At 64.0% G+C, this 111837-nt stretch carries 119 protein-coding genes, 1 tRNA gene and 1 pseudogene (1 of these 121 only partly in view); 75 read left to right on the plus strand and 46 right to left on the minus strand.

The window, feature by feature from the left end; translation table 11 throughout:
* Window positions 1-19: 19 nt before the first annotated feature.
* From L1277_RS06455 to L1277_RS06490, 8 genes are all read right to left on the minus strand, one after another.
* Entirely contained in the window at window positions 20-1006 is a 987-nt protein-coding gene (locus L1277_RS06455) for a Gfo/Idh/MocA family protein (protein WP_253375545.1), read from the minus strand.
* Window positions 1007-1076: 70 nt separating this feature from the next.
* Complete coding sequence (locus L1277_RS06460; RefSeq protein WP_253375546.1) at window positions 1077-1958, minus strand: FHA domain-containing protein; 882 nt, start codon at window positions 1956-1958, stop codon at window positions 1077-1079.
* Window position 1959: 1 nt separating this feature from the next.
* Window positions 1960-2220 (minus strand): hypothetical protein, encoded by a 261-nt coding sequence (locus L1277_RS06465; protein ID WP_253375547.1) that lies wholly within the window; start codon window positions 2218-2220, stop codon window positions 1960-1962.
* Window positions 2221-2369: 149 nt separating this feature from the next.
* On the minus strand, window positions 2370-2831 hold the full coding sequence (locus L1277_RS06470) for a hypothetical protein (RefSeq protein ID WP_253375548.1): 462 nt from the start codon (window positions 2829-2831) through the stop codon (window positions 2370-2372).
* Between the two features lie 119 nt (window positions 2832-2950).
* Entirely contained in the window at window positions 2951-3709 is a 759-nt protein-coding gene (locus L1277_RS06475) for an ABC transporter ATP-binding protein (protein ID WP_253375549.1), read from the minus strand.
* The gene (locus L1277_RS06480) at window positions 3706-4707 is read right to left on the minus strand and encodes an iron chelate uptake ABC transporter family permease subunit (RefSeq protein WP_253375550.1); all 1002 of its coding nucleotides are present in this window, start codon (window positions 4705-4707) and stop codon (window positions 3706-3708) included. The genes L1277_RS06475 and L1277_RS06480 overlap by 4 nt, the downstream gene beginning before the upstream one ends.
* Window positions 4697-5704, minus strand: coding sequence for an ABC transporter permease (locus L1277_RS06485; RefSeq protein ID WP_253375551.1), 1008 nt, complete (start codon window positions 5702-5704; stop codon window positions 4697-4699). Before L1277_RS06485 ends, L1277_RS06480 begins: the two co-directional genes overlap by 11 nt.
* Window positions 5705-5736: 32 nt before the next feature.
* Window positions 5737-6690, minus strand: coding sequence for a siderophore ABC transporter substrate-binding protein (locus L1277_RS06490; protein WP_253375552.1), 954 nt, complete (start codon window positions 6688-6690; stop codon window positions 5737-5739).
* Between the two features lie 122 nt (window positions 6691-6812).
* Here L1277_RS06490 and L1277_RS15775 point away from each other — a divergent pair, with 122 nt between their 5' ends.
* Together L1277_RS15775 and L1277_RS06500 are read left to right on the plus strand one after the other, a co-directional pair.
* Window positions 6813-7589 carry a siderophore-interacting protein gene (locus tag L1277_RS15775; RefSeq protein WP_253375553.1) on the plus strand — a complete coding sequence of 259 codons (777 nt, stop codon included), beginning with the start codon at window positions 6813-6815 and terminating at the stop codon, window positions 7587-7589.
* Between the two features lie 65 nt (window positions 7590-7654).
* Complete coding sequence (locus L1277_RS06500; RefSeq protein WP_253375554.1) at window positions 7655-8083, plus strand: SRPBCC domain-containing protein; 429 nt, start codon at window positions 7655-7657, stop codon at window positions 8081-8083.
* Window positions 8084-8152: 69 nt separating this feature from the next.
* Here the strand turns inward: L1277_RS06500 and L1277_RS06505 are convergent, their stop codons facing one another.
* The 4 genes from L1277_RS06505 to L1277_RS06520 all read right to left on the minus strand — a co-directional run bounded on the left by L1277_RS06505 (window position 8153) and on the right by L1277_RS06520 (window position 13485).
* A complete protein-coding gene (locus L1277_RS06505) occupies window positions 8153-8863 on the minus strand; it encodes a TetR/AcrR family transcriptional regulator (protein ID WP_253375555.1) in 711 nt (236 codons plus the stop codon).
* A 93-nt stretch (window positions 8864-8956) separates the two neighbouring features.
* A complete protein-coding gene (locus tag L1277_RS06510; protein ID WP_253375556.1) occupies window positions 8957-12466 on the minus strand; it encodes a DEAD/DEAH box helicase in 3510 nt (1169 codons plus the stop codon).
* A 177-nt stretch (window positions 12467-12643) separates the two neighbouring features.
* Window positions 12644-12805, minus strand: a complete 162-nt coding sequence (locus L1277_RS06515) for a hypothetical protein (RefSeq protein WP_253375557.1) — start codon at window positions 12803-12805, stop codon at window positions 12644-12646.
* An 89-nt stretch (window positions 12806-12894) separates the two neighbouring features.
* Window positions 12895-13485 (minus strand): class I SAM-dependent methyltransferase, encoded by a 591-nt coding sequence (locus L1277_RS06520; RefSeq protein ID WP_253375558.1) that lies wholly within the window; start codon window positions 13483-13485, stop codon window positions 12895-12897.
* A 165-nt stretch (window positions 13486-13650) separates the two neighbouring features.
* Between L1277_RS06520 and L1277_RS06525 the strand changes: the two genes are divergently transcribed.
* Complete coding sequence (locus L1277_RS06525) at window positions 13651-14598, plus strand: Ppx/GppA phosphatase family protein (protein WP_305884283.1); 948 nt, start codon at window positions 13651-13653, stop codon at window positions 14596-14598.
* Between the two features lie 71 nt (window positions 14599-14669).
* On the plus strand, window positions 14670-18146 hold the full coding sequence (locus tag L1277_RS06530; protein WP_253375559.1) for a bifunctional RecB family nuclease/DEAD/DEAH box helicase: 3477 nt from the start codon (window positions 14670-14672) through the stop codon (window positions 18144-18146).
* Here L1277_RS06530 and L1277_RS06535 read toward each other — a convergent pair.
* A complete protein-coding gene (locus tag L1277_RS06535; protein ID WP_253375560.1) occupies window positions 18143-18427 on the minus strand; it encodes a GNAT family N-acetyltransferase in 285 nt (94 codons plus the stop codon). The two genes, L1277_RS06530 and L1277_RS06535, sit on opposite strands and share 4 nt — an antisense overlap.
* A 63-nt stretch (window positions 18428-18490) precedes the next feature.
* Here L1277_RS06535 and L1277_RS06540 point away from each other — a divergent pair, with 63 nt between their 5' ends.
* Complete coding sequence (locus L1277_RS06540; RefSeq protein WP_253375561.1) at window positions 18491-18856, plus strand: VOC family protein; 366 nt, start codon at window positions 18491-18493, stop codon at window positions 18854-18856.
* A gap of 44 nt (window positions 18857-18900) precedes the next feature.
* Window positions 18901-19458, plus strand: a complete 558-nt coding sequence (locus L1277_RS06545) for a dihydrofolate reductase family protein (RefSeq protein WP_253375562.1) — start codon at window positions 18901-18903, stop codon at window positions 19456-19458.
* Between the two features lie 37 nt (window positions 19459-19495).
* Here L1277_RS06545 and L1277_RS06550 read toward each other — a convergent pair whose 3' ends face one another.
* The 3 genes from L1277_RS06550 to L1277_RS06560 all read right to left on the minus strand — a co-directional run bounded on the left by L1277_RS06550 (window position 19496) and on the right by L1277_RS06560 (window position 22817).
* Window positions 19496-20974: an MDR family MFS transporter gene (locus L1277_RS06550; protein WP_253375563.1), complete on the minus strand. Its 1479-nt coding sequence runs from the start codon at window positions 20972-20974 to the stop codon at window positions 19496-19498.
* Between the two features lie 249 nt (window positions 20975-21223).
* Window positions 21224-22099, minus strand: coding sequence for an NAD(P)H-hydrate dehydratase (locus tag L1277_RS06555; protein WP_253375914.1), 876 nt, complete (start codon window positions 22097-22099; stop codon window positions 21224-21226).
* Window positions 22083-22817 (minus strand): histidine phosphatase family protein, encoded by a 735-nt coding sequence (locus L1277_RS06560; RefSeq protein WP_253375564.1) that lies wholly within the window; start codon window positions 22815-22817, stop codon window positions 22083-22085. Before L1277_RS06560 ends, L1277_RS06555 begins: the two co-directional genes overlap by 17 nt.
* 170 nt (window positions 22818-22987) lie before the next feature.
* On the opposite strand from L1277_RS06560, the gene L1277_RS06565 reads away from it, so the two are divergent.
* The 4 genes from L1277_RS06565 to L1277_RS06580 all read left to right on the plus strand — a co-directional run bounded on the left by L1277_RS06565 (window position 22988) and on the right by L1277_RS06580 (window position 28269).
* Window positions 22988-24208, plus strand: a complete 1221-nt coding sequence (locus L1277_RS06565; protein ID WP_253375565.1) for an exonuclease SbcCD subunit D — start codon at window positions 22988-22990, stop codon at window positions 24206-24208.
* Complete coding sequence (locus tag L1277_RS06570) at window positions 24205-27171, plus strand: AAA family ATPase (protein ID WP_253375566.1); 2967 nt, start codon at window positions 24205-24207, stop codon at window positions 27169-27171. Before L1277_RS06565 ends, L1277_RS06570 begins: the two co-directional genes overlap by 4 nt.
* A 70-nt stretch (window positions 27172-27241) precedes the next feature.
* On the plus strand, window positions 27242-27424 hold the full coding sequence (locus L1277_RS06575; RefSeq protein ID WP_253375567.1) for a PspC domain-containing protein: 183 nt from the start codon (window positions 27242-27244) through the stop codon (window positions 27422-27424).
* A gap of 2 nt (window positions 27425-27426) precedes the next feature.
* Window positions 27427-28269 carry an SMP-30/gluconolactonase/LRE family protein gene (locus L1277_RS06580; RefSeq protein ID WP_253375568.1) on the plus strand — a complete coding sequence of 281 codons (843 nt, stop codon included), beginning with the start codon at window positions 27427-27429 and terminating at the stop codon, window positions 28267-28269.
* Window positions 28270-28328: 59 nt separating this feature from the next.
* On the opposite strand, the gene L1277_RS06585 is transcribed toward L1277_RS06580, so the two are convergent.
* Together L1277_RS06585 and L1277_RS06590 are read right to left on the minus strand one after the other, a co-directional pair.
* A complete protein-coding gene (locus L1277_RS06585; protein ID WP_253375569.1) occupies window positions 28329-28976 on the minus strand; it encodes a hypothetical protein in 648 nt (215 codons plus the stop codon).
* A gap of 44 nt (window positions 28977-29020) precedes the next feature.
* Complete coding sequence (locus L1277_RS06590) at window positions 29021-29233, minus strand: hypothetical protein (RefSeq protein ID WP_253375570.1); 213 nt, start codon at window positions 29231-29233, stop codon at window positions 29021-29023.
* A gap of 122 nt (window positions 29234-29355) precedes the next feature.
* Here L1277_RS06590 and L1277_RS06595 point away from each other — a divergent pair, with 122 nt between their 5' ends.
* Window positions 29356-29853 carry a hypothetical protein gene (locus L1277_RS06595; RefSeq protein ID WP_253375571.1) on the plus strand — a complete coding sequence of 166 codons (498 nt, stop codon included), beginning with the start codon at window positions 29356-29358 and terminating at the stop codon, window positions 29851-29853.
* Here L1277_RS06595 and L1277_RS06600 read toward each other — a convergent pair.
* A complete protein-coding gene (locus L1277_RS06600) occupies window positions 29850-30335 on the minus strand; it encodes a 2'-5' RNA ligase family protein (protein ID WP_253375572.1) in 486 nt (161 codons plus the stop codon). The genes L1277_RS06595 and L1277_RS06600 overlap by 4 nt on opposite strands.
* Before the next feature lie 122 nt (window positions 30336-30457).
* On the opposite strand from L1277_RS06600, the gene L1277_RS06605 reads away from it, so the two are divergent.
* Complete coding sequence (locus tag L1277_RS06605) at window positions 30458-30808, plus strand: hypothetical protein (RefSeq protein WP_253375573.1); 351 nt, start codon at window positions 30458-30460, stop codon at window positions 30806-30808.
* A 10-nt stretch (window positions 30809-30818) separates the two neighbouring features.
* Here the strand turns inward: L1277_RS06605 and L1277_RS06610 are convergent, their stop codons facing one another.
* Window positions 30819-31238, minus strand: a complete 420-nt coding sequence (locus L1277_RS06610) for a hypothetical protein (RefSeq protein ID WP_253375574.1) — start codon at window positions 31236-31238, stop codon at window positions 30819-30821.
* 86 nt (window positions 31239-31324) lie between these two features.
* Window positions 31325-31591, minus strand: coding sequence for an acylphosphatase (locus L1277_RS06615; RefSeq protein ID WP_253375575.1), 267 nt, complete (start codon window positions 31589-31591; stop codon window positions 31325-31327).
* Between the two features lie 198 nt (window positions 31592-31789).
* Between L1277_RS06615 and L1277_RS06620 the strand changes: the two genes are divergently transcribed.
* Window positions 31790-32365: a hypothetical protein gene (locus tag L1277_RS06620; protein ID WP_253375576.1), complete on the plus strand. Its 576-nt coding sequence runs from the start codon at window positions 31790-31792 to the stop codon at window positions 32363-32365.
* Between the two features lie 11 nt (window positions 32366-32376).
* Here the strand turns inward: L1277_RS06620 and L1277_RS06625 are convergent, their stop codons facing one another.
* Both L1277_RS06625 and L1277_RS06630 read right to left on the minus strand, forming a co-directional pair.
* Window positions 32377-32667, minus strand: a complete 291-nt coding sequence (locus L1277_RS06625; protein WP_253375577.1) for a hypothetical protein — start codon at window positions 32665-32667, stop codon at window positions 32377-32379.
* 106 nt (window positions 32668-32773) lie between these two features.
* Window positions 32774-34282 (minus strand): SulP family inorganic anion transporter, encoded by a 1509-nt coding sequence (locus tag L1277_RS06630; RefSeq protein WP_253375578.1) that lies wholly within the window; start codon window positions 34280-34282, stop codon window positions 32774-32776.
* Window positions 34283-34325: 43 nt separating this feature from the next.
* Here L1277_RS06630 and L1277_RS06635 point away from each other — a divergent pair, with 43 nt between their 5' ends.
* The 20 genes and pseudogenes from L1277_RS06635 to L1277_RS06730 all read left to right on the plus strand — a co-directional run bounded on the left by L1277_RS06635 (window position 34326) and on the right by L1277_RS06730 (window position 51334).
* Complete coding sequence (locus L1277_RS06635; protein WP_253375579.1) at window positions 34326-34616, plus strand: hypothetical protein; 291 nt, start codon at window positions 34326-34328, stop codon at window positions 34614-34616.
* 72 nt (window positions 34617-34688) lie between these two features.
* A complete protein-coding gene (locus L1277_RS06640; protein ID WP_253375580.1) occupies window positions 34689-37262 on the plus strand; it encodes an AAA family ATPase in 2574 nt (857 codons plus the stop codon).
* A gap of 151 nt (window positions 37263-37413) precedes the next feature.
* Window positions 37414-38859, plus strand: coding sequence for a CCA tRNA nucleotidyltransferase (locus L1277_RS06645; protein WP_253375581.1), 1446 nt, complete (start codon window positions 37414-37416; stop codon window positions 38857-38859).
* A gap of 64 nt (window positions 38860-38923) precedes the next feature.
* Entirely contained in the window at window positions 38924-40156 is a 1233-nt protein-coding gene (locus L1277_RS06650) for a PLP-dependent aspartate aminotransferase family protein (RefSeq protein ID WP_253375582.1), read from the plus strand.
* A gap of 101 nt (window positions 40157-40257) precedes the next feature.
* Window positions 40258-40584 carry a hypothetical protein gene (locus L1277_RS06655; protein ID WP_253375583.1) on the plus strand — a complete coding sequence of 109 codons (327 nt, stop codon included), beginning with the start codon at window positions 40258-40260 and terminating at the stop codon, window positions 40582-40584.
* Window positions 40585-40706: 122 nt separating this feature from the next.
* The gene (locus L1277_RS06660) at window positions 40707-41042 is read left to right on the plus strand and encodes a hypothetical protein (protein ID WP_253375584.1); all 336 of its coding nucleotides are present in this window, start codon (window positions 40707-40709) and stop codon (window positions 41040-41042) included.
* 56 nt (window positions 41043-41098) lie between these two features.
* Entirely contained in the window at window positions 41099-41350 is a 252-nt protein-coding gene (locus tag L1277_RS06665) for a hypothetical protein (protein ID WP_253375585.1), read from the plus strand.
* 14 nt (window positions 41351-41364) lie between these two features.
* Complete coding sequence (locus L1277_RS06670; protein ID WP_253375586.1) at window positions 41365-42684, plus strand: sugar ABC transporter substrate-binding protein; 1320 nt, start codon at window positions 41365-41367, stop codon at window positions 42682-42684.
* 165 nt (window positions 42685-42849) lie between these two features.
* Window positions 42850-43251 (plus strand): 30S ribosomal protein S6, encoded by a 402-nt coding sequence (gene rpsF, locus L1277_RS06675; protein WP_253375587.1) that lies wholly within the window; start codon window positions 42850-42852, stop codon window positions 43249-43251.
* A 6-nt stretch (window positions 43252-43257) separates the two neighbouring features.
* Entirely contained in the window at window positions 43258-43806 is a 549-nt protein-coding gene (locus L1277_RS06680) for a single-stranded DNA-binding protein (RefSeq protein WP_253375588.1), read from the plus strand.
* Window positions 43807-43865: 59 nt separating this feature from the next.
* The gene (gene rpsR, locus L1277_RS06685) at window positions 43866-44129 is read left to right on the plus strand and encodes a 30S ribosomal protein S18 (protein ID WP_108392326.1); all 264 of its coding nucleotides are present in this window, start codon (window positions 43866-43868) and stop codon (window positions 44127-44129) included.
* Between the two features lie 11 nt (window positions 44130-44140).
* A complete protein-coding gene (rplI, locus tag L1277_RS06690) occupies window positions 44141-44593 on the plus strand; it encodes a 50S ribosomal protein L9 (protein ID WP_253375589.1) in 453 nt (150 codons plus the stop codon).
* 533 nt (window positions 44594-45126) lie between these two features.
* The gene (gene dnaB, locus L1277_RS06695; RefSeq protein ID WP_253375590.1) at window positions 45127-46506 is read left to right on the plus strand and encodes a replicative DNA helicase; all 1380 of its coding nucleotides are present in this window, start codon (window positions 45127-45129) and stop codon (window positions 46504-46506) included.
* Window positions 46507-46695: 189 nt separating this feature from the next.
* A complete protein-coding gene (locus L1277_RS06700; RefSeq protein WP_253375591.1) occupies window positions 46696-47790 on the plus strand; it encodes a nitronate monooxygenase in 1095 nt (364 codons plus the stop codon).
* Window positions 47791-48274: 484 nt separating this feature from the next.
* Window positions 48275-48376: pseudogene (locus L1277_RS06705) on the plus strand (nucleotidyltransferase domain-containing protein); the annotation flags it as partial.
* A gap of 353 nt (window positions 48377-48729) precedes the next feature.
* Entirely contained in the window at window positions 48730-49065 is a 336-nt protein-coding gene (locus L1277_RS06710) for a hypothetical protein (protein WP_253375936.1), read from the plus strand.
* 90 nt (window positions 49066-49155) lie between these two features.
* Window positions 49156-49839, plus strand: a complete 684-nt coding sequence (locus tag L1277_RS06715; protein ID WP_253375592.1) for a major royal jelly family protein — start codon at window positions 49156-49158, stop codon at window positions 49837-49839.
* A 2-nt stretch (window positions 49840-49841) separates the two neighbouring features.
* Window positions 49842-50291, plus strand: coding sequence for an SMP-30/gluconolactonase/LRE family protein (locus tag L1277_RS06720; protein ID WP_253375593.1), 450 nt, complete (start codon window positions 49842-49844; stop codon window positions 50289-50291).
* Between the two features lie 117 nt (window positions 50292-50408).
* The gene (locus L1277_RS06725; RefSeq protein WP_253375594.1) at window positions 50409-51083 is read left to right on the plus strand and encodes a DUF308 domain-containing protein; all 675 of its coding nucleotides are present in this window, start codon (window positions 50409-50411) and stop codon (window positions 51081-51083) included.
* A complete protein-coding gene (locus L1277_RS06730; protein ID WP_253375595.1) occupies window positions 51080-51334 on the plus strand; it encodes a hypothetical protein in 255 nt (84 codons plus the stop codon). Before L1277_RS06725 ends, L1277_RS06730 begins: the two co-directional genes overlap by 4 nt.
* Window positions 51335-51364: 30 nt before the next feature.
* On the opposite strand, the gene L1277_RS06735 is transcribed toward L1277_RS06730, so the two are convergent.
* The 3 genes from L1277_RS06735 to L1277_RS06745 all read right to left on the minus strand — a co-directional run bounded on the left by L1277_RS06735 (window position 51365) and on the right by L1277_RS06745 (window position 53564).
* Window positions 51365-51547: a DUF1918 domain-containing protein gene (locus tag L1277_RS06735; RefSeq protein WP_253375596.1), complete on the minus strand. Its 183-nt coding sequence runs from the start codon at window positions 51545-51547 to the stop codon at window positions 51365-51367.
* A 110-nt stretch (window positions 51548-51657) separates the two neighbouring features.
* Entirely contained in the window at window positions 51658-53040 is a 1383-nt protein-coding gene (gene purB, locus L1277_RS06740; RefSeq protein ID WP_253375597.1) for an adenylosuccinate lyase, read from the minus strand.
* Window positions 53037-53564, minus strand: a complete 528-nt coding sequence (locus tag L1277_RS06745) for a low molecular weight protein-tyrosine-phosphatase (protein WP_253375598.1) — start codon at window positions 53562-53564, stop codon at window positions 53037-53039. The genes purB and L1277_RS06745 overlap by 4 nt, the downstream gene beginning before the upstream one ends.
* A 189-nt stretch (window positions 53565-53753) precedes the next feature.
* Here L1277_RS06745 and L1277_RS06750 point away from each other — a divergent pair, with 189 nt between their 5' ends.
* Window positions 53754-54137: a hypothetical protein gene (locus tag L1277_RS06750; protein ID WP_253375599.1), complete on the plus strand. Its 384-nt coding sequence runs from the start codon at window positions 53754-53756 to the stop codon at window positions 54135-54137.
* A gap of 3 nt (window positions 54138-54140) precedes the next feature.
* Window positions 54141-55559 carry a hypothetical protein gene (locus L1277_RS06755; protein ID WP_253375600.1) on the plus strand — a complete coding sequence of 473 codons (1419 nt, stop codon included), beginning with the start codon at window positions 54141-54143 and terminating at the stop codon, window positions 55557-55559.
* Here L1277_RS06755 and L1277_RS06760 read toward each other — a convergent pair.
* Window positions 55556-55954, minus strand: a complete 399-nt coding sequence (locus tag L1277_RS06760) for a phage holin family protein (protein WP_253375601.1) — start codon at window positions 55952-55954, stop codon at window positions 55556-55558. The two genes, L1277_RS06755 and L1277_RS06760, sit on opposite strands and share 4 nt — an antisense overlap.
* Before the next feature lie 156 nt (window positions 55955-56110).
* On the opposite strand from L1277_RS06760, the gene L1277_RS06765 reads away from it, so the two are divergent.
* The 4 genes from L1277_RS06765 to L1277_RS06780 are packed head-to-tail and all read left to right on the plus strand — an operon-like array spanning window position 56111 to window position 60674.
* A complete protein-coding gene (locus L1277_RS06765) occupies window positions 56111-57193 on the plus strand; it encodes a histidinol-phosphate transaminase (protein ID WP_253375915.1) in 1083 nt (360 codons plus the stop codon).
* A gap of 4 nt (window positions 57194-57197) precedes the next feature.
* The gene (locus L1277_RS06770; RefSeq protein ID WP_253375602.1) at window positions 57198-58337 is read left to right on the plus strand and encodes a thiamine pyrophosphate-dependent dehydrogenase E1 component subunit alpha; all 1140 of its coding nucleotides are present in this window, start codon (window positions 57198-57200) and stop codon (window positions 58335-58337) included.
* Window positions 58334-59332: an alpha-ketoacid dehydrogenase subunit beta gene (locus L1277_RS06775; RefSeq protein ID WP_253375603.1), complete on the plus strand. Its 999-nt coding sequence runs from the start codon at window positions 58334-58336 to the stop codon at window positions 59330-59332. The genes L1277_RS06770 and L1277_RS06775 overlap by 4 nt, the downstream gene beginning before the upstream one ends.
* A gap of 25 nt (window positions 59333-59357) precedes the next feature.
* A complete protein-coding gene (locus L1277_RS06780; RefSeq protein ID WP_253375604.1) occupies window positions 59358-60674 on the plus strand; it encodes a dihydrolipoamide acetyltransferase family protein in 1317 nt (438 codons plus the stop codon).
* A gap of 18 nt (window positions 60675-60692) precedes the next feature.
* Here the strand turns inward: L1277_RS06780 and L1277_RS06785 are convergent, their stop codons facing one another.
* On the minus strand, window positions 60693-61331 hold the full coding sequence (locus tag L1277_RS06785) for a hypothetical protein (RefSeq protein ID WP_253375605.1): 639 nt from the start codon (window positions 61329-61331) through the stop codon (window positions 60693-60695).
* 449 nt (window positions 61332-61780) lie between these two features.
* Here L1277_RS06785 and L1277_RS06790 point away from each other — a divergent pair, with 449 nt between their 5' ends.
* From L1277_RS06790 to L1277_RS06855, 14 genes are all read left to right on the plus strand, one after another.
* Entirely contained in the window at window positions 61781-63127 is a 1347-nt protein-coding gene (locus L1277_RS06790) for a glycine betaine/L-proline ABC transporter ATP-binding protein (protein WP_253375606.1), read from the plus strand.
* Window positions 63124-64056, plus strand: a complete 933-nt coding sequence (locus tag L1277_RS06795) for a proline/glycine betaine ABC transporter permease (protein WP_253375916.1) — start codon at window positions 63124-63126, stop codon at window positions 64054-64056. Before L1277_RS06790 ends, L1277_RS06795 begins: the two co-directional genes overlap by 4 nt.
* A gap of 67 nt (window positions 64057-64123) precedes the next feature.
* Window positions 64124-65014 carry a glycine betaine ABC transporter substrate-binding protein gene (locus L1277_RS06800; protein WP_253375607.1) on the plus strand — a complete coding sequence of 297 codons (891 nt, stop codon included), beginning with the start codon at window positions 64124-64126 and terminating at the stop codon, window positions 65012-65014.
* Window positions 65015-65112: 98 nt separating this feature from the next.
* Window positions 65113-66087 carry a metal ABC transporter solute-binding protein, Zn/Mn family gene (locus L1277_RS06805; RefSeq protein ID WP_253375608.1) on the plus strand — a complete coding sequence of 325 codons (975 nt, stop codon included), beginning with the start codon at window positions 65113-65115 and terminating at the stop codon, window positions 66085-66087.
* On the plus strand, window positions 66084-66932 hold the full coding sequence (locus tag L1277_RS06810; protein WP_253375609.1) for a metal ABC transporter ATP-binding protein: 849 nt from the start codon (window positions 66084-66086) through the stop codon (window positions 66930-66932). The genes L1277_RS06805 and L1277_RS06810 overlap by 4 nt, the downstream gene beginning before the upstream one ends.
* A gap of 26 nt (window positions 66933-66958) precedes the next feature.
* Entirely contained in the window at window positions 66959-67789 is an 831-nt protein-coding gene (locus L1277_RS06815; RefSeq protein ID WP_253375917.1) for a metal ABC transporter permease, read from the plus strand.
* Window positions 67790-67832: 43 nt separating this feature from the next.
* Window positions 67833-68231, plus strand: a complete 399-nt coding sequence (locus L1277_RS06820) for a Fur family transcriptional regulator (RefSeq protein WP_253375610.1) — start codon at window positions 67833-67835, stop codon at window positions 68229-68231.
* A gap of 673 nt (window positions 68232-68904) precedes the next feature.
* Window positions 68905-69141, plus strand: coding sequence for a 50S ribosomal protein L28 (rpmB, locus tag L1277_RS06825; protein ID WP_090711639.1), 237 nt, complete (start codon window positions 68905-68907; stop codon window positions 69139-69141).
* Window positions 69141-69308 (plus strand): 50S ribosomal protein L33, encoded by a 168-nt coding sequence (gene rpmG, locus L1277_RS06830; RefSeq protein ID WP_108392274.1) that lies wholly within the window; start codon window positions 69141-69143, stop codon window positions 69306-69308. The genes rpmB and rpmG overlap by 1 nt, the downstream gene beginning before the upstream one ends.
* Before the next feature lie 3 nt (window positions 69309-69311).
* Window positions 69312-69617, plus strand: a complete 306-nt coding sequence (rpsN, locus tag L1277_RS06835) for a 30S ribosomal protein S14 (RefSeq protein ID WP_253375611.1) — start codon at window positions 69312-69314, stop codon at window positions 69615-69617.
* Between the two features lie 208 nt (window positions 69618-69825).
* On the plus strand, window positions 69826-70536 hold the full coding sequence (locus L1277_RS06840; protein WP_253375612.1) for an HAD family phosphatase: 711 nt from the start codon (window positions 69826-69828) through the stop codon (window positions 70534-70536).
* A gap of 50 nt (window positions 70537-70586) precedes the next feature.
* Window positions 70587-73034 (plus strand): glycoside hydrolase family 65 protein, encoded by a 2448-nt coding sequence (locus L1277_RS06845; RefSeq protein WP_253375613.1) that lies wholly within the window; start codon window positions 70587-70589, stop codon window positions 73032-73034.
* A 274-nt stretch (window positions 73035-73308) separates the two neighbouring features.
* A complete protein-coding gene (locus L1277_RS06850; protein ID WP_108392266.1) occupies window positions 73309-73596 on the plus strand; it encodes an HU family DNA-binding protein in 288 nt (95 codons plus the stop codon).
* A gap of 111 nt (window positions 73597-73707) precedes the next feature.
* Window positions 73708-75681 carry a cytochrome c oxidase assembly protein gene (locus L1277_RS06855; RefSeq protein WP_253375614.1) on the plus strand — a complete coding sequence of 658 codons (1974 nt, stop codon included), beginning with the start codon at window positions 73708-73710 and terminating at the stop codon, window positions 75679-75681.
* A 3-nt stretch (window positions 75682-75684) separates the two neighbouring features.
* Here L1277_RS06855 and L1277_RS06860 read toward each other — a convergent pair whose 3' ends face one another.
* A complete protein-coding gene (locus L1277_RS06860) occupies window positions 75685-76806 on the minus strand; it encodes a hypothetical protein (RefSeq protein WP_253375615.1) in 1122 nt (373 codons plus the stop codon).
* Between the two features lie 97 nt (window positions 76807-76903).
* On the opposite strand from L1277_RS06860, the gene L1277_RS06865 reads away from it, so the two are divergent.
* Window positions 76904-78226, plus strand: coding sequence for an ATP-dependent RecD-like DNA helicase (locus tag L1277_RS06865; protein WP_253375616.1), 1323 nt, complete (start codon window positions 76904-76906; stop codon window positions 78224-78226).
* 7 nt (window positions 78227-78233) lie between these two features.
* Here L1277_RS06865 and L1277_RS06870 read toward each other — a convergent pair whose 3' ends face one another.
* The 5 genes from L1277_RS06870 to L1277_RS06890 form a co-directional block, all read right to left on the minus strand.
* Window positions 78234-79931, minus strand: coding sequence for a long-chain-fatty-acid--CoA ligase (locus L1277_RS06870; protein WP_253375617.1), 1698 nt, complete (start codon window positions 79929-79931; stop codon window positions 78234-78236).
* 45 nt (window positions 79932-79976) lie between these two features.
* Window positions 79977-80627 (minus strand): heme oxygenase (biliverdin-producing), encoded by a 651-nt coding sequence (locus tag L1277_RS06875; protein ID WP_253375618.1) that lies wholly within the window; start codon window positions 80625-80627, stop codon window positions 79977-79979.
* A gap of 68 nt (window positions 80628-80695) precedes the next feature.
* Window positions 80696-81253: a hypothetical protein gene (locus L1277_RS06880; RefSeq protein ID WP_253375619.1), complete on the minus strand. Its 558-nt coding sequence runs from the start codon at window positions 81251-81253 to the stop codon at window positions 80696-80698.
* Window positions 81253-81669 (minus strand): DUF4383 domain-containing protein, encoded by a 417-nt coding sequence (locus L1277_RS06885; RefSeq protein ID WP_253375620.1) that lies wholly within the window; start codon window positions 81667-81669, stop codon window positions 81253-81255. The genes L1277_RS06880 and L1277_RS06885 overlap by 1 nt, the downstream gene beginning before the upstream one ends.
* A 101-nt stretch (window positions 81670-81770) precedes the next feature.
* On the minus strand, window positions 81771-82073 hold the full coding sequence (locus tag L1277_RS06890; RefSeq protein WP_253375621.1) for a DUF2470 domain-containing protein: 303 nt from the start codon (window positions 82071-82073) through the stop codon (window positions 81771-81773).
* 132 nt (window positions 82074-82205) lie between these two features.
* Between L1277_RS06890 and L1277_RS06895 the strand changes: the two genes are divergently transcribed.
* From L1277_RS06895 to L1277_RS06910, 4 genes are all read left to right on the plus strand, one after another.
* Window positions 82206-83159 (plus strand): TIGR03885 family FMN-dependent LLM class oxidoreductase, encoded by a 954-nt coding sequence (locus L1277_RS06895; RefSeq protein WP_374110174.1) that lies wholly within the window; start codon window positions 82206-82208, stop codon window positions 83157-83159.
* 5 nt (window positions 83160-83164) lie between these two features.
* Window positions 83165-84838: an alpha-amylase family protein gene (locus tag L1277_RS06900; RefSeq protein ID WP_253375623.1), complete on the plus strand. Its 1674-nt coding sequence runs from the start codon at window positions 83165-83167 to the stop codon at window positions 84836-84838.
* 94 nt (window positions 84839-84932) lie between these two features.
* Entirely contained in the window at window positions 84933-86204 is a 1272-nt protein-coding gene (locus L1277_RS06905; RefSeq protein WP_253375624.1) for a serine hydrolase, read from the plus strand.
* A 75-nt stretch (window positions 86205-86279) separates the two neighbouring features.
* A complete protein-coding gene (locus L1277_RS06910) occupies window positions 86280-86807 on the plus strand; it encodes a DinB family protein (protein WP_253375625.1) in 528 nt (175 codons plus the stop codon).
* Between the two features lie 48 nt (window positions 86808-86855).
* Here the strand turns inward: L1277_RS06910 and L1277_RS06915 are convergent, their stop codons facing one another.
* Together L1277_RS06915 and L1277_RS06920 are read right to left on the minus strand one after the other, a co-directional pair.
* Window positions 86856-87362: a universal stress protein gene (locus L1277_RS06915; RefSeq protein WP_253375626.1), complete on the minus strand. Its 507-nt coding sequence runs from the start codon at window positions 87360-87362 to the stop codon at window positions 86856-86858.
* 38 nt (window positions 87363-87400) lie between these two features.
* Window positions 87401-88246, minus strand: a complete 846-nt coding sequence (locus tag L1277_RS06920; RefSeq protein WP_253375627.1) for an SDR family NAD(P)-dependent oxidoreductase — start codon at window positions 88244-88246, stop codon at window positions 87401-87403.
* Between the two features lie 106 nt (window positions 88247-88352).
* Here L1277_RS06920 and L1277_RS06925 point away from each other — a divergent pair, with 106 nt between their 5' ends.
* The 5 genes from L1277_RS06925 (at window position 88353) to L1277_RS06945 (ending at window position 92513) form a co-directional block, all read left to right on the plus strand.
* Window positions 88353-89045 carry an NUDIX domain-containing protein gene (locus L1277_RS06925; RefSeq protein ID WP_253375628.1) on the plus strand — a complete coding sequence of 231 codons (693 nt, stop codon included), beginning with the start codon at window positions 88353-88355 and terminating at the stop codon, window positions 89043-89045.
* Window positions 89046-89115: 70 nt separating this feature from the next.
* Window positions 89116-89964, plus strand: a complete 849-nt coding sequence (locus L1277_RS06930; RefSeq protein ID WP_253375629.1) for an endonuclease/exonuclease/phosphatase family protein — start codon at window positions 89116-89118, stop codon at window positions 89962-89964.
* Window positions 89965-89970: 6 nt separating this feature from the next.
* On the plus strand, window positions 89971-90579 hold the full coding sequence (locus L1277_RS06935) for a hypothetical protein (RefSeq protein ID WP_253375630.1): 609 nt from the start codon (window positions 89971-89973) through the stop codon (window positions 90577-90579).
* A 208-nt stretch (window positions 90580-90787) separates the two neighbouring features.
* Window positions 90788-91804 carry a ScyD/ScyE family protein gene (locus L1277_RS06940; protein WP_253375631.1) on the plus strand — a complete coding sequence of 339 codons (1017 nt, stop codon included), beginning with the start codon at window positions 90788-90790 and terminating at the stop codon, window positions 91802-91804.
* A 103-nt stretch (window positions 91805-91907) separates the two neighbouring features.
* Entirely contained in the window at window positions 91908-92513 is a 606-nt protein-coding gene (locus tag L1277_RS06945; RefSeq protein ID WP_253375632.1) for a hypothetical protein, read from the plus strand.
* Here the strand turns inward: L1277_RS06945 and L1277_RS06950 are convergent.
* From L1277_RS06950 to L1277_RS06970, 5 genes are read right to left on the minus strand one after another with little or no spacing between them, the layout of a single operon-like run.
* Complete coding sequence (locus L1277_RS06950) at window positions 92500-92730, minus strand: PLDc N-terminal domain-containing protein (RefSeq protein ID WP_253375633.1); 231 nt, start codon at window positions 92728-92730, stop codon at window positions 92500-92502. The genes L1277_RS06945 and L1277_RS06950 overlap by 14 nt on opposite strands.
* Before the next feature lie 51 nt (window positions 92731-92781).
* Entirely contained in the window at window positions 92782-93213 is a 432-nt protein-coding gene (locus L1277_RS06955) for a VOC family protein (protein WP_253375634.1), read from the minus strand.
* A 7-nt stretch (window positions 93214-93220) separates the two neighbouring features.
* Window positions 93221-95005: an N-acetylglutaminylglutamine amidotransferase gene (locus L1277_RS06960; RefSeq protein ID WP_253375635.1), complete on the minus strand. Its 1785-nt coding sequence runs from the start codon at window positions 95003-95005 to the stop codon at window positions 93221-93223.
* Between the two features lie 4 nt (window positions 95006-95009).
* Window positions 95010-96197 carry a glutamate--cysteine ligase gene (locus L1277_RS06965; protein ID WP_253375636.1) on the minus strand — a complete coding sequence of 396 codons (1188 nt, stop codon included), beginning with the start codon at window positions 96195-96197 and terminating at the stop codon, window positions 95010-95012.
* Window positions 96198-96202: 5 nt separating this feature from the next.
* Entirely contained in the window at window positions 96203-97732 is a 1530-nt protein-coding gene (locus L1277_RS06970) for a M20/M25/M40 family metallo-hydrolase (protein WP_253375637.1), read from the minus strand.
* Between the two features lie 315 nt (window positions 97733-98047).
* Here L1277_RS06970 and L1277_RS06975 point away from each other — a divergent pair, with 315 nt between their 5' ends.
* The 4 genes from L1277_RS06975 (at window position 98048) to L1277_RS06990 (ending at window position 101054) form a co-directional block, all read left to right on the plus strand.
* Window positions 98048-98929: a manganese catalase family protein gene (locus tag L1277_RS06975; protein WP_253375638.1), complete on the plus strand. Its 882-nt coding sequence runs from the start codon at window positions 98048-98050 to the stop codon at window positions 98927-98929.
* A 187-nt stretch (window positions 98930-99116) separates the two neighbouring features.
* Window positions 99117-99374 carry a hypothetical protein gene (locus L1277_RS06980; RefSeq protein ID WP_253375639.1) on the plus strand — a complete coding sequence of 86 codons (258 nt, stop codon included), beginning with the start codon at window positions 99117-99119 and terminating at the stop codon, window positions 99372-99374.
* Window positions 99375-99813: 439 nt separating this feature from the next.
* Window positions 99814-100287, plus strand: a complete 474-nt coding sequence (locus tag L1277_RS06985) for a DUF4383 domain-containing protein (RefSeq protein WP_253375640.1) — start codon at window positions 99814-99816, stop codon at window positions 100285-100287.
* 89 nt (window positions 100288-100376) lie between these two features.
* Entirely contained in the window at window positions 100377-101054 is a 678-nt protein-coding gene (locus L1277_RS06990; protein ID WP_374110175.1) for a DUF6766 family protein, read from the plus strand.
* Between the two features lie 72 nt (window positions 101055-101126).
* Here the strand turns inward: L1277_RS06990 and L1277_RS06995 are convergent, their stop codons facing one another.
* Window positions 101127-101462: a hypothetical protein gene (locus L1277_RS06995; RefSeq protein ID WP_253375641.1), complete on the minus strand. Its 336-nt coding sequence runs from the start codon at window positions 101460-101462 to the stop codon at window positions 101127-101129.
* Between the two features lie 203 nt (window positions 101463-101665).
* Here L1277_RS06995 and nhaA point away from each other — a divergent pair, with 203 nt between their 5' ends.
* The 4 genes from nhaA (at window position 101666) to L1277_RS07020 (ending at window position 106378) form a co-directional block, all read left to right on the plus strand.
* Window positions 101666-102997: a Na+/H+ antiporter NhaA gene (nhaA, locus tag L1277_RS07000; RefSeq protein WP_253375642.1), complete on the plus strand. Its 1332-nt coding sequence runs from the start codon at window positions 101666-101668 to the stop codon at window positions 102995-102997.
* Between the two features lie 113 nt (window positions 102998-103110).
* Entirely contained in the window at window positions 103111-103449 is a 339-nt protein-coding gene (locus L1277_RS07005; protein ID WP_253375643.1) for an ATP-dependent DNA ligase, read from the plus strand.
* A 36-nt stretch (window positions 103450-103485) separates the two neighbouring features.
* Window positions 103486-104952 carry an aminotransferase class I/II-fold pyridoxal phosphate-dependent enzyme gene (locus L1277_RS15710; protein ID WP_305884284.1) on the plus strand — a complete coding sequence of 489 codons (1467 nt, stop codon included), beginning with the start codon at window positions 103486-103488 and terminating at the stop codon, window positions 104950-104952.
* A gap of 40 nt (window positions 104953-104992) precedes the next feature.
* A complete protein-coding gene (locus L1277_RS07020) occupies window positions 104993-106378 on the plus strand; it encodes a M20/M25/M40 family metallo-hydrolase (RefSeq protein WP_308215080.1) in 1386 nt (461 codons plus the stop codon).
* Here the strand turns inward: L1277_RS07020 and L1277_RS07025 are convergent.
* Window positions 106367-106440 (minus strand) — tRNA-Gly (locus L1277_RS07025). The genes L1277_RS07020 and L1277_RS07025 overlap by 12 nt on opposite strands.
* A gap of 57 nt (window positions 106441-106497) precedes the next feature.
* Here L1277_RS07025 and dcd point away from each other — a divergent pair.
* The gene (dcd, locus tag L1277_RS07030; protein WP_253375644.1) at window positions 106498-107103 is read left to right on the plus strand and encodes a dCTP deaminase; all 606 of its coding nucleotides are present in this window, start codon (window positions 106498-106500) and stop codon (window positions 107101-107103) included.
* Between the two features lie 18 nt (window positions 107104-107121).
* Entirely contained in the window at window positions 107122-107640 is a 519-nt protein-coding gene (locus tag L1277_RS07035; RefSeq protein ID WP_253375645.1) for a hypothetical protein, read from the plus strand.
* A 14-nt stretch (window positions 107641-107654) separates the two neighbouring features.
* Here the strand turns inward: L1277_RS07035 and L1277_RS07040 are convergent, their stop codons facing one another.
* Complete coding sequence (locus L1277_RS07040) at window positions 107655-108452, minus strand: isocitrate lyase/phosphoenolpyruvate mutase family protein (protein ID WP_253375646.1); 798 nt, start codon at window positions 108450-108452, stop codon at window positions 107655-107657.
* A gap of 109 nt (window positions 108453-108561) precedes the next feature.
* Between L1277_RS07040 and L1277_RS07045 the strand changes: the two genes are divergently transcribed.
* A complete protein-coding gene (locus L1277_RS07045; protein ID WP_253375647.1) occupies window positions 108562-110157 on the plus strand; it encodes a chromosome partitioning protein in 1596 nt (531 codons plus the stop codon).
* 12 nt (window positions 110158-110169) lie between these two features.
* On the opposite strand, the gene L1277_RS07050 is transcribed toward L1277_RS07045, so the two are convergent.
* Window positions 110170-110691: an N-acetyltransferase gene (locus tag L1277_RS07050; RefSeq protein WP_253375648.1), complete on the minus strand. Its 522-nt coding sequence runs from the start codon at window positions 110689-110691 to the stop codon at window positions 110170-110172.
* A gap of 125 nt (window positions 110692-110816) precedes the next feature.
* Here L1277_RS07050 and L1277_RS07055 point away from each other — a divergent pair, with 125 nt between their 5' ends.
* On the plus strand, window positions 110817-111662 hold the full coding sequence (locus L1277_RS07055) for an oxidoreductase (protein WP_253375649.1): 846 nt from the start codon (window positions 110817-110819) through the stop codon (window positions 111660-111662).
* A 10-nt stretch (window positions 111663-111672) separates the two neighbouring features.
* On the opposite strand, the gene L1277_RS07060 is transcribed toward L1277_RS07055, so the two are convergent.
* On the minus strand, window positions 111673-111837 hold the 3' portion of the coding sequence (locus L1277_RS07060; RefSeq protein ID WP_253375650.1) for a bifunctional 4-hydroxy-2-oxoglutarate aldolase/2-dehydro-3-deoxy-phosphogluconate aldolase. 462 nt of this gene lie beyond the right edge of the window; only the last 165 of its 627 coding nucleotides appear in the window; the start codon falls outside the window, past its right edge; its stop codon occupies window positions 111673-111675.

Here is a 111837-nt window from a genome sequence, read left to right on the forward strand (position 1 = left end):
GGGGCAGGTCGGGGCGTCCTCAAGCTCGTTCTTCGAGCAGCACGGTTTCTCCGCTGAGAAGCGACTGTCGAGCGGCCAGTGCCACATCAAGAGCGAGAACAGCGGATGCCGTCGGGCAATAATCGGGATCGGTCGCGTCGCGCAGGCACTCCAGGAAGTACGCAGCCTGCCGCACGTAGGCGTCGACGCTCGGCAGCGTCTCACTCGAGCTGCCGGTCGCGGTCGCACGTCGGTAGGAGTTCACTCCGGCACCCGGTTCGGTCGCCGTCGGGCCAGCGGCCGAGAAGTCGTAGTCGATGAGTCCGTCGGTACCGATGAGCTCGAGCGAGGTCGTGAACGGGGCCCCTTCAGGGAGATCGGCGAAGGTGAGCACCGTGCCGAGCGCGCCGGACTCATAGTCGACGGTTGTCTCGATCGGGCCGAGGGCGCTCGCTGCGCGGCTGGTCACGGCGACCGGTGTGCCGAGGAAGAGGTTGAGCTGGTCGAAGTCGTGGATGCCCACGTCGACCACGGCGCCGCCCGATGCCGCCGGGTCGTACCACCATTGTGTGTCCGGTTTGGTGATCAGCCGCCTGGCGCGGGCCGACAGGACGGTGCCGATCCGGCCGGCCTCGACGTCGGCACGGGCGCGCCGGTACCCCTCAAAAAATCGGACGACGTGCGCCACCATCAAGATCCGGCTGCTTGCCTGGGCGGCCGCGGAGATCGCGAGAGCGTCGGCCACGGACAGGGCGATGGGCTTCTCCAGCAGCACGTGTTTGCCGGCGGCCAGCGATCGAACCGCGAACTCGCGGTGGGTCGGTGTCGGGGTGCAGATGGAGACGATGTCAACGCTCGGGTCGGCGAGGACCTCGGCAAGCTCGGTCACCGTCTGTGCGCCTGGCGCTTCGGCGAGGGCCGTGCCCGACGGGCTGCAGACGTAGGCGATGTCGCAACCCAGCTCCGTCCAGGCCGCCGCGTGGGTGTGACCCATCGACCCGGCGCCGAGAATCGCGATGGTGGTCATGGGTCTCCTCGGCGAGTGGGCAGTTCACCCTATTGTGTCGGGCAGCGCCCACTCGCGGAAGAGTGCCCGGTTAGTTCGCCGGGTTCGGCGGCGCAGCGTGCCTGGGTGGCTGCGGCTTCTGCACCGACAACTCACCGCCGACCCGTCCACCAAACGGTCGACCGTGATCGGCGAACTCCTCGCGGAAGAACGCCATGCGCCACGGCCCGAGCTCGACACGTGCCCCGGTGCGGAGGATTTGCCCGTCAGTTCTCCGGCCACTCGACGTCGATGCGCCTGCTCGAACCGACGGGTAGAAGACGTACTCGTCGTTCTTGTCGTGAACGATCTCGGCGTGCGCGTCGAGGAGCCCATCCAGCCGCAGGTCGGCGGACTCGCCCGATCCGATTCGCGTCACCGTGGGAAGGAGATCGAACTCGCGCGGCCGCTGGCCGCGCCAGTTCTCGGAGCCCACCGTGAAGATCAACCGCGGCCGCCCAGCGCTGGGTGTGTAGTGGGTCGTGGTGACCCGCCGACGCACCCGGCGATCGAAGGTCGGCGCGAACGGGAACAACGTCGGCGGAGGCGGCTCGAGAGCCGCGACCGCACCGGCACTGCGGCGCTTCGCGGTGAGTAACGGCGCGAGTGCCGCTGGAGCCCCGAGCTCGATGTGCGGCGAGCGTGTAATCACCCGTTGTGCCACCGGACTCGTGACCGCCCCAATCCGCGCGATCATTCCGTTCGGGCCGCTGAGCGCGACCGTCAAGCCGCGCTGCGCCAACTCGTCCGCGACACCGCGCAGGGTCCTGAACGTCGGCCGACGGCCCGCAAACAGGACTTCGGGGTTGCTCGTGTACACGTCAACATCGGTGCCGTTCGCCCGCATTGTGCCCTGCATTCGCGGTGGCGAATCGTCCGATTCGGGCTCATCGAGCGAGAACACCATGTCGATGTTCAGGAACGTGGTAGCCATGTCACGCGCCAGGCGCGGTGCCGCTGCTTGAGTTGTCGCTCGTGGTGATTCGGACTGTCCCATTGAACTTCCACGTGGCCCGTGGCGCGTCAGGGCCGATGTCGCGCGGGACCTCCACGGTCATGTCGATGACGTTGTAGTCGATCACCGCGCTGCGGCCGGTCAGATACGACCACATCTCCTGCCCGAGGTCCGCCCAGTCCCGGATGCTGTGTTCGTTCGCCGCATCCTCGGTGTTCAGTGTGCCGATGTTGTCGCTCATGAGAGTCCCACCTTCTGGCCGCTCCGTCGCGGCTCGTGGCGTTCACCCTAAGTCGGCGATTTTGGCTCCGAGCGGATTCTCGAATAATGCTCAGGTAACGCGGTGTGGGGTCACAGGTTTCGCGAGCGACCCCACGCCGCGGGACGGTATTAGGTGCGTGCCAGGCTGACCGTCGTTGTCATCCCGAGTGCGCTGACGGGGTAGCTGATCTCCTCGCCCTCGAAAGTGAACTCCTTCGTGTCATCGGTGGATGCCATCAGCGCGGAGTCCGTTGCCGCTGCATCCCTCTGCGACGTCCACACGTACGGTTCGTTGGCGTCAGTCGGTGCCTGGAACGTGCCGACCCAGTAAATCGCGGTGGTCGCTCCGCCGTCTGCGACCCACTCGATGGTGATGGTGTCGGCCGTGATCGTTGCCTGCTGGAACGAGTCCTCGCTGGCCGCGTTGTTCTGTTTCCATGAGCCGACCAGATCGGCCGGTTTCGGCGCCTCAACCACGGGGGCTTTCTCGGCGGGTGCCGAATCGGCGGCGGGCGGTGGAGTCTGGGTCCCGCTACACGCGGTCAACGTGAGCGCCAGAGCAAGAACGAGGGGTGCAACTAATTTCTTCATACTTTCACCCTCACACACCCTTTCAGGCGGGCAGGACGCGGTGGTGTACCCCATTCGGTGGGCGAACGGATGCTTCGGGGCGCGTTCCTGCGTCGCGTCTCTCGGCCCTGGCCAGGGGTTTATCGGTAGTAGAAGCCGATCCGCTCGCCGTCGACCTCACGCACGTCGATCGGCAGATCGTAGATCGAGCCGAGCACCTCAGACTGCATCACGGCGTCCGACGGGCCATGCACCACAACGCGGCCGTCGCGCATCGCCACGATCTCATCGGAGTAGACCGAGGCGAAGTTGATGTCATGCATGACCAGTACGATCCGCTTGCCGGTGTCGTCGGCCGCGGCGCGCAGCAGCTTCATGATCTCGACCGCGTGCCGCAGATCGAGGTTGTTGAGCGGTTCGTCGAGCAGCACGTAGTCGGTGTCCTGGGCGAGCACCATGGCGATGAACGCGCGTTGCCTCTGCCCGCCCGACAGTTCATCGAGGAACCGGTCGGCGAACGGCGCAAGGTCGAGGTAGCCGATGGCCCGGTCAATGGCCTCCCGGTCGGTGGCGTTGAGCCGCCCCTTCGAGTACGGGTAGCGCCCGAACGACACGAGGTCCTGCACGGTGAGCCGGGCGGCCAGGTGGTTGTCCTGCCGCAGCACGGCGACCTTGGTGGCCAGCACCGAGCCCGGGGTTGACCTGACGTCGAGCCCGTCGATCGAGATCGAGCCGCCATCGAGCGGAAGTAGCCGGGCCACCATCGACAGGAGCGTCGACTTGCCGGCGCCGTTGGGCCCGATGATCGAAGTGACGCCGCATCCGCCCAGCTCAAGCGTCACGTCGTCGACGACCGCGTGCCGCCCGTATCGCTTGGTTACTTGCGTGATCGAGATCATCGCACCCCTCTTTTCAGCAGCAGAACAATGAACAGGATGCCGCCGACAAACTCGATCACGACGCTGAGTGCAGTGTCCAGTGCGAACACGTGCTCGAGAATGAACTGGCCGCCGACGAGGCAAATCACCCCGAGCAGCACGGTGGCGGGCAGCACGAGCAGGTGCCGCGACGAGCCGAGCAGCGCGTAGGCGAGGTTCGACACGATCAGCCCGAAGAACGTGATCGGCCCGACCAGCGCTGTCGACACCGACACCAGTACCGCGATCAGCACGAGCATGACGGTCACCACGCGCCGGTGGTTCACGCCGAGCCCGATTGCATGGCTCTCGCCGAGCCCAATCACGTCGAACACCCGCAGCATCCGCAGTCCCACGACGCTGACACCGAGCACCGCGATCGCGGCCAGCAGCATCAGTTCCTCGTCGACGGCATTGAAACTGGCGAATGAAGCGTCAGTGAGCACCGCGAACGACGCTGGGTCAAGCATCCGCTGCATCATCGACGACAGGCTGCGAAAGAGCGTTCCAAAGACGATGCCGACGAGCACAAGCAGGTAGATGCTGCGCTTCGCACCCGCGAAGATCCAGCGGAACAGCACGGTCGAGAACGCCACCATGACGGCAACCTCGACCAGCCATTTTACCCGGTCGTCGGCCGTAGCCAGCGCGCTCGCACCAAACACGAAGACCACGAGCGTCTGGATGAGCAGGTAGAGCGAATCGAACCCCATGATCGACGGAGTGAGAATGCGGTTGTCGGTGATGGTCTGGAACAGCACGGTCGACACACCGATCGCGAACGCGACGAGCACCATGGCGTACACCTTGCGGGCACGGAACGGCACCGCGAAATCCCAACTGCCGGTGATGTTTGCCGTGAGAAAGAGGAGTACGGATGCCGCAGCCAGCGCGGCAAGGATCGCCAGTCGCCCGCCCGGTCGACGGGTCGCGGCGAGAATCGAGTCGACGCGGGAGCGGGCCAGGGTGTCAGTGGGCACGTGCCGGCCTCCTCAGCAACAGGTACAGGAAGAGCACAGAGCCGATCACACCGACGACGATGCCGAGCGGGATCTCATAGGGGAAGCGAAGGACGCGGCCGATGATGTCGCAGATCAGCACGAATCCCGCCCCAAGGACGGCGACCCAGGGGATCGAGCGTCTGACGTTGTCGCCTCTCGCGATGCTGACGATGTTCGGCACGATGAGGCCGAGGAACGGAATGACTCCTGCGGTGACGACGACAATGGCGGTGACGACGGCGACGATGGTGAGGCCGAGCGCGAGTACCCGGCCGTAGTGCAGGCCGAGGTTGGTGGTGAACTCCTGGCCGAGGCCGACAACGGTGAACCGGTCGGCGGCGATCCAGGCCACCACGGTCATCGCGAGGGCGATCCAGAGCAGTTCGTACCGGCCGCGGAGGATGCCGGAGAAGTCGCCGGTCATCCAGGTGCCCAGGGTCTGCAGCAGGTCGAGCCGGTAGGCGAAGAAGGTCGTGACCGCGCCGATGACGCCGCCGAGCATGATGCCGACGAGGGGAACTAGCACGATCGAGCGCACCGGGATGCGGCGGAGGATGAGCAGGAAGAGCCCGGTGCCGGCCAGGGCGAAGAGCGCGGCAACGAGCATCTTGCCGAAGAGCGGCAGCGTCGGCGCGACGATGGTGACCACGAGCAGGCCCAGGGCGGCGGACTCAGCGGTGCCGGTCGTCGACGGCTCGACGAATTTGTTGCGCACGAGCATCTGCATGATGAGGCCGACGATCGACATGGCCACACCGGTGAGCACGAGGGCGAGGGTGCGGGGGAGTCGGCTGACCACGAGCAGCTGGGCCGCTTTACCGTCTGGTCCCTGCTCGAGAAGGCTCATCGGTGACACGTCACTCACGCCGATGAATGTACTGGCGACGGCGAGGAGGACGACGACGACCCCGGCGCTGGTCAGCCAGAAGGCCGAGCGGCGCCGGGGTTTCGGGTGCGCCGAAGCGTCCTCGGTCACGGAGGGCGCTTCGAGAGAGGGTGCAGCGGAAATTAGCCCAGGCCGTCCGTGATCTGGTCGACCATCTGGTTGACGGCACTGAGGCCGCTCATGACGACGTAGAACGGAACGCTGTCGAGGTACATGACCTGGTCGTTCTGCCACGCGGTGCTTCCGGCGATGACCTCGTTGTCGAGCACCTGCTCGGCGGTTGAGCCGCTTTCGCCGACGGCGGCGTCCCGGTCGATGACGAGCAGCCAGTCGGGGTTGGTCTCGAGAATGAACTCGGCCGAGACGGGGTCACCGTGAGTGGCCGCGTCAACGTCGTCAATCGCGGGGAGGAGGCCAAGCTCATCGTGCAGCCAGCCGAAGCGGCTTCCGCTGCCGAACGCGTTAATCTCGCCGGCATTGGTCATGATGATCAGGCCGGTACCGGCATCCGTCGTCAATTTTTTCGCTGCCGCGATCTTGTTCTCGATCTCATCGAGTGCCGTTGCGGCTTCGTCGTCCTTCTCGAAGATCTCGCCGAGCGTCTCGACGTTGGTGCGGAAACTCGGCAGGTAGTTCTCCCAGTCGAGGGTGAGGTCGATGGTCGGAGCGATCTTGCTGAGCTCGTCATAGGCCTCCGCGGAGCGGTTCGCCACGATGATGAGGTCGGGCTCGGCCGCGTTGACGGCCTCGTAGTCGGGCTCGAACAGGGTGCCCGCGTTGAGGTACTTGTCGTCGGCGTACTCACTGAGGTACTCCGGGACGTTCTGCTGCGGCAGACCGGCGACCTCGACGCCGAGTGCGTCAAGCGTGTCGAGCGAAGCCATGTCGAAGGTGATGACCTTGTCCGGGTTCACCGGCACCTCGGTCGTTCCCTGTGCGTGCGTCACCTCAATCTCGGTGGCGGCAGCCGTCGCCGGGGCTGACTCAGCGGGAGTCGACGCACAACCGGAAACGGCGAGGGCGCTGGCCAGCGCGAGTGCGCTGAGCGAGAGGACGCGAGTGCGGGCAGGGGTCATCGGAAGATCTCCAGTTCACAGGGATTGATGGCCGAACGGCCGGTGCGGCACCCCCCAAGGGGGCGAGGCAGTGAAGGTTAGGCTAACCTAAAAGTAAACACTTTGTCGAACTCGGAGTTTTCGTGGCCTTCTCGCTCACCCGTACCCCGCGGGAGCTCGTCTTCCGCTCCGCGACCCTCACTCGGCGTGACTGGATCACGCCGACCTACGCCCGATTGCGGTTCGAAGGGCATGACCTGCGCGGCTTCGGGTCGCTCGGTTCCGACGACCACATTCGGGTCTTCTTCCGCAATCCGGACGGTGAGCCGAGCACCGACCCGGCTGTTCTGCGCACGGGGGTCAGCCGCGAGTACACGCCGTTCGCCTGGGACGCCGACGCCGGCATCCTCGACCTCGAATTCGTCATCCACGGCGATGCTGGGGTGGCCGGCCCGTGGGCCGCCACCGCACCGCTCGGCTCAACGGTCGGCATCGGCGGCCCTCGCGGCTCACTCGTCATGAACGGGCAGCCCGACGGCTGGTTCCTCGCCGGCGACGAAACCGCCCTGCCCGCGATCAAACGATTCCTGTCGATCATGAGAGCGGATGCCATCGGCACCGTTTTCGTCGAAGTGACGGATGCTGCCTTCGAGCAGGCTCTCGACGCGCCGGCTGGGATCACGGTGCGCTGGGTGCATCGGGGGAACGCCCCGGAGAGCTCGATCCTCGGCTCAGCGCTCGACAGCCTCGGTGCGGCTGACCGCCCCGCCGGGGACGTGTTCGCGTTCATCGCCGCCGAGCAGTCGATTGTGCGATCGGGTCGCGCGCTGGTTTTCGACCGGTGGCAACTCGACCCGGCGACCGCCATCGTCAAGGGGTACTGGAAGCGCGGCGAAGCCGAGTACCACGCCCCGCACTAACCCCTTGTGCTCGCGTCGCCTAAGTATCAGCCTGAGCGGTGAGCCTCACTGACGACGGGAGCACCATGAGCGACTACATCGCGCGCGCCGAACGCGACATCGCGGCACCACCGGAAACTGTGTGGGACGTACTCACCGAGCCGGGCCCCAATCCCGAGATCATGTTCGGCGCCCGGGTGAACTCGACCTGGCGCGTCGGTGATCCGATTACCTGGTCGGGCGAGTGGAAGGGCACGCCATACGAGGACCACGGGCATATCCTCGAGATCGAGCCGGGTCGTGTGCTGAGAATGACGCACTTCAGCCCGCTGACCGGGCAGGACGATGTGCCGGAGAATTACCACGAGCTCAGCTACCGGCTCACGCCGATCGACTCAGGCACGCACGTTGAGTTAAGCCAGGACAACAACCCGAGCGCCGAGGCCGCCGAGCACTCGGCCGCGAACTGGCGGATCATGCTCGACGGGCTTGCTGCAGTGGCTGAGCGCGCCTAAACCCTTTGCGGAGCTCGAGTGCGCCAGCCGTGTGGACGGCTACGACTCGAGACTCAGTGGCGGCCGGGCTCAGTGGTAGTCGTCGAACGACAGGCTGGAATCGACGTTCGGCCGCCGCCCGGTGACGGCGTCGTCGATGTCCCAGTCGATGTCGTCGTAGATTGCGGGATCACGGTCCGACGCCGGCGCAGTCACCGGTGAGAACCGATCGATGAGGTCACGAGCCATCGCGCGGGCCCGTCTCGCTGCTCCCGCGTCGCCCTCGGCGGCACTGATGATCGCGCCCTTCATGAGGATGTGCCATGACCAGCCGAAGTCGTCGATGTCGATGAGGCCCGCCTCGAGTGCAAGGCTCTCGACGAAGTGTCGGATGTAGTGGAGATGCACGATGCTTGCCTGGCCGAGCGGATGCTCCCGCCCCATCTCCAGGAGAACGTTCACGAAGGTGCACGCTTCGTAGTCATCGCGGTGGAACCACTCGTCGAAGACGTCGAAGATAGCGAGGAGCCGGGTCTCGGGGGTTGTACCGCGGGCGAGGGCTCCCGCCGCCACAATCCCGACGGTCCAGTCGCGCTCGCGCTTATCCAGAGCGGCGACACCCAGGTCATCGCGTGATGCGAACTCGCGATTGAACTCTTCGGCCGTGACACCGGCCGCCAGTTGTACTTTCTCGGGGGTCACATCGCGAATTCCCGATCGAATGAACATCGGATAAGACGCATCAACGATGCGCTCACGAACGGTCTTCGAGACCGTCTCTATTCGGGTCGGGTCCAGCATTGGCCAAGTCTAAGAACCGATCGAGGTGACGTATATCCCCCGAGCGGGTGCCACCCGTGGTCACGAGGTTCCGGTCACCGTGGCTCCGATGCGTCAGTCGACGGCCACCCAGCGTGAGCGGCGCTCGGCGTCGGCCACCGCGAAGTCTTCAGCAGCCCGCTCCAGCGCGGTCGGTGGTGACTCGGGCTCCTCGAGCAGGCCTCGGATGTCATCGGCGGTGAGCGCCGAGCTGAACACGGCGTCATCGTCCATCACCGAGCTGAACAGCTTGGCCTTCTGCTCCTTCAGCTTCATCACCTTCTCCTCGATGGTGCCGTTGGCGACCATGCGGTAGACCATGACGTTCTTGGTCTGACCGATGCGGTGGGTGCGGTCGACCGCCTGCGCCTCGCTGGCCGGGTTCCACCACGGGTCGAGCAGGAACACGTAATCGGCTTCGGTGAGGTTGAGCCCAAAACCACCCGCCTTCAAGCTGATGAGGAAGACCGGCGCTTCTCCGTTTTTGAAGCGATTAATGACATCCGCTCGCTTGATGGTTGAACCGTCGAGGTACGCGTACGGGATGCCCTGGGCGTCGAGACGTGCGGCAGCCTTTTGCAGGAACGAGGTGAACTGGCTGAAGACGAGGGTGCGGTGGCCCTCGGCGAGCACGTCTTCGAGCTGTTCAAACAGGGCGTCGAGCTTCGACGACGGCACATTCGCGTACTGCTCGTCGACGAGTGAAGCGTCGAGCGAGAGCATGCGCAGCAGGGTGAGCGAGCGGAACACGATGAACCGGTTCTTGTCCATGTCGCCGAGCAGACCGAGCAGCTTCTGCCGCTCGCGTTGCAGGAACGTGTCGTAGAGCTTGCGGTGCTTGGGGTTGAGGTCGATGGCGAGCACCTGTTCCTGCTTCGCGGGCAGGTCGCTTGCGACGAGTTCTTTCGTCCGGCGCATCATGAGGGGGCGGATGCGGCGGCGCAAGCGAGGCAGGAGGTCGTCGTTCGATCCGCTCTCGATGGGCTTCGCGTAGGAATCGGTGAACTTTTTCGCCGAGGGGAACAGGCCAGGTGCGACGATCGCGAACAGGCTCCAGAGTTCGAGGAGGTTGTTCTCCATCGGTGTGCCGGTGATCGCCAGTTTGAATGGGGCGCGCAGGTCGCGGGCGGCCTGGTGCACCCGGGAGGTGCGGTTCTTGAGGAACTGCGCCTCGTCGAAGATGAGGCCGGCCCAGTCGTGCTCGGCGTATGCCTCAAAGTCGAGACGCATGAGCGTGTACGAGGTGAGCACGATGTCAACGTCGGCAAAGCGGGTGACCCGGCGGTGCTTGGCCCGGGTCGCCGTGACCGTCGCGACCGTGAGACCTGGAGCAAAGCGCTGGGCTTCGGCGTGCCAGTTCGACACGACGCTCGTCGGCGCGACAACGAGGAACGGGCGGTGCTCACCCGGCGCCGCGGTCTCTTTCGCGTGGGCGATGAGCGCGAGGGCCTGCAAGGTTTTTCCGAGACCCATGTCGTCGGCGAGAACGCCGCCGAGCGAGTGCTTCCAGAGGAACGCGAGCCAGTTGAACCCGTCGTGCTGGTACGGCCGCAGGGTCGCGTTCAAGCCGGCGGGCAGCGGGGTCTGCTCGACGCTGGTGAGCTCGCGTAGCCCGGTGACCGACGCCTTCCACGACGCGGCCTGCTCGCTCTCGTCGGCGAGTTCCTCGAGGTCTTCCCAGAGGCTCGACTGGTAGCGGCTGATCCGAAGGCCGGTGTCCCATTCGGCCAGTGACCGAGCCTCCTCGATCAGCTCGTGCAGCTGCGCGAACTCGGGCTGTTCGAGCGAGAGGTAACTGTTGTCGATGAGCAGAAGTTTCTTCTGGCCCTTTGACAGGGCCTTGAACAGTGGCCCGAACGGAATGTTCTTGCCGTCGATCGTCACGACAACCCCGAGGTCGAACCAGTCGCGCTGGTCGGTCTCGACAGTGGTGACCTTGAGCTGCGGGGTGTCGGTCAGCTCACGGTAATCGGGGCGCTCGCCGATCACATCCACCCGGATACCGTCGGTCGCCTCAATCTCGGGTAGCACCTTGTCGGTGAACTCCGCGGCATCGAGCCCCTGCAGGGCTACCGGTGCGAGCGGAGCCGGCCGCAGGATTCGGGTGGCCGCCTGGGCCACCGCCCATTCGGTCTCCGTATCGCGCAGGTGAGCGTCAGCGGGCGACGCCGCCAGGGGCATCCGTCTCACTGAACTGCCCTCCGCGTACTCCCAGCCCCAGTCCAGACTGAGGGTGTGCTTCGCACCGAAGCTGGCGGTGAGCACGAGGGTCGGCGGCAGAACTTCGGGGAAGGCGACGGTGTCGTTCGACGAGGTGATCGCGATGGAACGGCGGAGCTTCGGGTAGAACTCGGTGAGGAACTCACCGATGTCGTCGTGCGGAACGACCACCGTCGATGGGCGGCCGATCAGCCGGCGTTGCTCATCGGTGAGTGGCGCGGCTGTCGGTGCGAGCGTGAATGTTGGCACCGGGTCTAGCGCGTAGCTGTAGATGCCGTGGTTGCCGATGGTGCCGGCGTTGGCTGCCGGGTGCTCAGTGCCGTCGATGACGAGGGTGGTGTCGAGCCTGAGGTCGTCGCTGTCGGTGCGTGCGTCGAGGGTCACCCGGGCCTCGCTGCCAATGGTGACGGTGGCGTCTTTCTTCGACCCGAGGAACTCGATGTTCAACCGTCTGCCCTCGGCCAGCAGGGTCCAGAGCAGCGGGCTGTGGAACTCGTCGAGGTAGAGCCAGTCGAGCTCCTGCCCGCCGACGTAAACCTCGCGGGTAGCGCGGTGCAGCGCCGAGAACTGACCAAACCAGCGGTGCTGGTCGGGGTGAAGGCCGAGGCGGTTGACCTGGTAGCTGAAGGTGTTCCAGCCGACGTTGGTGCGTACCCAGTTGCCCTTGGCGTTGCGGATGACAGGGCGAACGCCCAACCGGTACTCACTGAGCTCGCTCGTTGATTTCGCTGTGCGTGCGGTCGGGCCGTTCCACCGGTGCTTCGTTCGTGGCGTCTGCTCGCGCAGCTCGAACTGCAGGCCCATCAGCGTGTGGGTCAGTGGAGCGGATGCTGACCCGTCGCCGGTCAGGGCACTGACGGCGGTCTTCCACGCCGGCTGCGGCGGACCGGCGGGTTCCGTCTGCTTCGGTTTGAGCGGTCGGTGTTCAATGCCCGCCCACTCGTCGGCCTGTCGCATCTGGCGTTCCAGCCAGGGATCATCGACCGCGGTGGACTCGTCGGCCCAGCCCTCGTCACTCGTGCGCGCGCTCGCCGCAGAGCCGGCATTGAGTTGCTTCACCCGGGCCGCGTTGCTGGCAAGCAGGGTGGCGGCTACGTGTTTGCAGGCCCCGCCGAGTGGACAGGTGCAAGTGCTCGACGTCGGGCGGCTGTAGTTCTTCGCCCCGGTCGACAGGTTGACCTTGCACACGTACGGCTCGAAGTCGGTGCCCTGCACGGTGCCCGTCAGGCGGTTCGTGTCAGAGTTCCAGTTGACCTTGAGCACGGCGCCGTTGCGGGCGTACACGGCAGCGCGGTTGAACGCCGAGTTGCCGACGAGCCGGATGATGTCGGTCACATCGACCAGGGGAGTTGCGCTCGACGACATCCTCTAATGCTCTCACGCGCCACTGACAGCGAGCCGCCCGGGAAGCTGCCCCACAGCATCCGTTCGCTGAGGGCGCGTGCGTCCGGCGGCAGCACCGGGTTCGTGTTTTCAGATGCCGCTAATCCGCGTTATGGCTGAACCAAACCGCGGTCTTGCGGCATCCGAACGGGCTCGTGCTTAGTCTGCAGGGCCGCCCGACACGGTGTCGCGGTCGGTGTCGCCCTTGTTCGGGTTGTCGGAACCCGAACCGTCAGGCAGGTTTTCCGCGGGCTGGCTCGCCGTGTCTTCGGTACTCGAGTCGGTGCCGTTCTCGGATGTGGTGTTCTCGGAATCAGTCATGCACCCACGCTAACGCGCAGGCTCGAGGGGTGAAAGGGCGAGACAAACCGGCACCCGGACTGGTATGGAGTGCCAGAGCGCTGCGGCGGCTACTGCTCCCGCGGCTTGGTCACCACGCCCGCGACGAACGGCACCGAAACGCCGAGCGCGCCCGGGAGGTCGTAGTGCTCCATCTCGGTGACCTCGAGTTGCGAGGCGCGGATGCGTGACTCGGTGTCGCGCACCGGGTCGCAACCACCAGCGGCCAGCCGCATGAACGGGGCCGCGATTCGCTGGGCGGCCCGCCGCCACGAGCCGCGCGGGGCGCCGACGTGCTCGACAAACACGTATGAGCCGCCGGGCTTGAGTACCCGCGCCACCTCGGCGAGCACTCGCTCGGTGTCACGAACCGAGCAGAGCACCATGGTGCCCAGTACAGCGTCGACGCTCGCGTCCGGGAGCGGAATGTTCTCGGCCTGAGCAGCGAGCGGTGGCGTCGGGTGCCCGTTCCGTTCGGCCTCATACGCGAGCTCGTCGAGTCGTTTCGGGTTGGGCTCAAGCCCGATGTAGTCGATATCTCCCGGCAGGATGTCGAAGTTTTCGCCGTAGCCAGCGCCGATCTCGAGCACCCGCCCGCGCAGCGCGCCGACGAGCCGACGGGTCTGGTCGTCGAGCGCTTGGTGCGAATGTTCGGCAGTCATGGGTGCGCCCAGCCTAGTTCGCACGGTGCGCGAGCGCTCGGGGCGGCCGCACACCCACCGCCCGCTACAGTTCCATGCGAGGGCTGCAGATACTTCTGCGGCGCTCGCATACACCTGCAGCGCTCGCCGAGGAGGCGGCCGCGCACCACGTTCCAGGAGCTGCCCATGACCCGAGTCGCCGCCATCGATTGCGGAACCAACTCGATCCGCCTGCTCATCGCCGACGTGAGCGATGGGCAGCTGACCGATGTCGTGCGCACGCTCGAGGTCGTTCGGCTCGGCCAGGGCGTCGACCGCACGGGCCGCTTCGCCGACGACGCGCTCGCCCGCACCCTGGCCGCGACCCGGCGGTACGCCGACCTCTGTGCACTGCACGGCGTAGAGCGGTTGCGGTTCGTCGCCACCAGTGCGACCCGTGATGCCTCGAATCGGGACGCCTTTCTTGGCCCGGTCCGCGAGCTGCTCGGGGTCGAACCCGAGGTGCTCGACGGTCGCGACGAAGCCGAACTGTCGTTCCGCGGTGCGCTGAGTGTGCTCGACACGAGCGGCTCCGCTGCCGCAACGCGCCTCGTGGTCGACCTCGGCGGCGGCTCGACCGAACTGGTGCTCGGCGACACGAGCCCGATCTCGGCGTTCTCGATGGATGTCGGTTGCGTCCGCCTCACCGAGCGACACGTCACCAGCGACCCAATGACGCCAGCCGATCGGGACGCACTGGCCCGCGACGTGCGCTCCGCCCTCGAGGAGGCGGGGCGAGTGGTCGACGTGTCGGAGGCATCCGCCGTTCTGGGTGTTGCCGGAACGGTGACGACGATCACCGCGCACGCGCTGGGCTTGCCGGGCTACGACCCGGTCGCGATTAACGGGGCGCGGTTGCCACTTGAGACCGTCCTGGCCGCGTGCGATGACCTCGCCACTCTGCCGCGCGACGCACGTGCCTCCCTGCCGTACATGCACGAGGGCCGGGTTGACGTGATCGCCGCCGGCGCGGCGATTTGGGCCGAAGTGCTGACGTTCGTGCGCGAGGCGACGGCGGGTACCGACCACCCGCTGACCGAAGTGATCACGAGCGAGCACGACATTCTCGATGGAGTGGCACTGTCCATCGCATAACGGATGCTTGTGGGCACCTCAGTGTCAGGACCTCGCGCTAGCCTCGGAACGACCCGATCCCCGGAGGTTCCGTGTTCTTTCTTGACGACACACTTGTGACCAGTGCGAGCGACCTGACCGCTGCGTCGAAGTGTGAGTTCGCCTTCCTCCGCAAGCTTGACGCGAAGCTCGGTCGCATTGACCGGGTGGACGAGAAAGCCGACGCCATGCTGGCCCGCACCGGCCGGCTCGGAGACGAGCACGAGGCGCGGGTGCTTGAGCTGTATCGAGCCGAGTTCGGCGAGGGTGTGAGCGAGATCCACCGCCCAGACAAGATGACTCGCGACGCTCTTGAGGCTGCGGTCGCCGCGACCGACCGGGCCTTCGCGAGTGAGGCCGATGTCGTTTTTCAGGCCACCTTCTTTGACGGGGTGTTCGTCGGGTTCGCCGACTTCATCGTGCGGCTGCCGGATGGTCGCTACCTCGTGCAGGACACCAAACTGGCGCGTTCGGCCAAGGTCACCGCGCTGCTGCAGCTGGCGGCCTACGTCGAACAGCTCGAGCGCCGAGGGGTGGTCGCCGCTGACACGGTGGAACTGTTGCTCGGAAACGGCACCACGAGTGAACACCGGGTGAGCGACATCCTGCCGGTGTACCGCAAACGCAAGCAGCGACTCGCACAGATCATCGCCGAGCGGTTGGCCGACACCGAGTTTGTGGCGTGGGGTGATGAGCGGTACACGATCTGTGGGCGCTGCGAGACCTGCGAGCTTGAAATTCAGGCCAGTCGAGATGTCTTGCTCGTCGCAGGCATGCGGGTGACCCAGCGCGCGCGCTTGGCGAAGGCCGGCATCACCACGATCGAAGAACTCGCTGCATACCCGGGCTCGAGCATTGAGGGGATGGGTGACTCAACTTTTGCGGGGCTCCGGCTGCAGGCTGACCTGCAGTTGCACGGGCCGACGAGCCCTGACGACCACACCCCGCCGCCGGTTCGGGTGTTCAATCCCGGGGCACTCGCCGCGTTGCCCGAGCCTGACGCCGGTGACATCTTCTTCGACTTCGAGGGCGACCCGCTGTACACCGAGGGTGACGGTCACTCGTGGGGGCTCGACTACCTGTTTGGACTCATCGACAACGATGAGCAGTTCACGGCGTTCTGGGCGCACAGTTTCGCCGAGGAGCGGGTCGCACTCCGCCAGTTCCTTGACTTCGTCGCCGAGCGTCGGGCCCGGTTCCCTAACCTGCACATCTACCATTACGCCTCGTACGAGCGCACGCACCTGTCGTCCATCGCCGCGCGCCACGGCGTCGGCGAAGAACAGGTCGACGCGCTGCTGCGCGAGAACGTGCTTGTTGACCTGTACCCGATGGTGAAGAAGAGCATCCGGGTCGGGTCGCGGTCGTATTCGATCAAGAAGCTTGAGCCGCTCTACATGGGTGACGAGTTGCGCAATCAAGAAGGCGTCACGAACGCTGCCGACTCGATCACCGAGTACGCCGATGCGATGGAACTGATCGCACACGGCTCCACTGAGGAGGGGCAGCACAAGCTCGACGAGATCGGTGAGTACAACAAGTACGACTGCGTGTCGACGTTGCGGCTCCGCGACTGGCTGCTCGCGCGTGGACGCGAAAATGGTGTCCTGCCGGGAACACTGCACGAAGCTCGAGACGCCGTCCCTGACATCGAGCCATCGCCGCTGCGCTACGCACTGCTTGGGCTGGCCGGCGACCGACTGGCAGCCGGCCGCACCGTCGACGAGACAGCCGCCGCCTTTGCCGCAGCAGCTCTCGATTACCACCAACGCGAGCAGAAGAGCTTCTGGTGGGGCCACTTCGCCCGGCTCGTCCAGGACGTCGGCGACTGGGCCGATACTCGCGACGTGCTCGTGGTAACACCAGGGGGAGTCACTGTAGAGAAGCCGTGGTTTCGTGAGGGCAAACAGAAGAACGAGAGGCGGTGGCTGCGGCTCACCGGCTCGTGGGGCCCGGGCAGCAGCATGAAGCCTGGCGAGCAGACCGGTCCGCACCTTATCTATGAGTACGAGGGTCGTCCATTCGACGCGAAGGTCGGCGACCCGGGTGCCCGCGTGCCCAAAACCGTTCGCGTACTCGAGGTCGACGATCGGGGTGCGCTCGTCGAAGAGACGACGCCGACCGGGGTCGACCCCTATGACGCTGTTCCCATCGCGCTCACTCCTGCTGCCCCGCCTCCTGCCGGGCAGCAGAAACCCGCGATCGAGGAGTGGGCACAAGCCATCGTCGACTCTCAGCCGGCGTGGCCGAAGGATCCGGTGGTCGACATTCTCCGTCGCACGCCCCCACGGACCCGCAGCGGCTCTCTCGCGGGCGTCACGGGGGACCGGATCGATGCGGTCACCGCCTCAATCCTCGACCTCGACGCGTCCTACCTCGCTGTGCAGGGTCCTCCGGGCACCGGAAAGACCTATCTCGGCGCCCACGTCATCACCGCACTCGTTCAGAAGCACGGCTGGAAGGTCGGCGTGGTCGCTCAGTCCCACGCCGTAGTGGAGAACCTGCTCGCGGCCGTGGTCAAAGCAGGACTCTCCGCGGATCTCGTCGGCAAGGTGCAAAAGAACGGTGCCGACGCCGCACCTGTTCCATACACAGAGCTGCCGAAGGACGGACACTTGATGTTCGCGGCGGAACGCGAGCAGAGCGGCTTCGTTCTCGGTGGCACGGCATGGGACTTCAGCAACAAGGCCCGGTTTCCGCGACAGTCGCTCGACCTTCTTGTCATCGACGAGGCGGGCCAGTACTCCCTGGCCTTCACCATCGCGGCGAGCGTCGCGGCACGCAATCTGCTCCTCCTCGGCGACCCCCAGCAGTTACCCCAGGTGAGCCAGGGTTTGCACCCCGAGCCGATCGACACCTCAGCTCTGGGCTGGGTGAGCGACGGTCACGACGTCTTGCCACCCGAACTCGGCTACTTCCTTGCGGAGTCGCGCCGCATGCACCCGGATGTCACCGCACCGGTCTCGAGACTGTCCTACGAGGGCGAACTCCATGCTCACGAGGTCTCCTCAACCCGGCTGCTGGACGGTATCGAGCCCGGACTGCACATTGAGCGAGTCGAGCACGTCGGCAACGCCACCTACTCGGTCGAAGAAGCGGCCCGCGTGGTCGGAATCGTCCGCTCGGTACTTGGACGTGCGTGGACCGACCCGACCGAGAACCGTGCGGCCGAACCGTTGGGGCAGGACGACGTGATCGTGGTGTCGCCATACAACGCGCAGGTCGCTGAAGTCCGTGATGCGCTCGCCGCGGAAGGCTTTGGCGACGTCCGAGTCGGCACCGTTGACAAGTTCCAAGGCCAAGAAGCTGCGGTGGCGATCATGACGCTCGCGGCTTCGTCGGCCGCGGAGGTTCCGCGCGGCATGGGGTTCCTCATCCTCAAGAACCGGCTCAACGTCGCGATCTCTCGAGCGAAGTGGGCCGCCTGGCTGGTGTACTCACCAGCGCTCACCGACTACCTGCCGGTTACGGCGAAAGAGGTCGCCGAGCTGAGCGCGTTCATTACTCTGGCTGAACCCACGGAAAGCTAGCGGGTCAGCAGGTCCCGACGCTCCGGGTGGGCATTGAACCAGTCGACGACGAACGAGCAGACCGGCACCACGCGGTCGGTGGTGCGTGATTCGACATCGTTCATCGCGAACTCGACGAGGCGAGCGGCCAGGCCGGTCCCGCGCTCCGAGGGCTTCGTGTAAGTGTGGGTGAAGTACAGCGCGCCGGGCCGAGCCGAATAGTCGGCGACACAGATAAGTTCGTCGCCAAACCGCAGGGTGTACCGGTTGGCGTCCGGTTCGTGAGCGAGAAAAGTGGCCATGCGTTCAGGCTAGTCCGCAGAGCTGAGCCTTGACTCCCTGAGTCAGCAATGCTGGCATGGGACATGATCTCTTCACTGTCGGGTATCGCTGCCCTCGCCATCGACTCAGAAAATCCCGCCGCGCTCGCCGAGTTCTGGCAAAAGATCCTCGGCGGCGAGGTCGTCGTTGACGACGACGGTGACGCCGAGCTGCGGTCCCCCGAGGGAAAGGGCGTTCGCCTCGACTTCCTTCGTGTTCCCGAGAAGAAATCGGTGAAGAACCGACTGCACCTCGACCTGCGTGCGCGTGACTTCGGAACGGCCGTCGCCGAAGCTGTGCGGCTCGGGGCGAGCTACGCCAACGACGTGTACGACGGTGATGAGTGGCAGGTTCTTCGTGATCCTGAGGGCAACGAGTTCTGCATTCTCCGGCCACGGTCAAACGCGTAGAAAGCGAAAACTTCGATGTCGGATGCTCTCGGTAGCGTTTTCGCATGAACGCACGATTGAAGAAAAATGGCCTCGTGGCATCCGCTTTTCTGGCGACAAGCGTTGATGGCTTTATTGCGCGCGAGGATGGTGGTCTCGACTGGCTGGTCGGACGCGGCGAAACACTCGGCGACACCGGCTACGACGACTTCTTTGCCTCGGTCGACGCGCTGGTGATGGGGCGCGGAACCCACGACATCGTGAAGGACTTCGACGAGTATCCGTATGCCGGTAAGCGCATGTTGCTTCTCAGCACATCGCTCGAGACGACCGACTGGCCTGATGCCACTCTGCACCGATCGCTTGAGGACGTGTTGGACACGCTCGAACGCGAGGGAATCACCCGGGTGTATGTCGACGGCGGGAAAACCGTGTCGACCTTCTTGCGGGAAGGGCTGCTGAGCGAAATCACGATCAGCGTGGCGCCTGTGTTGATTGGCCACGGAATTCGCCTGTTCGATCAGTTCGAGTCCGACATCGAACTCGAGGTGATCGCCACACGCGAGCTGGGCTCGGGCTTCACTCAGTCGACGTACCGAGTGGTGCCGCAGCCCGAGGAGTAAGCGCTAGTGCCCGATCGCCATCCCTTCGGGGATGATGTCAGTGGACCGTGGGGATGCCTTCGCCGTGGACGGGCTCCGCGGGTTTGCGAACGAAGAGTGCCAGCACAACTGCGGCAGACGCAACGATGGCGCCGACGAAGAACGCAGCGTGCACACCGTTGGCGGTCGCCGTCACCTGGTCAGCGCCCGCGCTCAGCGACGACGCGAGGGTGACGGACATAAGGGTGACAAAGAGCGCCGTGCCGGCAGCGCCAGCAACCTGCTGAACCGTCCCGACAACAGCGGAGCCGTGGGGGTACAGGTGCGAGGGGAGCGACCCGAGCGCGGACGTCATCAGCGGGGTGAAGACGAACCCGAGCCCGAGATTCAGCGCGAGGTGAACGGCGATGATCCAGATGACGCTCGTGGTCTGGTCGAAGGTTGCCATACCCCACAGAGCGCCGGCGGCGATGACCATGCCAGGGATGACCAGCGGCGTCGGACCGTACTTGTCGAAGAGGTTGCCGACGACGGGGGCGATGGCACCCATGAGCACACCGCCAGGGAGCAGCATGAGCCCGACGCCGAGAGTGTCGAGCCCGAGCACCTGCTGCAGATAGATGGGGAGCAGGATGAGCGAACCGAACAGCGCGCTCATCACGATGACGACGAGGGCGACGGCGAGGCTGAAGGACTTGCTTTGGAACACCCGGAGGTCGAGCAGTGCGCCATCGACCTTCTGCAGCTGGAGCTGTCGAAGCACGAACACGGTGAGCGCGACGGCACCGACGACGATTGGGATCCACACGGGGACCGGTGCGTGTCCCGATGCTGCTTCGCCGATGCTGCTCAGACCGTAGATGAGGCCGCCGAAACCGAGAGCCGAAAGCACCACCGACAGCACATCGAAGCGTGCGTGGGGATTCGTGTCCGTGACGTTGCGCACCCAAATCAGACCGAGTCCGATGGCGAGTAGGGCAATGGGGAGCATGATCCAGAAGATTGCGTGCCACGTCAGACTCTGAAGGATGAGGCCGGACACTGTCGGGCCGACTGCGGGCGCGACAGCGATAACGATCGTGATGACGCCCATCATGCGTCCGCGGTGGCTTGCTGGCACGATGGTGAGGACCGTGGTGAAGAGCAGTGGCATCATCACGCCGGTGCCGAGCGCCTGCACGATGCGTCCAGCCAGAAGGAGCTCGAAGCCGGGCGCCAGCGCGGCGATGAGCGTGCCCACTGCGAAAAGACTCATCGCGGAGAAGTAAACCTGGCGGATGGTAAATCTACTGAGGAGGAAACCGGTGAGCGGGATGACCACGGCCATCGTTAAGAGAAAGCCTGTGGTGAGCCACTGACCCAACCCGGTGGTGATGCCGAGATCCTTCATGATGTCGGTAAGCGCAACGCCCATCGTCGTTTCGTTAAGGATGACAACGAAGGCGCTGACGACCAGCAGCGCGATGACGGGGCCGGGCTTTGCAACGGTCTGCGCCGGGACGGAACTGGTCTGAGGCGAGGAGTCTTGGAGGGTCAAGGTTGGATCCTCGTCAAGTAGAGGGGCGCGTTCGTTCACGAAAGTCCTATTGTTCAGTCGACATGTCGACGGGCTGTCAGCCGCTGTCGCGGAGGGCAGGGGACACAAAGCAGGCGAGCGGATGCCACGCGGAGCGTTCGAATCTTCCTCACGGCGTGCAGAACAATCCGCTCACCGCCGTAGCCGCAACGACCATCGGTCGTGCGCTATTCCCAGCGGCGGAAAGTTTACTCAGCCGACGACACAACGTTACCCGTTGATCTCGACGAGCACCCGGGGGAGTTCGTCGAGCAGTTCCCGGGCAAGGAAACCGAGTGGTCCGACCTGAACGGCGAGCCGGTCTCCGGCGGCCGCGTGCGCGTGGGTTGCCCACACCGCAGCCTGCTCGAGTGACGCGCCCCGGGCACAGAGCCCGATGATCTCACCGGCCAGCACGTCGCCGCTGCCCGAGGTTCCGAGACCACCGGCTCCCGTTCCTGTGCGCCAAACGCGTCCGTCGGGATGTGCGATCACGTCATAACAGGTGACGACGGCACCGTAGGTCTGGGCGACCTCCGTCACATCCGCCACTAGATCATCACTCAGGTCCCGCTCGAGTAACCGCGAAGCCTCGCCCTTGTTCGGTGTGAGGATGAGCCGGCCAGCCAACGCAGAGACCACGTCCGGCAGTTCCGGGAGCACGCCGAGTGCGAACGCATCAAGCACGACCACAGCCTCGTCGCCGAGCAACGACGGCAACGCTGCGAGCATCAGCTTCAGTTCCTCCGGGTCATCGAGGCCCGGACCGACGAGGACAGCGTCCGTGCTGGCGAGGTCCTTCTCCGCGGCGTCGAGTCCGCCGCCAGCGACAGCACCGTCGGCGGTTTCGGCCAGCGAGACGATGCCGGATTCAGGTACTGCGACGGCGACGGGGCCGGCGACCGACTCGCCCACCGCCAGCGTCAACCGGCCAGCACCGACACGCAATGCGGCCATCCCCGCCAGCATTGCCGCACCGGGGGAGCGGCGGGCGCCACCAACGATGAGCACGGATCCGCGCCCATACTTCGAGTCTCCGACCTCGGGCAATGCCCACTCGCGCAGCAGGTTGGGTGTGACGACGGCGGGGTTATCGGGGTTGGACATCACTATCGCTTCCGTGTCGGGTCACTGGGGCTCCCAGGTTTTCCAGGTGATCATCGTGCGCGAACACTTCGAGTGTCCACCGCGAGGATTCGAGGTCGCGCGAGAGACGAGTCACCGATGCGTTGAGCACCGTGTGGGTGGAAATGAAGTCGAGCAGTTCCTGTTCCGACCAGCCCAGGCAGACGTAGAGGAACACCATCACAACGGCGTCGTGCGCCGCGATGAGAATCGGGCCATCGCCGCTCACCGAATCGGCGTCGCGCAGGAATGACCGCACACGCAACACGACATCGGTCCACGATTCGCCTCCGGGCGGACGGTAGTAAAACTTCCCGAGCCAGCGCCGACGCGCTGCTTCATCGGGAAGTCGAACGTCGACGCCGTGCGAGGTCAGGGTATCGAGAATGCCAAGTTCACGGTCGCGCAGCCGTTCGTCGACGAAAATCGGGCGTTCCAACCCAGACCCGTCGAGCGCCATCGCGATGGTTTGCCGAGCCCGGAGGTAAGGCGAACTCCACACCGTCTCCGGTGCGGTCCCGGCCGAGCTGAGCCAATGCCCGAGTGCCTCCGCCTGCCGCATTCCGGCCTCAGACAGCGGCACATCCGCATCGCGATGCTCGACGGCGATCACTTCGAGACCGGCTCGTTGCGCCTCGGTCGCGAGCACATTCGCCGTGCTTTCCCCGTGTCGCACCAGCCACAGTTGGGTTGCAGTCATGTCGCAAGACTAAAACAGCCGGCATTCGTGGGCTCAAGTTCGCCGTGGGGGTTGATTAAGCGAACGGATGCCGTCAGTCACCGTCCTGAAACGCCCCCTGTCCGCTCCCAGAAGTTCACACATCGGCGTCGCGGCCGGGCGATGTCAGTGCACCGGGTTAGCGTGAAGGTATGAGAATCCTGCACACCTCCGACTGGCACATCGGTCGCACGTTCCATGGTCACTCGACCATCGAGAACCTGCGCACGGTGCTCGCCGCGCTCGCCGGAGAAGTGCGCGAACGCTCGGTCGACGTTGTGGTCGTCGCCGGAGACATCTTTGACTCCGCCACTCCCTCTGCTGAGGCTTACACCGTGCTTGAAGCCGCGGTCGTTGCGCTGCGTGAGGCAGGAGCATCCGTCATCCTCACCAGCGGTAACCACGACTCAGCCACCCGGCTCGGCTTCATGTCGCGGTTCTCGGGTCTCGCCGGCGTGCACGTCATCACGCGCCAGGAGCAGCACAACTCACCCGTCACCATCACCGACGATTCGGGGCCTGTTCACTTCTACGGCATTCCCTACCTCGAGCCGGCGCTGCTCCGTCACCACTACCCCGATGTGCCCCTCAAGAACCACGAGCAGGTACTCGCTTTCGTGATGGACCGGATCCGCGCCGACTGTGCCGAGCGGGGCGGACGCAGCGTTGTGCTGTCCCATTGCTTCGCCGTTGGGGTCGAGCAGAGCGACGTTGAACGCGATATCACCTCGGGTGGCATCGACTACGTGCCGCTCAGCATCTTCGACGGGCCCGACTACGTTGCGCTCGGCCACATCCACGGTCGCTCGATCCTGAGCGAACGGGTGCGGTACTCCGGCGCCCCGCTGCACTACTCCTTCTCCGAGGCGGCCAAGCCCCGTGGCGGCTGGCTCGTCGAGCTCGACGCCGACGGGCTCGCGAACGTGGACTGGGTCGACCTTCCGGTTCCCCGGCCGCTATCCGTGCTGACCGGCACCCTCGACGAGATCCTGACCGACGCCGCACACGCGGCTGTTGAGGGTCACTGGCTCTCGGTTGTGCTCACTGACCAGGTGCGCCCGCTCGACGGAATGCGCAAGCTGCAGTCCCGATTCGCCCACTGTGTCACGCTCGAGCACCGCCCAGACGTCACGGCGACTCCCAGCGAAACGACATACGCCGAGCGCGTGCACGCGCGCACCGATACCGAGATCGTATCGGGGTTTCTCGAGTTTGTCCGCAACGGCGTCGGGCCTAGCGAACTCGAGGCTGACATCCTGACCTCCGTGCTCACCGAGGTCGCACTCGGTGAGAGCGACGAGCCCGTCACGCCCACGGTGCCGAAGGCTCCCGCACGTCGATCAGCCCCGACGCTCGCTGAGGTCGACGCATGAAGATCCAGCGCCTGAAGATCGCCGGTTTCGGTCCGTATAAAGACGAACAGAGCATCGACTTTGAACGATTCGACGACGATGGCATCTTCCTGATCACCGGCAAGACGGGCGCGGGCAAATCGAGCCTGCTCGATGCCGTGTGCTTTGCTCTGTACAGCAGTGTTCCGAGATACGACAAGACCGAAGCCAGGTTGCGCAGTGATTACTGCGAACCAGGCGACCCCACCTTCGTTGAACTTGAGTTCACGGTGAACGGCACGAGCTACCGGGTGCGCCGCTCGCCGGAGTACGAGAGGCCGAAGGCGCGCGGCACCGGCACGACTCCGCAAAAAGCGACGGCTGAACTGTCCCGCCTCACCGTCGGCGTGTGGGAAGGGATCGCAGCCCGACCGGTCGACGTTGCAACCGAACTTGACGTCATCCTCGGCCTGACGAAAGACCAGTTCCTGCAGGTCATTTTGCTTGCTCAGAACCGGTTCCAGCAGTTCCTGCTCGCGAAGAACGACGAACGGCAGGCCGTCCTGCGCACACTGTTCGGAACCAAACGGTTTGAACAGATGGAACTCGCGCTCGTTGCGCGAAGCAAGGGGCTCGCCGCCCAACTGGAGTCCTCCGCGGGCAGTCTGACAAGCCAGGCCGCGGTGGCTGCGGGGCTCGTGCAGCGTGACGCTCCCGCCGAGCCCGCTCTGGCCTGGTTCGACGAGATTCTTGAGACCCTCGCAGATGCTCATGCTGCTGCTGCCGAGGCAGCCACCGTCGCCGACGCCGAGTTCTCCACCGCTGATGCCGAGCATCGGGCGCAGCAGGATCTCCGTCGCCGCCAACTTCGGCGAGACAGCGCGCGCTCCACGCTCGAGACATTCGAAGCGCAGACCGACGCGATCGCCGTTGACCGCGACACTCTCGCGCAGGCTCGACGAGCATCATCGGTGTGGGCGCACGTCGCCAGCCGCCGAGGGGCCGAAGCCGCGTACCGCACTGCCGTCGAGGAAGAGATCGATAAGACGCAGGCATACCTCGCGGTGGTCGGCGACACAGTGGGCATTGACTCCGAGAGCCTGAGTTCCACCGTTGACGAACTGACCCGTTCCCTCGGCACACTCCGGGGCGTTCTCGACGACGAACGCTCGCTCGCCCGGTTGGCCGCAGAGGTCCAGCGCGCCACCGACGTGCACGCGCAGTGTGAGGCCCAGGTCACTGACGCGACCGCTCGGCTCTCTGACATTCCGGCTCAACTCGACGCCATCGCCGAGCAGCTCAGCGCCGCGAAGGTCATCGCAGCCAGCCTGCCGGAAGCCAAGGCCAAAGTCGCGCGCCTCGAAACCGCGCGAACCGCTGCCCAACGGGCGGCAACGCTTGACCGCAAACTGACCGAAGCGCGCTTCACCGAGAAAGACGCCAGTGCGGCGCACCTCGCGGCTCTGTCGCGACTCGACGAACTCTTCACCGCTCGGTTGAACGGGCACGCAGCCGAGCTCGCCGGATCGCTCGAACCCGGTGACGCCTGTGCAGTGTGCGGCTCGACCGAACACCCCAAGCTCGCTGTGTGGGACGGCGACGAGGTCACCGAGGCGGATATCACCGCTGCTCGGGCGGTTGTGGCACAACGCCGCGCCGACTTCGATGATGCGTCAATGGTCGCGTCAGACCTCGCCACTCAACTGGCGAGCGAACACGCCCGCGCCGAGTCCAAGCCACTCGACGAGATCGACGCCGAGCTTGCCGAAGCGACGCTGACGTTGATCGACCTGGAACCAGCTGCCGAGCAGGTCGACGTCTTCGAAGCCCGGCAGTCCGCACTGCGCATCGAACTCGAGGCGGCTCGCGACGCCGTCACCCTGCTGCGCGGCGAGCTCGAGGCCTCGGCAACTGCTGTGGCCGAGGCGAAGACTCGGCTCGCCGAAGCAACCGCCCGCGTAGCCGAGCACCGAGCCGGTTTCGACTCCGTCGCAGCCCACGCCGCTGAGCTGGAGCGACGCCTGGGTGCGGCCCGCGACCTGCATGAGGCCCTCGCGACGACCCGCACTCGCGAGGCCGCAGTCGCCTCGGCCAGCGAGACGCTCACCGCACAACTCGCGGAGAATGACTTCGCCGACGAAGCGGCCGTGGACGATGCTCGTCGTGGTGCCGCCGAAATTGCGGCTCTCGACGCGCGCATTCGCGAGTTCGATACGGCGATAGCGTCTGCCCGGTCCACCCTCGCCGAGCCCGAGCTTGCGGATCTCCCGGTTGAACTCATCGACCTCGCTCCGGCCGAAGCACTCGTCGCGGACACTCGTGCCTCACGTGATGCGGCTCTCCAGACGGCCAGCTCACTCGCCGAACGTGTCGACCAGTTGACGCTGCTGGTGACGCGCGTGCGTGCCGAGCAGGAAGCATCCGCTCAGCTGCGCGAAGAATACGATCAGGTCCGAGCCCTCGCCAACGCCGTGCAGGGGAACGAGCCGAACACCAAGCGGATGCGCCTGGAGACCTATGTGCTGGCCGCTCAGCTCGAGGAGATCGTAACGGCGGCCAACGCCCGCCTGTCGACGATGACGAGCGGCAGGTACACGCTGCAGCACGACGATTCGGTGCAGTACCGCAACACCCGATCGGGGCTTGGCCTCGCCATTCTCGATGAGCACACCGGTCGCGCCCGGCCGACGCATTCGCTCTCCGGCGGCGAGACCTTCCTGGCCTCGCTTGCCCTCGCTCTCGGCCTTGCCGAGGTCGTGACAAACCAGGCTGGTGGCATCACACTCGACACCCTGTTCATCGATGAAGGCTTTGGCTCGCTCGACCCCGACACTCTCGCAATCGCCATGTCGACGCTCGACAGTCTCCGTTCCGGCGGCCGCACCATCGGACTGATCAGCCACGTCGACGCCATGAAGGAGCAAATTCCCGCCAAGCTTCGCATCGAGGTAACTGACTCGGGTGCCAGCCGGGTGGCGGTCAGCACGAGTTACGAACTGGTCTGACACCTACCCTGGCCACCGATCAGGTGGAACCCCGATTGTGCGACCGAGCCGCCGGTGTCAGGCTGGGCACATGAATCTCATTCGTCCTCGTCGCGGCCGGGTCATCGCCGGTGTTTGCGCGGCAGTCGCCAATCGATTTGGAATCTCAGCGACCCTGGTCAGGGTGCTGACGGTGTTGAGTTTCCTCCTCCCCGGCCCGCAGATCATCGCGTACATCGTCCTGTGGATCCTGATCCCCAACGAGAAGTACTAGGCATGGCGGCGGTGGAACAGTTCACTGACCCGGTCACCTACCACGGTGAGGGTCCCGTCTGGTCAGAGACCTGGGGCGGCCTGCGTTTCGTCGACATGCTGGCGGGGGACATTCTGTCCGTCGATTCCGACGGCGATGTCAAGCGGATGCATGTGGGCACCGTCGCGGCGTTCGTCCGGCCCCGACAACGCGGCGGCTACGTCGTCGGGCTTGAGCGCGGCATCGGATTAGCCGACGACGTTCACGAACTGCCCACCACACAGCGCGAGCTGTGGACAGACCCCGCTGTGCGCATGAACGAGGGTGGTTGCGGTCCCGACGGTACTCTCTACGCCGGGTCGATGGGCTACGAGCAAACCGAGGGCGCCGCGTCGCTCTATCGCATCGATGCGGCCGGTCAGGTGAGCACGACCCTGGCCCACGTGACGGTGTCCAACGGTATCGACTTCTCCCCGGACGGCAGGAGGGCGTACTACAACGACACAGCCACCGGACGTACTGACGTGTTCGACGTGGTCGAGAACCAGCTCGTCAACCGACGGCCGTTTGCCGACGGCGACGATGGTAGCCCCGATGGGCTCTGCGTCGACTCGGAGGGAAATGTTTGGGTTGCCCTGAACTCGGTGGGCCGGGTTCGGCTCTATGCGCCAGACGCAACGATCCTCACCGAACTCGATCTTCCCGTTCGGCTTGTCACCGCCTGCACGCTGGGCGGAGCGGACGGGCGCGATCTCTTCATCACGACGTCTCGCGAGAACCTCGACGATCCGGAACCGGAGGCCGGGGCGGTTTTCCGCACCCGAGTCGACGTTCCCGGGCGGCCGGTTCTGGCGTACGCCGGCTGAGCCGCCCCACGACGATGGCCCCGAGCGAGAACGCCCGGGGCCATCGTGAGCAGTGAACGTTAGCGCCGGAAGAGCTTCACGAGAAGTGCCACTGTGCCGAGGACGGCCAGTGTGACAACCGCGACGACCGTTCCGGGGCGCTGTCCGTAGTTCTTGCGCAGGTCGGTCATAGCCGCTTGCGTCGCCTCACGGGCAGCGTCGATCGCTTCCCGCGACGCATCAGCTGCGTGTCCGGCCTTCTCCTGGGCGATCGATGCGGCCTTCTCGACCTTCTCCGACATGCTCGCGGCCACGGCGGATGCGGCCTGCGCTGCCTTCTGGGCGGTCTCGGCCACGTCGTCGTTCTCCGCGAGAGGCTTCACAGCCTCTGCACCGCGGTCGACGGCGTCATGGGCGGCGTCCTTGAGCGACGGTGCGTCGACCGGTGCATCGTCGATCGCGGAGTGCGCGTGATCGGCCGCGGAGTCGACGTCAGGCTGATCGATGGTCGATTTCTCCTCATCGACCTCCGAGTCGTCCGGCTTCTCAAACTCAATCTGCGACGCGGAGCCTGACTCAGAGCCCGATTCAGAGTCGGAACTCACATCGGCGTCGGCCGGGGCGTCGCCGGTTGACGACGTGTCGTTCGTGTCGGGGGCATCAGCCACGTCGGAATTCGCGAAGACCTCCGCCGGCGTCGGTACCTCGTCTTTGTTGGGGTCACTCATGTGTTACCTCCGAAATTATGAACGGTGAATACAGGTCTACTCGCTTAGCGCTTGCGCTGCTTCAACTTCTTCGCGAGCTGAACCTCGGACCGTGCGGCCTTCTTACCGATCTTCTTGCGCGTCTTCTTGACCTGCGGGTCGTCCCAGAACGACGTGACGCTCTGCCGGATCTGCTCGTAACGCGGTCGACCGGCCTTGGCACCGAGTACATAGGCACCGAACGCGAGGGCGAGAATGAAGATGAACCGGGGACTCATAAATTAGCTCCTGACGTCTAAGTGGATGCTTCCACCCTGTCGGTGATTGACCCCGAGGCTCAAGGGGTTGCGCTCGGCAGTCAATCCGGTCAGGGGGCCGATGCGGCCAGTATTCTGGAGCCGTGTCCTATCTCTCGCCAGCGTCCCGGGCGGCCCTCGACCGCGTCACCGATGGTGACAATGCGACAACCGCACCGGATGCTCTCAGCCGGCTTCGTGACATCCGCTCGCTTAGTGCAGAACTGGAGAAGGACGCCGCAACGCTGACGGCCGTGCGGGAGGCGATCGATAGCGGGGCCAGCTGGGAGAGCGTTGCAGATGCGGCCGGGCTCAAGCCTTCCGCGGCTAAGTGGCGGTGGCTCGGCAGCGACCAGGAAATCGCGGAACGGCACGAGGCCGGCCGCAAGCGGGCCGCGCGGCCGAGCAGCGTGCCGACCGATCTTCCCGGGCTCTCCGTGTCGGAGGCCGCCACACAGCTCGGCGTCACCGCTCAGGCGATCTATTTGCGCGTCAGCCGCGGATCGATTCGCGCTGAGACCGTCGAGCTGGCGGACGGGCGCAAATACAAGCGGGTGTTCCTCGGCGACGCGGCAGAATCGGCCGAAAGTACCGACAACTAGTCCGTTCGACCGAGCGGGATCGCCGCGAGGACGGTGCGTCCGGTGGGTGACTGTCGTGGCGCCATATCGACAAGGGCGATCTGGCGCAGGTGCAGTTCGTCGCCCTCCTGCACGCGGTTAGCCCCTTTCACGGTGACGTGAGGCCGGAACTCAGGACCCGAGAACGCACGGTCGTCGGCGTGAGACGCCAACGGTCGCATGGCACGAATCAGGCGTGCACGCAGTGCGATGAGTCGCCTGTTCTCGGCGATGAGCGTCACCGGGATGTTATGACGTCGGCCAAACAGGTCGTCTCCCGTAGCGACGACGGTGAACTCGGGTTCATCGCCGATGGCGGCGTCTAGCGCGGCGGCCAGTTGCGGGACCGAGGCCTCGGTGGCGAATGGGGGAACAACGGTGATATGCAACGGCCACGCGCTGACCAGAAAGCTGTCGCCGACGGTCAACGGGGCCAAGGGAAGAACGGCCACCACTCGAGACATGAGGCGAGTCTAAGACGGTCTGGACAGTGTGTCGGAGTGTGACGGTGCCGGATGACGGCATCCGCTTCGCGAATTACCGTGGATGGCATCGCCGATCCCGGCCGCTCGGAAAGGAGGACAGGATGTCGAATCTTCACCTCGGAGTGCACAAAATGATGCTGTGCTCCGCGAACGGCTGTGACAAGACGACGGCTGGCCACGGATTGCGCGCGCTGCAGGTTCGAGTGGTTGCCGCGACCCCGAGCAAATGGATCGACGGCATCGTCGAGCAGGCGTCGGCGAACGGCTGGATCCGGATCGCACTAATCGACTCCGGAGAAACTCGCTGGGTCTGGAACCACACAAACCTGTCGAGCGAGGCGAAACCGGGCACCCCGGTGGCGCTGCACTCGCTCTACGCCACGTTGGTGATCGGATCGCGTCGGATTAACGTGCTCGTCGCACCGACGCTGCCGGAACTCAGCCTGGCTTGAACGGGCCCGGTTAGCTCGCGGGCATCGCCCCTGACATCGAGTCCATCATCTTCTGGCAGGCCATGGCGCACTGACGGCAGACTTCGGCACACATGGCACAGTCCTCGTGCATGTCGGAATGTGTCATGCACTCGTCGGCGCACGCCGCACACATGGTCATGGTGGCCTGAAGTGCGGCCATCATGCTCTCCCTGTGCATGCCAGCGGGACGCAGCATCATCCGCATCATGGTGTTGCACATGTCGGCGGTGTTTTGGCACATGTTCATGCACGTCGCCATGCTCTCACCCGGCATGGTTGCGGCGCACATCGTGCAGGCTTGCTCGCACGCGGCGCAGGCCTCAATGCACTCCTGCATCATCGTCATATTCATGCCGTCCATCGGCATGTCTTTCTCGTGCATCTGCATCATCTGGGACGTGGTGTTCATGGACGTTCTCCCGTTCGCTCGGTGGTGACAGGGATGCTACGCCGCTACGGTTCGTTTGTCAGGAGGGCGACGGCGGACCGGACCGGTTAGAGGACGACGAACTCGGTCTCGCCTTGCGGATCAATATTCTGCGCGTCGACACCGGAGACGGCGGCATAGTCCGGGCCGTGTCGCAGCCAGTCCATTAACGCGTCGACGTCGGCATCCTTGCCCTCCAGCTCCGCTTCCACCGTTCCGTCGAGGCGATTGCGCACCCAGCCGCTGACACCGAGACGCTTCGCCTCTGCTCGAGTCCAATAGCGGAACCCGACACCCTGAACGGTTCCGTGCACAATCACGTGTTTGCGGATCACACGTCCATTGTCACTCGACGGCGTCGGATGGGCTGGTTCGCCACGCGTGGACGGTCTCTGGCGCCGAAGCCTAGGGCGGACCCCTAGGGTCGGAACCGACTATTGCCGACATACTTACGGATGCCCGGCGTTGTTCCGTACCCGACGGAGCTTGGCACGAGGGGACCCCAAGTGAATGTCAGACCTATCCCGACGGTCTTGAAAACGAACGTTCGGCCTGCCCGGCCTGACACGCGAACCGTCGAACCCGTCCTGTACGCAGGAATTGTCGCCAGACGAATTGCAATTGTGGCGCTGTTGATGCTGCTCATCCTGCCGTCGCTGTGGTCGCTCATGACCGGGCAACGGGCCGTCCTGGTTGCCGGTGCCACGAGTGAAGCTGCTCCGTCCGTCGCTGTGATCGCACCTCACGCCGGGGTGCCCGAGGTGGGCGACACGGTCGCCGTCCGGAGCACGTCGCCTGACGCCGTCGCCGTCGGTCAGGTTGCCGACGTCTCCGGTGAGAGTATCGCGGTACAGAACATGATTCGCCCGGACAGTTGGAACGCATCGCTCACCGACCTGAGCGGGTCAGTTCTCGCTGTCTTCCACGGCCCGGTCGTCACCTTCCTCACCGCTCTGCCACCCTTCTCGATGAGCGCCGCAATCATCCTGTTGATCATCGCGCTGGTCGCGATTCCGTTGCGGCGGACAGAACCAGCCGACCCAGAATCACCGGTGAGTCTGCCCTCTGCCCGGCACATCAAGCACTTCACCGACGTCGAGCAGGCCTAACCAGCAGCGCCTCAGTCCTGAACCGGTACCGTCTCGTCGATCGCGTCGGATCCGGCCTCGCTGTAGTTGCCGGTCTGCCCGGATGGCGCCGTTCCGTTTTTATCGTCCGCTCCGTCAACGGACCGGTCCGAGGGGCTGGTCGCGTCACTCACCGTCGTGCCGTCCTCAGGAGCCGTCTCCAGTGACGACTGGTCGGCGGCGCCGGAGTTCTTCGCCTCTTCGTAGCTTCCGTCACGCTGACCCTGATCGGCCAGGGGCGGAAGTGTGTCGTTGCCGTTTTCGGTGGGGTGCTGATCAGTCATGGGGAGTCCTTTCCGTGAACTGACCCCGACGTTACTCACCGGTGCCGAATGGACCCACAGCCTTTCCAAACCGCCGCAATCGGTGTAAGTTCAGCAGCCGTTCCGATCACAGTCGGCCAGTGAGTTTCCGGTGGAAAGTCGACGAGCGATCATCGAGACCCTCGAAACGCACGGTCGCCTTGTGGGCGGCATACTTCTCTTCGACCGAGTCCAGCACCGCCACCGTTGACGCATCCCAGATCTGCGACGAACTAAAGTCGACCACAACATCCTTGGGATCAAGGCTGTACGAGAACTGCTCGACCAGGTCATTGCTCGAACCGAAGAACAGTGGACCGTTCACGTCGTACCGAACCTGCGTGCCGTCTTCCGACAGAATGCGGTCAACCCGCACGACGTGGGCGACGCGGCGCGCGAAGAGCACCATGGCCAGAACGGCGCCGGCCGCCACACCCACCGCGAGGTTGTGGGTGACAACAACCACGACGACCGTCGTCACCATCACGACCGTCTCGGGCACAGGCATCCGCTTCAGGGTTGATGGGGTGACGCTGTGCCAATTGACGGTCGTGACCGCGACGACCATCATGACGGCGGCGAGGGCCACCATCGGAATCTGCTCCATCACGTCGCTCAGGATGGTGACGAGGAGGAGGAGCACCGCGCCAGCGACAAAGGTGGAGATGCGGGTGCGGGCACGCCCGAGCTTCACGTTGACGACGGTCTGGCCGATCATGGCGCAGCCGGCGATGCCGCCGTAAAAGCCGGCGAGGATATTCGCGAGTCCGAGCGCCCACGACTCGCGGTTCTTCGCCGATCGGGTTTCGGTGATGTCGTCGACCAGCTTCGCCGTGAGCAGGGTTTCCATGAGGCCAACGAACGCGACGCTCAGCGCGGTGGGCCAGATGATCGCGAGGGTGTCGAGGTTGAGCGGCACCAGCAGCTGGGTGATGCCCGGCAGCCCGCCAGCCACATCGCCCTGATCGCCGACGTTCGGAACGGTGAGGTGAGCGATCATCGTGATCGCCGTGACCACGACGATTGCGACGAGCGGCGCGGGAACGGCCTTGGTGAGCTTCGGCAGAACGAGCACGATGAGAAGCGTGAGCGCGAACAGCGGGTACACCAGCCATGGCACTCCGAGCAGGTGCGGAACCTGAGCCGTAAAGATGAGGATGCCGAGTGCGTTGACGAATCCGATCATCACCGACCGGGGGATGAATCGCATCAAGCGGGCGAGCCCGGTGACGCCGAACAACACCTGGATTAGCCCCGCCAGAACGACGGCGGGCAGCAGGTATTCGACGCCGTGCTCCTTGACGAGCGGGGCGACAACGAGTGCGACAGCGCCCGCTGCAGCGGTGATCATTGCGGGACGACCGCCGAGGAAGGACATCGAAATTGCAAGAACAACGGATGCCACGAGGCTCACTTTGGGGTCCACCCCGGCGATTACCGAGAAGGAGATCACTTCGGGAATGAGTGCGAGCGTCGTCACGATTCCGGCGAGTACTTCGACGCTCAGCGCCCTCGGATTCCGGAGCGTGGTGAGCACCGAGGGTGACAGTGGTGCACCGGACCGGGCGCTGGACGTGGGTGAAACAGGAGAAGACACCGGTCAACTGTATTCGTTCGCCGGCTCCGCATACGCTGGCGGCATGCCCTCCTACCGCGTCACCATCACCATCGGCCGGCTCGCCCCGGGGGTAAAACCCGACGAGGTCCTGCCGGCGGCTGCGGAAGCGGCGGCGGAGTTCGCCACTGTTGAAGCCTCAGACGTCTCTGTCGTCCGCGGCGCGGCCCGGATCACCGTGCGGTTCGCCGAGGATGACGATGAGATCGCGCTCGCCATTGGAGGGCAGGTTGTCGCCCGCACCAGCGCGCTCGCTGAACCAGTGGCGTGGGCGATCACGGTCCGCGAGGGTGGTCGCTGGTATCCGGTGGGCTGACGCCGAGTATCGTGACGACCCAATCAGACAGATGTCGTTGTGTGTCGACGCCACCCCGTACAAGGGCTAGCCATGAATCACTCTCTCGCTTACGGTGAGAGTCCCATGATGAACGAGCCGCTTCCCCATGCGGCTGCCCCGCATTCCTCGGTTCTCTATGGCCGAGCCCGGCAGCTGGCCGCCATAGCCGACGCCGCGATGGCGGTTGAGGACCACAAGGCTCAATTTGTCCTGATTGAGGGGGAGTCGGGTTTCGGCAAAACCGCTCTCCTTCACCGGGCGCTCGACCAACTGCCGGACTGGCCCCGGAACCTCGCGACCGCCGACGCTTATGAACGGTCGCTGCCTTACGGAGTGCTCAACCAGCTGTTGGCCCCGTTCGACCAGTCGCTTCTCAGTCCGGTTCTCGCAAACGGGGTCGACCCGGCCGCGCCAACTCTCGCGGTCGGTGCCGAGTTGCTTGCCCTAGTCGATGCCAGCGAAGGTGCGACAATCATCGCGATTGACGACGCGCAGTGGGTCGATGAGCAGTCCGCTCGGGCCCTGTGGTTCGCCGGTCGACGGTCACTCCACGACCGCCTGCTCATCCTCATCGCCGCCAGACCCACGTCGACCGACTTCCTGTCGCACATTCGTCGACTCGTCGTTGATGGTGAACGCGGTGTCCGGCTGGAGGTCGGCGGGCTCTCAGCCGAAGACGTGAACGAGCTCGCCGCTTCTCGATTTGGTCGTCGGCTTCGTCGCCACGCCGCGCAACGCTTGGTTGCGGCAACCGACGGCAATGCACTGCACCTTCGCGCGATCCTCGAGTACGTTGCAGCGACTCCCGATCCTGTGGTCGAGCTGGAGCGACGCATGGGCGACGGTGTACTCCCGCTCGCCCCGGGGTTCGACTCGATCATGGCGGAATCGATGGAGCGGCTCACCGAATCGGCCCGCACCGTCATCCACCTGGCGGCCGTTATCGATGACCGGGTACCCCTCCATCTTCTGAGCGCTGCTGCCGCGCGACTGTTGGGAACGGATGCTGTTGAGGACGCCATCGACGAGGCTGTCCGCTCTCGCCTGATCGACACCGAAGACAGTGGCGGACAGATCGAGCTTCGACTGCATCACCACCGCATCAGGGACGCCGTCTTGGCGGAGCTTCCGGTGCGCCAGCGCCGGGAACTGCACCGCGCCGTCGCGCAGGTCGTCAGCGGGGATCGGCAGCTTCGGCACCGCGTACACGGGGCGTTCGGCCCCGATAATGCGCTGGCTGAGGAGCTGGACCGCGAAGCCCAGGAAGCGCTGTGGCACCACGAAGCGGAGCGGGCAGTGCGTTACTCGATGTGGGCAGCGTCGCTCTCAAGTTCTCCCGTTGAACAGCAGAGGAGACTGGTGGTGGCAGGGCTCTCGGCGATCACCACGCGACGACTGGGGCTTCTCGTTGGCGCCATCCCCGAGTTCGCCAATCTTCCCGCCGGTGTAGAACGTGATTTGCTGATGGGCTGCGCGGCACTTGCCGGTGACGACGTCGATTTGGCGCGAGTAACACTGACGCGTGCCGCGACCACGAAACCAGAGGACGTGTGGGGGCGAGCGATGGTCGCTCTCGCCAATGAGGCACTCGCCACTCTCGAAATCGAAGCGCGTCGGTTTGACGTCGTCACTCGGGCAAGCGAAACCGCGATAGCGGAGATCGCAAAGGTGCGTTCTGACCCAGGATACGATCCCGCTGCACTCGGCGTGGTCGACTTGACGGAGCTCGCCGGCACCGCCGTGACCTGGCGCACCATGGCGCGGTGGAAGTCAGCGGGCGACCTCGATGTCGACCTCGAGATTTCCGGGCTTCTGGATCGGGCCGCCCAGACCGGGTTCACGCCGCAGCACGCCGTCATGTTGGTGACGCGGGGCGCCATTCGGCGTCAGCAGGGACGGCTCGACGAGGCAATCGCGGATCTGGATCATGGCATCTCCCTTGCAGACATCATGCGCCCGTCCATCGCTCCGTACGGAAGAATTGAACTCGCCCTCGCTCATTTCCGGCAAGGACGCTGGGACGAATCGGCAACGACAGCGGCGATCGCCGTCGCTCTCGCCGACGACTTCGGGGGGTCAGGGACGTATGGGTTGTCCCAAGCGGTCGCTGCACTGGTTCCGGCGGCACGTGGCCAGAAGGCCGTCGCCGAGTCGCACCTCGCCGAGGCGACACGGAGCAGGCCGCCGGTTGACCCGACGCTTCTCCTCCTCGTCGACGCAGTGAGCGCCCGGGCCGAGGGAGACTACGCGACAGTCGCGCGCATCGCCCAGGACGCCCTCTCAACCGAACATCCGCGCGCGCAAATTGGCGCTAACTGGTGGACAGAGCTTCTGGACGAGGCAACCCGACCGCTTTCTCCGGGCTCCCCGGCAAGCCGTGACCCCTTGAGCGCGCTGAGTGTGCGGGAACGTGAAGTGGCCCATTTGGCCGCTCAAGGCCTCACCAATCGAGAGGTTGCCCAGCGACTCTTCGTCACGGTCAAGGGTGTGGAATACCACATGGGAAATGTCCTCGCCAAGCTTCATCTCACGTCGCGTCGAGGCATCCGTGCATTGATCGATGGGCAGGCAAACCTTCCGACAGCCGGAAAAGGGAACGCCCGCACGACTAGGGATGCCCCCTAGTGCACTGAGGCTTCCTCACGGTGAGACTGAGGAGGAGCAACGCGCAATCAGTGTTCTTGCGGGGCAGCCTGAACACCGATTGCGCGTTGCTCGACGTCTGTGCCTCGCTCATCCGCACGGGCCTCGCTGCGGCCCGGATACGATGTACCCCATGGTGAGCATGGCTGAATCGTTGGAGCGACTGTCGGCATTGGCCGCTTCGCCGGTCGTCTCTCGAGTGGCGACAGCGTTCGCAAACGCAGGGTTTGAACTGGCGCTCGTTGGCGGGCCCGTGCGCGACGCAATGCTGGGGCGCGAGGTAACCGACCTCGACTTCACAACCAACGCGTTGCCGGATCAGATCCTCGCCGTCATCAAGTCCGTCTCGGACGCCCAGTGGGACATTGGACGTGAGTTCGGCACCATCGGCGCCCGGGTAACCGCCGGTGGGCTGACCGAGACGGTCGAAGTGACCACCTACCGTGCCGATGCCTATGACGGTGTGACGCGAAAGCCGGTCGTCGCATTCGGCGACAACCTCGAAGATGACCTCCGTCGCCGTGATTTCACGGTCAACGCGATGGCTTTGCGCGTTCCCGAGATTGTTCTCGTCGACCCTTACGGTGGCGTCGAAGATTTACTCCGGCGTACTCTCCGCACCCCGAGCGCACCCGAAGTGAGCTTCGGGGATGACCCACTGCGGATGCTGCGGGCCGCACGATTCACATCGCAGCTCGGTTTTGTCGTGGACGACGCCACAGCGCAGGCGATGTCCGACATGGCCGACAGCATCGCTATCGTGTCGGCAGAGCGCGTTCAGGTGGAGTTGTCTAAGTTGCTCCTCACCGATGAGCCTCGCGGCGGCATTGAGCTGCTCGTCGACAGTGGCCTTGCTGCATTGGTCATTCCGGAGATCCCGGCCCTGCGCCTCGAAATCGACGAACACCACCACCACAAAGACGTCTACCAGCACTCGTTGACGGTGCTCGAGCAGGCCATCGGTTACGAGAAGTCGCGACACCCCGGTGAAGCCCCGGACCTCACCCTGCGGCTCGCCGCCATCCTCCATGACATTGGGAAGCCGGCCACGCGACGACTCGAGCCCGGAGGGGCGGTGAGTTTCTATCACCACGACATGGTCGGCTCGAAGCTGGCGAAGAAGCGGCTGACCGCGCTGCGCTACGACAACGACACCGTCAAAGATGTCGCTCGACTGATCGAACTGCACCTGCGGTTCTTCGGTTACACCGACGGCGCCTGGACAGACTCGGCCGTGCGCCGGTACGTGCGCGACGCCGGCCACCTGCTTGAGCGGTTACACATTCTCACCCGCGCCGACGTGACCACACGCAACCGGCGCAAAGCTGACCGGCTGGGCTTCGCCTACGACGACCTCGAAGCACGCATCGCGGAGCTCCGCGAACGGGAAGAACTCGAAGCGGTGCGCCCCGAGCTCGATGGCAACGCGATCCAGCGCATTCTCGGTATCTCGCCGGGCCGTGACGTTGGTGAGGCGTACAAGTGGCTGCTTGAACTGCGCCTCGACGAAGGACCGATCGGCGAGGATGAAGCTGAGCGGCGACTGCTCGCCTGGTGGGCCGAGCGTCAGTCAGCCTGACTCCCGCGGGTCTCCGTTCGTCACAATCCTGAAACCGGCGCGGGGTGCGCAATAGCCTGAGCACATGACTGACTCGCGCCGACCCGACAAACACGACACTGCCTCCCTCGCGTTTGCGAGCCAGGCTGTGCACGCTGGCAACGAGATCGACGCCGGATCGGGCGCCATCCGTACTCCCATCGTGATGGCCAACTCTTACGCATTGCCTGAAGACGCCTCAACGATCAGTTGGTCGGGAACCGACGTCCCGCTGTATACCCGCAACTCCGGTGCCAACCAGTTAGGCCTCGAACGCAAGCTGGCTGCCCTTGAACACGGTGACGAGGCCGTCGCGCTGGCGAGTGGCGTTGCTGCACTGCACGCCGTGTTCTTCACCTTGTTGAAGTCCGGCGACCATGTTGTGGTTGGCGACGTCACCTATGAAGCCATCTACCGGCTCTTCGCCGAGCTGCTTCCCGAGAAGTATGGAATCACCGCCACCTTCGTCGACTCCGCCGATCTCGACGCGGTTCGTTCGGCGATCCGCCCGGAGACGGCTCTCGTCCATGTCGAGGTGATCGGCAATCCGACCACCAAGGTGACCGACATTGCGGCGGTCTCGGACATCGCCCATGAGGCGGGTGCCCTTCTCAGTGTTGATTCCACCTTCACGCCGCCGCCACTGTTCCGACCGCTCGAGCATGGTGCCGACCTCGTCGTGCATTCGCTCACGAAGTACATCAACGGACACGGCGACGCGATGGGAGGCGCTGTGATCGGACGCGGAGACCTGATTCGAAGAATCAAAGCGGATGCCATGGTGGACGTCGGCGGCGTCATCTCACCTTTCAACGCGTGGCTGATTATGCGTGGTTCGGTGACTCTGCCGCTGCGCCTGCGCCAGCACCAGGAGTCGGCGCAGCACGTCGCCCAGTTCCTCCAGGCTGATCCGCGGGTCGCGTTTGTCGCCTATCCCGGACTCGCCACCCACCCACAACACGAGGCTGCTGTCCGGCAGTTTGAGGGACGAGGGTTCGGCGGCATGCTGGCCTTTGCCGTCGATGGCGACTCCGCAACCCAGGACCGGTTCGTTGCCAACCTTCGGGTGGTCACGTCTGCGGTCTCGCTCGGTCATGACGAATCACTCATCGTCCACGTGGCCGGGGGAGTCGACGCCGGGCCGCGAGTCGCGTTCTACCCGGAGGAGTTTCGCACGTTCGGCCACCTCCGATTCTCGATTGGGCTCGAGGACCCGGAGGACATCCTCGCCGACCTGCAGGCGGCCCTCGACGCAACATTCGGTGAGGCCCCGCACTAACTCGCCGGAATTCACTGTCAAGCCCTTTATGGAGAAATCCGGGACATCTAGCTTGGAGCGACGACGTACTCAAAGCGGAGTACGAATGTCAGGAGGATCCCATGCACATCACGGCCGAGCGCGTCGATTCGACGCTCAGTTCTCCGAAGAAGAAGACACACCCAACGTGGCAGGTTCACATCTCGCTGGAAAACGACAAGGTGGAACGCGACGTCGAGATTCGTCTTGATCACGTCGGCAAGGACGTCGAGATGGTAGTGCTCAACGGCACGCCCATCGGCTTTGTTCATCATGTCGAACCGGTGTATGTGGCACTCACCGGCCCCGATCTGGCCCGGGCCGTCGAGATCTCGCAGAAACTCACCCTCGACGGGAGCATCAAGGCGCTCCTCGACACGGTGCCGATGGAAACGCTGACCGCGAGCTGACTCCGCGCTCCCGAACACCCTTGCCGGGCTGGCCTGAGCGGCCGGGGGGGCTGGCCAGCCGGCAAGGGGCTTTCCGTTCAACCCCTTGTTCCCGAGTCCCGCGCACGCGTACTCTCTCTCCCATGACGAACTCACACACCCCGAACGAGCACGGAACGGCGCGCATTCCCGGCGACGAACACGGCGCGGATGAGAGGTTCACATCGGCGAACGAGGTCAACGCAGACCGCGGTGCCGACTACACCACCACCGGCGACCCGATCGATGACCCGGAACACCTCGCCGAGGAACATGACCTTCACGCCACGACGGGCCGCCCACTGTCGGGGGCAGATGAGACCGACGAGGACGTCGATCGCACCACCGTCGGCAACCCGATCACTTCTGAAGCGCACGAAGCAGAAGAGCAACTGCCGCATGCGACGCCGGGAAACAACCCCGCTATCCCCGAGACCTGACGCAGCAGTATCTCTCCGTCTGCAGCGGCTTTGTTCGCTCGGCCTAAGATGGACGGATGCCCGAAACAGAGTTGCGCGGTGCGAGCCTGGTCTCAGGGCAGCGAGCGACGGAGCGCAGGAGCCAGCCGCTCTTTGTGCTGTACGGACGTGCCATTTCACAAGGAACTGCTAGCCTCCGCTCCCAGTGCAACGACATCCGGATTCTCCTGGTGGCGGCCTCGACGTGCGCCCTGAAATCCACTGTCGTGCCGTTCCTGGTGCCTCAAAAGCAGGTCGCCCGCTCCATCGCAATCTCCGGATTCAAGTAAGAGAAAGACCCGATATGGCTCATCGTTTCCTCAGTACAGCGGCTGCACTCGTCGCCTCTACCCTCGCACTGACCGGTTGTTCAGCCGGCGCTTCGTCGGACGAGAAGACAACGGTGACGTTCCGGCTTTGGGACAGCACGGTGGCAGCCGCATATGAGGACTCACTCGACGCGTTCGAGAAGGAGAATCCGACGATCGACGTCAAAATCAAGGTTGTCGACTGGGCCGACTACTGGACCAAACTCCGCACGGATGTCGCCGAAAAGAAGATGGACGATATCTTCTGGGTCAATAACTCCTACTTCGGTGCATACGCCGATTCAGGCAACCTCGTCAACATTGACAAGGCGCTCGACTCTGACGCGAGTGAGGCGTGGGAAACCAGCGTGGTTGAGCAGTTCACCCGTGACGACACCCTCTGGGGCGTTCCGCAGCTCTATGACGCCGGTGTGGCGGTTTACTACAACAAAGCTCTCGTCGAAGCGGCCGGTGTCACGCCCGACGCGCTCGGCGACCTCACCTGGTCGCCAGACCCGGCAGCCGACACCTACCTCGCCGTCGCGAAGAGCCTGACCCTCGACACCGCGGGTGTCTCTGCCGCGGATCCTGCGTTCAACGGCACCATCGCTCAGTATGGAACCAACCTGGCCAACGACACCCAGTCCATCACCCTGCCGTTCATCGGCTCTAACGGCGGCGTCTACCAAAAGGGTGACGCTTTTGCGTTCTCTGATCCGAAGACCGTCGAAGCAATCACCTACCTCGTGAACGCCATCAACACGGCGAAGGTCGCTCCGGCCGCAGCTGACACCAACACCAACAGTGACTTCAGCCGCGACGCGTTCATCGACGGCAAGCTTGCGCTGTTCCAATCCGGGCTCTTCAACCTCAAGAACATTGATGATGGTGCCGACTTTGAATGGGGTGTCGCTCCGATGCCCGAGGGGCCGGCCGGCCGGGTATCGGTCACCAATGGCATCGTCGTCGCAGGCAACGCCGCATCCGAGAAACAAGACGCGATCGCCGAGGTGCTGACGTGGCTCGGGTCGGAGAAAGGCAACGGATACCTCGGCACGGCGGGCGCCGCTGTTCCGGCCGTGAAGAGCGCGCAGGCTCGTTACTTCGATTACTGGGACGGCAAGGATGTCTCCGTTGACCCGTTCTTCGACGTGATCGAACAGTCCTCACCGATTTCGGCTCCGACCGGTGCCAACTACGGCAAGGGATTCGAGGCGTTCGAGCCGATCTTCCAGCAGATCTTCACGGGCACCCTCGATCCCCAGGTGGGCCTCAAACAAGCAGAGGACGCTGCGAACGCTGCCATCGGTGGCTAGGAGTAGGCGAGCGGATGCCACACCGCAATAGGTAAAACTGCGGACGTCCGGTAAGCTACTCAGGTTGCCCGTCTGCGAACACTCTGTTCCCATCCGGTGCAACGATGCTAGAACCCTCCTGCTGCAGATCGTCTGCAGCCGTTCGAGTCCGAAGGAGGTGGGTTAGTGACGCATCAGTATGAACTCATGGTTATCCTCGACCCCGAGATTGACGAGCGCACCGTTGCTCCCAGTCTCGATAAGTTCCTTAATGTCATCCGCAACGATGGTGGAACCATCGACAAGGTCGACATCTGGGGCCGTCGTCGCCTGGCTTACGAAATCAACAAGAAGAGCGAAGGCATCTACGCCGTCGTCGACTTCACCGCGACGAGCGAAGCAACGGTCGAGCTCGACCGCCAGCTGAAGCTCTCCGAGGCCGTCATGCGCACCAAGGTGCTCCGTGCTGAGGAAGCGATCGCTCTGGTTGCATCCGAAGGCAAGCGCGCCGAGGAGAAGGCAGCCCGTAAGGCTGCTGCTGTCAAGGCCAAGCCGGCCGCCGAGTCGGCAACCGTCGAAGGCGCTTAGTCCCTCATGGCTGGCGAGACCGTAATCACCGTGGTGGGCAACCTCACCTCTGACCCGGAGCTGCGTTACACGCAGAACGGGCTGGCGGTTGCCAACTTCACCATCGCATCCACTCCGCGCAACTTTGACCGCGCGGCCAACGAGTGGAAAGACGGCGAAGCACTGTTCCTGCGCGCGAGCGTTTGGCGTGAATTCGCCGAGCACGTTGCCGGATCGCTCACCAAGGGTAGCCGTGTCATCGCTACCGGGCGTCTGAAGCAGCGGTCGTACGAAACGAAGGAAGGCGAAAAGCGCACCTCGATGGAACTCGAGGTTGACGAGATCGGCCCTTCGCTCCGTTACGCAACGGCTCAGGTCACCCGCGCACAGTCCTCGGGCGGCGGTGGAGGCCGTGGCCCCGCAGCAGTCCAGGACGAGCCGTGGGCTGCCAGCGCACCGGCTGCTCCGGCAGCGTTCAACGGTGGCGGCGGCTATTCGAACGCAGGCAATGCGGGCGGTAACTCCGGCGACAGCTGGAACACGCCCGGATCCTACGGCGACGACACCCCCTTCTAAACATTTCCGTTCGCTGGAACTTCGGTTCTGAGCGAGCATATTCACACTAAGGAACCAATATGGCTGGAAAGTCTAGCGGCGCAAGCCGCAAGCCTGCCCGCGGTGGTAAGGGCGGCAAGCCGCTCGCTCCCGCGAAGGCAATCCGCGTTGGCGTCATCGACTACAAGGATGTCCCAACCCTTCGCAAGTTCATCTCCGAGCGTGGAAAGATCCGCGCGCGCCGCATCACCGGTGTTTCCGTCCAGGAGCAGCGTCTCATCGCACGTGCCGTCAAGAACGCACGCGAGATGGCGCTTCTTCCCTACGCCGGCTCCGGCAGGTAAGGAACACTCACATGTCAAAACTCATCCTCACGCACGAAGTGACCGGTCTCGGCACTCCTGGTGACATCATCGAGGTCAAGAACGGTTACGCACGTAACTACCTCATCCCGCAGGGCTTCGGCATTGCGTGGAGCCGCGGTGCTGAGAAGCAGGTCGAGCAGATCAAGGCCGCGCGCGCTGCACGCGAACTTGCCACCCTCGAAGATGCTCAGGCACTCAAGGCATCCCTCGAAGGCACCAAGGTCAAGCTCGCCGTCAAGGCTGGCGCCGAAGGCCGCCTGTTCGGTTCGGTCAAGACCGGCAACGTCGCTGACGCTGTCGCTGCTGCCGGCCTCGGACAGATCGACAAGCGCAAGATCGAGATCCCGTCTCCGATCAAGTCCGTCGGTATGCACGAAGCGACAGTTCGTCTTCGTGAAGACATCAGCGCAGTAATCACCCTCCAGGTGGTCGCTGCCAAGTAGGCATCGCCTGCATCTCCGGCATGAGTTTCGGCTCTGTCTCTGGTAAATCGAGAAGCGGCTCATTCCTGTCCCGGAATGAGCCGCTTCTTTGTGTCCAAAACATGAGGAATTTTCCGGGGTTGAGAAGGATTCCGGCACCCTTATAGGGGTGAAAGTCAAGCTATTTGTGCACAGGTAAACGGCAGAAGTCGAAGTTTCAACACAAACTCTAAACAGGTTCAAGTGCACACCTGTGGGAAACTAAAAGCCCTGGTCAAATAGACGTTATGTCGGAAAATTTAATTGTTTTCCACAGATCTTTACACACCTTGTGCACAAGGCTTGCGGCGTTTCGCGCATTTTATTCACAGAGTTATCCACAGGCGCATTTGTGCCGACGGTGAGACGCTCCTAGGGTGTAGCAGCGCAGGTTTTTACCGGGGCGCGCGAAGCAGTGAATCCCACCGTGTCGGTGGTTGATGATCTGCTGAAACTGATCATGAAACTCATGAGCTGTCCCCGCCGGACGGGCTGAAAGGCCAAAGGAGGAACGAGTGTCGATCGCTCACCTGGGTCTCAACGACTCGCTGTCATCCGGCGAACGGCCCGAGCAGCGCGCAGAGCGCACCCCGCCCCACGATCTGCTCGCAGAACAGTCGACCCTCGGTGGCATGCTCCTCTCAAAGGATGCCGTCGCCGATGTTGTGGAGACGACGCGCGGTGCCGACTTCTATATCCCCAAGCACGAGATCATCTTCGACGCGTTGCTGTCGCTGTACTCTCACGGCGAGCCGACCGACGTCATCGCGGTCACGGATGAACTCATCAAGACCGGTGAGCTATCCCGTGCCGGCGGTGCTGATTACCTGCACACGCTGACCAGCCTGGTACCCACGGCAGCGAACGCGGGTTTCTACGCCTCCATCGTTGCCGAACGCGCACTGCTTCGCCGACTGGTTGAAGCCGGAACCCGCATCGTGCAGATGGGGTACGCCGGTGAGGGCGAAGTTCTCGACCTCGTCAACACCGCTCAGGCGGAGATTTACGGCGTCACGGGATCCACCCAGGCAGAAGACTACGTTCCGCTGAACGAGGCCGTCGGGGTGGCCTTCGAAGAGATCGAAGCGAACAACGGCTCGGACGGCCAGATGGCTGGTGTGCCCACCGGGTTCGCCGAGATGGACGACCTCACCAACGGGTTCCACGGTGGGCAGCTCATCATCGTCGCCGCACGGCCCGCGCTCGGAAAGTCCACGCTCGCGCTCGACTTCGCTCGTGCTGCCTCCATTGGCAACAACCAGCCCTCGATCTTCTTCTCGCTGGAAATGGGACGAAGCGAAATTGCGATGCGTTTGCTGTCAGCCGAAGCATCCGTGCCCCTGCAGAGCATGCGTAAGGGCAACGTCGACCAGCGTGACTGGAACAAACTCGCGGCGGTTCGCGGTCGTATCAACGATGCACCCCTGTACATCGATGACAGCCCCAACATGACGCTCGTCGAGATTCGGGCGAAGTGCCGGCGGCTCAAGCAGCGCGTGGGACTCAAGCTCGTCGTTATCGACTACCTGCAGCTGATGACCTCGGGTAAGCGCGTCGAGAGCCGACAGCAGGAGGTTTCGGAGTTCTCGCGTGCGCTCAAGCTGCTCGCCAAGGAGCTTCAGGTTCCGGTTATCGCGCTGTCCCAGCTCAACCGTGGACCAGAGCAGCGCGCGGATAAAATGCCGGCCATTTCCGACCTTCGTGAATCGGGATCACTCGAGCAGGACGCCGACATGGTTATTCTTCTGCACCGCGAGAGCGCGTACGAAAAAGACAACCCGCGCGCGGGTGAGGCTGACCTCATCGTCGCTAAGCACCGTAACGGTCCGACGCGAACCGTGACCGTGGCGTTCCACGGCCACTTCTCACGCTTCGCCGACCTCGCGCCCGCCTAAACTCTCAGACGCTGGCCGCGCCAGATCTCGCGGGGCCGCGTTATCGCCGCCGCCCCGGAGCGGCACTCGTCGTTGCGCGGAAGCAATGCAGTGCCGGATCAGCCAGAAGGTTCCGCTCCGAGCCGGCCCATGCCAGAAGGGCAGCCCAACGCACTTCAATCTTCTGTGAGGGCGGAGGATTATGAGGTAATGAACATCAAAACTCGCGAGCCGGCACGTCGCCTCCCCGCTCCGCTCGATCGAAGCAAGCCGGTGTGGGTGGCACCAATGGCCGGGGGCGTGTCACGTCCGGAATTGGTCATCGCGGCTGCGCGGGCTGGACATTTTTCACAGCTCGCGGCGGGATACAAGTCAGCGGATGCGATGAATGCTGAGATTCGACAAGTCCGTGACTCGGGGGCCGACGTGTTCGGTGTGAACTTGTTCGTTCCCAACCTTCACCTCGTGGATCGCGACGACTACGACACATATGCACGATCCCTTCACGCCACCGCGGCTCGTTTCGACTACGCCATGGGTTTCGGTGTCCCGCGGGAAGACGACGATGACTGGGACGCAAAGATCGCCGCCCTTGTAGCCAATCCCGTACCAGTGGTGAGCTTCACCTTTGGGCTCCCCGACGTCGAGGTCATCAACCAGCTCCGGGAGATCGGTACTGCGACGATGCAGACCGTGACATCTGTGGAGGAAGCGCGAGAGTCCGAGGCCGCGGGGGTCGACGTGCTCATGGTTCAGGGCTTCGCCGCCGGTGGACACTCTGGCATATGGAAACGCGACGCTCTCCCCGCCGACACTTCGCTCGTTGAACTTGTCAGGGAGGTGCGTGCAACAACCCAGCTCCCTCTCGCAGCGGCGGGAGGCATCGATAATGCCACGGCGGTCAGAGCCACCCTCGCGGCAGGGGCGGATGCCATCGGAGTCGGCACACTCGCGCTCCGGTCTACTGAAAGTGGTGCGTCAACGTTGTATAAGAACGCTCTGGCGGACCCTGCCTATATCGAAACACGACTCACTCGTGCCTTTACAGGCCGGCCCGCGCGAGCACTGGTCAATCAGTTCGTCCTCGACCATGATGCAATGTCGATCAGCGGTTACCCGGCGGTGCACCATCTCACAAGGCCGCTTCGGCAGGTTGCCGCTCACATAGGCGACGCCACCGCGGTACACCTGTGGGCAGGGATGGGGTGGCGCTCTGCACGAGACGATGCTCTGTCGGAGATTCTCGCCGAACTCAGCCCGGGGTCCCCGTCGAGCCGGAGCGCTCATGCTGGGCCGTCTGCCTGAGTCCTTGACCCATGAGGTGGGGGATTGCTTCGCTTACGGCGCTCGGTTCCCTGTGACCACGGTGGAGTGACTCAGTGGCCGCCGACCCTCCCTCCGCCAGGACCCCTTGTTGTGCGTATCACGCGGGTTTACGATGCGGGTATGTAGAGGAGGCAGGCCATGGATTGGTTCAGTCTTGGTGTGATGGCTCTGATCGCGGTATCTGCGGTTCTTGTCGCCTGGTGGGCATCCCACATGAGTCGGACCCGGGGCCCTCGCATCGAGGATCGCGAAAATATGGACCGTCTCGAGTGGAAGCATGATGACGTCAAGCGCGGGACATCACCTGAGAGTTCTGGGCTCTGACGGTTCAGGAGCCGAGCCTCTGAACCCGATCGGCGCAAGGGCGACTTCGCCCTAATCCGCCTAAGGATGTCTCTCGATCGGGTGCGAACGCCCATGGATGAGGTCAGGGATCATGCTCGACGGTATTCAGCTCCGGCGCATGGCACGCGACTTGAGCGCTGTACACGGCGTTCGTGCGGTTGCTCTTGGCGGAAGTCGGGCTCGTGGCACGCATCGGCCCGACTCGGACGTTGATCTGGGACTGTACTACGAGGACGACGTCGACCGGGAGGCCCTGGGACAGCTGGCGGCTCGTTGGGCCGGCGAACCGATCCGCGTTGCCCCGTCCGGCGGATGGGGACCGTGGATGGACAGCGGCGCGTGGCTCGCCATCGAGGGAACGGCCGTCGACTGGATTCTTCGGGATGTTCGGCGGGTGGAGGAGCAATGCGAGCGAGCTCGACGTGGCCAATTCGCCTTCCATCCGCAGCCCGGCCACCCACTGGGCTTTCTCGACGTCTCGTATGCGGGCGAGGTTGCAACCTGCATTCCGCTCTGCGACCCAAGCGGAATCTTGGCCGGGCTGGCGGAACGAGTCACCCCCTATCCCGATCGTTGCGCGCAGCAGTACTCCAGTCCCTCTGGCATGTCGACTTCTTGCTTGACGGGGCTGAGAAAGGCGCCGATGGTGGCGACACTGCGTACGTCGCGCTGTGCGCGGCCACAGCGGCGATGCTCGTCGCGCACGGTTGGCACGCTTATGCGCGCGAATGGGTTGTTAACGAAAAATCACTTGTGCCGAACGTCGCTCGATTGCCGGTCGACAGCGGAGGCTTCAGCGATGCCGTTGCTTCGGCGTTGAGTGCGCTCGGCTCGGGACCCGACGCTCTGCACCACGCCATCGCCTCAATTCGTCACCTGGCGCGCCCCATCGGCTCAGAGATCATCTGATTCCTTGGAGCGCGGCGGAGCGTTCACGATGTCAAGCCCTGACGCGACGTGGGGAATACGCGGTTTGCTTGGGGCACAGGAGGTTCGAGTATGACGAGTGCATTTTTCGCTAATGGGCAGGATCCGGTAGTGCACGGGATCGATACCGCCCGAGGGCAACTGGAGGTGGTGCACACTTTTGAGAGCGGGCCGATGCCGACGGGCGTTAGCGTCTCCCATACCGGGCGCATCTTCGTCAATTTTCCCAAGTGGGGAGACGAAGTTCCCGCCACCGTGGTGGAACTCGTGAATGGTGAAGCGGTGCCGTTTCCGAGCGCGGCTCTCAACCAACCGAGGAACGATGCCGATCCGGATGCGCTCGTATCTGTGCAGAGCATCGTCGTTGATCCCGCTGACCGGCTGTGGATCCTCGACACCGGCAGCCCAATGTTTCAACCCACCCAGCATGGCGGCCCCAAACTCGTCTGCGTGAACCTGGCAACGGATCAGGTCGAGAAAACGATCCTGTTCGACACTGACGTCGTCCTGCCGACGACTTACCTCAACGACGTCCGCTTCGACCTGCGTCAGGGGGAGGCCGGCTTCGCCTACATCACTGATTCGTCCGATCAGGGCCCCAACGGAATCATCGTCGTCGACCTCGCAAGCGGACAGGCCTGGCGAAAGCTGCACGAGCACCCCAGCACGAAGGCAGTTCCGCTTGCGGAGATGGTGCCGATGGCTGAAGGACGGGTGTCGCGGAACGCAGCCCGGGTGAGCCAGCGAAACAAGTGACCATGGGAGCGGATGGAATCGCGATCTCCTCCGACGGTGAGCGCCTCTGGTACTGCCCGCTGATCAGTCGTCGCTGGTACTCGGTAGCCACGTCGGCGCTGCGTGACCGGACGCTGAGCGGCGACGACGTGGCAGCGACGATCGTCGACGAAGGCGACAAGGGCGGCGGCGCGGACGGTCTGGAGTCGGACGACCAGGGCAGAATCTACGCCACCAACTGGGAGCACAACGCCATCACCCGGCGCCAGCCGACCGGGGAGGTGCAGACCCTCGTCCACGACGAGCGGTTGCTTTGGCCTGACACGATGTCGATCGCGACGGACGGATATCTGTACGTCACCGCCAATCAGCTGCACCGCCAGGACACCTACCAAAACGGGGACGACCTCCGGGCCTACCCGTACTCCCTCTTTCGGTTCGCCATCGACGCCGGGCCTGTGCTCCTCCGCTGACCACTGTCTCCGGTCGGGCGCCCGAGGAACCGTTCCTGAGTCCATCGTTCTTCTACGACGCGTAGACTAGGCATGTTCCCCACGAAACCGATTCGCACATCGAAAGAGGCGTCTTCCTTGGCCAGTTCTGCCGTTGCTGCCCCACGCAGCGCCGTCGAGTCGACGTCGCGGTACTGGCTCTTCCAGGTCCTTCGTGCGGTTCCCGCTGCAATCGCGGCAGCCGTCATCACGTTCAACTCGGACCATTCGGCGTCGCTCGGCCTCACCGTCTTCGGCGGCTTCGCCATCTTCACCGGACTCCTCACGCTCGGCTTGGTTCCGCGCGCTCTGGCGTCCGACCGCGGCGCCCGGCTCAACTTCCTGATCAGCGGAGTGGTCAGCGTCCTCGCCGGCATCGTGGGGCTCATTTTCGCGAACGCAGGTACCGCGGCTGTGCCCGCACTGTTCACCACCGTGATCGCCTGGGCCCTGATCACCGGAGCGCTCGAGCTCTACAGCGGCTTCCGGGTGCGCGGCCGCTCGCCGTTCGCCCGCGACTGGATGACCCTGGGCGGCGCCACCGTGCTCCTGGCCGTGGCCTATCTCGTGGTTCCGCCGGAACTGAACCAGCAGTTTGAAGGGCCGGACGGTGTTGCCCGCAGCCTGACCTCATCCATCGTCACCGTTGGGATCTTCGGCGCATACGCCGCGATCGTCGCGGTTCTCTCCCTCATTGGCGGATTCTCGCTGAAATGGGGAACGGATGACGCACGACGCGCATCCACATCAGGCAGTTCGGAGTCACAATCATGAGCGCACCACAGCCCGCCAAACCGAGTCGTCGAGACATCCTCAAGCCGGTTGAACTGCTCATCTTTGCCGCGGTCGCCGGAATCTTCACCGGTCTCGTCACACTCATGGTGACCCGCGATATCTCGTTTGCGCTCATCGCGTTCGGCATCGCGTTTATCGTCACTCTCGTCTTCATCGCGATGTTCGCGCTCACCGTGAAGCCCGACGACCTCGAGAAGAGAGACATTCACGACCAGGACACCGGTCACTAGGTCGCATCTGGCTGCGAACCCTGCGAGCGCTTAGGCGTGCTCGAGAACGCAGTCCGGTCCCGGGTACACGAGACTCTCGTGCCCGTCGTCGAACCGAATGAAATACGGCGGTCCGCCATCGTTTCCGCGCACCTCAACGATTTGGCCGTGCCGTTCAGGTGCACCGACGGTTGAGCCCTGAATAACAATGCGCTGACCTGCTGTTGTGTCCATGATCGCCTCCTGCGCTCAGCGTACGCCTGGCGTCAGAAACAGGAAAGCGGATGCCACGTGGCTGGCTCAGCCACGTGGCATCCGCTGATCAAAAAACGGGGGAGAGCGCCCTAGGAAAGGCGGTCGACGAGTGCGTCGGCGAGACCGGTGTAGCTCGCGGGAGTGAGCGCAAGCAGGCGCTCCTTTGCGTCGGCACCGATGTCAAGTTTCGAGACGAACTCGACAAGGTCGTCCCTGCCAATGCGCTTGCCGCGGGTGAGGTCCTTGAGCAGGGCGTATGGGTCGGTGATGTCAGAACGACCGGCAACGACCTCAGCGCGGATGACCGTCTGGATGGCTTCGCCGAGCACCTCCCAGTTGGAGTCGAGGTCAGCGGCCAGGGCGTCACGGTCGAGATCGATCTCGCCGAGGCCACGCGACAGGTTGTCGAGGGCGAGCAGCGAATGGCCGAAACCGACGCCGATGTTGCGCTGGGTGGTCGAGTCGGTGAGGTCACGCTGCAGCCGCGAGGTGACGAGGGTCGCGGCGAGCGAGTCGAGCACCGCGCTCGACAGTTCGAGGTTGGCCTCGGCGTTCTCGAACCGGATCGGGTTGATCTTGTGCGGCATCGTCGACGAACCGGTGGCACCGGCCTGCGGGATCTGGCGGAAGTAGCCCATCGAGATGTAGGTCCAGATGTCGGTGGCCAGGTTGTGCAGCACCCGGTTGGCGTGGGAGACGCGCGCGTACAGCTCGGCCTGCCAGTCGTGGGACTCGATCTGGGTGGTCAGCGGGTTCCAGGTGAGGCCGAGCGACTCGACGAAGGCCTGCGAGATGGCGGGCCAGTCGGCGGACGGGTCGGCGACGGTGTGCGCCGCGAAGTTGCCTGTTGCGCCGGAGAACTTGCCGAGGAACTCGGTGCCGTCGATCTGGCGGGCGATGCGCTCGAGCCGGTAAACGAAGACGGCGAGTTCGTGGCCCATCGTGGTCGGCGTCGCGGGCTGCCCGTGGGTGCGTGCGAGCATGGCGTCTGCACGGTGAGTCTCTGCGAGGGCGTGCAGCGTGTCGATGACGGTGCGGAGCTTCGGCAGCCACACGGCTTGCACGGCGTTCGACACGGTCAGTGCGTAGGACAGATTGTTGATGTCTTCACTGGTGCACGCAAAGTGCGTGAGTTCTGCGATGTGGTCAAGCCCGAGCGATGACAACCGGTCGCGCACGAGGTACTCAACGGCCTTCACATCGTGACGGGTGACCGCTTCCTTCTCGGCGAGCCAGTCGATGTCGGCTTGGTCGAAGTCCAGGTAGAGCGAGCGCAGCGAGTGGATGGTCTCTTCATCGAGCGGCGTCGAGGAGAACATGCCGGCGCCGGTCAGGTATATCAGCCACTCCACCTCGACCTGCACCCGTGCGCGGTTCAATCCGGCCTCAGAGAGGTACTCGCCCAGACCGCTCACCGCCGCCTGGTATCGACCATCGAGTGGGCTGAGAGGCTGAACGGGTAGTGCGGTCATCGGGTGGCTCCCTGTCGGATTGCGGGTTCGAGCTGGCGAAAAAGTTGATGAATCGCCCCCTCAATCATGCCCAATACCCGATCAAACATTTCGTCACCCGCGTAGTACGGGTCGGGAACATCGGTCAGCGAACTCTGTTCCCGGTCGAAACTGAGTAGCAGGGCGACCTTGCCGCGGTCCGTTTCGGTCGGCGCCCAGGCCTTGAGCACCCGGTCGTGCGTGCGATCGAGCGCCACCACGAGGTCGAGCTGCTCAAACCAGTCGGGGTTGAATTGCTTGGCCCGGTGCCGTGCACCGTCGTACCCCGATTTGCGCAACGCCTGGATGGTGCGGGCGTCGGCCTGCTCGCCCACGTGCCAGTCACCGGTGCCCGCAGACATCGTCTCCACATAGCGGCCGAGCCCCGCCTGGTGCACAAGGTGCTGAAAAACGATTTCCGCCATCGGCGAGCGGCAGATGTTGCCCGCGCAGACGAAGCACACGCGAAAGGGCTGCACCTCGGTCGGGTCCGAGTCAGAAATCATCCCCCTATTCTGTACCGCTGGTGCCCCGAGCGGGAGTCCCCTGTTTCTCCTTCACAACTCCAGCAGCGCAATCACCTTTCCCCGAGCGAGAATCCCTTCGAAAACGGATGCTGTCAGCCACGCACAGTGGAATCCACCGGCTTCCAGAAACACGGTCGGTGACACCGAAAAACGAGGGGCAGGACGGTCATGGACATCGAACCCGGCATCGTCGATCAGGCCGCGCGGCTGCGCGCGCTCGAGGTACTGGCCGAGCAACACCGTCACATTCGCCGATTGGCCGTGTCGTTGTCGCCGGTCCAGCGGCGCATCCGGACCGCGGCGAACGAGCTCGAATGGCGATCATCCAGCCGGAGAGAGTTCGACGAGCGCATGGCAGAGCTCGGTGACGGGCTGGTTCGGGTCAGTCTCAACCTCGACGACGCGCTCGAACAGTGCGAGCGCGCCCGAGCGGCGGTCCTCGCCGGGTTCCCGAGTGGCGACTCGGTGCGCTCCGGCCCGGTCGTCCAGCCCGGTTTCCCGGCACTCACCCGGCCCACGCCCACCATCCCGGTTTTCACGTTGAGCCGGTGAGCCGTGTCCGATCAACTCACCGTGTCGACCGGCGGGCAAACGAGCGTCTCCACCGAAGAACTCTTTGGCTTCTCGGCGCAGCTCTCCGCACTCGCGACCGACGCCCGGGACTGGGCCCATCAGGCCGCAATGGCGCGCAGCCTGACCGAGTGGTCGGCGGACGCGCGACCGTACGGATTCGCAGAACCGGCGCTGCATCGCACGACCGGGTCCCTCCGTGAGGTCGCCGACAGCGCCGAACGACTCAGCACGTCGGTGCAGCAGGTCGCACACAGCTACGCCGACCAAGAGGCGCGCACGCGCGAAACACTCGGGGCGTTGCAGGCATTCGCCGGGTTCATCTTCGGCACCTACCTGCGGAGCCTCGTGGTCGGCGCGGTCCCGTTCTTGCCGGCTTTCGCCGTCACCGCACTGCTCCTGCAACAGCCGCCGCTGCGCCGGGCGGTCGCAATGCTGGGCAGCGGTGTCGCCACTCAGCTGGCCGAGCACCCTCAGCTGATCGCGAACCCCGCGTTCGTGAAGGCCGTGCGTGGCGTGGTGTCGGCGGCCGACGACATTCTCGCGGGCTTCAGTGGAACCAGCCTGCCCATCGCCCGGTTCCTCGGCGACGAGGGCATTGGGCTTGTCGGGTTGGAGACCGTGGCGTCAGCGGCCATCCTGCTTGGCGGCAAGCACGCGTACACCGCGACTCCGGTGCGCACAACCCCGGCCGGAGATCCGCGCACCGTGCCGCCGCCCGCCTCACTCGCCGACGCGGCCCGGCGGATCCCGTCGACCGGGGCTGGTAAACCGCAGGTCACCGTTGAACGGTATCCCGATGGCTCAGGCGGTCGCTCTTACGCAGTCTATGTCGCCGGCACAACCGACTTCGGCCCCGAGAGCAGCGAACCATTCGATATGGCCAGCAACCTGGCTGCGCTGGCCGACGGCGACGCCGGCTCGTATACGGCAACCCTCGACGCCATGGAGCAGGCCGGGGTGACGCCGGGCGACGCGGTGCACCTGTTCGGTCACTCCCAGGGCGGGCTCGTCGCCGCGCGGGTGGCGGCGTCAGGCGTCTACGACACGCAGACTCTCGTCACCTTCGGATCCCCGAGCGGGCAGGTGCCCGTTCCGGAGTCGGTGACGCAGGTGGCGGTCGAACACGCCGATGACCTCGTGCCCGCACTGGGCGGGGCACCGATCGACGGTGCCGACGGGCGCGACCGGGTGGTGGTGTCGCGCTCGGTCTTCGGCGACTCCGGTCCGCGGCCCGACAACGTCGCGGCGGCCCACTTCATGACCGAGTACGAGAGGACCGCGGCACTCATCGACAACTCCTCCGATCCGCGGCTCAGCGTGATGACCGACTCACTCGCCGGCATTGGCGCGGGCGCCGGGGTAGCCCAGGCATTTCGGGCAGAGCGGGTTCGACCGGGTTAGCGGCGGTCGCGGCGCTGCGGCCTCAGGATGATCTGGAAGATCCAGTTGATGATGCTGATGACGAGGGCGCCGAGCACTGCCCACCAGAACCCGTCGACGGTCAGGCCGAAACCAAACGCGCTCGTGATCCACCCGACAATGAGGAGCAGTAGCCCGTTGATGAGGAACGACACCAGGCCCAGGGTCAGGACGTAGAGCGGGATGGCCACAATCTTGATGACCGTGCCGATGATGCTGTTCACCAGCGCGAAGATGAACGCGACGAGGAGGTACGTCAGCGCGGTCGCAACGCCATTATTGGGAGCGTATGGCGTCACCTGCACTCCGGCGACGATGAGCGTGGTCAACCAAATCGCCACCGCGTTGATGACGATGTTCAGCAGGAATTTTGCCATGCTCCACTATGGCATCGAGGCGTGCCCCCCGGCGGATTATCGCCGGGGCTTGCGCGAGAACTTTTCCTTCATGCATCTTCAGGAATGGCTGCTGTCTAGACTCGGTGTGTGACGTTTACCCCCGCAAACGCAGACCACGCAGTACCTCCGCCAGCGGTGAAGCTCCGGCCGGAAATCCTTGCCTCACCGCCGTATCGACAGGGCAAGCCCGCCGGCGACGACGCCTTCAAACTCTCCAGCAACGAGAACCCGTACCCGCCGCTGCCCGGGGTGATCGACGCGGTCGTCGCAGCCGGTGCCTTCAACCGGTACCCCGACGCGAGCGCGGCGGCGTTGCGCCACGCACTCGCCGAGAAACATGGCGTCTCGCCGGATGAGGTTCACGTCGGCTCCGGGTCGGTTGCTCTGCTCAGCCAATTCATCACGGCCGCTGCCGGCGCAGGGGACACCGTCGTCTACGCCTGGCGGTCATTTGAGGCCTACCCCGGTCTCGTCACCGTCGCCGGTGCTGAGAGCATCCAGGTGCCGAACCGAACCGACGGGTCGCACGACCTCGACGCGATGGCCGCGGCCATCGATGACCGCACCCGCGTGGTGATCGTCTGCACCCCCAACAACCCGACCTCAACGATCGTCACAGCAAATGCGTTCGAGGCGTTCATGGCGAAAGTGCCGAGTGACGTGCTCGTGCTCCTCGATGAGGCCTACGCCGAGTTCGTTACCGACGGTGACGCCGTGAACGGGCTGAGCCTCATCGGTCGATACCCCAACCTCGTTCTCCTGCGGACCTTTTCCAAGGCCTACGGCCTCGCGGGGCTTCGGGTCGGCTGGGCGCTCGGACCGGTCGCGATTCTTGATGCCGCACGGGCGACCGCCATTCCGTTGTCGGTGACACAGCCGGCGCAGTCGGCGGCGATTGCCTCGCTCGGGCTGGAAGCCGAACTGCTGGACCGCGTGCGCCGTCTTGCTACGCTGCGCGACAGCATCCGTTCCTCCCTCCTCAAACAGGGTTGGGACGTGCCTGAGGCCCAGGGGAACTTTGTCTGGCTTGCAACGGGCGATGAGACGGACGCCGCCAACGAGTCGTTCCTGGCGCACGGTATCGTGGCGCGGGCCTTTCCCGGATCAGGCATCCGGATCTCGATTGGTGAGGAAGAGTCTGTGGAGAAACTCCTACGAGCAAGCGCAGACGTTGTGGCATCTCTACCAGCTGGGCATTCGGCCCGGCGGTTAGGTTAGGACAATGGCGGAAACCGAAACGACGTCTCCCGTGCCTCCTGTTCAGGTGTTGGCTGCGGACGGGACCTTCTCTCCGACGGCGACAGCCGAACCGTATCTGCCCTACCTCGACGCGCTGAGCGACGCCGACCACGAGCAGTTCTACCGTGACATGGTCACCGCCCGGGCATTCGACATCGAAGCGGCGAACCTGCAGCGGCAGGGCCAGCTCGCGCTCTGGCCGCCGTGCCACGGACAGGAGGGCGCACAGGTCGGATCCGGTCGCGCGGCTCGAGCCCAGGACCACATTTTCCCGTCGTACCGCGAGCACGCCGTCGGTCTGATTCGCGGTGTCGACCTGCTCGGCATCATCGAGGTCATGCGGGGAACGACCCACTCCGGCTGGGACGTCTCTGACCCGCGGAACGGCAACTTCCGCCCGTACACCCTGGTGATCGGCGCACAGGCGCTGCACGCCACCGGCTTTGCGATGGGTGTGAAGTTCGACGGCGCGACCGCGACGGGCAACCCAGACACCGATGAGGCCGTGATGGTCTACTTCGGCGACGGAGCCACCAGCCAGGGCGATGTGAACGAGGCCATGGTGTTCGCGGCCAGCTACCAGACGCCGCAGGTGTTCTTCCTGCAGAACAACCACTGGGCGATCAGCGTTCCGGTGACCACACAGTCACGCACGCCCCTGTTCGAGCGCGCGAAAGGCTTCGGCCTGCCGGCCGTTCAGGTCGACGGCAACGACGTACTCGCGAGCTACGCGGTGTCGGCCAAGCACCTCGCCGACGCGCGATCCGGCGGCGGTCCCCAGCTGATCGAAGCCCTCACCTACCGGATCGGTGCGCACACCACGAGCGACGACCCGACCAAGTACCGCACCCAGGAGGTCACCGACTCGTGGGTGGCCAAGGACCCGATCGTTCGGTTCGAAGCGTATCTGCGCAACAAGGGTGCGTCCGAAGAGTTCTTCTCGACAGTGGTGAGCGACGCCAAGGAGTTCACCGCCGACATCCGTGCCCGCACACACGCGATTGAAGACCCCGACCTGACCTTCATGTTCGACAGTGTCTACAGCGAGGACCACCCCCTGATGACCGAGCAGCGCGAGTGGCTGTCCGCCTACGAACGCAGCATGGCCGGAGGTGCCGCATGACGATGAGTATCGACGCACAGGTCGCCACAATGCCCATGGCCAAGGCCCTCAATGCCGGTCTGCGACAGGCGATGGCAGACAACGACAAGGTTCTCCTGATGGGTGAGGACATCGGCAAGCTCGGCGGCGTCTTCCGCATCACTGAGGGTCTGCAGGCCGAGTTCGGTGAGAGCCGGGTGCTCGATACACCGCTCGCCGAGTCGGGCATTATCGGTACCGCCATCGGCCTGGCCATGCGCGGCTATCGCCCGGTCTGCGAGATCCAGTTCGACGGTTTCATCTACCCGGGCTTCAACCAGATCACGTCGCAGCTGGCGAAGCTCACCAACCGCAACGAGGGCTCGCTGCAGATGCCCGTCGTCATTCGGGTGCCGTACGGCGGACACATCGGCGCTATCGAGCATCACCAGGAGAGTCCGGAGGCCTACTTCGCGCACACGGCCGGTCTTCGCTCAGTCAGCCCGTCGACTCCCAACGATGCCTACTGGATGATCCAGGAATCCATCGAGTCAAACGACCCGGTCATGTTCTTCGAACCGAAGAGCCGGTACTGGCCCAAGGGTGAGGTCGATCTGTCCGGCTCAGCCGCCGCGCTGCACGCCAGCCGTGTGGTGCGCACGGGTACCGATGTAACCGTTGTTGCCCACGGCGCGATGGTGAGCGTCCTGCTCGCGGCCGCCGAACTCGCCGCGGCCGAAGGCATCAGCCTCGAAGTGGTCGACCTGCGCTCGATCGCGCCGATCGACTACGCCCCGATCCTCGAGAGCGTGCGCAAGACCGGTCGCCTGGTCGTGGCCCAGGAAGCACCGGGCAACGTTTCGGTCGGTTCCGAAATTGCTGCAACGGTCGCCGAGCGCGCCTTCTACTCGCTTGAAGCCCCGGTGCTCCGGGTGTCGGGCTTCGATGTCCCCTTCCCGCCGGCCAAGCTCGAGGCACTCTTCCTGCCCGACGCTGACCGCATCCTCGAGGCCGTCGATCGGGCGCTCGCCTACTAGTCGCTTGTCGACCGAATGGAGAACCATGAGTGAGTTCCAGTTTTTGATGCCGGACGCCGGTGAAGGGCTCACCGAGGCCGAAGTGGTCTCGTGGAAGGTCGCCCCCGGCGACGTCGTCGAGCTCAATCAGGTGATCGTCGAAATTGAGACCGCCAAGTCGCTCGTCGAGCTGCCGTCCCCCTACGAAGGCACCGTCGGCTCGATCCTCGTCTCCGAGGGAACCACCGTTGATGTGGGCACCCCGATCATCACCATCAGTGCAGCGGATGTCGGAACGCAAGCGGCAGCGGAAGTCGCGCCGCCCACCGTCTCGAGCGAGCTGGCCGAAGCGGTCGCCGACACGAGAAGCACGGTCGACGAAGAAAAGCCAGGCGCGGTGCTCGTGGGATACGGCAACGCCGGACACGTGTCGTCACGCCGCCGCGCTCGGACGCGCGCCGTCCCGGCGGCCGCACGGCCGGCATCCGTTCCTCCTGCTCCAGGACCTGTAATCGCCAAGCCGCCGATCCGGAAGCTCGCGAAGGATCTCGGCGTCGACCTGTCGCTCGTCACCGGAACCGGTGTCGGGGGAGAAGTCACTCGCGATGATGTCGTGCGTGAAGCCGGGCAGGCCAGTGTATTCCGCAACATTGAGACGCCCGAGTGGGGCGACACTCGCGAGGAGCGGATTCCGGTTAAGGGCGTGCGCAAGCAAATCGCGAACGCCATGGTTGAGTCGGCGTTCAAGGCGCCGCACGTGTCCCTGTTCGTCGATGTCGATGCGACCCGCACCATGGAGTTCATCAAGCGGCTCAAGAACTCCACCGACTTTGCGGGCGTCAAAGTGTCACCGCTCCTGATCATGGCGAAGGCGATGATTTGGGCGGTTCGGCGCAACCCGACGGTGAATGCGACCTGGACCGACGAAGAGATCATCGTTCGGCACTACGTCAACCTCGGTGTCGCCGCGGCAACACCGCGCGGACTCATCGTGCCCAACGTCAAGGAAGCTCAGGCGATGACACTGCTTGAGCTGGCGCAGTCTTTGGAGCAGCTCACACTGACGGCGCGTGAGGGAAAGACGCCGCCGGCCGATCAGCAGAACGGCACCATCACGATCACGAACATCGGTGTGTTCGGGATGGACACCGGTACCCCGATCCTCAACCCCGGTGAGGTGGGAATCGTCGCGCTCGGAACCATCAAGCAGAAGCCGTGGGTTGTCGACGGCGAAGTTCGCCCACGCTTCGTGACAACACTCGGAGCGTCATTCGATCACCGGGTGGTTGACGGCGACGTCGCCTCGCGATTCCTGGCCGACGTTGCGTCGATCATCGAGGAGCCAGCGCTCCTGCTCGAGTAGTCGGTGGCGGCTTCGCTCTTAGAAGCCGCCGTCGAACCCGCCGCCGAAGTCGCCTCCACCGAAGTCGCCTCCACCACCAAAGCCACCGTCGAATCCGCCGCCGTCCTCGTACCCACCGGCGCTGTAGTCACCGCCGGTGTCGGAGCCGGAGTCGCCACCCTCGGAACCGTCACCACTCCCGTCGGCCTCGCTCGACGGGTCGGGCATGAAGGTGCTGACCAATGCGGACGCGATGAAGTAGCCCGCGACGGTGCCGAGCAGTGAGCTCCCGACCATGCTGCCGAAGCTTGGGCCAGCCATGGTCCGTTCCATAGTGCCCGGCTGGCGGAGCTCTGACCGGGTGGCGGACTGGGCTAACGAGTGCGGATCGTCCCCGCGCGGTGCATCACCGGGAGCAGCGTCGGCGCTCAACTGTGTGAACAGCAAGCGACGCTGCTCGGGTGTGAGCTTCTCGAACGCTTCCTCGTGGGCCTGCTCGATCGCTTCGGGCGGAGCGGTGCGCAGGAGGTACCGGTACCGCTCGACGGCGATCTCGTCTTCGCTGCGACCGCCCTGTGGAGAGCCGCCCGACCCGGTGCGGGGTTGGGGCCGGTACTGCGGCGACGGGCGCTGTTCGTTCTGCTGACCGGTTCCGAATAGCCTGTCGAAAAAGCCCATGGTGTGCTCCCTGCTTGTAACGATTGGGCCTCATCTTACGAGGAGATGCCGGGAGCCAACTGCGAGGTGATTGAGCGGGCTGCGCGGGCAAACATGAGGGTGTTTCACGGCATTTCCTCGGGCGGAGCCCAGCGAAAAGTCAGGTCCGTCTGGGGCTCTGTTAGGCTGATTCGCGGCCATGATGGCCTGAACGCTAGTCCGCGAACGAATGTGACACAGCAATGTCGCGCATTCGGACGTATGGTCTTGTGACGTTGGCGGCGGCCCCATGGCTGCGCCAGCACAGCTCCCGAATCGCAATAGACGCACGAGTCGTCACTGCTTGATGGGTGGAGCGCGTGCAATCGTCCCTGACCCGGTCGTAACTACGAAAATGCCGCGCGGGCATCCCGATTTCCACGGGAAACGTCACGAAAGTGCCGTTGCTCCTGCGCGCGCTCGGAGAAAACGTGACTAACACTGTTGCCGTTGAGGTAAACAATGTCTACAAGGTCTTTGGAAAGAGGCCACGAGATGTCGTCAAGCGGTTGAAGGCCGGCGCGACGCGAAACGAGCTTTCCTCTCAGGGAACAGCCGCTGTCATCGACGCCAGCTTTGAGGTGCGGAAGGGCGAAATCTTCGTTGTCATGGGCCTCAGCGGTTCAGGCAAATCGACGCTCATCCGGATGCTCAATGGACTACTCGAGCCCACATCCGGCTCGGTCGCCGTTTACGGGTCTCCCGTCAGCGGCATCCCCGCGAAGCAGCTCCGCGAGGTGCGTCGCTCCAAGATCTCCATGGTCTTCCAGCACTTCGCCCTGCTGCCGCACCGCACCGTACTCGACAACGCCGCATACGCGCTTGAGGTCCAGGGTGTGCCCGTGGCCGAACGTCGTGAGCGCGCCCAGAAGGTGGTCTCGCGTGTCGGGCTCGCCGGTTGGGAGAACAAGCTTCCTGGTGAGCTTTCCGGTGGAATGCAGCAGCGCGTGGGTCTTGCCCGTGCCCTCGCGGCCGACACCGACGTGCTCCTCATGGACGAAGCGTTCTCCGCGCTTGACCCGTTGATCCGGCGGGAGATGCAGGAGCAGTTGGTCGATCTGCAGCACGAACTCGGCAAGACCATCATCTTCATCACCCACGACCTCAATGAGGCCATGTTCCTCGGCGACCGCATCGCCGTGATGCGTGACGGTCGAGTGGTCCAGGTCGGCACGCCCGACGAGATCCTCACCGACCCGGCGAACGACTACGTCGCCCAGTTCGTGCAGGATGTTGATCGTGCGCGGGTCCTCACCGCGGCCAGTGTGATGGAACCGGCTCGATCCGTCGTCTCCGGATCGGCTGGGCCCCGTGCCGCGCTGCGTTCGATGCGCGACCTGCAGACCTCAGCTGCATTCGTGGTCGGCAATGGCCGCAAGCTCCTCGGCGTCGTCCACGACCGCGACCTGCTCAAACACGTCAAGGCGGGCAACCCCGACCTGATGGCGATCGTCCGCAACGACCCAGCGACCGTCGGGCCTGACCAGTACCTCGTCGACCTCTTCGAGCCAGCTGCCGAAAGCCAGTTGCCCGTCGCCGTTGTTGATGACAAGGGTCGCCTGCTCGGCGCCATTCCCCGCGTCACGCTCCTTGCGGCGCTCGCCAATGTTCCAACGACCACCGGTGAGAACCAGGTCATCGAGACCCCGGCAACCGTTGCCGTTGAAATCATCACCCAGACGCTTCGCGAAACCGCCGGACTGACCGACGAGACCGAGGCCCCGAAAGTCACTACCGCCGACGAAGGCTCGGCCGCTCGCGAAGGGAGCCTCGCATAATGGACTTCCGTCTCCCCGTCGGCCAGTGGGTCGAAGGTTTTGTCGAGATCCTCACCGACACGCTGCAGCCCGTCTTTGACGTGCTGCGTGCGATCTTCCTTGGGCTCTACGACGTCGTCAACCTCGTCCTGGTCTCGCCGCCGTTCTGGATCATCATCCTGGCGTTCGCGGTGCTCGGATTTTTCGCCAAAGGCTGGAAGCTCGCGGTCGGCATCGTCGTCGGCTTTGGACTGATCGTCGCGGTCGATCAATGGGATAACGCGATGGATTCCCTGTCGCTCGTCCTCGTGGCAAGCGTCATCGCGGTTCTCGTGAGTGTGCCGCTCGGCATCCTCGGCGCGAGCTCCGGCACCGCGTCTCGCATCCTGCGACCGATCCTCGACTTCCTGCAGACGATGCCGGCGTTCGTGTACCTTATCCCCGCGCTGATCCTGTTCCGCGTCGGCGTTGTTCCCGGCATCGTGGCAACCATCCTGTTCGCTCTCGCCCCCGGCGTCCGGCTCACTGAGCTCGGCATCCGTGGTGTGGACAAGGAAGTAGTTGAAGCCGGTCATGCCTTCGGATCGTCGCCGTTCCGCATCCTCCGCCAGATCCAGCTGCCGCTCGCGATGCCGAGCATCATGGCCGGTGTCAACCAGGTCATCATGCTGTCGCTTTCCATGGTGGTCATCGCCGGTATGGTCGGCGCGGGCGGTCTCGGTGGCGACGTAGTCGCAAGCCTCAACCGCATTGACATTGGCCTGGGTTTCGAAGCTGGCCTCTCCGTCGTGATTCTCGCCATTGTGCTTGACCGCCTGACCGCATCGCTCGGCACTCGCACAAAACGCATTTCGAAAACGGATGTTCCGGCGATCGCCGCCGACGCAGCATCCGTCTCGCAGAAAGACGAGCAGGCGACCGCTCGCGCTCCTCAGGGCGCACCGGCCTGACCCCTACTTCGGTCGGTCGCACCCGCGGTCGACCGTTGAGTCCAATCGACAGCAACGAGAGGAAAAAATGAAGAAACACAGCACAATCGCCATCGCGGCACTCGCAACAGCGAGTCTGATGGGCCTCGCCGGATGCGCAAGCTCCGGTACCGGTTCCGCCGACGGTGGAGAAAAGACCGACCTTAAGCTCGCCGTTTTCAACGGCTGGGATGAAGGAGTCGCAACCAGCTGGCTTTGGAAGACCATCCTTGAGGACGAGGGATACACCGTCGACCTCGAAATGGCCGACCCTGCACCGGTCTTCGAGGGCCTGAAGTCCGGCGACTACGACTTCACCACTGACGTCTGGCTGCCCGTCACTCACGAGGCATACCTCGACTCATACGGTGACGATATTGTCGAGCTCGGCGCCTGGAACGACGAGTCCAAGCTGACACTCGCCGTGAACGAAGACGCCCCGATCGACTCGATTGAAGAACTGGCAGACAACGCCGACCTCTTCAGCAACCGCATCGTCGGTATCGAACCGGGCGCCGGCCTCACCGCCGCCATGGAAAACGAGGTCATTCCGACCTACGGTCTCGACGACATGGAGTTCCTCACTTCGTCGACCGCCGCGATGCTCTCCGAGCTCAAGAGCGCGACCGACAAGGGTGAGAACGTCGTTGTCACCCTGTGGGAGCCGCACCGCGCCTACGCCCAGTTCCCGATCAAAAACCTCAAGGACCCCGAGGGTTCGTTCGGAGCGACGGAGAGCCTCTACAGCTACGGCAGCACCGACTTCGCCGAGAACTCGCCGAAGGCAGCGGGTTACCTTGAGAACTTCGAGATGGACAGCGAAACGCTCATGTCGCTCGTGAAGGCCATGTTCATTGACTACGACGGAGACGACTACGGTCCCGTTGTTGAGAAGTGGATCGAGGACAACCAGGAGTACGTCGACGGGCTGACCTCCTAAACCCCCTCGTACTACACAGAACCCGGCCGGAAAACTGGCCGGGTTCTGTCGTATCTGTCCGCGATCGGTCGAATTGATAACCGTTATCATTACGAGTAATGTCATTCCTCGTGAACACTCGACTCCGCGCCTCGCTTCTGGTTCTTCCGGCGACAGCTTTTCTTCTCAGCGGATGCTCCGCGCCAGCCAGCGAGCCCACCGAGAGCACCTCAGGCATCCGCGTGGTGTCCTCGACCAACGTCTACGGCAGCATCGCATCGATCATCGGCGGCGAACACGTTGATGTGACGAGCATCATCGACTCCGCCGCGCAGGACCCGCACAGCTACGAAGCCAGCGCGCAGGACCAGCTCGCCATCTCCAAAGCCGACGTTGTGATCGAGAACGGGGGAGGGTATGACCCGTTTCTCGACACCCTCCTTGACGCCGCGGGGAGCGACGATGTCGAGCTCGTGAACGTCGTGGACCTGTCTGGCCTCGCACCGGTGCAGGACGGTCCCGCCGAGGAGCACGCGCACACCGACGGGGATGGACACGAGCACATCGAGGGGTTCAACGAGCACGTCTGGTACGACCTGACCACTGCGGATACCCTCGCGAGCACACTGGCTCATACCTTCTCCCACCTCGACGAAGACAACGCAGCGAGCTACTCCGAGAACTACTCCGCATTCTCCGAAGGTCTCGCCAAACTTATGGCAAGCACCGAGCAGCTCAAGGCGAACGTCGATGGAACCGGTGTGGCATTGACGGAACCGGTCCCGCAGTACCTGCTCGAGGCATCCGGTCTTCGAAATCTCACCCCCGCCGATTTCAGTGAAGCGATCGAGGAAGGGGCCGACGTGTCGCCCGCCAGCATGCGGGACACTCTCGCCCTGTTCGCCACCGGTGAGGTCGCGCTGCTCGCTTACAATGAGCAGACGAGCAGCCCGGAAACCGAACGGGTTCGGGACGCTGCCGACGAGAATTCCGTTCCGGTCGTCTCCTTCGCGGAGACACTGCCGGACGGTGAGGATTATGTGAGCTGGATGACCAAGAACATCGCCGCGATCACGGACGCGCTCTCTTCGTGACAGCAGCAGTGGGCAGCACCCACCGCCACCCCACCGAACCGGTCCTCAGCCTCGCGAATGCTGCACTGGGCTTCGGTGACCGTGTGCTCTGGAACGACCTCACGATCGACGTCTGCGCCGGCGAGTTCCTCGCTGTGCTCGGTCCGAACGGGTCGGGCAAAACCAGCCTGCTCAAGACCATCCTGGGGCAGCAGCAGCTCGACTCCGGTACCGCGCGCTTCGACGGGCATGCGGTGCGACGGGGTGACCGGCGTATTGGTTACATTCCGCAACAGAAGCTGATCCCGGGCGGAACGCCGATGCGGGCGCGCGATCTCGTGGCCCTCGGAGTGAACGGGCATCGCTTCGGACTGCCGGTGTCGCGGGCGTCCGAGAAGCGACAGGTGGAGGAGCTCCTCGAATCGGTCGGTGCGACGGCATACGCCGACGAGCCGGTCGGCAACCTGTCCGGCGGCGAACAGCAACGACTGCGCGTTGGCCAGGCGCTCGCCGGCGACCCGCGTCTGCTGCTCTGCGACGAGCCGCTCCTGAGCCTCGACCTGCAACACCAGCGCGGCGTCTCTGAACTCATCGACCGGCGTCGCCGGGAGCACGGAACACCCGTGGTGTTCGTGACCCACGATGTGAACCCGGTGCTCGGCATGGTCGACCGGATTCTTTACCTGGCCGGTGGGCAGTTCCGGGAGGGAACCCCCGACGAGGTGCTGCGCAGCGAAGTGCTCACTGAGTTGTACGGAACACCCGTTGATGTCATCCGGACCGGAGGGCGCGTGGTTGTCGTCGGAATTCCCGACAGCGAAACGCATCACCACCATCACTCCGCTCACGGGGAGGCGAACCTGTGATCACGCTCGGCGAACTCTGGGCGCGCATGTTCAACTTCGAGAACTACGGCGAACTGCTCACGCTCGTTCACAACTCACTCATCGCCGGAGCCATCCTCGGCATCGTCGGCGGACTGATTGGCGTCTTCGTCATGCAGCGCGACATGGCGTTCGCTGTGCACGGCATCAGCGAGCTCTCCTTCGCAGGAGCAGCCGCGGCCCTGCTCTTCGGAGTCAACGTCGTCGCAGGCTCGCTGGCCGGTGCGTTGATCGCGGCGATCATGATCGGGCTGCTCGGGTCGCGCGCTCGAGACCGCAACTCGATCATCGGTGTGCTCATGCCCTTCGGACTGGGCCTCGGCATCCTCTTCCTCGCGCTGTATCCGGGAAGAAGCGGAAACAAGTTCGGCCTGCTCACCGGTCAGATCATTTCTGTCGACGACCCGCAGCTCGTCTGGCTTACCGGAATCAGCATCGTTGTACTCATCGGACTCCTCGTGATGTGGCGCCCGTTGAGCTTCGACAGCCTGGACGCCGACGTCGCAGCGGCTCGTGGCGTTCCCACCCGGTTCGTCTCGCTCGCGTTCATGGTTCTACTCGGCCTCATCGTCGCGGTCTCCGTGCAGATCATCGGCGCGCTGCTCGTGCTGGCCCTGCTGGTCACACCAGCCGCGGCAGCCTTGCGACTCTCAGCGTCTCCGCTGTGGGTGCCGGTACTGGCCATGGTGTTCGGATTCACATCGGCCGTTGGGGGGATCCTTCTTGCCCTCGGCGGTTCCCTGCCGATCAGTCCGTACATCACGACGATCTCGTTCAGCATCTACCTGATCGCACGACTGGTCGGCCTCCGCACGAAGACTCGGGCGGGGCTACGCTAGCCATGACAACGACAGCATCTGAGCCCGAAGGGCAGTGGTAGTGGTGGCCGTCAAGAGAAACACCTGGCAACGTGAAGCCGTCCGCGAAGCGTTGGACTCCCGTGACGGGTTCGTCAGTGCCCAAGGTCTGCACCAGGGACTTCGTGACGCCGGGTCACCGATTGGTCTGGCCACCGTGTACCGCGCGCTCGCTGACCTCGCCACCGTCGGTGAGGCGGATTCGCTGCAGTCGCCGGAGGGGGAGAGCCTCTACCGCGCCTGCGCGACCACTGGTCACCACCACCACCTCATCTGCCGCTCGTGCGGGCTGACTGTCGAAATCGAGGCAACCGAGGTCGAGCAGTGGGCCAAACGCACAGCGTCCGACCACGGGTTCACCGAAGCGCAGCACATTGTCGATATCTTCGGGCTGTGTCATCAGTGCGCGAGCGCGAAGGCCTGACGCAGCCGACCTAGCCGATCAAGACGGACGAGTCGGTCGAGCCGTCCGTACCTGTGTCCGAATCGGGCTCACCGCCGCGGCCGGGGAACCCGTCACCCGGGCGGGGCGGGCCGCCCGGTCCCATCCGGTTGTCTCCGAACCGGCCGTCCGAGATACCGGGCACCGGACTCGCGGCTATGCCAACCCAAAAGCCGCCCCCAAAAAGGATCGCTGCAACCACGACGGCTCCGGCAATGAGCAAAGCTATCCGCTTTCCTCGAGATCGTGGCGGCGCTGATACCGCTGGTGCAGATGGATACGTGAAGGCGGACTGCGGGTAAGCGGCTGCTGGTCGGTATGCGGGCGGGATGTCACTGGTGGGCGTTTGGTTGTCGCTCATGGATGTCTCCTGATCAGGGGCGTGTTCTCCCCGAGCATCGACATCGTCCTTATGAGCCGCCTTGGAGCAGGCTTCCGATTCCCGGCGAGTGGTGATTCCGCCGCAGGTTTCGCGGAACAATCTAGGGCATTCGCAGAACCGCCTCGCGTCCTGTACGATAGATCCTTGGCTGAACGGGCACCTCCCGTTCGGATCGCACAAACACTCCCCCTATTTCAGAATTCGGGTGGTTTGCGTGTGCCGACAAGAGATCTTGGGCAGGGCGAAAGTCCTGCGGTATTGAAGGAGAGAACCATGGCAGCAACCTGCCAGGTGACTGGAGCCGTTCCCGGCTTCGGACACAACATTTCGCACTCGCACCGACGCACCAAGCGTCGCTTCGACCCGAACGTGCAGAAGAAGACGTACTTCGTACCGTCGCTTCGCCGTAACGTTACGCTCACGCTGAGCGCCAAGGGCATCAAGGTTATCGATGCTCGCGGAATTGAGTCGGTCGTCAAGGACCTCCTGGCTCGTGGGGAGAAGATCTAATGGCAAAGACTCAGGACGTTCGTCCGATCATCAAGCTTCGTTCGACGGCAGGCACTGGTTACACCTACGTGACCAAGAAGAACCGTCGCAACAACCCTGACCGTCTCGTGCTGAAGAAGTACGACCCCGTAGTGCGCAAGCACGTTGAATTCCGAGAGGAGCGCTAAGCCATGGCTAAGAAGAGCATGATTGCGAAGAACAACCAGCGCAAAGTTATCGTCGAGCGCTACGCTGCAAAGCGCCTCGAGCTGAAGAAGGCCCTCGTGGACCCGAACGGCACCGACGAGTCGCGTGAAGCCGCTCGTATCGGTCTTCAGAAGCTTCCCCGCAACGCTTCGCCGGTTCGCCTCCGCAACCGCGACGCTGTTGACGGACGCCCCCGCGGCCACCTCACAAAGTTCGGCATCTCGCGTGTCCGCTTCCGTGACATGGCGCACAAGGGTGAACTGCCCGGCATCACCAAGTCGAGCTGGTAAGCACCAACGACATGACACAACGGGTGTCGACCTGAGGGTCGGCGCCCGTTGTTTCGTTAACCCGAAATTGGCCAATGTGCAAGAGAAGCGCACGAAAAAGGTCAATTGACGGGAGCTGTCGTAAAGTCGGGTCCAATGTCGGACTACGTCGGGAGCTACCCTGAACGCACACAACTCGGCTCTTCGGAGCCTCAATGACTTCCGCGCTGTGCTCTTTGACCTCGACGGGGTGCTGACGCCGACGGCAGACCTCCACCGCTATGCGTGGCAATCGATGTTCACCGAAGTCTTCGCTGAGAAAGGCGTCACCCGTCCCTACACCGACGATGACTACTTCGAGCATCTCGATGGCAAGCGCCGATACGACGGCGTCGCGAGCATGCTCGCCTCTCGCGGCATCGTTCTCCCGCTCGGTCTTCCGACCGACCCGCCTACCGCCGACACGATTTCCGGAATCGGCAACCGCAAGAACGTGTATTTCGAACGCGCGCTGACAGAGCTCGGCATGCACCCGTACCCCGGCTCCCGGCTTCTCGTCGACGAGCTCTTCGAGAAGCGGATGCCAATGGGCGTCGTATCCAGTTCCAATAACGCCCGGTGGGTACTCACCGCCGCAGGCCTCATCGATCTCTTCCCTATCATTGTCGACGGCGTTGTTGCTGCGCGGGAATCACTTGCCAGCAAACCGGCCCCAGACATGTTCCTTTTTGGAGCTGCACAACTGAACCTGCCAGCCGCTCAGGTCGTGGTGTTCGAAGACGCAATTTCGGGCGTTGCCGCGGCGCGAGCTGGCAATTTCGGCCTCGTCGTTGGCGTTGATCGCGGTGCCGGTCACGATGCACTGCGTGATGCCGGTGCTGACGTGGTCATCGACGACCTCGCTGACTATGCCTCCGCGACCTCCGAGCGCCGCCACTAACCCACCACAACTCACCCGACCCCGCCCATCTCCGAGAGAGCAGCCTGCCCATGAACCGTGACCGCTTTCCCGTTGATCCGTGGCGACTCATCGAGACGGAATACGATGCCGAGACCCTCGGGCTTACCGAATCGCTCTTCGCGGTGGGCAACGGCTACCTCGGCATGCGGGGAAACGCAGTCGAGGGGCGAACGGCCCACGAGCACGGCACCTACATCAACGGACTCCACGAGACGTGGAAGATCCATCACGCCGAAGCGGCATACGGGTTCGCCGAAGTGGGCCAGATCATGGTCAATGCGCCCGACAGTAAGGTTATGCGTCTCTACGTCGACGATGAGCCGCTTGCGCTCGACGAAGCAGACCTGCTGAGTTATGAACGCACCCTCGACTTCCGTGACGGAGTGTTGCGTCGAGACCTGCTCTGGCTAACCCCGTCCGGCAAGCGGGTACAGGTCAGCGCAACGCGGATGGTCTCCTTTCCTGAGCGGCACCTCGCCGTGTTGACCCTCGAAGTGACGCTGCTGGACGCTGACGCACCGCTCACCATCTCGTGCCAGATGCTCAACCGTCAGGATGGCGAAGACGAGTATGACGGCGTCGACTCCGGTGGCGACTCGAACGACCCTCGCAGCGGAAACACCGTCTCTGAGCGGGTATTCGAGCCGCAGGAGTATGGCCAGGATGGCGACCGAAGCCTGTTGAGCTACCGGGTCGCGAACTCGGAGATGACTCTCGCCCTCGCGGCCGACCATTTCATCGACACCCACAACGATTATTCTGTCGACCGGTATATCGACGGCGATATCGCCAAGAACGTCTACGCCGTCGACGCGCGCAAGGGCGACCCGGTCAAGATCACCAAGGTCGTCACCTACCACAGCTCGCGGAGTACTCCCACGCGTGAACTGATCGACCGGTGCCGTCGAACGCTCAACCGAATTCAATCGGCGGGGGTATCGGCGCAATACTCCCGACAGAAGGAATGGCTGGCCGAGTTTTGGGAACGCTCGGACGTCCAGATCCCCGGATACGACGACGTGCAGCAGGCCGTGCGGTGGAATCTTTTCCACTTGGCACAGGCAGCCGCGCGTGCAGACGGGCTCGGTGTCCCGGCCAAAGGTGTGACCGGGAACGGGTACAGCGGACACTACTTCTGGGACACCGAGATCTACGTGGTCCCGTTCTTGTCCTATACGAGTCCACTGTGGGCGCGAAACGCTCTGCGCATTCGCGAGCGGATGCTGCCGGCAGCTCGTGACCGTGCACGCAAGCTCAACGAAGCTGGCGCCTTGTTCCCGTGGCGCACGATTAACGGTGAGGAGGCGTCCGCCTACTACGCCGCAGGGACCGCGCAGTACCACATCAACGCAGACGTGACCTATGCCCTCGCGAAGTACATCGACGCGACCGCCGATGTCGACTTCCTCAGCTTCGGCGCCATCGACATCGCTGTTGAGACAGCGCGAATGTGGACCACCCTCGGGTTCTGGCGCTCGAACGGTGATGATCGCTTCGAGATTCACGGGGTCACCGGTCCGGACGAGTACACGACGGTCGTCAACAACAACCTGTACACAAACGTGATGGCGCGCTTCAATCTTCGATACGCCATCGAAGCCCTGAAAACGCTCGAGCGCGAGCGGCCGGACGCCTACGGCCGCGCGGTGCAACGCCTGGCTCTCGACGAGGCTGAAATCGTCGAATGGGAGCGCGTGGCGGCGGCGATGACCATTCCCTACTCGGAGTCGCTGCAGATTCATCCGCAGGACTCGCAATTCCTTCAGCGCGAAGTGTGGGACCTTGAGGCGACCCCTGAGGACCGCAAGCCGCTCATGCTGCACTTCCACCCGCTCGTGATCTACCGGTTCCAGGTGCTCAAGCAAGCCGACGTGGTTCTTGCGCTGTTCCTTCAGGGCGATCAGTTCACCCCGGAGGAGAAGCTCGCCGACTTCGATTACTACGATCCGCTGACGACCAGTGACTCGAGTCTGTCCAAGATCGTTCAATCCATCATCGCTGCCGAAGTGGGCTATCAGGACCTTGCCCTCGACTACTTCCTCGACACCGCATTTGTGGATTTGGAGGATCGTCACGGCAACACCTCCGACGGAGTCCATGTTGCGGCCGCAGGCGGAGTGTGGAATTCTCTCGTCTCCGGCTTCGGCGGTATGCGCGACTACAGCGGCAGGCTCACCTTCGATCCCCGCCTTCCACGGCAGTGGCCGGAGCTTCGGTATCGCCTGACCTGGCGCGCCACCCGAATGCTGGTATCCCTCACGACCGACTCGATGCACGTTTCGGTGCTCGAAGGGGACACACCGGTCGAGTTCACGGTGCGCGGCCAGTTATTCGAGGTTTCACTCGGCAATGATGTGACGGTACCGCTCGGCGATCAGGGCCCGACGCGCGGCGACGCGCCCGTCCAAAAGCGACGCAATCGGCGTGACGACGGCAGCATCATGGTGCCCGCTGCGGCGCAGTTCGCCGACAGCTAGTTCACCGTCGTGCGGTTCGCGGTACCTCCGGCGAGTTCTCGCGGAATTCCGCGGGTTTTCGCTGACAGCGTCAATTTGGTCGATTTTGGTGGTGTCAGAGTGACGGATGCTGTGACACGCCGCAGAAAAATGACGCACACGTCCCGGATTTCCGCGAAAACATGCGGAACTCTGATACATTCGAGGCGGTCAGACAGACCGGCCGCGGGTGATTATCTGCTCGCGGACAGTTATAAACAGGCTGTAGAAAGCAAAGTCCGAGGAGGACAACTCAATGGCTGATAAGTCGCTTAACAAGACCGAGCTCGTTGCAAAGATCGCAGCTGAGACGAACCAGAGCCAGGCCACCGTTGGCGGCGTCCTCGACTCGCTGTTCGGCGTTCTCGCTGACTCCGTCAGCAACGACGTCAAGGTCACCATCCCGGGCTGGCTCGCCGTCGAGCGCACCGCTCGTGCCGCACGCACGGGCCGCAACCCGCAGACCGGTGCTGAGATCCAGATTCCTGCTGGCCACTCGGTCAAGGTTTCCGCTGGTTCGAAGCTGAAAGCTGCTGCAAAGTAGTCTCTCTCGCTTTTCAGAGGGGATGCCGCACACGCGGCATCCCCTCTGTGGGTTAAGGGACGACTTCTGGCTCCGACCGAGCGCACAGGTGCGGCATCGTAGGCTTGAGGGGTGTCTCGAGTAACCCGAATTGCTGGGCCAGCCGCCCTTCTGGCCGCGGCTTTCGTTGTGCTGTTGATCGGGTTGTCCTACGGCGGGGGAGCGGTCGAACGTCCGATCGGTGACCCGGGTCCTGTCGTCCGGTTCGGCCTGCCGATCGCGAAGATGCTCGTGAACATCGGCGCCGCCATGACGCTCGGGCCGATCCTGCTCGCTCTCTTCGCACTCTCGGCGAAAAGGGACGAGTACCACCGAGCGCTGGACATCGCGGCCGGTGGGGCAGCGCTTTACGCCGTGGCATCCGGCATCACCGGATTTTTCACCTTCCTGAACGTCACAGGAACCGCGATCACGTTCGATGACCAATTCGGGTCGAAGCTCGGCATGTTCTTCACCGAAGTCGAACTCGGACAGGCATGGCTTGCCACAACGCTCATCGCCGCAACCCTCACCGTTTTGTGCTTTGCCGTGCGCGGACAGACCCTGATGGTGTTCGTGGGAGTGTTCGCGCTCATCTCACTCGTGCCGATGGCGCAGCAGGGGCACGCGGCCGGTTCAGCCGGGCACAACGCCGCCGTCAACGCCCTCGGTCTTCACCTGCTGTTCGCTGCCGTCTGGCTGGGCGGACTCCTCACCATTGTGCTGATGCGCAACGTGCTCGAGGGCGACCGCATCGTCCCGGTGATGAAGCGGTACTCGACAATCGCATTGATCGCCTTCATCGTCGTTGCGATCTCCGGATATGCCAGCGCCGAGCTGCGGATCGGCTCGCTCGACCGGTTGCTCACGCCGTACGGGGTGCTCGTCATCGGCAAGGTGGCCGCGCTCGTGGTGCTTGGCATTTTCGGTGCGATGCACCGCACCTGGCTGATCGGGCGGATGGCAACGGCCGCCAAAACCATTGGCTCCTATTTTTGGTGGATTATCGTCGCGGAGCTTGCCTTCATGGGCGTCGCCTCCGGCCTCGCATCGGCGCTCGCGCGCACTGCGACGCCGATTCCCGAGGAACTCGGTGGCTCACCGACTGCCGCTGAACTGCTCACCGGTGAACCGCTCCCGCCTGAGCTCACGTTCAGCCGCTACTTCACCGTCTGGGACGTCGACCTCATTTGGTTGCTTCTCTGCGGCTTCGGCATCTTCTTCTACCTGGCCGGTGTGCGTCGCCTCCGTCGCCGCGGCGACACATGGCCGGTGCTGCGCACCGTGTCCTGGGTTCTCGGCCTGCTCGTTCTGTTCTACCTGACCAACGGTGGAGTCGCCGCCTATCAGGACTACCTCTTCAGCGTGCACATGCTCGGCCACATGGGGCTCACGATGCTCGTCCCGGTGCTGCTGGTGCCGGGCGCTCCAGTGACTCTTGCCATGCGCGCCATCGCCAACCGCACCGACGGGTCGCGCGGTGCCCGTGAGTGGATCCTGCTCGCCGTCCACTCGAAGTACGCCGGCTTCATCGCCCACCCCATTGTGGCCGCCGTGCTCTTCGTCGGCTCGCTCTGGGTGTTCTACTATTCGCCGCTGTTCCGCTGGGCAACGGTCGACCACATTGGGCACGAGTGGATGATCGTGCACTTCGTGCTCACCGGATATCTGTTCGTCCAGTCGCTCATCGGGATCGACCCGGTCCCGGTGCGGCTGGGCTACCCGATGCGCCTGTTGCTCCTGCTCGCCACCATGGCTGCCCACGCCTTCTTCGGGTTGTCGATCATGTCTAACGTCGGGCTCATGCTTCCCGACTGGTTTGGCGCGATGGGCCGCACTTGGGGAGCTCCGCCGCTCGTCGATCAGCAAAACGGTGGTGGCATCGCCTGGAGCATCGGCGAACTGCCGACCATCGCGCTGGCGATTACGGTGGCCATCCAGTGGAGTCGGAGCGACGCGAAAGACGCCAAACGGCTTGACCGAAACGCCGACCGCACTGACGATGCCGAACTCAAGGAGTACAACGAGCGGCTGGCGAAACTCGCCAAGTCCGACTCGGTGTCTTAAGGCCTACGAGGTTGGTTCGCCGGTCACCGTTGCCTGGACGCTGCCGTCAGACAGCAGATAGACGTGGCCGGTCATTGAGAAGTCAACATCATCGTCGTAGTGCGTGATCGAACCGTCGAAGAGAGATTGCACATCGACTTCGATGTTGGCGCTTCCCGTTGTCGTTGGGATGACCCATGACTCTGAACCGGCCTCGAGGGTGATCTCGGGGTAGTCGTCCATCGACCAGGCGGGATCGCCGTCAACCCGGTCATCAATCACGATGCCGAACGGGCATCCGGTTGGCTGGAGAACGACCTGCTCGGCGCACGTGTCGAGCTGTTTATTCACGGCCTCCTGCACGCCGTCAACGAACGTGTCGGTCGGCTCGGCGGCGACGGATGCTTCGTGCACGGTGGCCGGAACGTCAACGAGCACTTTCTCTTCGTCTGACTGCAGGTATTCGGTGGACGTCTCCACGGTGTATCGACCGGGTGTGAACACCTGCAGGTTGACGATGTTGTCGAACGCGGGCTTCTGCTCGGCAGGGGCGACCGCGCGGGTGTCCACGTCGAAGTCGTTGACGGTGAACGCTGTCGTGTGCTCGACGGACAGGTTGAGCACGGCAAGCGGGCTCACCTCGAAGGTCCACGTCGGTATGAGCGGGAACCGGGTTCCGAGTGGTGCAACCACGAACGTGGACTCGCCGTAGACGCCGTCGGCCTCGTAGGAGAAGGTCACCTCGTGCACGCCGTCGCCCACGTTCTCGTCGGCTACTTCGCTGATGTCGGTGAGGTTGGAGAGGGCGGCACCACGGAGCAACGCGTCTGAGCTGGCCTCGGGGAGCCCCGCAGCTTTGAGCTGGTTCGTGGTGAGCTTCACACCCGGCAGGGCGAGCGCGGCAGGAGCGTCCTGTGACGCCAATTCTGAGAGGTAGGTGCGCACGAGCGAACCGGGGCCGTACACGTCGCGGTTCAGGGCGCCGATCGTTGCGAGTACCGCTCCGAGCAGCAGAACGAACACGAGGGCCCAGGTGATCAGAACGCGTGATTTTTGGCTGAGCGGTGTTCGCTGCGCCGGGGCGTGAGCCTGAGCAGGAACGCCCGGCTGCGGGTACGACTCGTGCGGGGCTTGGACCTGACTCACCCCGCTATCCTATGCGGAAGGTGCGGAGCTCGGTTCGAAGCGGAATGCTCACAACCGCCGTGTGCGATATCGACGTGCCACGGCGCATACGATGAATATGCACGAAACAGGAGTGAAGGCATCCGTGACCCAGAGTAAACCGACGATCGAACTGTCTCGCGAGCAGCAGTACGTGTTCGATCTCATCGAAGGAACACGCGAGCACATCTTCGTCACCGGCCGCGCCGGTACCGGTAAGTCGACGCTGCTCAACCACCTCTCCTGGCGCACCGAGAAGCAGATCGTCATCTGCGCCCCCACCGGGGTTGCCGCGCTCAATGTGGGTGGGCAGACCATTCACTCGCTGTTTCGGCTGCCGATCGGCCTGATCGCCGACCACGACATCGAGCAAAACGATGCGCTCAAGAAGCTGCTCAACACAATCGACACTCTGATCATCGATGAAGTGTCCATGGTCAACGCAGACCTCATGGACGCCATCGACCGGAGTCTTCGCCAAGCCCGACAGCGTCGACACGAGCCGTTCGGCGGGGTGCAGGTGGTGCTGTTCGGCGACCCGTACCAGCTCGCGCCGGTCCCGGGACACGGCGATGAGCGCGAGTACATTGCCGACACCTACCGGTCCTTTTGGTTCTTCGACGCCAAGGTGTGGCAGGAGACGCAGCTCAAGGTGATCGAACTCACCGAGATTCACCGGCAGGCCGATTCCGACTTCAAGCACATGCTCAACGCCGTTCGGTTCGGGCAGGTTACCGCCGAGATTGCCGGCATTCTCAACTCGACCGGTGCTCGCACACCTCCCGACGACGGAACCATCACCCTGGCCACTCGCAATGACATCGTCAACCGCATCAATGCGGCCGCGCTCGCCAAGCTGCCCGGCCGTGCGCTCAAGGCCGAGGCCGAGGTGAGCGGTGATTTTGGCAAGGCGTCCTACCCGGCAGATGAGTCGCTCGAGCTGAAGGTGGGCGCGCAGGTCATGTTCCTCCGCAACGACTCAGGCGGGGGTGGCGAGGGCCAGCGCTGGGTCAACGGCACGATCGGCACGGTCACCAAGATCGACGTCAACGTCTTCGTCGAGGTGGATGGTGAGATCTTCGAAGTTGAACCGGTGGTGTGGGAGAAGTACCGATACAGTTACCTGGCCGCGACGAAGAAGCTCAAGAAGGAAATCGTCGCCGAGTTCACCCAGTTTCCGCTGCGGCTGGCCTGGGCTGTCACGATCCACAAGTCACAGGGCAAGACGTACGACCGAGCCATTGTTGACCTGGGGGACCGGGCATTCAGCCCCGGGCAGACCTACGTAGCGCTGAGCCGACTGACCTCGCTCGACGGGCTCTATCTCAGCCGACCGCTTCGCCCGCGCGACATCCTGGTCGATAAGGATGTCGAGCGCTTCATGCGCGGTATCGAACGCTGATCGCTCGTTAGGCGTCGGCCTTCAGCATCGCATCGCGCACCTCGCGCCGAAGCACCTTGCCGATCAGCGAACGCGGAAGATCCTCGACCACCACCACCTTCTTCGGCACTTTGTATGCGGTGAGCCCGCGACGGCAGAAGTCGCGAACAGCCTGTTCGTCGAACGCTGCGCCCGGCTTTAATACGACAGCGGCGGCGACCTGCTCACCGCCACCCGGAAGCGGCAAACCAACGACGGCGGCCTCACGGATATCGGGGTGGCCCATGAGAGCCAGTTCCACCTCAGACGGCGACACGTTGAAGCCGCCGGTGACGATGAGTTCCTTCACCCGGTCAACGATGGTGATGAATCCGTCGGGGGAGACCTCGACGATGTCTCCCGTGCGCAACCACCCGTCGTCGAGCAGCACGGCGGCGCTGTCGGCCGGGCGCTTCCAATAACCGGAGAACACTTGCGGTCCGCGGAGCAGCAGTTCGCCAGCCTCACCCGGCACCCGCTCGACCGTAGGATCTTCGGGGTCGACGACCCTGATCTCGGTGCTGGGGAAGGGCACTCCTACCGTGCCGGGCCGCCGGCTCGGGCCGATCGGGTTACCGACGGCGACCGGAGATGTCTCTGTCATTCCGTAGCCCTCGACGAGCAGCCCACCGGTCGCCTCTTCCCACCGTTCGACGATGGAAACCGGCAGGCTCATCGCTCCAGAGATGGAGAAGCGGATGCCTGTCAGGTCCACTTTTCGATGCTTCGCTTCACGCTGCAAACTGTCGTAGATCGGCGGAACGGCGGGCATGAATGTGGCTGGATGCTTCGCGAAAGCCGCAAGGACGAGGTCAACATCAAACTTCGGGAAGAGCACCAGCCGCGCGCCCATGCTCATGGCGAAGGTCAGGCACAGCGTCATGCCGTACGCGTGGAAAAGAGGAAGAACGCCGTAGAAGACCTCGGCTCCTTCACGCAGGCCGGGAACCCAGGCGCGGCCCTGCTCCGCGTTCGACCGGAGGTTGAAGTGTGTGAGCATGGCGCCCTTGGGAGTACCGGTCGTTCCGCTCGTGTACTGCAGGAGAGCGAGGTCCGCGACCTGCGGTCGTGGGTGCTTCCGCCGCAACGAGCCATGAGACATGAGCTGTGACCACGTTGTTGCACCACGAGGCCGCGACCCACTTGTCAGGGCTGCTCGCGATGAGCGCGCCTTTTTCACCGGAAGCCGGAGAGCCATTCGGGTGCCAAGAGGCATCGAGCGGGTGATGTCCACTGACACAATCGCGTCGATCGGGAGGTCGGCCGGGAAGTCGGCGACGATATCTGCGACCTTGTCCCACGCGACAACAACCCGGGCGCCATGGTCCTCGAACTGGTGCCGGAGTTCGCGTGCCGTGTAGAGCGGATTGTGCTCAACCACGACGGCACCCAAGCGAAGTGCGGCATAAAAGGCGACGACGTGCTCAGGACAGTTGGGCAAGACCAGCGCCACCCGGTCGCCCTTGGTGACGCCGAGACGACGCAGTCCTTCAGCGGCGCGATTGATGTCGGCACCAAGCTCGCCGTAGGTCATGCTCTTGCCGAAGAACTCGAGAGCGGGTTTCGACCGGAAGCGGCTGACAGCGTCCTCAATCATGTCGACCAAGGAACCAGTCGGAAGCTCGATCTCGTGTGGGACTCCGGGAGCGTATGCGTCCAGCCAGGGCTTGGTGTCGAAAGAGGTCACGCTTCTCCTTGTGGGTCGGGATCAGAGCCGTCGGGCGACGAGCGGTCAGGCGACGTGCGTTGCCTTGGCCCGCGATAGGTCAACGAACAGATCGGTGTTGAACTGATAGGCGGCACGCACTTCGTCAATGACGCGGGTGCGCTCGTCCTCATCCCACGGTACGGCGTCCAACTGGTCGCGATAGGTGTCTTTGAAACGCTTGGGCTCAGCGATATCGCCGAAAAGGTAGAAGCCGACGCCGTTGGTCTCGAACCCGAACTGACGTTGCATGAGGGTTCGGATGACCTGGCCACCGGACAAGTCACCGAGGTAGCGGGTGTAGTGGTGGGCAACGAAGCCGCCCGCCCAGACGCTCGCGACCTGCCGAATTCGTTCGACGTATGCGACGGTGGTTGGCAGCGGTACGACTTGCTCGCGCCAGTTCTCGCCGATGAGGAAACGGAGATCCTCCTCGATCGCGGGCAGCCGCGTGAGCTTGTCTGAGATGAACGGGGCCGCGACCGGATCGTTCTTCATTCGCTCAGTTGCCGCTTCGAGTGCCTGGTAGATGAAGTAGTGCTGCACCACGAGAGCGATGTAGTCGTCGACTGTTCCCTTGCCGCGCATCAAATCACCCATGAAGTCGGCGCCTTCGCTGTCGGAGTGACTGGTGCGCGTGCGCTCGCGGAGCTCCTGCGAGAACGGGATTACTGGCATCGTCGACTCCGTCGGTCAGGCGGTTAGGGTGGCCTAAGTATAGCGTGACGGCCTTGGCCGTTAGACGGTCAGTGCCCGGAATGACGGTTCGGGACCGATTGCTGCGCTGGTCCGTGGCCGTGTTCGCCGTGTGGGACAGCGAAGCTCCCCGCGTTGGTGGCGGCAAGGGCAGGAGTCACAATGCCGGCGACAGCAGCGGCACCGAGCAGCATGCCGATAAGGAAGCGGCCGGGGCGCGGATGGCGCGCCCGCGACGGTCGCGCAGAACGAGATCGTTCCGCGCGCCGCCGGGCGGTCAGGGAGAGCGCCACTGCGAGGTTCAACAGTGACGCTGCCGCCAGCGGCCCGAGGGGAAGAGCGGTGATCGCCCCGGGTACTCCGCCCACGACGCGAACAACGGTCACCAAACCCCACAGTGCGATCGGCAGGAGTGCGACAACCAGCGCCGCGTTCGGTGCGATCGCGCGACCTCGAGCCAGAACGGAAATTGCCCAGACGAGCTCGGCAAGCCCGAGCGTCACCAGAACAATTGCCACCGGCAGGGGCGAGCCTGCTCCCATCGCGAGATGGATCAGACCCGCCCCGAGCCCCGTGAGGGCTGTGACGCTTCTCAGTGTTTCGGGCATTACGCCTGAACCGTGCGGGGCGAACGTGTCGCTTTGTCCGCCGTCAGTCCGACGCCAAGCAGCACGATGGCGCTGCCGAGGTGGAGGAAGTGGTCTGCTGTGTTCAGCGCAAGGATGTTGAAGGACGTGTCGACGAGGAAGAAGCCAACGATTCCGAGCAGCAGGTAGGCGGCTCCGACCACGGTGTTGACGGTTTTCGAGGCCGGGACGGTTGAGACACCGGCGATGAGGAGCGCGAGACCAATGAGCAGGTGCGCGATGTTGTGCAGTGGGTTGACCGCAAAAATGCCGAGGAGAAGATTTCCCTCGGTCGCGATGATGTTGAGCCCGCCGGTCACGGCAAATCCGAGCACTCCGACAAGGAGATAGACAGCACCGAAGACAGTGGCGAGAAGGCGGTTGGGTGAGTTTCTCATGGTTCCTCCTGGGTTGGGTTCGGCAAATGCCGTACCCCATCCATTCGGACCCGTGCCGCGATGAGTTTGGTCTCGGGCGAAATTAGGTGACGTCGATCCTGTTAGTGGGCGCGCGCAGGGACCCCGAGCCGCGTGCAGGCAGCGTCGTAAAGCACGACAACTTCGCGTCGGATTTCCGCACGTTCCGTCACCGGAACAGACCACGGCACAACAGCGTCGCTCTCGGCACCGTTCACGGTGACCCGCCAGGTCCCGCCGGCACCATCGAGGCCCACCATGGTGGCTGCTTGGGCGTCGGGGCTGACGAATGCCTTCGCGATGAGGAGGTTGTCATCCGTGTGGTCGGTATTCATGTGGCGGAGCACGGCGGCGACGACGTTCTCGTCAAAGGTGTGGGCTGTCATGCCCTTATCCCAGTGCATGCGCTCGCCGACTGTCAATCTGGCGGGGGATACCACGGATCCGGTGACGTGCGCGAGGGCTGGCCCGTGACCCAGCGCGTCCCTATGCTCGGGGAAACCCGAAAGGCGGACTCTGTGATTCTTGGTTTCCACGCATCCCACGAACAAATTCACCCCAGGCAGCTCCTTGACGCCGTCATCAAGGCTGAAGAGGTCGGTTTCCAGGCGGCCATGTGCTCGGACCACTTCGCACCGTGGAGTTCTCGTCAGGGAGAATCGGGTTTCGCCTGGTCGTGGCTGGGCGCTGCGCTTCAGGCCACCAACCTCAAGATCGGTGTGGTCAACGCCCCGGGCCAGCGCTACCACCCGGCGGTCATCGCCCAAGCCGCCGCGACGCTCGAAGCCATGTACCCGGGCCGGTTCTGGGCGGCACTCGGCTCCGGCGAGAACATGAACGAGCACATCACCGGCGATGTCTGGCCGCGCAAGAGTCTCCGCAACGAGCGCCTTCGGGAGAGCGTCGAGGTCATGCACCGACTGCTCGCGGGTGAGGAGGTGAGCCACAGCGGTCTCGTCACCGTTGACCGTGCGCAGCTCTGGACACTGCCCGACACGCCACCTCCGCTGTTGGGCGCGGCCACCAGCCCCGAGACCGCCGCATTCGTTGCGCCGTGGGTTGACGGCTTGGCCACCGTGCTGCAGGATCCGGACTCCCTCCGCCAGGTGATCGACGCGTACCGGGGCGCCGGCGGCAGCGGTCCCGTCGTCCTTCAGGTTCACCTCAGCTACGCGTCCACCGACGATGAAGCCCAGGCCATCGCTCACGACCAATGGCGCACGAACGTTTTTGCGCCCCCGCTCTCGTGGGACATCGATACTCCGCAGGGTTTCGATGAAGCGGCTCGATTTGTCCAGCCCGCCGATCTGTCGGCGAATGTTTTGATATCGGCGGATGCTGCGTGGCACGCCGCGAAAATTGCCGAACTTTTCGAGCTGGGTTTCGATGAAATCTATCTTCACCACGTCGGTAAGGAACAGGACACGTTCCTCGATGTCTTCGGCGACCGTGTGGTTGGACAGTTCCGATGAGGGACATGAAGACCACAGACACGGCTGACCTGTGGTGGAAGAACGCCGTCGTCTATTGCCTCGACGTCGAAACTTTCCTGGATTGGAACAACGATGGCGTTGGTGACTTCGCCGGGCTCGCCCAGCGCATCGATTACCTGTCCGAGCTGGGGGTCACCTGCCTCTGGCTGATGCCGTTTTACCCGACTCCGGATCGGGATGACGGCTATGACATCACCGACTTCTACGGGGTGGACTCGCGGCTGGGTCACCATGGCGACCTCGTCGAAGTGCTCCGCATGGCGAAGGACCGGGGCATCCGTGTCATTGCCGACCTCGTGGTCAACCACACCTCGGATCGGCACCCCTGGTTCACGGCGTCACGGTCGAGCGTCGACTCGCCGTACCGCCACTTCTACGTGTGGCGCTCTGAGCCACCGAAGGACCAGCCGCAGACCGTATTCCCCGGCGAGGAGTCAGGCATCTGGGAACTCGACGAGAAGACCGGCGAGTACTACCTTCACCGGTTCTACCGGCACCAACCCGATCTCAACGTCGAGAACCCCGCGGTGCGCGAGGAGATCGCCAAGATCATGGGCTTCTGGCTCGAGCTGGGGCTCAGCGGCTTCCGCGTCGACGCCGTACCGTTTTTTATCGAGGGTGACCCCGGCAGCGCCTCCGGCGATGAGTATGGCGACCCGCACTCCTACTTGAAGTCTTTGCGGGCGTTCCTCGGGCGGCGCACAGGTGACGGCATTCTCCTCGGCGAAGTTAACCTGCCGCGTGAGGAACAGGTGACGTTCTTCGGTGGTGAGGCTCTCGACGAGCTCACCATGCAGTTCGACTTCGTGGCGATGCAGAAGTTCTATCTCTCGCTGGCCCGGGAAGACGCCTCTCCACTGGCCGAGGCGCTCACAACTCGGCCGGAGCTCGGCCGCCCGGCGCAGTGGGCAAACTTTCTCCGCAACCACGATGAACTCACCCTCGACAAGCTCACCGACGACGAACGGGAGGAAGTTTTTACCGCCTTTGCTCCCGACGACGATATGCGGGTCTACGGGCGGGGCATCGTGCGTCGCCTGCCCACGATGCTCGGCGGCGACCCGCGCCGCATCCGCATGGCGTACAGCCTGCTGTTCTCGCTCCCTGGCACCCCGGTCCTGTTTTACGGCGAGGAGATCGGCATGGGCGAGAACCTCGCGATCGGTGGTCGCGAAGCCGTGCGTTCACCGATGCAATGGACGCCCGAAAAGAACGGCGGGTTCTCCCAGGCGCAGGCGCGGCGCCTCACCGCTCCGGTCACCGGAGACGGCTATGGCCCTCAATTCGTCAATGTCGCTGAGCAGCGCCACGACCCTGACTCGCTGCTCAGCTTCATCCGCACCCTCATTCGCCTCTACCGCAACTCATCGGAAATCGGCTGGGGTGCGTTCGAGGTCCTCGACCAACCGCACAGCGCGGTCCTCGCCCACACCGTCAGCGCGGCAGAGGGGCGCATGGTGGCGCTGCACAACTTCAGCCCCAACGCGGTCAGCATTCCGCTGACCATTCCGAAAGCGGATGCCGCCACGCGCCTCGTCGATCTCCTCGGCACCGGTGATGTGGCGCTCTCCGACACGGGGAGCACCGACGTCGAACTCGAGGGTTACGGCTATCGCTGGCTGCGGGTCATCGACCCCGGCAGCCGGCGACTGTATTGATCAGATAACGGAATGCTTACGGTGCTCGCTGGTCCCCAACTGGGGGACACGGCTCGGGATAGACTCCCCACCTGTACGGCCGTCAGGGGGATGGATGAGAACTCACACTGTGCGACACGTCGCAGCACTCGTTCTTGCAACGAGCCTGATCGCCGGTCTTGCCGCCTGCTCCGGACCGGTCAAGGCATCCGTCGATTTCCCTGAGCAAGCCTCGGGCGACCTTCCTGCGGCAACCACGGAACAGCTCGACGCGGCGCTGGCCAACGGCATGGCGCTCAGCGCGGCACCGGGCGCGATCGCGGGTGTGTGGGCACCGTGGTCCGGTCACTGGACATCGGCGGCCGGAACCGTCGCGCCCGGCGGAGCACCGATGGCGCCAGACATGCACTTTAGAATCGGCGACAACACCAAGCCGATGACCTGTGACGTGCTGTTCTCACTGGTCGACGCCGACAGGATGTCGCTCGATGACCAGGTATCGGAACACGTGCCAGGTGTGGTCGGAGTTGATGGCCTCACCCTCGGCCAGCTCTGCCAAAGCACATCGGGACTCGGCGACTACGCGTCGCAGCTGAAGCAGTACTTCGCCACCAACCCCCAGCGCCTCTGGACGCCGATGGAGCTCGTGTCTCACGGAGTGTCCTTCCCCACAACAGGAGCGCCCGGGGCGAAGTATGCCTCGTCAAACACCAACTACGTGCTGCTCGGCCTCGTGCTTGAGGCAGCCACCCACTCGAGCATGGCGACGCTCCTCAACGACCAGGTGTTCGAGCGGTTGGGGCTCGAGAATACGTCGTTCCCCGGCCCGCAGGACGTCGCCCTGCCTGCGCCGTTCGCACCCGGCTGGGAGATCCCGCGCCAGCCGGACGGGACCCTCGCCTGCGACGCGCCGACCGATGAGTCGAAACTGTCGAACTCGATGGTCTTCTCGGCGGGCGGTGTGGTCTCGACCATCGACGACCTCAAGCAGTATGTGCAGGCTCTCGCGGCCGGCGCGCTGCATACGGACGCAACCGACGAGGAGGCCTGGAAGACCGTACCCATCGCCGACGACGCCCCGGCGTGGCAGGGGTACGGTCCGGGTGCGCTGCAGATGGGGCCCATGCGTGGCCAGGCCGGCTACATTCCCGGGCATCTGTCGGCGATGCTCGCCGATCCCGAGTCTGGGCTCACCGTTGTGGTGATGCTCAACAACTCGACGGCCGGCAAGGAGTTCGCCCAGCTGCTCGCCATGAAACTCGCCGCCATCGCGTTGAAGTCGGCACCGGCCGACGGGCGCGAACGACCGGCAACCGGACTTCCGTGGTCGGAAGAGCAGATGAGCGAGCAGCTCACCGCGCGCGGTATCTGCCAGCCCGCAGCCTGAGGGCGTGGCCGGAACTCGTCGAGAATCGGCGTTTTTCCCGTGAGGGCGGGATCGCGAAACCCGTAGGGTGGGCTCATGCCGATAACCCCCGACACCAAAAACTGGACCTGGGTGCTCGAGCGCCCCTGCCCTGACTGCGGCTGTGACGCGAGCAGTGTGCAGCTCGTTGACGTGCCGCGCATCCTTCGTGAGAACGCGGCCGCGTGGCCCGCCGTGCTGCTGCGACCTGATGTGCGGGATCGCCCGAACGACTCGACCTGGTCACCGCTCGAGTACGCCGCACACGTGCGCGATGTGTTCCGTATTTTCGACACGCGTCTTGCTGCACTCCTGTCGGAGGACAACCCCGAGTTCGAGAACTGGGACCAGGACGCCACCGCGATGGCCGAGCGCTACGGTGAGCAGGACCCGGCCTTTGTCTCTGCCGAGCTCGTCTCGGCCGGGCACCAGCTGGCCGACGCGTTTGAAGCGGTACCGCTCGAGGCGGTCGGGCGCACCGGTCGTCGGAGCGACGGTGCCATCTTCACGGTCGAGACGCTCGGGCAGTACCTCGTGCACGACCCGGTGCACCACTTATGGGATGTCACCGCCTCGACATCGTAAGCGGCCAGCGGGCCGCGCCACGTGGCATCCGCTGGTCTCCGGAGAGGATCAGGAAACGGTCGTGCCGCGCTCCACGTCGATCTCGGGCTGGTTTTTGTTCGGCACGATCAGCACCGGGCAGCTGGCGTGCGCGACGCAGGCTGAGCTGACCGAACCGATCAGCAGGCCGGTGAAACCGCCATGGCCGCGGCTGCCGAGAACGAGCATCTCGGCGTCGGCGCTATAGCGAATGAGGGTGCGCGCCGGCACTCCCTGCAGCACGGTCAGGGTGAGGTTCGCTGGGCGGTCGTCACCGAACGCCGCGGTGACAGCGTCGTCGAGCAGTTTCTCGACGTCTTTCTCGGGCGTCCAGCCCGACTCCGACTGGTAGAAGTCGTACATCGAGTGTGCCTTCTGCCAGACGGCGATGGCCTCGAGCCCCGTGCCGAGAGCCTCAGACAACCGCCGCCCATGGCGGAGAGCTTTCACTGAAGATTCAGATCCGTCGATGCCGACGAGAATGGCCGGAGCCGGTGACGTCTTCGATGAGACCAGGCCGGTGTGTGCGTCGCTCATGGTGCCAGTATGCCCGGCATCGGCTGGGGGAGGAAGCGTCAGTATCGCTGGGGAGTCGTGCTCGACACACCCACCAGTGCGGCACTCTTCTCCCACAGCTCGCGGGCGAGCGCGGTGTTGTATGCCAGCGGGCTGGCCTTGGCGAGGTGCCGTTTCACGTAGTACGCGCCGGAATACCAGTCGACCCCCGGCATTGTCTGCGCCAGCCAGACCAGGGTGTCTGCGCCTTGCTCGGGCGTGGTGAGGAGTACGCGGAAGATGCTGCGGTAGATGTGGCGCATTGCCGTTGTCGATCCGTCCGCGAAGTTGGTTGCGACGACACCGGGGTGGAAAGCCGCGGCGGAGAGCCCCTGGTCGCCGAACCGGCGGTGCAGCTCGGTGGTGAAGAGAATGTTGGCGAGCTTCGCGTTTCCGTAGGCCCGGTTCTCGGAATAGCCGTGCTCCAGCTGAAGGTCGTCGATGTCAAACGCAGCGAACCGCGCATGGGCAACGCTCGAGGTGTTGATGACGCGGGCGTTGCTCTCGATCAGGCGATTCTTCAGGAGGGAGGTCAACAGGAACGGCGCGAGGTGGTTCACCTGGAACGTCGTCTCGTTGCCGTCGACGGTGAGCGTGCGGTCGCCGAAGATGCCGCCGGCGTTGTTCGCGAGAACGTCGATGCGCTCATAGCGTTCGAGGAGATGCGCGGCGAGGTCGCGAACGTCATCGAGGCGGGCGAAATCAGCGGTGACGGATGCCACGCCCAGCGCGGTCGCCACGCCCCGGGTCTTCTCCGGGGAGCGGCCCACAACAACAACGGTGTCGCCGGCCTCGTGCAGCCGCCGTGCGGCAACCGCACCAATTCCGTCGCTGGCTCCAGTGATAACGACGGTGCGTGCGGTCATGACCCCTCAATTCAATTGCGTGTGTCGAGTTGAAGCCTAGGCGGCTGGGCTGTCAGACTGCCCCCGTCGACACTGGTCGACGCGGCGGCTACGAGCGGAGATCCTGATGACGACACCACGCGACATTTCCGGCGCCCCCGGCGGCCGGCCCGGTGCCGACCTGCCGGATTCGCGCGGGCGCACCGGCCTGGACGGCGTCGGACGGCACCTCGACCGCAATCCCGACGTCGTGGTGACGAACGTCGAGGTCACGTCCGACGGCTGGCACGTCTTACGGCGAACCACGTTCGACTATCGCCGCGGTGACGGCCGTTGGACGACAGGGCAACAGCGCGAAACCTATGACCGCGGCAACGGCGCCACCATTCTGCTCTACGATCCCGAGCGCCGCACGGTGCTGCTGACGAAGCAGTTTCGGTTTCCGGCTTACGTCAACGACCACCCCGACGGCATGCTCATCGAAGCGGCCGCCGGGTTGCTCGACGCCGATGACCCCGACACGGCGGTCCGGCGTGAGGCGCAGGAAGAACTCGGCGTCGAGGTTGGCGAACTCAGTCACCTGTTCGACCTGTACATGAGCCCGGGATCGGTGACCGAGCGGGTGCACTTCTACGCGGCGGTGTATTCAGAGTTGGACCTGCGCGGCGCCGGCGGTGGCCTCGAAGACGACGGTGAAGACATCGAGGTGCTGTCTGTGCCCTTCGCGGAGGCGCTCGAGATGGTCGACGATGGCCGGATCGTCGACGGGAAGACGGTCATCCTGCTGCAGTGGGCGGCGCTGAAGGGCATGCTCACTTGACAACGGTGAACCGGCCCTGGCCGCAGCGCAACCCGTGGCGGCTCGGATGCGGCGGGGATAGCCTGACCACATGACCCCGAGCGACATTTCTGCCGCCGACCCCGCCCTGATCGGTCCGATCGAGCCCGACCGGCTGCACGTCATGAGTTGGAACATCCGTCGCCCGATCCCGCACCTCGGCCGCCGCCACCCTGACCGGTGGGAAGACCGTCGGTGGTTGCTTATGCGGTTGCTCGCGAGTGAGCAGCCGTCGGTGATGGGATTGCAGGAGGTCATGCCCGAGCAGCTGCACGTGCTCGCAGCGGCCCTCGGCCCGTCGTGGCAGTGGATCGGCTACGGGCGCAACGCCGACCACGGCGGTGAACACTGCCCTATCTTCTTCGACACGGGACGACTGCGGCTGGAATCGTGGAAACAGGTTGCACTCTCGGAGACGCCCGGAGTGCCGGGATCCCGGTCGTGGGGAAATATGGTTCCACGCGTTGCCGTTGTGGCACGGTTCACCGACCTCAGCACGGGCGCGTCGCTGCAGATTGTCAACGTGCACTTTGACCACCTGTCCCGCAAATCGCGTTACCGATCGGCTCGGCTCGTGAGCGACCTCGCGTCCTCGGCGACCGGTGCGGTGGTCGTCATGGGTGATATGAACACGACCCCTCGATCGGCGCCGTACCGCTACCTCACGAACGAGGGCGGGCTCCGCGATAGCTGGGTGATCGCCCGGTCGCGGCTCACCGAGTCCTGGGGCACGTACTCTGGATACCGTCCGCCCAAGCACGGAGGCAAGCGGATCGACTGGATCCTCGTCAACGACTCAATCGACGTGGAGCTTGCGGCGATCAACATTGCCCGGTTCGGCGGTGCAGCGGCATCCGATCATGAACCCGTGCAGGCTGTCCTGCACATCACGAAGGAGTAACCGAGAGTGACGACGTCCACGACCGGCCACCACTGGCTGGTCGCCAATTTCCTGCGCCCGGCCACAACGGCTGGCCAATGGTTCGCCGACGTCGTTCGCCTGCTCGGGCTCGCCAGCCTGGTGGTTGTCGCCATCGGCTGGGGATTCGTCGAGATGGCGGTGTTCGCCCTCGCCTTGCTTGGCGTGGTTCTGCCCCGGTTCCTCGGAGCGGGCGCCGTGCTCGACGCCGCCTTCGGGCTCGCCGTCCTGATCGCGGCGTGGAGCGCCGTCGTCGACCTCTACAACATCGTCTCGTGGTGGGACATCGTCGTCCATTTCGTGCTCAACGGACTCGTCGCCGCCGTGGCCTGGCTGCTCTGCCTGCGGCTCGGCGTGGCCTTCCCCGGTGCCGGGAAACGGCGCAGGTTTGCGCTCACCGTGGTGTTCACCACCGCGTTCGGGCTCGCCACCGGTGCGCTGTGGGAAATCGGGGAGTGGCTCGGCCACACCTACATCGACGACACCATCTACGTGGCATACAACGACACCATCGGTGACATTGCCGCCGGCGGTGCCGGTTCGGTTCTCGCCGGCTGTGTCATGTCGCCGCTCGTGGGGGCAGTTCGACGCGCCTGATGGCATCCGTTCGACAAAGAATGCGCAGCCTGCAACCCGGCTGACCTCTTGACGCCCCGCGGTGCTGGGAGAAGGATGGGCGCGAACTTCCCCGTTCCGCGGGGTCACTGACCTGCAGCGAGTGCCGAAAACGTGAACTCCGTTCCCCCTCCCCGCCGCGGTTGAGAAGCCGACCGGCTCCTCAGGTGCACAACCAGAGGGAAGAACAATGACAATTCACCATCGGCTGCTCAGCGCAGCCGCCGTACTGGCACTCGCCGTGCCAACGGTCATGGTCGCCTCGTCGGCCAGCGCAACCCCCGCCCCCACCCCGAGCGAAACCCGGGTGCTGGCGTCGGGACTCGAGGGAACGAGCGGCGGAGCCATCGGCCCCGACGGTGCGCTTTACGTGACCGAGGGCGCCATTGGCGTCGTCACCAGGATCGATCCGCTCACCGGCGCGCAATCGACGTTCGCGAGTGGGCTTCCGCCCGCGATCATCGACATCGGCGGGGCCATCGACATCGCCTTCCACGGCCGGACCGCCTACGTGCTCGTCTCCAATGTCGGGGCCGACTTCGAAGGAACAAATACCGACGGCATCTACCGGGTTGACGGCCCGTCGAGTTTCACGGTGATCGCCGACATCGGCACCTGGTCACGTGAACACCCGCCGACCACGGCCTTTGACCTGCCATCGGGTGTGCAGTTCGCGCTGCAAAGCGTGCCTGGCGGATTTCTCGTGTCAGACGGTCATCACAACCGGGTGCTTGGCGTTTCACTGTCGGGCCGTATCCTGCAGCTGAAGCAGTTCGACAACATCGTGCCGACGGGTCTCGAGCTATCGGGGACAACGGTATACATGGCTGAGGCCGGGCCGATTCCGCACAACCCGGCCGACGGTAAAGTGATCGCCCTCGGGCTCCGCAATCCCAGGATCCACACCGTCGCGTCGGGCTTCAGCCTGCTCACCGACGTTGAGGTCGGACCGTGTCGCGGCGTCTACGCGCTCTCACAGGGTGACTCGCCGGGCACCGTGCCCGCCGGCTCCCCCGCGTTGCGGGACAGCGGCGAACTCCTGCTCGCGCAGAAAGACGGCAGCTTCGCTGTTGTCGCCGGCGGGCTCGACCTGCCCACCTCGGTCGACTTTGTGGGCAACACCGCTTACGTCGTGGCTGGCGCGGGTGAGGTCCTGGTGATCAGCAACGTCTCGCCCGCGTGGACGAGTGGCGGCTGTCGTCGGTAACGAAAAATCTGGAGAGACGGATGCCGCCGACCGGCATCCGTCTCTCCTCGCGTCGGGGCGTCGAAAGCGTGCGCTCCCCGAACGTTCGCGAGAGAATGAGAGGGTGCCCCTTTTTCGACGTCGCCGCCCCCGAGTGAACGTCGGCAGATACAAGCCGCTGCCCCCGGAGCCCATCGCTCCCATCGACCGTGTGGTCGAGGAAGGCGTGATGATCACCGCGTCGTCCGTGCGGATGGCCATTAAGAACAAGGTCATTGTCGGTGCCCTGCGCGACGACCTGCGATTCGACGCCGACGCGCTCGGGGAGGCTGCTCGCGACGAGTTTCTCGCGCTCGCCGACGAGAACACCGCCACCGCGAAGCGGCTCGAGCGGCTCGGGCACTGGGCCTACTCGACCGGTGACGCCGACTTCGGCGACCCGTTCGTTGACGAAGACGAGATCGATGAAGAACACCGGCGGCGGCCGCAGGTGCACCGCGAGCTCGCGGCAGCGTTGAGGGCCGAGGCGGAGAATCCCGACAGCATTCGTGCGATCGTCGAGCAGGCGCGTGATGACGCGTGGGAAGAGATCGGGCGCGAGCTCCGGTCGAAGCTGCGGAACACCGGTTACAGTCGCGAGAACGACCCGAAGTACGAGAAGATGCGGGCGAAGCGCATCAAGGAGTTCGTCAAGACCGACCTGGCGAGCCTCCGGGTCACCGACGACTAAGCCGGAGCACTGCCGTCAGCGGCACTGGTCCGGCGGTGAACCAGACGATTGCTGCGACGACGGGGCAGAACACCACCGCTGCGATCCAGAGCACTCGACCTGTCAATCCCAGCTCGGGCGTCCGCAGAATCCGACGGGCCGCGTAGGCCAGCGCCGCGAGGTACAGAATCGCAGCTGTGCTCGTGGCAGCCACCGCGAGCGTGACATCGGCAGTCATGGCAGCCCCTTCGTCGAGTGTCTTCACCGTAGGGTGCCCGTGGTGTGGCGGTCAAGGAGATATGTCATCGGGGGCGACTTCGATGACCTGCCCGCTGGCATCCGTCACATATCGACCTTTCGACAGATCGAGAAGGACGAGGCGATTGCCGAACGGGTCCGCCGCGACCGCCGCGCGGCCGACGGGGATATCCACTGGTTCAGCGACAACGGTTCCGCCGGCAGCAACAATGTCGGCAAGTGCGTCGGTGACGGATGCCACGAGCCAGTTCACGTCCGCTGCCAGGGTGGTACTGACGACGAGTTCGGTGTCGCTTCCGGGAAGCGCTACTCCGGCCTGACCGACAGCATCGTTGCGCCAGAGCAGTTTCTGGTGCAGGCGGTCGCAGTAAAACTGAAGGCCTTGATCGAGGTCGGGCACCGGGACGGTGATCGCGTCAACGGAACGCAGAACCGAGTCGTGCGCACTCGGCTTCTCGTCCATTGCCCGCCTACTTCCCGACGTCGTTGTTTTGGAGCCACATCTCCAGAACCGCGAGCGACCACAGGGTGTTGGTTCCCGTCGGGGTGAGCGAGCCGTTCGGGTCATCGAGCAATGCATCGACGCGATCGGACCGGAACACACCGCGGTCGCGCGCCTCGGGCGCCAACATCACCTCGCGCACCATATCGAGCACCTCTCCGTCCAAATGACAGAGTTGCGGCACCGGGAAGTACCCCTTCGGCCGGTCGACCACCTCGCGCGGGAGGATCTCGCGCCCGAGCGCCTTGAGCGGGCCCTTGCCCTCGTCGCGAAGCTTCAGCTCCGGAGGGCATTGCGCGGCCAGGCTGACGAGGTCCTGGTCGAGGAACGGCACTCGCGCTTCCAGCCCAAACGCCATCGTCATACTGTCGACCCGTTTAACCGGGTCGTCGATCATGAGGGAGTGGGTATCCAACCGCAGCAGCGCATCAAGCGTGGAGTCGGCGCCCTCAGCACCCAGGTTTCGTTCGAGGGCTTCACGACTCACATCGGTGCTCGGTGCCAGTGCGGGATCGAGTAAATCGAGGACATCCTGGTGCCTGCGGTCAACGAACGACTCGGTGAACGCGTCGACGGCACTGGTGCGCGGCACCGACGCAGCCGCCCGATGGTAGTCGTAGCCGGCAAACACTTCGTCCGCGCCCTGACCCGACTGCACCACTTTCACGTGTTGCGACACCGCCTCGGAGAGGAGATAAAACGCCGTGACATCGTGGGATGCCATGGGCTCTGTCATCGCAGCGACCGCGCGTCTCACCGCCGGAGCCAGTTCGGCATTGTCGATGTGCAGTCGGTGATGATCGGTACCGAACTGTTTGGCAACGATGTCGGAGAACTCGAACTCGTCACCCGACTGGCCGCCCGCGTCGTCGAAGCCGATGCTGAACGTCTTCACATGGCTCTGGCCCGCCTCGGCGAGAAGACCAACAAGGAGACTCGAGTCCAGGCCTCCGGAGAGGAGTACTCCAACCGGAACGTCCGCAACGAGACGTCGCTCGACGGCGGTTCGCAGTGACTCATGGATGGCATCCATCCAGTCATCCTCCGACCACGTCGAGCGCTCCGCGTCGCGGCTATATTGCGCTGTCCAAAAGATCCGGTCGCGCTCGGTGCCATCACTCTCGATGATCCGCACCGTCGCTGCGGGCAGCTTTTCGACGCCCTGGAGAATCGTTCGGGGCGCGGGAACAATGGAGTGCCAACTGAGGTAGTGGTGCAGGGCCACCGGATCGAGCGAGGTGTCGACCGCTCCGCCGGCGAGGAGCGCGGGCACTGTCGAGGCGAACCGGAGTCGCTTCGACTGTCGCGAGAGGTACAGCGGTTTGATGCCGAGTCGATCACGGGCGAGGATCACGCGATTTCGGCGCTGGTCATACAGAGCAATGGCGAACATGCCCACCAGGTGATCGACGAAGTGCTCGCCCCAGTGTGCATATGCCTTGATTATCACTTCCGTGTCGCTCGTCGACGAGAACCGGTAGTGGCTTCGAAGCTCCTCCCTGAGCTGATTGTGGTTGTAGATGCAGCCGTTGAAGGAGATCGTGAGGCCCAGCTCCTCATCGACCATGGGTTGCGCGCCCGCCTCCGAAAGATCAATGACGCTGAGCCGTCGGTGGGCCAGACATACCCAGTCCTTGCACCAGAGACCTGCGCCGTCCGGTCCGCGGGCAGCCATTGAGTCAGCCATCCGAAAGACAGCCTCGCGGTCAGGGGCGGTTGTCGTAAATACGAGATCACCAGCTATGCCACACATATGTTTATGCGAGAGCACCCACTGCGGGCGTTGCCGACGCCAGGTGGGTGTACTCGATTGCCTCCATTACTACTGAGCGAGCGCTCCTCAACCGCCGGAAAGTCTGTCTCTGGCGGTGGGAGCCGGTTCCGGAACGCACGATGTCGTGCACCGTTCGTTCGGTCGTCGCGAGATCTCCGTTGCGACACAATGACGCCTGCACATGGTCGAGCAACGCGTCGATCGCTTCGGCAGCCGTGCACGGTTCTCCGGTCACCGGGTGCACGAGCCGCCCCTCGGTGCCGAACCTGCTCGCTGCCCACATCGCCAGGCGCAGTTCTGCTGTTGACACCGGCTGGGGCGGCACGCCTGCCTGCCATTCCTGCGCAGCTGTGTCGACCAGAGCTCGGGCCAACGCTGCAATGGACACCGCGTGCTCCACATCCATGCAGACGTCGGCCACTCGGATCTCGATGGTCGGATAGTGGTTGCAGAGCCGGGCGTCGAAGTACACCATTCCTTCGTCGAGAAGGACCCCGGTGCTGACGAGCGATGTGACCCGACGCCGATACCCTTCTGGCGTTCCGAACGGGTCATAGGCGCCAGCGGATGGCCACCGACCCCAGGCCTGGTATCGGTAGCTCGAGTACGCGGAGTCGTCACCCATCCACATTGGTGAGTTGCTGCTCAGCGAGAGCAGTACCGGCAGCCAGGGTCGAATCCGGTCGAGAACCGCGACGCCCTCTTCCGGGCTCGCAATGTTGACGTGCACGTGAAGTCCGCAGGTCAGCTGTTCCTTCATGGTCAGCCCGAACTGGTTCATCATCTCGTGATACCGGGGGTCCGCGGCGACGTGTGATGCAGTCGGCAGGGGACTGGTCCCCAGCGCCACCGCTCGCGCGCCCACGGCCTGAGCCGCGTCGTCAGCCAGGCGCCGTCCCCGTACAAGCGTTCGCCTGATGTCGTCGAGGCTCGTGCACGGTGGGGAGACAGCTTCCACCTGCTCCTGTTTGGCTTCGCTCTCGAGGAAGGCCTGCCGGGCTGGGACACCGTTCGAGAGGTCGGAGATCGGTTCGGTCTGCGCGGTGGCCGCAGCTGCCGCGAGCACGGCGTCGGCTGTCGCGATGGGGCGGCCCGTGCGGGCGCTCACCAACAAGTACTCTTCTTCCACACCGACCGTTCGTATGAACGGAGCAGAATCTTGCACGCTCATGGCCGTCAGTCCTCGCCCCAAACCACCGGTTCATAGGCCCTTCCGGATGAGTCAGCCTGATCTCCGTGCGTGGCCTGTTCGGTGGCGAGGCACCAGAACGCGCCGAGCGTGGCAGCGCCTGCTTTCAGCAAGACGGTGTCAACGCTCTCATCCCCGTCGTGCCAGTTGTCGCCAACCAGACCTGTGCCATAGAAGACAACAGGTGCGTCCAAAACGCGGGACATGAGTTCCGCTGGTCCGCCACCCGCATTACCCATGCGTCCAACAGCCGGAACACGATGGCCTACGGACATCGCCTGGGCAAGGAGATCGACGGCCGGATGCGCGGGCGTCTCGTAAGGTTCCTGCGCCGTCGCCTCGGAGATCTCAAGTGTGTACTGGGATGCCGGGACTCGTGCCGCCACAAATTCCCTCAGCTGCTCCGCCACCGAATGTGCCTTCTGGCCCAGCACCGTGCGGATGCTCAGGCTCACCTGGGCCGTCGCTGGGATCACGGCCCGCGGCGGGTCGAAGGAATCGCCGCCCGTGAAGGTGATCACCTCAAGCGAAGGGCGCAGCCAGAGCCGTTCCAGCACCGAATAGCTGCATTCACCAACGGCTCGTTCGGTGTGGGACTCCTGAATCCAGGTGTGTTCTTCGAACGGGAGGTCGGCGAGCTGGCCGCGTCGTTCGATCGTCGGCTCGATGACCTCGTCGTAGAAATGGGGAAGTGCAATACGTCCCAAATCATCATGAAGATCGGCGACGAGCCGGGAGAGCTCGATGATCGGATTCGGTGCGGGACCCGAGACGGCTCCGCTGTGTATATCGTGCTCGGGACCGCGTAGTTCGAGTTGTGCACCGACCATCCCTCGGATGCTCGTGCAGAGAGCCGGATGCTTGATACTCCACTGCAACGTGTCTGAAAAGACGATGACGTCTGCCGCAAACCGATCGGCGTGTGTCTCCAGTAGCTCTGCGAGATGCGCGGACCCGGTTTCCTCTTCGCCCTCAATGAGAAATTTGAGATTGACACCCGGTGCGCTCCGCTCGGTCGCCGCAAGGTATGCCCGTAACCCCCAGAGGTGAGCCATCACCTGACCCTTAGCGTCCGAGCTTCCTCGGCCATAAAGACGGGTTCCTCGGAGCAGCGGAGTGAAGGGCTCGGTCACTGTCCACGATGCCTCTTTTGTTGCGCGAACGTCGTGGTGGCTATAAATCAGGTAGGTAGGGGCATCGACATCCGTAATCCACTCTGCATACACCGCAGACGAGTCGCCGGTGGCGAGGATCTCCACTGCCGGAAAACCGATACCGCGAAAGCGCTCCGCCAGCCACTGCGCAGACTCACGTAAATGCGCGGCGGACTCTGGTGCTCCGGCAATCGACCGGATTCCTATCCAGTCGGTCAATTCCACCAACATGTCGGACGATGTGCTGTCCACGTAGCCGTGAATCGCATCGCTGCGCTCTGTCGACGCTGACGAGCTAAACGGGTGGAGTAACTCGGAGGTCATGTCCGCGTATGTCAGGGCGTCGTGTTCTGAGATCGACACAATGCCTCCTTCATTGGTGCTATGGCTTGTCGGTGTTCCGCGGAGGGGAACTTCGCGACGAGCGTGCCGTGATGTCAGGTTATGCACTAGAAAAATGCCCGTGCAGGCCTTGACATAGGAGAAGCCATCGCACACGCGAGCGCAAAAGAGGGTCGTGAGATCGGACTTCGAGAAGCGGATGCTATCTCAAAAAACAGGCGATGTGTCCCCCCTGTTCGCAATGCCGACCGCGTCGTAATTTTGTGCGCATCACTCGCTCGGCCGGTCACCCGGACTGGTCCCATTCGTGGGCGAGCTCTCAATAGTGAGGTGAAAATGTTCTTTCATAGGCAAGAACTGCAGTTCAAGGCAACACCGGATAAGTCAGATCCCCTCTTCGCCCGTAAGCTCCAGGAAGTGCTGGGCGGTCAATACGGAGAGATCACCGTCGCCATGCAATATGGATTTCAGGCGTGGAACTCCCACCTCCCCGGCAAGTACCGTGACCTGCTCTTCGGCATTGGGGCAGAGGAAATGGGACACGTCGAGATGCTCGCGATCATGATCGCGCAGTTGCTTGAAAAGGCGCCAGCCGAGGATACAGAAGCTGCAGTGAAGGCGGACCCGACTCTTGCCGCCGTCGTCGGTGGGATGGACGTGCAGCATGCGATCGTCGCCGGTGCCGGCGCTCGACCGGTAGATAGCAACGGAAATCCGTGGCAGGGTTCCTACATCACGGCAAGCGGTAACCTCCTTGCCGACTTCACGGCGAACGCAAATGCGGAGATGCAGGGTCGCGTTCAGGTCGCACGACTGTGGCACATGACCGACGACGCCGGGGTTAAAGACCTTCTGTCGTTCCTGCTCGCGCGCGACACCATGCACCAGAACCAGTGGATCGCAGCTGCGCGAGAGCTGCGGGAGGAAGGACTGGAGGGGCTCCCCGTGCCGAACAAGTTCCCGCTCAAGAACGAAGTCCGAGAGGTCGCGTACACCTATCTCAACTTCTCCGACGGTGCGGCAGCGGCAGAGGGCTCGTGGGCGTCCGGCCCGACCCCGGACGGTCTCGGTGAATTCAGCTACGCCGAGGGACCTGGCTCCAGCGTGCCGATGCCACCCCCGACGCAACCGAACATTGGGCTGTATGGAACGATGCCCGTCCCGGGTCCCCTCGGAAAGGCCGCGGCAACGGTGAAGGATGCGTTGACCGGAGACTAGAAACCGGCCGATCGCCTCTCGTCACGGGGTCCGGGCGCTGGAGACCAGCGCCCGGACCCTTTCTTTGTGCCTATCGAGTCACGCCGAAAAGTCAAGTCCTGCGCAGAAGTTTTTTTCCAATTTACGTTGGGATCACCCACTTAGTGGGGCTTGAACGGGGATGACGGTAGTGAAGCGGGGGAGACAAATGACGATCTTCGAGGCGCCGGCGGCGAAGCCGGTACTTGAGATTCTGGCGATTAGCGACCACGAATGGCGTGTGTGTGATGGCCGATTCCAGCAAAGCGACGCTCGACGCATGCTGGGTTACATCGATCGGACCGCTGACGTGTACGAACTCGTTCGCCTGCGGCACCGCGCGCCGTCGATGCCGCCCGTCGAGAGATTCACGTGTTTGAAGGACGCTTTGGACGCTCTTGTCGAGTTCAGCGGAAAGCGCTGGTAGAACAATGACTGATGTGCGACGCGAGCCGTCCCGGCCCAACGACATGAGGATATTCAGGACCCACGAACCGACAAGTGGTGCGTGGTTCGTCGAGCAGCCCTACGACCTCGACGTTTTTGAGAACGTTCCAACCGCCGGGCCATACGGAACCTTGGCGGAGGCGGAAATCGCAGCCCGATGGTTTCAAAACATCGTGTCAGGCGCGAGCGATTAGGCAGCATTGTGGGTCACCGGCATGCGGCCGTCGGCCGGATTGCCACTCACCATATTGCTGAGTGCCAGAGGCCGTGCGCGACGCCGATTCGTTGCTCCCGCCACGCGCGAAACGGCCATTTTTGCGCTCTGTCAAGGCCTTGTCGGCAAATCTTGCACTTGGAAACGTTGGTTCCACGCACATCGATGCGCAGGCACTCGATGCAGACATAAAGAGGAGAAAGTGATGAGTACTGGAGCAGTAAACGCAAGCCGCCGCAGCTACGCGGAAAGCGCCGTGCAGAAGGCATCATTGATCGTCGGGATCGCTTTCCTGCTCGTCGGGCTGATGGGATTTATCCCGGGCATCACATCGAATTTCGACCAGATTGAATTCGCTGGCCATGAATCCGGAGCGATGCTTTTGGGGATTTTCCAAGTCTCGATTCTGCACAACATCGTCCACCTGTTGTTCGGCATCGCAGGGGTTGCGTTCGCCCGCAGCGTTTCGGGAGCGCGGAACTTCCTCATTTGGGGCGGGGTCGTCTACGCGCTGTTCTGGATCTACGGTCTGTTCATCGGCCACGAGTCAATGGCAAACTTTGTGCCGTTCAACACTGCTGACAACTGGCTGCACTTCGTTCTCGCGGCCGGCATGATCGCCCTCGGGCTCTTGCTCTCACGCCGAGATCGCGACCGGACCCGCACCGCGCGCGTTTAGTATGCGAGCCGTGTTTGCAGCCTGGCTCACGGTCATCGGGGCCGGGCTGCTTTACATGCTGGTGATCGCCTTCAGTGGGAGGTGAAGCCGTGTTGCCTAAGGTGCGTAATCACGCGCTCAGCATTTTCTTCGGAGTGATTTTTGTTGGGGCATTGTTCGGCCAGTCGTTGGCCGGGCTGGCCGTTTTCAATGAGCAGCAGGTGTCACACGGGGCCAGTGCTGTGTCCTACCTCGACTTCATTTCGTCCAGTGATTTCGTTGTGGACGTCGCCGAAAACTGGCAATCGGAGTACCTGCAGTTCTTTCTCTTTATTCTCGCGACGATCTGGCTGGTACAGAAGGGTTCCCCCGAATCCAAGAAGCCGGACGATGAGGGCGTTGACTCGGACGAGGAACAGCTGGTCGGACGGTTCGCGCAGTATGGCTCTCCGCACTGGGCGAAGGTCGGGGGATGGCGGCAAGTGGTCTATTCGAACTCCCTGTTGATCGTGATGGGCGCCATCTTCCTGCTGTCGTGGTGGGCGCAGTCCGTTGCGGGAGTCGTTGTCTACAACGACGAACAGCTGCAGCATGGTGAGCCCGAACTCACGTGGTTCTCTTACGTGGCTTCGGCCGACTTCTGGAATCGTACGTTGCAGAACTGGCAATCCGAGTTTCTCGCCGTTGGCAGTATGGTCGCGTTCTCGATCTACCTGCGTCAACGTGGTTCCTCGGAATCCAAGCCCGTCGGGACACCGCATCACGAGACGGCGACCGAGGGAGAATAGACGGCTCGAGCCACAACACGCGGCGATGGGACGGGTCGTTGAACGACCCGTCCCATCGTGTTTGCGCCCGGGCTAAAGGTTCAAGTCTTCGTAACTCTCGGGCATGGTTTCATCGTGCGGGCGTACCGGGGGCGGCGAGGAGAGGAGCATCATCTTTTCCTGCATGTAACTGACGGCTTCCGCATTGTCTGGCTCAGGCATTGTCGAGTTCGTGGTCTCGGCCATCAGCGGAGCTCCTGCGTCGAGCAAAATCGTGGCGTCCACCTCGTTGCCGTCCGGGCCGATGGCATGGATGGTCACCGTGTCGGCATCACCTTTGCCTGCCAGTAGGGAAGCGTATTCGAGCAGCAGATCGGCTACCTGATCGCCGCTCAATAGGGTTTTATCTGCGAACGTGATGTGCTTCATGTGCTTCACCGTACGTTTTCTTTGGGCTCCTGCGCAGGGGCTTGCATTCTTGAACTTCTTCCCGCTGGGAGAGTCCGTGAATGCGCACCCTCGCCGTCACAAAGCACTCTTTCCCGTTCCGGTCGAGCGATAGAGTGGAGGCGGTGCGCCGGGAAGTCTGGTCGGCAAGTTCGATCAGTGACCCCACATTTCAAGGAGCCCCGATGACAAGCACCCCACCCGAACATCCGACCGTCCTGTCACGGGGAAGCTTCTCCGAAGCAACGCGAATCGGCGAGATACTCCGTAAGGAGACCGTCGGTGGACTGCTCTTGGTGACGGCCGCGGTCATCGCGATTGTCTGGGCAAATTCGCCCTTCGCGGAGGGCTATTTCGCGCTGCGCGACTTCACCATCGGCTACGCACCGTGGCACTTGGAACTCAGCTTGGGCGCCTGGGCATCGGACGGTCTCCTCGCTATCTTCTTTTTCCTTGTTGGCCTCGAACTCAAACGTGAGATTGTGGCAGGGGACCTGCGGGACTTCAGGAAGGCGGTCATTCCGGTAGCGGCAGCAGCTGGCGGCGTGGTGGTACCGGCACTTATCTACACGGCTATCAACTGGGGCAACGAGAACACAATCCACGGCTGGGCTATCCCGACCGCCACGGACATCGCATTCGCCGTCGCCGTGCTGGCGATTGTCGGCTCGCACCTACCGAGTGCCCTTCGAATTTTCCTGCTCACCCTCGCCGTGGTCGATGACCTCATTGCGATCGTCATCATCGCCATCTTCTACACCAGCGAGATCAACCTTCTGGCACTCGGGCTGACCCTGATCCCGCTGGCTCTGTACACGTTCCTCGCCCAGAAGTATCGACGGTTCTTTGGCCTGCATGCCGCTGCCGCCTGGTACATCCTGCTGCCGCTCGGAGTCGTGACCTGGGCGTTGCTGCATGCGTCGGGTATTCACGCCACGATCGCCGGCGTCCTTCTTGGTTTCGCCATTCCGGTGATACGCAGCCAGGCGAGTGGTGGACCGTCGGCTGGCCCCGGACTGTCGGAAATCTTCGAGCATCGATTCCGCCCGATCTCCGCAGGCGTCGCTGTTCCGATCTTCGCCTTTTTCTCTGCGGGCGTCGCCATCGGCGGCGTGGATGGATTCGTGTCTGCACTCACCGACCCAGTAACAATTGGCATCATCGTTGCCCTGGTTGCCGGCAAACCCATCGGCATTCTTGCTACGACATGGGTCATCGCGAAATTCACTCGGGCGCGGCTGGACCCGTCTCTTCGATGGATTGATCTCTTCGGAGTGGGACTGCTTGCTGGAATCGGGTTCACCGTTTCGCTGCTGGTGGCCGAGTTGAGCTTCGGAGGAGGCACGCTGGAAGATGACCATGCAAAGGTTGGCATTCTGGCGGCATCCGTTCTAGCTGCAATTCTCGCGACGATCGTTCTGAGAATCCGTAACCGCGTGTACAAGCGGATCGAGGCGGAAGAGCGCCTCGACGCCGACAACGACGGGACGCCTGACGTGTATCAGGGTGGTCGCTAAGCTGGCGCGACTGTCGTCTGAGACGGCGGGGTCAAGGGGGTACCGCAAGAAGGCTGACCCGGTCACAATCGTGGAGTGTTGCGATGTGACGATCCGCTGAAAGGGGGCCCGACGTGGGACGCCTGATCTACGATTCGACGACGACCATCAATATGGAGGACCGAACTCTCGCGCACCTTCAGATCGTCATCGGTGCGAAGCTGCGCCGGGGCGAGTGCTTTCCCTTCCGGTGGAAAGCGGCGGAGTCCCTCGGCTCAGGGTTGAACAGCCTATGGATGGCTCCCGGTATTTCACTTCATTTCAAGTATTTCGGTTCCCGTCCGCCGAGGATCAACGGGGCGTGGATCGATGCTCTCGCGGCGTCCTCCAATTCTGATGCTGGCTTGCAACTCGTACCAGAGCCGACAAGTTCAGCTGAGGAGAGCAAAACTGAGGCCGTACCGGGCGACTAAGTACCTAACCGTCTAGAAGCGCCAGAAGGAAAGCGAATGGATCAGAACGACGCTCCGGTGCTTGAAGCACTGGCAGAACACCAGAATCTCGAAAGATACGGGTTCACACCACCGGCGCACCGTCAGGGACGAGGAGTGGACCCGCGGGTGCTCGACGTGCTGGGGGAGCAAAGCTTCAAGTCTGACGTGGTGGCCTCGTCTGGTCTGGATGACCGACAATCGTCGAACGGGTACCTCCAAGATGCGGAGTCGCTTTTGGCGGAAGCCGTGGGCGCCGACATGGCTTTTTTCTCCACCTGCGGAAGCTCGCTGTCGATCAAGGCGGCCATTCTCGCCGTGACGCGCGGCGAGGGCGAGCTGCTCATCAGTCGTGACGCCCACAAGTCTGTGGTGTCTGGCCTGGTGCTCTCCGGACTGCAACCGCGGTGGATCAGACCCAAGTGGGACAACGAGCTCAAGCTGTCCCATCCACCATCTCCCGAAACCGTTGAGGAGATGTGGCAACGATACCCGGATGCGTCCGCGGCACTGATTGTGAGCCCTACCCCGTACGGAACCTGTGCCGACATCGAGGCGATCGCCAAGGTCTGCCACAAACGGGGCAAGCCACTCATTGTGGATGAGGCCTGGGGCGCACAACTCCCGTTCCACGATGACACTCCGACATGGGCGATGTCGGCGGGTGCCGATATCTGTGTGGTGAGCGTGCACAAGATGGGGCTCGGATTCGAACAGGGCTCAATCTTCCACCTCCAAGGTGACCTCGTCGACCCGGTGAGGCTCAGCCAATGCGCTGACATCCTGTCGACGACCAGCGCCAGCACTCTGATCTATGCGGCGATGGACGGTTGGCGGCGTCAGATGGTGCAACATGGCAAGGCGATGATCGACAAAACACTGAAGCTGACGCGCCAGCTCCGACGTGATATCGACGCCATTCCGGGGTTGCATGTCCTCGAAGAAGAGCTCGTGCATGCCGAGGCGTCGCACGACCTGGACATCCAGCACATCATGATCGATGTGTCGAAACTGGGCATCAGCGGCTTCCAGGCGACCGACTGGCTCCGCGAGAACTGCCGCGTTGATATGGGGACGACGGATCACCGTCGCACTGAAGCCGTGATCTCCGTCACGGATGATGAGGAAACAGCCGACCTCCTCCTGACAAGTCTGCGAGCGCTCGCCGAGGCTGCTCCCGAAATGCCCCGACCGCCGGAAGTCATCATCCCGGACGAGAAGGATCTCTTCCTGGAAACAGTGATGCTGCCCCGCGATGCCTTCTTCGGGCCGGTCGAAGTTGTGCCCGTCGAGGAGGCCTCAGGCCGCATCGCCGCAGAAATGGCTACTCCCTATCCGCCCGGAGTGCCGCTGCTCCTGCCCGGCGAGCGCATCAACAAAGCAGCTTTGGACTATCTGCGGAGCGGGGTCGAAGCAGGCATGGTCCTCCCCGATCCTGCCGATGCCACGTTGAAGACGGTGCGGGTCGTCCGTGAAGAGCTCTGAGGCTCTCACCTGAGTGAGGGTGCGGGGAGAGGGAAAGCCTGTGAACGAGAGATCGGTTCTTTCTGAAGTTCGCAGTGCGGTGGGAGCAGATTTCCCCCTTGCTCTAGAGCAGCTCACGGAACTTGTGCGAATTCCAGCGATAGCGTGGGAATCGTTCGACCGATCCGAACTCGGCCGCGCGTCGGCGTACGTAGCGGCCCTGGCACGGGAGTCTGGACTCTCGGATGTACAGATACTGCAAGCGCCGCGCTCGGATGGCGGTGACGGAGCACCTGCGGTGGTGGGCCGGCTTCCGGCCCCGCCGGGTAAACCGACGATTTTGCTCTATGCCCACTATGACGTCCAGCCCGCCGGTGACCTCACGATGTGGACCAGCCCACCATTTGACGCCGTGACGCGCGCCGGTCGGCTCTGGGGCAGAGGCGTCGCAGATAACAAAGCGGGCGTGCTGCTCCATCTGGCAGCGATTCGGAGCGCGCTCCATGTCCTGGGGAACCAACTGAACGTCGGTGTCACAGTGCTCATCGATGGCGAAGAAGAGGCGGGTTCACCGAGCCTTCCCCTGCTCCTGCAGAGACACGGAGAACTGCTCCACGCCGATGCCCTCATTGTGGCCGATTCAGGCAACTGGAAGGTGGGCGAACCCGCCTTGACCACGAGCCTGCGCGGCCTGATCCTCGGCACCATCGATGTGCGCGTGTTGGATCACGCCCTACACTCGGGGACCTACGGCGGCCCCGTTATCGATGCGGTCGCGGCGCTGGCCCGCGTACTCGCCTCATTGCATCACGACGACGGGACTGTCGCCGTGCCGGGGCTACTCTCGGAAGAGCGGCCTGGACCGACCCTGACTGAAGCGGCGTTTCGCGCAGATGCCGGAGTGCCGCCTGATGCGCCCCTGGCGGGCACGGGTAGCGTCACATCGCGGCTATGGAACAAGCCTGCGCTCGCGATCATCGGGCTCGATGCCCCCACGGTCGCCCTGTCGTCGGACACACTGCAGCCGACTGCCCGCGCTCGGATCAGTCTGAGTCTCGCCCCAACCGACGACACCGCGGCCGCAATGGAATCGGTGCGCCGCCATGTCGAAGCTCAGTCGCCTTTTGGCGCGGAGGTTCGATTCACTCCCGGCGGACGTACTGAGGGATTCGCGGGCGACGCTGAGTCTCCCGCCGCGCAACTCATGCTGGGGGCAATGTCGGAGACCTGGGCGACACCGGCTGTGTCAATGGGAGTGGGCGGATCGATCCCTGCTGTCGACATTCTGAGCAAGCTCTTCCCCGAGGCAGAGATCCTCGTGACCGGAGCCGAAGACCCGGATTCGCGAGCCCACGGCGCAAACGAATCGATTGATCTCGGAGACTTCCGAAATGCGATTGTGGCGGAAGCGCTGCTACTTGCCCGGCTGGGCGGATGGAGCGGATGACGGGAATCGAACCCGCGCTATCAGCTTGGGAAGCTGAAGTTCTGCCATTGAACTACATCCGCGTGACGCCGAATGGCGCTTTCGTCATCTTAGCAACCACGTCCCGATAAACTGACCTCGTGCTTCTCTCCGACCGCGATATCAAGTCAGAGCTGGCATCCGGACGCATCGGCCTGGAGCCGTCCCACTCCGAGATGATCCAGCCTTCGAGCATCGACGTGCGCCTCGACCGCTACTTTCGGTTGTTCGACAACCACAAGTACCCGTATATCGATCCGGCCGAAGACCAGCCCGAACTGACCCACCTGATCGAGGTGAAGCCTGACGAACCGTTCATCCTGCATCCTGGGGAGTTCGTGCTCGGCGCCACCTTCGAACAGGTCACTCTCGCCGACGACATCGCCGCCCGGCTTGAAGGTAAGAGCTCGCTCGGCCGCCTCGGCTTGCTCACGCACTCGACGGCGGGCTTCATCGACCCCGGATTCTCGGGCCACGTGACCCTCGAGCTCTCCAACGTCGCGACCCTGCCGATCAAGCTGTGGCCCGGGATGAAGATCGGTCAGCTCTGCTTCTTCCGCCTCACGTCACCCGCCGAAAAGCCCTACGGCTCCGCGGCATACAGCTCGCGCTACCAGAATCAGCGCGGCCCCACGGCGTCACGTTCCTTCCAAAACTTCCACCGCACCGACGTCGGTGTCCTCGACGCCGGCAGCGCAGGCAGCTAACAAGAAAAGGCCACCGCCATGAGCGACTTCCACGACCTCTCGTTCGCTGATGCACTCATCGCGGATGCCGCCACAGCGAAATACCCGAATCGCATGTCGCGATTCGGTCGCATGGTCGGCCGGTGGAACGTGCACGCCCGCCGAATGGACGAAGCCACCGGCGAGTGGCACGAGTACGACTTCATTTGGGTGATGGGCTACATCCTCGACGGTCAGGCGGTGCAGGATGTCGCGTTGATCGAGACCGAGGATGGTCTGTCAACGATCTCGACCGCTGTACGCGTTTATGACCGCGAGATGGGGGCCTGGCGGGTGAGCTACTTCGAACCGGAACGTGGGGAGTACGCCCATCTGGTGGCGACCGCTCACAAGCGGGACGGCATCCGTCAAGATGGCACGCGCAACGATGGACTGCTGATCCGCTGGAACTTCTCGAAGATCACCGACTCGTCATACCAGTGGGAGAGCTTCGTTTCAGAAGACGAGGGTGCCACCTGGGTGCTCACCGAGCACAACGAGGGCACCCGCGCCTCCTGAAGGCACCCCACGACTCAGAGGTCGAACTTAAACGACAGGTCTTCGGGGTAATCGCCGAGCGCCGTGAGAGTGGCGGCCGTGCGCTGCAGCGCCGCGAGCGTCAGACCGAGCGTCTGCGGACCGAAGCTCACCCGCGAGATGCCGAGTTCAGCGAGACGTTTCAGGGGGATTCCGCCGAACCCGCCGATCGTGGACAGACGGCCGTGAACCTCGTCGAGCGCGCGCTTCACAAGGTCCTCGTCGCGCAGGCCCAGGAAGAAGATGACGTCTGCTCCGGCGTCGAGGTAGGCGTTGGCGCGAGTGACCGCTTCCTCCCAGGACCCGCCGCCCGCGAGGGTGTCGACCCGGGCGTTGATCACGAGGGGGATTCCGGTCGCGTCACCGGCTGCGCGAGCCGCTGCGACGCGTGCGACCGAGTCGTCGATGCTGCGCTGCGGACCGGTCGCCGCCTCGAGCGAGTCTTCAATGTTGATGCCGACAGCACCGGACTCTTCGATCAGGCGTCGGACGTTCTCGCCGACTCCGTCAGCATCTGGCGCGTAGCCCTTCTCGAAGTCGACGGAGAGCGGCAGGTCGACGGCGCCGGCAATGATGCGGGCAGCCTCGATGGCCGCGTTGACGGTGAGGCCCTCATTGTCAGGAACCCCGCGAGCAAAAGACACCGAATGAGACGCGCTCGCGAGCGCTCGGACTCCCGGTGCTTCGGACACGATCTTCGCGGTGATGGCATCCCACACGTTGGTGACGATGAGGGGATCGCCCGGCTTGTGCAGGGTGTTGAGCAGTTCGGCTTTCTCGCGTTGAGTCGTCATACCCTCAGTCTGGCGACAACGCCGGGCCGCGCGCCAGTGCGTGCGCAAGCCCTATGGCACAATCAACCGAATTTCAAGACCCACAGCAGGGCACGCAATACTGGTATTCATGAACGCCAACCCGAACGAGCCCGAACTGACGGCCGTGGTGCGTGCTGACGGAACCGGTCAGATCACCTTCGACGGTTCGACCTCACCCGTGTACGCGGGCAGCGTGGCCGACATCCGCGCCACGATCATCGGTCGCGCCATCGCGATCGCGACGGAGCGTGGCGAGGCTGTGCACATTGCCATCGCCGACCTCGACGGGCTCTACCCGCTGCGGGTTGACCCCAACGGCAACGTCGAAACCACGGGAGCTGTGACGCCGTTGGAGGAGAGAGCGGATGCATCGGCTTCCGCCGATTCCGCCCGTCACGATACCGACAGGGCCAAGCAGAGCGACGTGCCCGAGTCCCAGGCCGCTGTCATTCCGCCGCCTCCGGACGGCATTGCCCTGTTCGACGCAGCCTTCGATGCCGCCCCAGCGCCGGCACCGGCGCCGTCTCCCGCAGCTCCGACTCCGGTGCGAGCGGTTGGCAGCCCCGCCGACCGGGCCTCGACCGCGCCATTCCCCGGCGACCCGAACGCTGGCGCTCATGTGCCCTCCGCCTATTTTCGGCGATCCACCGAACTGGAGGTCGACGCTCACACCGAGCCACAGGCATCCGTTTCCGCACAGCGGGAACAGACCCCCTCAGTTTCGCCGACCCCGTCAACGGCGGAGAAGGACAGCCCCACCCTCGACGACTTCCTGCAGTCACGACCTGACGCGCCGGTCGGACCGGCGAAGAATGGCTGGCAGGGGCTGATCCGACGCGCGACAGGCGGGCTGATCTCGCCACGCCCCGGCAAGTCAGAGCTCGCCCATCGCAGTGCGGTCGAGCGGGTGCAGCGCAGTCTCAAGGGGCCGCGCACCATCGTCGTGCTGAACCCCAAGGGCGGCGCGCACAAGACCACCGCGACCCTGCTGCTCGCGGCGACCTTCGGCATCCACCGCGGTGGCTCGACGCTCGCGTGGGACAACAACGAGACGCGCGGCACGCTCGGGTGGCGGGCGCAGCCGTCACGGCACACCAACACCGCGGTTGACCTGCTGCACGACCTCGACCGGTTCAGCGACGTTCGCTCCGCTCGCGTTGGTGATCTCGACAACTATGTGCGGGCGCAGGGTGACGCCCAGTTCGACGTGCTGGCGTCGGACGAGGACGCCGCTGCCTCATCCACCATCGACGCGAGCGCGTTCCGCAACCTGCACTCAACGCTCAGCCGGTTCTACCGGGTGCTCGTCATCGACACCGGAAACAACATGCGGGCGTCGAACTGGGAGGCAGCGGTTGAGGCAGCCGACCAGCTCGTCGTGGTGACCACCGTGAACGAAGAGACGGCGGCAAGCGCAGCCTGGCTGCTCGACGGGTTGCGCCAGAAAGGTCACCAGGACAAGGTGGCACAGGCCGTGACCATCCTCTCCTCACCCGGTGACGCGCCGCAGCCCGACCTCTCGCGACGGCTGCACGAGCACTTTGCAGCACTCACCCGCACCGTGCTCGAGGTACCGTACGACCCCGGCTTCCAGAGCGGTGGCCCGCTCAACGTTGACGTGCTCTCACCAAAAACCCGTGAGGCCTGGCTTCAGGTCAGCGCTGCGGTGGCCGACGGGCTGTAGGCCGAGCGAATGTCATCGGCCGGGCGACAGCGACTTGACCATCTCGAGTTCGCGACGGCTCGGGTCGAGGACATAGGGGAACGTCCTGCCGGTGTCCTGGTAGCCGTGTTTGGCGTACAGGGCGTGAGCGCGGGTGTTGTCTTCGTGCACGTGCAGGAGGATCCGGTCGGAGCGTTGTGCTGCCCAGTCCTCGACGCTTGCCAGCAGGGCCGCTGTGACGCCAGCCGCTGTTCCGCGAAACTTCGGCGTGACGTAGACGCCGACGAGCATCGGCACCGTGGTGTACTCCGGTGTGTATGCACCCATCGTGCCGATCCAGCGTCCGGAATCGGTAATCGCGGCGAGGACGGTTCCGCCCTCTGTCGTGCCCCGCCTACCGCGCATCTTCCACTCGGCGTCGCCGTGGCTTCGCGCCGTGTCGAGGGTTTCGCCGAACGCGATCGGTGTGTCGCCGAGCATTTCCAGCCGAAGGGCACGGACCTCGCGCCAATCAGCTTCCGTTGTTGGTCGGATAGAGAATCGGGTGTCGCGCATCGACCCAATCTAACCGAATCGACGCAGTGCAGCCGGGTACTGACAGGACCTCGCTCAGGGGTGGGGTTCACGCGTAGTGTCGGGTCACGACATTCTCTCGGCCTCGCCCTCGAAAGGAACACTGCATGTCCACCTGGCTCATCACCGGCTGCTCAACCGGCCTCGGTCGCGCACTCGCGACCGCCGTTCTCGCTCACGGTCACAACGCCGTTGTCACGGCTCGCGACGTGACGTCCGTATCGGATATCACGGATACCGCACCGGAGTCCGCACTCGCGCTCGCGCTGGACGTCACGGACCCGGCCCAGGTGGCGGCAGCGGTGGCGGAGGCCGAGAGACGGTTCGGGACGATCGACGTGCTCGTCAACAACGCCGGCTACGGCTACCGCTCGGCGATCGAGGAGGCCGAGCCCGAGGACGTCCAGCGACTGTTCGACACCAACGTGTTCGGCGCCGTTGCGATGATCCGGGCAGTTCTGCCGGGAATGCGGGAGCGCCGGTCGGGTGCCATCGTCAACATCTCGTCGATCGGTGCCCGCCTGATGCCACCGGGCTCGGGTTATTACGCCGCAACGAAGGCGGCGCTGGAAGGATTGTCTGGTTCGCTCGCCAAGGAGTTGGCTCCACTCGGCATTTCGGTGACGGCCGTTGAACCCGGCGGCTTCCGTACCGATTTCGCCGGCCGGTCACTCACCCAGTCGGCAACCCCCATCCCGGACTACGCCGAAACGGCCGGGAAGCGTCGCAAGGAGAACGACACGGTACACGGCACGCAGCCCGGAAATCCCGGCCTCGCGGCAGAGGCAATCATCACCGTCGTCGAAGCGCCGAACACCCCGACGTTCCTGCTGCTTGGCTCAGACGCGGTCGCGGCGTACGACGAGACCGCCCGAGCGCAGCAGGCCGAGGTCGACGTGTGGCGAGACCTCAGCGCGAGCACCGACTACCCGCCGGAGGATGCGCAGGAGTAAGTTGGGCGGTTTAGGCGCCCGGTCCGGCAGCGACGAACTCCTCGGCCCGGCGGGTGATCGCTGCCCAGTCTTCCGAGGCCAGGGCGGCCGACGACACCAGGTCGCTGCCGGCGCCGACGGCATGAGCACCGGCAGCAATCCAGTCGCCGAGGTTTTCCGGAGTCACCCCACCGGT

Origin of the sequence: Okibacterium sp. HSC-33S16 (assembly GCF_024171565.1) — a bacterium.
Taxonomy (GTDB): Bacteria; Actinomycetota; Actinomycetes; order Actinomycetales; family Microbacteriaceae; genus Mycetocola_A.

Coding starts and splice junctions, on each gene's coding strand:
- L1277_RS06455 (WP_253375545.1), bottom strand. CDS start 1,006: ATGACCACCATCGCGATTCTCGGCGCCGGGTCGATGGGTCACACCCAC.
- L1277_RS06460 (WP_253375546.1), bottom strand. CDS start 1,958: ATGGCTACCACGTTCCTGAACATCGACATGGTGTTCTCGCTCGATGAG.
- L1277_RS06465 (WP_253375547.1), bottom strand. CDS start 2,220: ATGAGCGACAACATCGGCACACTGAACACCGAGGATGCGGCGAACGAA.
- L1277_RS06470 (WP_253375548.1), bottom strand. CDS start 2,831: ATGAAGAAATTAGTTGCACCCCTCGTTCTTGCTCTGGCGCTCACGTTG.
- L1277_RS06475 (WP_253375549.1), bottom strand. CDS start 3,709: ATGATCTCGATCACGCAAGTAACCAAGCGATACGGGCGGCACGCGGTC.
- L1277_RS06490 (WP_253375552.1), bottom strand. CDS start 6,690: ATGACCCCTGCCCGCACTCGCGTCCTCTCGCTCAGCGCACTCGCGCTG.
- L1277_RS06500 (WP_253375554.1), top strand. CDS start 7,655: ATGAGCGACTACATCGCGCGCGCCGAACGCGACATCGCGGCACCACCG.
- L1277_RS06505 (WP_253375555.1), bottom strand. CDS start 8,863: ATGCTGGACCCGACCCGAATAGAGACGGTCTCGAAGACCGTTCGTGAG.
- L1277_RS06510 (WP_253375556.1), bottom strand. CDS start 12,466: ATGTCGTCGAGCGCAACTCCCCTGGTCGATGTGACCGACATCATCCGG.
- L1277_RS06515 (WP_253375557.1), bottom strand. CDS start 12,805: ATGACTGATTCCGAGAACACCACATCCGAGAACGGCACCGACTCGAGT.
- L1277_RS06520 (WP_253375558.1), bottom strand. CDS start 13,485: ATGACTGCCGAACATTCGCACCAAGCGCTCGACGACCAGACCCGTCGG.
- L1277_RS06525 (WP_305884283.1), top strand. CDS start 13,651: ATGACCCGAGTCGCCGCCATCGATTGCGGAACCAACTCGATCCGCCTG.
- L1277_RS06535 (WP_253375560.1), bottom strand. CDS start 18,427: ATGGCCACTTTTCTCGCTCACGAACCGGACGCCAACCGGTACACCCTG.
- L1277_RS06540 (WP_253375561.1), top strand. CDS start 18,491: ATGATCTCTTCACTGTCGGGTATCGCTGCCCTCGCCATCGACTCAGAA.
- L1277_RS06545 (WP_253375562.1), top strand. CDS start 18,901: ATGAACGCACGATTGAAGAAAAATGGCCTCGTGGCATCCGCTTTTCTG.
- L1277_RS06555 (WP_253375914.1), bottom strand. CDS start 22,099: ATGTCCAACCCCGATAACCCCGCCGTCGTCACACCCAACCTGCTGCGC.
- L1277_RS06560 (WP_253375564.1), bottom strand. CDS start 22,817: ATGACTGCAACCCAACTGTGGCTGGTGCGACACGGGGAAAGCACGGCG.
- L1277_RS06565 (WP_253375565.1), top strand. CDS start 22,988: ATGAGAATCCTGCACACCTCCGACTGGCACATCGGTCGCACGTTCCAT.
- L1277_RS06570 (WP_253375566.1), top strand. CDS start 24,205: ATGAAGATCCAGCGCCTGAAGATCGCCGGTTTCGGTCCGTATAAAGAC.
- L1277_RS06575 (WP_253375567.1), top strand. CDS start 27,242: ATGAATCTCATTCGTCCTCGTCGCGGCCGGGTCATCGCCGGTGTTTGC.
- L1277_RS06580 (WP_253375568.1), top strand. CDS start 27,427: ATGGCGGCGGTGGAACAGTTCACTGACCCGGTCACCTACCACGGTGAG.
- L1277_RS06585 (WP_253375569.1), bottom strand. CDS start 28,976: ATGAGTGACCCCAACAAAGACGAGGTACCGACGCCGGCGGAGGTCTTC.
- L1277_RS06590 (WP_253375570.1), bottom strand. CDS start 29,233: ATGAGTCCCCGGTTCATCTTCATTCTCGCCCTCGCGTTCGGTGCCTAT.
- L1277_RS06600 (WP_253375572.1), bottom strand. CDS start 30,335: ATGTCTCGAGTGGTGGCCGTTCTTCCCTTGGCCCCGTTGACCGTCGGC.
- L1277_RS06605 (WP_253375573.1), top strand. CDS start 30,458: ATGTCGAATCTTCACCTCGGAGTGCACAAAATGATGCTGTGCTCCGCG.
- L1277_RS06610 (WP_253375574.1), bottom strand. CDS start 31,238: ATGAACACCACGTCCCAGATGATGCAGATGCACGAGAAAGACATGCCG.
- L1277_RS06625 (WP_253375577.1), bottom strand. CDS start 32,667: ATGACTGATCAGCACCCCACCGAAAACGGCAACGACACACTTCCGCCC.
- L1277_RS06635 (WP_253375579.1), top strand. CDS start 34,326: ATGCCCTCCTACCGCGTCACCATCACCATCGGCCGGCTCGCCCCGGGG.
- L1277_RS06640 (WP_253375580.1), top strand. CDS start 34,689: ATGAATCACTCTCTCGCTTACGGTGAGAGTCCCATGATGAACGAGCCG.
- L1277_RS06645 (WP_253375581.1), top strand. CDS start 37,414: ATGGTGAGCATGGCTGAATCGTTGGAGCGACTGTCGGCATTGGCCGCT.
- L1277_RS06650 (WP_253375582.1), top strand. CDS start 38,924: ATGACTGACTCGCGCCGACCCGACAAACACGACACTGCCTCCCTCGCG.
- L1277_RS06655 (WP_253375583.1), top strand. CDS start 40,258: ATGCACATCACGGCCGAGCGCGTCGATTCGACGCTCAGTTCTCCGAAG.
- L1277_RS06660 (WP_253375584.1), top strand. CDS start 40,707: ATGACGAACTCACACACCCCGAACGAGCACGGAACGGCGCGCATTCCC.
- L1277_RS06665 (WP_253375585.1), top strand. CDS start 41,099: ATGCCCGAAACAGAGTTGCGCGGTGCGAGCCTGGTCTCAGGGCAGCGA.
- L1277_RS06670 (WP_253375586.1), top strand. CDS start 41,365: ATGGCTCATCGTTTCCTCAGTACAGCGGCTGCACTCGTCGCCTCTACC.
- L1277_RS06680 (WP_253375588.1), top strand. CDS start 43,258: ATGGCTGGCGAGACCGTAATCACCGTGGTGGGCAACCTCACCTCTGAC.
- rpsR (WP_108392326.1), top strand. CDS start 43,866: ATGGCTGGAAAGTCTAGCGGCGCAAGCCGCAAGCCTGCCCGCGGTGGT.
- rplI (WP_253375589.1), top strand. CDS start 44,141: ATGTCAAAACTCATCCTCACGCACGAAGTGACCGGTCTCGGCACTCCT.
- L1277_RS06700 (WP_253375591.1), top strand. CDS start 46,696: ATGAACATCAAAACTCGCGAGCCGGCACGTCGCCTCCCCGCTCCGCTC.
- L1277_RS06715 (WP_253375592.1), top strand. CDS start 49,156: ATGACGAGTGCATTTTTCGCTAATGGGCAGGATCCGGTAGTGCACGGG.
- L1277_RS06720 (WP_253375593.1), top strand. CDS start 49,842: ATGGGAGCGGATGGAATCGCGATCTCCTCCGACGGTGAGCGCCTCTGG.
- L1277_RS06730 (WP_253375595.1), top strand. CDS start 51,080: ATGAGCGCACCACAGCCCGCCAAACCGAGTCGTCGAGACATCCTCAAG.
- L1277_RS06735 (WP_253375596.1), bottom strand. CDS start 51,547: ATGGACACAACAGCAGGTCAGCGCATTGTTATTCAGGGCTCAACCGTC.
- purB (WP_253375597.1), bottom strand. CDS start 53,040: ATGACCGCACTACCCGTTCAGCCTCTCAGCCCACTCGATGGTCGATAC.
- L1277_RS06745 (WP_253375598.1), bottom strand. CDS start 53,564: ATGATTTCTGACTCGGACCCGACCGAGGTGCAGCCCTTTCGCGTGTGC.
- L1277_RS06750 (WP_253375599.1), top strand. CDS start 53,754: ATGGACATCGAACCCGGCATCGTCGATCAGGCCGCGCGGCTGCGCGCG.
- L1277_RS06760 (WP_253375601.1), bottom strand. CDS start 55,954: ATGGCAAAATTCCTGCTGAACATCGTCATCAACGCGGTGGCGATTTGG.
- L1277_RS06770 (WP_253375602.1), top strand. CDS start 57,198: ATGGCGGAAACCGAAACGACGTCTCCCGTGCCTCCTGTTCAGGTGTTG.
- L1277_RS06775 (WP_253375603.1), top strand. CDS start 58,334: ATGACGATGAGTATCGACGCACAGGTCGCCACAATGCCCATGGCCAAG.
- L1277_RS06780 (WP_253375604.1), top strand. CDS start 59,358: ATGAGTGAGTTCCAGTTTTTGATGCCGGACGCCGGTGAAGGGCTCACC.
- L1277_RS06785 (WP_253375605.1), bottom strand. CDS start 61,331: ATGGGCTTTTTCGACAGGCTATTCGGAACCGGTCAGCAGAACGAACAG.
- L1277_RS06800 (WP_253375607.1), top strand. CDS start 64,124: ATGAAGAAACACAGCACAATCGCCATCGCGGCACTCGCAACAGCGAGT.
- L1277_RS06805 (WP_253375608.1), top strand. CDS start 65,113: ATGTCATTCCTCGTGAACACTCGACTCCGCGCCTCGCTTCTGGTTCTT.
- L1277_RS06815 (WP_253375917.1), top strand. CDS start 66,959: ATGTTCAACTTCGAGAACTACGGCGAACTGCTCACGCTCGTTCACAAC.
- rpmB (WP_090711639.1), top strand. CDS start 68,905: ATGGCAGCAACCTGCCAGGTGACTGGAGCCGTTCCCGGCTTCGGACAC.
- rpmG (WP_108392274.1), top strand. CDS start 69,141: ATGGCAAAGACTCAGGACGTTCGTCCGATCATCAAGCTTCGTTCGACG.
- rpsN (WP_253375611.1), top strand. CDS start 69,312: ATGGCTAAGAAGAGCATGATTGCGAAGAACAACCAGCGCAAAGTTATC.
- L1277_RS06845 (WP_253375613.1), top strand. CDS start 70,587: ATGAACCGTGACCGCTTTCCCGTTGATCCGTGGCGACTCATCGAGACG.
- L1277_RS06850 (WP_108392266.1), top strand. CDS start 73,309: ATGGCTGATAAGTCGCTTAACAAGACCGAGCTCGTTGCAAAGATCGCA.
- L1277_RS06865 (WP_253375616.1), top strand. CDS start 76,904: ATGCACGAAACAGGAGTGAAGGCATCCGTGACCCAGAGTAAACCGACG.
- L1277_RS06875 (WP_253375618.1), bottom strand. CDS start 80,627: ATGCCAGTAATCCCGTTCTCGCAGGAGCTCCGCGAGCGCACGCGCACC.
- L1277_RS06880 (WP_253375619.1), bottom strand. CDS start 81,253: ATGCCCGAAACACTGAGAAGCGTCACAGCCCTCACGGGGCTCGGGGCG.
- L1277_RS06885 (WP_253375620.1), bottom strand. CDS start 81,669: ATGAGAAACTCACCCAACCGCCTTCTCGCCACTGTCTTCGGTGCTGTC.
- L1277_RS06890 (WP_253375621.1), bottom strand. CDS start 82,073: ATGACAGCCCACACCTTTGACGAGAACGTCGTCGCCGCCGTGCTCCGC.
- L1277_RS06900 (WP_253375623.1), top strand. CDS start 83,165: ATGAAGACCACAGACACGGCTGACCTGTGGTGGAAGAACGCCGTCGTC.
- L1277_RS06905 (WP_253375624.1), top strand. CDS start 84,933: ATGAGAACTCACACTGTGCGACACGTCGCAGCACTCGTTCTTGCAACG.
- L1277_RS06910 (WP_253375625.1), top strand. CDS start 86,280: ATGCCGATAACCCCCGACACCAAAAACTGGACCTGGGTGCTCGAGCGC.
- L1277_RS06915 (WP_253375626.1), bottom strand. CDS start 87,362: ATGAGCGACGCACACACCGGCCTGGTCTCATCGAAGACGTCACCGGCT.
- L1277_RS06920 (WP_253375627.1), bottom strand. CDS start 88,246: ATGACCGCACGCACCGTCGTTATCACTGGAGCCAGCGACGGAATTGGT.
- L1277_RS06925 (WP_253375628.1), top strand. CDS start 88,353: ATGACGACACCACGCGACATTTCCGGCGCCCCCGGCGGCCGGCCCGGT.
- L1277_RS06930 (WP_253375629.1), top strand. CDS start 89,116: ATGACCCCGAGCGACATTTCTGCCGCCGACCCCGCCCTGATCGGTCCG.
- L1277_RS06940 (WP_253375631.1), top strand. CDS start 90,788: ATGACAATTCACCATCGGCTGCTCAGCGCAGCCGCCGTACTGGCACTC.
- L1277_RS06950 (WP_253375633.1), bottom strand. CDS start 92,730: ATGACTGCCGATGTCACGCTCGCGGTGGCTGCCACGAGCACAGCTGCG.
- L1277_RS06955 (WP_253375634.1), bottom strand. CDS start 93,213: ATGGACGAGAAGCCGAGTGCGCACGACTCGGTTCTGCGTTCCGTTGAC.
- L1277_RS06960 (WP_253375635.1), bottom strand. CDS start 95,005: ATGTGTGGCATAGCTGGTGATCTCGTATTTACGACAACCGCCCCTGAC.
- L1277_RS06965 (WP_253375636.1), bottom strand. CDS start 96,197: ATGAGCGTGCAAGATTCTGCTCCGTTCATACGAACGGTCGGTGTGGAA.
- L1277_RS06975 (WP_253375638.1), top strand. CDS start 98,048: ATGTTCTTTCATAGGCAAGAACTGCAGTTCAAGGCAACACCGGATAAG.
- L1277_RS06980 (WP_253375639.1), top strand. CDS start 99,117: ATGACGATCTTCGAGGCGCCGGCGGCGAAGCCGGTACTTGAGATTCTG.
- L1277_RS06985 (WP_253375640.1), top strand. CDS start 99,814: ATGAGTACTGGAGCAGTAAACGCAAGCCGCCGCAGCTACGCGGAAAGC.
- L1277_RS06995 (WP_253375641.1), bottom strand. CDS start 101,462: ATGAAGCACATCACGTTCGCAGATAAAACCCTATTGAGCGGCGATCAG.
- nhaA (WP_253375642.1), top strand. CDS start 101,666: ATGACAAGCACCCCACCCGAACATCCGACCGTCCTGTCACGGGGAAGC.
- L1277_RS15710 (WP_305884284.1), top strand. CDS start 103,486: ATGGATCAGAACGACGCTCCGGTGCTTGAAGCACTGGCAGAACACCAG.
- L1277_RS07035 (WP_253375645.1), top strand. CDS start 107,122: ATGAGCGACTTCCACGACCTCTCGTTCGCTGATGCACTCATCGCGGAT.
- L1277_RS07040 (WP_253375646.1), bottom strand. CDS start 108,452: ATGACGACTCAACGCGAGAAAGCCGAACTGCTCAACACCCTGCACAAG.
- L1277_RS07045 (WP_253375647.1), top strand. CDS start 108,562: ATGAACGCCAACCCGAACGAGCCCGAACTGACGGCCGTGGTGCGTGCT.
- L1277_RS07050 (WP_253375648.1), bottom strand. CDS start 110,691: ATGCGCGACACCCGATTCTCTATCCGACCAACAACGGAAGCTGATTGG.
- L1277_RS07055 (WP_253375649.1), top strand. CDS start 110,817: ATGTCCACCTGGCTCATCACCGGCTGCTCAACCGGCCTCGGTCGCGCA.